Source organism: Candidatus Saccharimonadales bacterium (assembly GCA_035457485.1).
Classification (GTDB): domain Bacteria; phylum Patescibacteriota; class Saccharimonadia; order Saccharimonadales; family EFPC-124; genus DATIBO01.
In genome coordinates this window covers 511,551-625,488 of record DATIBO010000006.1, presented here as the reverse complement: position 1 = coordinate 625,488, position 113,938 = coordinate 511,551, and the positions used below count along the sequence as shown (strand labels likewise).

At 46.0% G+C, this 113,938-nt stretch carries 123 protein-coding genes, 5 tRNA genes and 3 pseudogenes (2 of these 131 only partly in view); 23 read left to right on the top strand and 108 right to left on the bottom strand.

Going from position 1 to position 113,938, the window contains the following annotated elements; all coding sequences use genetic code 11:
- The 5 genes and pseudogenes from VLA77_03625 to VLA77_03605 all read right to left on the bottom strand — a co-directional run.
- Positions 1-17: the 5' end (the start) of a hypothetical protein gene (locus VLA77_03625; GenBank protein HSE29644.1), read on the bottom strand. 295 nt of this gene lie to the left of the window's left edge; only the first 17 of its 312 coding nucleotides appear in the window; the start codon lies at positions 15-17; its stop codon lies beyond the left edge, outside the window.
- Between the two features lie 16 nt (positions 18-33).
- Positions 34-723, bottom strand: a pseudogene (gene rplA / locus VLA77_03620) (50S ribosomal protein L1).
- A 294-nt stretch (positions 724-1,017) separates the two neighbouring features.
- Positions 1,018-1,443, bottom strand: coding sequence for a 50S ribosomal protein L11 (gene rplK / locus VLA77_03615; protein ID HSE29643.1), 426 nt, complete (start codon positions 1,441-1,443; stop codon positions 1,018-1,020).
- A 163-nt stretch (positions 1,444-1,606) separates the two neighbouring features.
- Positions 1,607-2,107 carry a hypothetical protein gene (locus VLA77_03610; protein ID HSE29642.1) on the bottom strand — a complete coding sequence of 167 codons (501 nt, stop codon included), beginning with the start codon at positions 2,105-2,107 and terminating at the stop codon, positions 1,607-1,609.
- A 160-nt stretch (positions 2,108-2,267) separates the two neighbouring features.
- Positions 2,268-2,777, bottom strand: coding sequence for a hypothetical protein (locus tag VLA77_03605; GenBank protein HSE29641.1), 510 nt, complete (start codon positions 2,775-2,777; stop codon positions 2,268-2,270).
- Positions 2,778-3,085: 308 nt separating this feature from the next.
- Between VLA77_03605 and VLA77_03600 the strand changes: the two genes are divergently transcribed.
- Together VLA77_03600 and VLA77_03595 are read left to right on the top strand one after the other, a co-directional pair.
- A complete protein-coding gene (locus VLA77_03600; GenBank protein ID HSE29640.1) occupies positions 3,086-3,514 on the top strand; it encodes a hypothetical protein in 429 nt (142 codons plus the stop codon).
- Between the two features lie 186 nt (positions 3,515-3,700).
- Positions 3,701-4,486 (top strand): hypothetical protein, encoded by a 786-nt coding sequence (locus VLA77_03595; GenBank protein HSE29639.1) that lies wholly within the window; start codon positions 3,701-3,703, stop codon positions 4,484-4,486.
- Between the two features lie 88 nt (positions 4,487-4,574).
- Here the strand turns inward: VLA77_03595 and nusG are convergent, their stop codons facing one another.
- Entirely contained in the window at positions 4,575-5,126 is a 552-nt protein-coding gene (nusG, locus tag VLA77_03590; protein ID HSE29638.1) for a transcription termination/antitermination protein NusG, read from the bottom strand.
- Entirely contained in the window at positions 5,126-5,410 is a 285-nt protein-coding gene (gene secE / locus VLA77_03585; protein HSE29637.1) for a preprotein translocase subunit SecE, read from the bottom strand. The genes nusG and secE overlap by 1 nt, the downstream gene beginning before the upstream one ends.
- A 98-nt stretch (positions 5,411-5,508) precedes the next feature.
- On the opposite strand from secE, the gene VLA77_03580 reads away from it, so the two are divergent.
- Positions 5,509-6,996, top strand: coding sequence for a glycosyltransferase family 2 protein (locus VLA77_03580; GenBank protein ID HSE29636.1), 1,488 nt, complete (start codon positions 5,509-5,511; stop codon positions 6,994-6,996).
- On the opposite strand, the gene VLA77_03575 is transcribed toward VLA77_03580, so the two are convergent.
- The 7 genes from VLA77_03575 to VLA77_03545 all read right to left on the bottom strand — a co-directional run bounded on the left by VLA77_03575 (position 6,944) and on the right by VLA77_03545 (position 14,297).
- Entirely contained in the window at positions 6,944-8,584 is a 1,641-nt protein-coding gene (locus VLA77_03575; GenBank protein HSE29635.1) for an ATP-binding protein, read from the bottom strand. The genes VLA77_03580 and VLA77_03575 overlap by 53 nt on opposite strands.
- Before the next feature lie 27 nt (positions 8,585-8,611).
- The gene (locus tag VLA77_03570) at positions 8,612-9,310 is read right to left on the bottom strand and encodes a SprT family zinc-dependent metalloprotease (GenBank protein HSE29634.1); all 699 of its coding nucleotides are present in this window, start codon (positions 9,308-9,310) and stop codon (positions 8,612-8,614) included.
- On the bottom strand, positions 9,310-9,927 hold the full coding sequence (locus VLA77_03565; protein ID HSE29633.1) for an ATP-binding protein: 618 nt from the start codon (positions 9,925-9,927) through the stop codon (positions 9,310-9,312). The genes VLA77_03570 and VLA77_03565 overlap by 1 nt, the downstream gene beginning before the upstream one ends.
- Positions 9,928-9,976: 49 nt before the next feature.
- A complete protein-coding gene (locus VLA77_03560) occupies positions 9,977-11,977 on the bottom strand; it encodes a M3 family metallopeptidase (GenBank protein HSE29632.1) in 2,001 nt (666 codons plus the stop codon).
- A gap of 93 nt (positions 11,978-12,070) precedes the next feature.
- Positions 12,071-12,619 (bottom strand): hypothetical protein, encoded by a 549-nt coding sequence (locus tag VLA77_03555; protein ID HSE29631.1) that lies wholly within the window; start codon positions 12,617-12,619, stop codon positions 12,071-12,073.
- A 93-nt stretch (positions 12,620-12,712) separates the two neighbouring features.
- On the bottom strand, positions 12,713-13,804 hold the full coding sequence (locus VLA77_03550; GenBank protein HSE29630.1) for a hypothetical protein: 1,092 nt from the start codon (positions 13,802-13,804) through the stop codon (positions 12,713-12,715).
- 7 nt (positions 13,805-13,811) lie between these two features.
- Positions 13,812-14,297 carry an HIT family protein gene (locus tag VLA77_03545; protein HSE29629.1) on the bottom strand — a complete coding sequence of 162 codons (486 nt, stop codon included), beginning with the start codon at positions 14,295-14,297 and terminating at the stop codon, positions 13,812-13,814.
- A gap of 62 nt (positions 14,298-14,359) precedes the next feature.
- Here VLA77_03545 and VLA77_03540 point away from each other — a divergent pair, with 62 nt between their 5' ends.
- The 3 genes from VLA77_03540 (at position 14,360) to VLA77_03530 (ending at position 18,213) form a co-directional block, all read left to right on the top strand.
- A complete protein-coding gene (locus tag VLA77_03540; GenBank protein HSE29628.1) occupies positions 14,360-14,998 on the top strand; it encodes a DUF4232 domain-containing protein in 639 nt (212 codons plus the stop codon).
- Between the two features lie 58 nt (positions 14,999-15,056).
- Positions 15,057-16,439, top strand: coding sequence for a UDP-N-acetylmuramate--L-alanine ligase (murC, locus tag VLA77_03535; protein ID HSE29627.1), 1,383 nt, complete (start codon positions 15,057-15,059; stop codon positions 16,437-16,439).
- Between the two features lie 568 nt (positions 16,440-17,007).
- Positions 17,008-18,213: a radical SAM protein gene (locus VLA77_03530; protein HSE29626.1), complete on the top strand. Its 1,206-nt coding sequence runs from the start codon at positions 17,008-17,010 to the stop codon at positions 18,211-18,213.
- 33 nt (positions 18,214-18,246) lie between these two features.
- On the opposite strand, the gene VLA77_03525 is transcribed toward VLA77_03530, so the two are convergent.
- The gene (locus tag VLA77_03525) at positions 18,247-19,080 is read right to left on the bottom strand and encodes a hypothetical protein (GenBank protein ID HSE29625.1); all 834 of its coding nucleotides are present in this window, start codon (positions 19,078-19,080) and stop codon (positions 18,247-18,249) included.
- A 75-nt stretch (positions 19,081-19,155) separates the two neighbouring features.
- Here VLA77_03525 and VLA77_03520 point away from each other — a divergent pair, with 75 nt between their 5' ends.
- Positions 19,156-19,704 (top strand): dihydrofolate reductase family protein, encoded by a 549-nt coding sequence (locus tag VLA77_03520; protein HSE29624.1) that lies wholly within the window; start codon positions 19,156-19,158, stop codon positions 19,702-19,704.
- 397 nt (positions 19,705-20,101) lie between these two features.
- Here the strand turns inward: VLA77_03520 and VLA77_03515 are convergent, their stop codons facing one another.
- Positions 20,102-21,088, bottom strand: coding sequence for a PhzF family phenazine biosynthesis protein (locus tag VLA77_03515; protein HSE29623.1), 987 nt, complete (start codon positions 21,086-21,088; stop codon positions 20,102-20,104).
- Between the two features lie 74 nt (positions 21,089-21,162).
- Here VLA77_03515 and VLA77_03510 point away from each other — a divergent pair, with 74 nt between their 5' ends.
- Positions 21,163-21,333, top strand: a complete 171-nt coding sequence (locus VLA77_03510) for a hypothetical protein (GenBank protein HSE29622.1) — start codon at positions 21,163-21,165, stop codon at positions 21,331-21,333.
- Here VLA77_03510 and VLA77_03505 read toward each other — a convergent pair.
- Entirely contained in the window at positions 21,330-22,229 is a 900-nt protein-coding gene (locus VLA77_03505; protein HSE29621.1) for a DMT family transporter, read from the bottom strand. The two genes, VLA77_03510 and VLA77_03505, sit on opposite strands and share 4 nt — an antisense overlap.
- 82 nt (positions 22,230-22,311) lie before the next feature.
- Here VLA77_03505 and VLA77_03500 point away from each other — a divergent pair, with 82 nt between their 5' ends.
- The gene (locus VLA77_03500) at positions 22,312-22,443 is read left to right on the top strand and encodes a hypothetical protein (GenBank protein HSE29620.1); all 132 of its coding nucleotides are present in this window, start codon (positions 22,312-22,314) and stop codon (positions 22,441-22,443) included.
- Here VLA77_03500 and VLA77_03495 read toward each other — a convergent pair.
- The 3 genes from VLA77_03495 to VLA77_03485 form a co-directional block, all read right to left on the bottom strand.
- Complete coding sequence (locus VLA77_03495) at positions 22,436-23,338, bottom strand: AEC family transporter (protein ID HSE29619.1); 903 nt, start codon at positions 23,336-23,338, stop codon at positions 22,436-22,438. The genes VLA77_03500 and VLA77_03495 overlap by 8 nt on opposite strands.
- Before the next feature lie 103 nt (positions 23,339-23,441).
- Positions 23,442-23,516, bottom strand: a tRNA-Trp gene (locus VLA77_03490).
- Positions 23,517-23,553: 37 nt separating this feature from the next.
- Positions 23,554-24,525 carry a hypothetical protein gene (locus tag VLA77_03485; GenBank protein ID HSE29618.1) on the bottom strand — a complete coding sequence of 324 codons (972 nt, stop codon included), beginning with the start codon at positions 24,523-24,525 and terminating at the stop codon, positions 23,554-23,556.
- 72 nt (positions 24,526-24,597) lie between these two features.
- On the opposite strand from VLA77_03485, the gene VLA77_03480 reads away from it, so the two are divergent.
- On the top strand, positions 24,598-25,224 hold the full coding sequence (locus tag VLA77_03480) for a hypothetical protein (GenBank protein HSE29617.1): 627 nt from the start codon (positions 24,598-24,600) through the stop codon (positions 25,222-25,224).
- Here VLA77_03480 and rpmG read toward each other — a convergent pair whose 3' ends face one another.
- The 46 genes and pseudogenes from rpmG to rpsJ form a co-directional block, all read right to left on the bottom strand.
- Positions 25,225-25,425, bottom strand: a complete 201-nt coding sequence (gene rpmG / locus VLA77_03475) for a 50S ribosomal protein L33 (protein ID HSE29616.1) — start codon at positions 25,423-25,425, stop codon at positions 25,225-25,227. It abuts the gene before it with no gap.
- 62 nt (positions 25,426-25,487) lie between these two features.
- A tRNA-Thr gene (locus VLA77_03470) sits at positions 25,488-25,562 on the bottom strand.
- 92 nt (positions 25,563-25,654) lie between these two features.
- Positions 25,655-25,909: a hypothetical protein gene (locus VLA77_03465; GenBank protein HSE29615.1), complete on the bottom strand. Its 255-nt coding sequence runs from the start codon at positions 25,907-25,909 to the stop codon at positions 25,655-25,657.
- Between the two features lie 243 nt (positions 25,910-26,152).
- Positions 26,153-26,314, bottom strand: a complete 162-nt coding sequence (locus tag VLA77_03460) for a hypothetical protein (GenBank protein ID HSE29614.1) — start codon at positions 26,312-26,314, stop codon at positions 26,153-26,155.
- 13 nt (positions 26,315-26,327) lie between these two features.
- A tRNA-Tyr gene (locus VLA77_03455) sits at positions 26,328-26,413 on the bottom strand.
- A gap of 5 nt (positions 26,414-26,418) precedes the next feature.
- Positions 26,419-26,494, bottom strand: a tRNA-Thr gene (locus tag VLA77_03450).
- Positions 26,495-26,536: 42 nt separating this feature from the next.
- Positions 26,537-27,265: a PIG-L deacetylase family protein gene (locus VLA77_03445; GenBank protein HSE29613.1), complete on the bottom strand. Its 729-nt coding sequence runs from the start codon at positions 27,263-27,265 to the stop codon at positions 26,537-26,539.
- A complete protein-coding gene (locus tag VLA77_03440; protein HSE29612.1) occupies positions 27,265-27,933 on the bottom strand; it encodes a tetratricopeptide repeat protein in 669 nt (222 codons plus the stop codon). The genes VLA77_03445 and VLA77_03440 overlap by 1 nt, the downstream gene beginning before the upstream one ends.
- 20 nt (positions 27,934-27,953) lie before the next feature.
- Positions 27,954-28,772 carry an AAA family ATPase gene (locus VLA77_03435; GenBank protein ID HSE29611.1) on the bottom strand — a complete coding sequence of 273 codons (819 nt, stop codon included), beginning with the start codon at positions 28,770-28,772 and terminating at the stop codon, positions 27,954-27,956.
- The gene (locus VLA77_03430; protein ID HSE29610.1) at positions 28,772-29,614 is read right to left on the bottom strand and encodes an RluA family pseudouridine synthase; all 843 of its coding nucleotides are present in this window, start codon (positions 29,612-29,614) and stop codon (positions 28,772-28,774) included. The genes VLA77_03435 and VLA77_03430 overlap by 1 nt, the downstream gene beginning before the upstream one ends.
- Positions 29,614-30,645 (bottom strand): tryptophan--tRNA ligase, encoded by a 1,032-nt coding sequence (trpS, locus tag VLA77_03425; GenBank protein ID HSE29609.1) that lies wholly within the window; start codon positions 30,643-30,645, stop codon positions 29,614-29,616. Before trpS ends, VLA77_03430 begins: the two co-directional genes overlap by 1 nt.
- A 118-nt stretch (positions 30,646-30,763) precedes the next feature.
- Positions 30,764-31,828: a cation:proton antiporter gene (locus tag VLA77_03420; GenBank protein HSE29608.1), complete on the bottom strand. Its 1,065-nt coding sequence runs from the start codon at positions 31,826-31,828 to the stop codon at positions 30,764-30,766.
- Positions 31,829-31,926: 98 nt separating this feature from the next.
- Complete coding sequence (gene rpsI / locus VLA77_03415) at positions 31,927-32,322, bottom strand: 30S ribosomal protein S9 (GenBank protein HSE29607.1); 396 nt, start codon at positions 32,320-32,322, stop codon at positions 31,927-31,929.
- Positions 32,322-32,759: a 50S ribosomal protein L13 gene (gene rplM / locus VLA77_03410; GenBank protein ID HSE29606.1), complete on the bottom strand. Its 438-nt coding sequence runs from the start codon at positions 32,757-32,759 to the stop codon at positions 32,322-32,324. Before rplM ends, rpsI begins: the two co-directional genes overlap by 1 nt.
- A gap of 2 nt (positions 32,760-32,761) precedes the next feature.
- Positions 32,762-33,205: a 50S ribosomal protein L17 gene (gene rplQ, locus VLA77_03405; GenBank protein ID HSE29605.1), complete on the bottom strand. Its 444-nt coding sequence runs from the start codon at positions 33,203-33,205 to the stop codon at positions 32,762-32,764.
- A 1-nt stretch (position 33,206) separates the two neighbouring features.
- Positions 33,207-34,127, bottom strand: a complete 921-nt coding sequence (locus tag VLA77_03400) for a DNA-directed RNA polymerase subunit alpha (protein ID HSE29604.1) — start codon at positions 34,125-34,127, stop codon at positions 33,207-33,209.
- Positions 34,128-34,160: 33 nt separating this feature from the next.
- A complete protein-coding gene (gene rpsD / locus VLA77_03395) occupies positions 34,161-34,781 on the bottom strand; it encodes a 30S ribosomal protein S4 (protein ID HSE29603.1) in 621 nt (206 codons plus the stop codon).
- 1 nt (position 34,782) lies between these two features.
- Positions 34,783-35,172 (bottom strand): 30S ribosomal protein S11, encoded by a 390-nt coding sequence (rpsK, locus tag VLA77_03390; GenBank protein ID HSE29602.1) that lies wholly within the window; start codon positions 35,170-35,172, stop codon positions 34,783-34,785.
- Between the two features lie 8 nt (positions 35,173-35,180).
- Positions 35,181-35,567: a 30S ribosomal protein S13 gene (rpsM, locus tag VLA77_03385; GenBank protein HSE29601.1), complete on the bottom strand. Its 387-nt coding sequence runs from the start codon at positions 35,565-35,567 to the stop codon at positions 35,181-35,183.
- Between the two features lie 2 nt (positions 35,568-35,569).
- Positions 35,570-35,686, bottom strand: a complete 117-nt coding sequence (gene rpmJ, locus VLA77_03380) for a 50S ribosomal protein L36 (GenBank protein ID HSE29600.1) — start codon at positions 35,684-35,686, stop codon at positions 35,570-35,572.
- A gap of 29 nt (positions 35,687-35,715) precedes the next feature.
- Complete coding sequence (gene infA, locus VLA77_03375; GenBank protein HSE29599.1) at positions 35,716-35,940, bottom strand: translation initiation factor IF-1; 225 nt, start codon at positions 35,938-35,940, stop codon at positions 35,716-35,718.
- A 171-nt stretch (positions 35,941-36,111) separates the two neighbouring features.
- The gene (locus VLA77_03370; GenBank protein HSE29598.1) at positions 36,112-36,246 is read right to left on the bottom strand and encodes a hypothetical protein; all 135 of its coding nucleotides are present in this window, start codon (positions 36,244-36,246) and stop codon (positions 36,112-36,114) included.
- Positions 36,247-36,313: 67 nt separating this feature from the next.
- Positions 36,314-37,735, bottom strand: coding sequence for a preprotein translocase subunit SecY (gene secY, locus VLA77_03365; protein ID HSE29597.1), 1,422 nt, complete (start codon positions 37,733-37,735; stop codon positions 36,314-36,316).
- Positions 37,736-37,857: 122 nt separating this feature from the next.
- Positions 37,858-38,334: a 50S ribosomal protein L15 gene (gene rplO / locus VLA77_03360; GenBank protein HSE29596.1), complete on the bottom strand. Its 477-nt coding sequence runs from the start codon at positions 38,332-38,334 to the stop codon at positions 37,858-37,860.
- Positions 38,334-38,963 carry a 30S ribosomal protein S5 gene (gene rpsE / locus VLA77_03355; GenBank protein ID HSE29595.1) on the bottom strand — a complete coding sequence of 210 codons (630 nt, stop codon included), beginning with the start codon at positions 38,961-38,963 and terminating at the stop codon, positions 38,334-38,336. The genes rplO and rpsE overlap by 1 nt, the downstream gene beginning before the upstream one ends.
- 1 nt (position 38,964) lies before the next feature.
- Positions 38,965-39,318 (bottom strand): 50S ribosomal protein L18, encoded by a 354-nt coding sequence (gene rplR, locus VLA77_03350; GenBank protein ID HSE29594.1) that lies wholly within the window; start codon positions 39,316-39,318, stop codon positions 38,965-38,967.
- Complete coding sequence (gene rplF / locus VLA77_03345) at positions 39,318-39,854, bottom strand: 50S ribosomal protein L6 (GenBank protein ID HSE29593.1); 537 nt, start codon at positions 39,852-39,854, stop codon at positions 39,318-39,320. The genes rplR and rplF overlap by 1 nt, the downstream gene beginning before the upstream one ends.
- A gap of 12 nt (positions 39,855-39,866) precedes the next feature.
- A complete protein-coding gene (gene rpsH, locus VLA77_03340; GenBank protein ID HSE29592.1) occupies positions 39,867-40,268 on the bottom strand; it encodes a 30S ribosomal protein S8 in 402 nt (133 codons plus the stop codon).
- A 10-nt stretch (positions 40,269-40,278) separates the two neighbouring features.
- Positions 40,279-40,548 carry a 30S ribosomal protein S14 gene (gene rpsN / locus VLA77_03335; GenBank protein ID HSE29591.1) on the bottom strand — a complete coding sequence of 90 codons (270 nt, stop codon included), beginning with the start codon at positions 40,546-40,548 and terminating at the stop codon, positions 40,279-40,281.
- A complete protein-coding gene (rplE, locus tag VLA77_03330) occupies positions 40,548-41,123 on the bottom strand; it encodes a 50S ribosomal protein L5 (GenBank protein ID HSE29590.1) in 576 nt (191 codons plus the stop codon). Before rplE ends, rpsN begins: the two co-directional genes overlap by 1 nt.
- Positions 41,123-41,440 carry a 50S ribosomal protein L24 gene (rplX, locus tag VLA77_03325; GenBank protein HSE29589.1) on the bottom strand — a complete coding sequence of 106 codons (318 nt, stop codon included), beginning with the start codon at positions 41,438-41,440 and terminating at the stop codon, positions 41,123-41,125. Before rplX ends, rplE begins: the two co-directional genes overlap by 1 nt.
- Positions 41,440-41,808 (bottom strand): 50S ribosomal protein L14, encoded by a 369-nt coding sequence (gene rplN, locus VLA77_03320; GenBank protein HSE29588.1) that lies wholly within the window; start codon positions 41,806-41,808, stop codon positions 41,440-41,442. The genes rplX and rplN overlap by 1 nt, the downstream gene beginning before the upstream one ends.
- A 99-nt stretch (positions 41,809-41,907) precedes the next feature.
- Positions 41,908-42,138 (bottom strand): annotated as a pseudogene (gene rpsQ, locus VLA77_03315) (30S ribosomal protein S17).
- Between the two features lie 2 nt (positions 42,139-42,140).
- Complete coding sequence (gene rpmC / locus VLA77_03310; GenBank protein ID HSE29587.1) at positions 42,141-42,377, bottom strand: 50S ribosomal protein L29; 237 nt, start codon at positions 42,375-42,377, stop codon at positions 42,141-42,143.
- A gap of 1 nt (position 42,378) precedes the next feature.
- Positions 42,379-42,792 carry a 50S ribosomal protein L16 gene (rplP, locus tag VLA77_03305; protein HSE29586.1) on the bottom strand — a complete coding sequence of 138 codons (414 nt, stop codon included), beginning with the start codon at positions 42,790-42,792 and terminating at the stop codon, positions 42,379-42,381.
- A 1-nt stretch (position 42,793) separates the two neighbouring features.
- Positions 42,794-43,426, bottom strand: coding sequence for a 30S ribosomal protein S3 (rpsC, locus tag VLA77_03300; protein ID HSE29585.1), 633 nt, complete (start codon positions 43,424-43,426; stop codon positions 42,794-42,796).
- Complete coding sequence (gene rplV, locus VLA77_03295; protein HSE29584.1) at positions 43,426-43,818, bottom strand: 50S ribosomal protein L22; 393 nt, start codon at positions 43,816-43,818, stop codon at positions 43,426-43,428. Before rplV ends, rpsC begins: the two co-directional genes overlap by 1 nt.
- A 2-nt stretch (positions 43,819-43,820) precedes the next feature.
- The gene (rpsS, locus tag VLA77_03290) at positions 43,821-44,084 is read right to left on the bottom strand and encodes a 30S ribosomal protein S19 (GenBank protein HSE29583.1); all 264 of its coding nucleotides are present in this window, start codon (positions 44,082-44,084) and stop codon (positions 43,821-43,823) included.
- A gap of 2 nt (positions 44,085-44,086) precedes the next feature.
- A complete protein-coding gene (gene rplB, locus VLA77_03285; protein ID HSE29582.1) occupies positions 44,087-44,923 on the bottom strand; it encodes a 50S ribosomal protein L2 in 837 nt (278 codons plus the stop codon).
- Positions 44,923-45,219 carry a 50S ribosomal protein L23 gene (gene rplW, locus VLA77_03280; protein ID HSE29581.1) on the bottom strand — a complete coding sequence of 99 codons (297 nt, stop codon included), beginning with the start codon at positions 45,217-45,219 and terminating at the stop codon, positions 44,923-44,925. The genes rplB and rplW overlap by 1 nt, the downstream gene beginning before the upstream one ends.
- 4 nt (positions 45,220-45,223) lie before the next feature.
- A complete protein-coding gene (rplD, locus tag VLA77_03275) occupies positions 45,224-45,820 on the bottom strand; it encodes a 50S ribosomal protein L4 (protein ID HSE29580.1) in 597 nt (198 codons plus the stop codon).
- On the bottom strand, positions 45,820-46,434 hold the full coding sequence (rplC, locus tag VLA77_03270; protein HSE29579.1) for a 50S ribosomal protein L3: 615 nt from the start codon (positions 46,432-46,434) through the stop codon (positions 45,820-45,822). The genes rplD and rplC overlap by 1 nt, the downstream gene beginning before the upstream one ends.
- A 155-nt stretch (positions 46,435-46,589) precedes the next feature.
- Positions 46,590-46,961 (bottom strand): response regulator, encoded by a 372-nt coding sequence (locus VLA77_03265; protein ID HSE29578.1) that lies wholly within the window; start codon positions 46,959-46,961, stop codon positions 46,590-46,592.
- A 9-nt stretch (positions 46,962-46,970) separates the two neighbouring features.
- Positions 46,971-48,290, bottom strand: a complete 1,320-nt coding sequence (locus VLA77_03260; protein ID HSE29577.1) for an ATP-binding protein — start codon at positions 48,288-48,290, stop codon at positions 46,971-46,973.
- A 55-nt stretch (positions 48,291-48,345) separates the two neighbouring features.
- Entirely contained in the window at positions 48,346-48,615 is a 270-nt protein-coding gene (locus VLA77_03255) for a hypothetical protein (GenBank protein ID HSE29576.1), read from the bottom strand.
- Positions 48,616-48,729: 114 nt separating this feature from the next.
- Complete coding sequence (rpsJ, locus tag VLA77_03250; GenBank protein HSE29575.1) at positions 48,730-49,053, bottom strand: 30S ribosomal protein S10; 324 nt, start codon at positions 49,051-49,053, stop codon at positions 48,730-48,732.
- Between the two features lie 297 nt (positions 49,054-49,350).
- Here rpsJ and VLA77_03245 point away from each other — a divergent pair, with 297 nt between their 5' ends.
- The 3 genes from VLA77_03245 to VLA77_03235 are packed head-to-tail and all read left to right on the top strand — an operon-like array spanning position 49,351 to position 51,625.
- Positions 49,351-49,512 (top strand): LPXTG cell wall anchor domain-containing protein, encoded by a 162-nt coding sequence (locus VLA77_03245; protein HSE29574.1) that lies wholly within the window; start codon positions 49,351-49,353, stop codon positions 49,510-49,512.
- A 17-nt stretch (positions 49,513-49,529) separates the two neighbouring features.
- Positions 49,530-50,426: a polysaccharide deacetylase family protein gene (locus VLA77_03240; protein ID HSE29573.1), complete on the top strand. Its 897-nt coding sequence runs from the start codon at positions 49,530-49,532 to the stop codon at positions 50,424-50,426.
- Positions 50,426-51,625, top strand: coding sequence for a glycosyltransferase family 2 protein (locus tag VLA77_03235; GenBank protein ID HSE29572.1), 1,200 nt, complete (start codon positions 50,426-50,428; stop codon positions 51,623-51,625). Before VLA77_03240 ends, VLA77_03235 begins: the two co-directional genes overlap by 1 nt.
- Before the next feature lie 40 nt (positions 51,626-51,665).
- Here the strand turns inward: VLA77_03235 and VLA77_03230 are convergent, their stop codons facing one another.
- Positions 51,666-52,355 carry a class D sortase gene (locus tag VLA77_03230; protein HSE29571.1) on the bottom strand — a complete coding sequence of 230 codons (690 nt, stop codon included), beginning with the start codon at positions 52,353-52,355 and terminating at the stop codon, positions 51,666-51,668.
- A gap of 205 nt (positions 52,356-52,560) precedes the next feature.
- On the opposite strand from VLA77_03230, the gene VLA77_03225 reads away from it, so the two are divergent.
- Positions 52,561-53,448, top strand: coding sequence for a hypothetical protein (locus tag VLA77_03225; protein HSE29570.1), 888 nt, complete (start codon positions 52,561-52,563; stop codon positions 53,446-53,448).
- Positions 53,449-53,577: 129 nt separating this feature from the next.
- Here VLA77_03225 and tuf read toward each other — a convergent pair whose 3' ends face one another.
- From tuf to fusA, 4 genes are all read right to left on the bottom strand, one after another.
- The gene (gene tuf, locus VLA77_03220) at positions 53,578-54,762 is read right to left on the bottom strand and encodes an elongation factor Tu (GenBank protein HSE29569.1); all 1,185 of its coding nucleotides are present in this window, start codon (positions 54,760-54,762) and stop codon (positions 53,578-53,580) included.
- A gap of 105 nt (positions 54,763-54,867) precedes the next feature.
- Positions 54,868-55,479 (bottom strand): hypothetical protein, encoded by a 612-nt coding sequence (locus tag VLA77_03215; GenBank protein HSE29568.1) that lies wholly within the window; start codon positions 55,477-55,479, stop codon positions 54,868-54,870.
- Between the two features lie 35 nt (positions 55,480-55,514).
- The gene (locus tag VLA77_03210) at positions 55,515-56,588 is read right to left on the bottom strand and encodes a hypothetical protein (protein ID HSE29567.1); all 1,074 of its coding nucleotides are present in this window, start codon (positions 56,586-56,588) and stop codon (positions 55,515-55,517) included.
- 51 nt (positions 56,589-56,639) lie between these two features.
- Positions 56,640-58,715, bottom strand: a complete 2,076-nt coding sequence (gene fusA, locus VLA77_03205; protein ID HSE29566.1) for an elongation factor G — start codon at positions 58,713-58,715, stop codon at positions 56,640-56,642.
- A 176-nt stretch (positions 58,716-58,891) separates the two neighbouring features.
- On the opposite strand from fusA, the gene VLA77_03200 reads away from it, so the two are divergent.
- Entirely contained in the window at positions 58,892-59,326 is a 435-nt protein-coding gene (locus tag VLA77_03200) for a hypothetical protein (protein ID HSE29565.1), read from the top strand.
- Positions 59,327-59,437: 111 nt separating this feature from the next.
- Here the strand turns inward: VLA77_03200 and rpsG are convergent, their stop codons facing one another.
- The 5 genes from rpsG to VLA77_03175 all read right to left on the bottom strand — a co-directional run bounded on the left by rpsG (position 59,438) and on the right by VLA77_03175 (position 69,444).
- Positions 59,438-59,917, bottom strand: coding sequence for a 30S ribosomal protein S7 (gene rpsG / locus VLA77_03195; GenBank protein HSE29564.1), 480 nt, complete (start codon positions 59,915-59,917; stop codon positions 59,438-59,440).
- The gene (rpsL, locus tag VLA77_03190) at positions 59,917-60,330 is read right to left on the bottom strand and encodes a 30S ribosomal protein S12 (GenBank protein HSE29563.1); all 414 of its coding nucleotides are present in this window, start codon (positions 60,328-60,330) and stop codon (positions 59,917-59,919) included. Before rpsL ends, rpsG begins: the two co-directional genes overlap by 1 nt.
- Before the next feature lie 160 nt (positions 60,331-60,490).
- Entirely contained in the window at positions 60,491-62,176 is a 1,686-nt protein-coding gene (locus tag VLA77_03185; GenBank protein HSE29562.1) for a glycosyl hydrolase, read from the bottom strand.
- Between the two features lie 75 nt (positions 62,177-62,251).
- Positions 62,252-66,028 (bottom strand): DNA-directed RNA polymerase subunit beta', encoded by a 3,777-nt coding sequence (gene rpoC / locus VLA77_03180; protein HSE29561.1) that lies wholly within the window; start codon positions 66,026-66,028, stop codon positions 62,252-62,254.
- A complete protein-coding gene (locus VLA77_03175) occupies positions 66,028-69,444 on the bottom strand; it encodes a DNA-directed RNA polymerase subunit beta (GenBank protein ID HSE29560.1) in 3,417 nt (1,138 codons plus the stop codon). Before VLA77_03175 ends, rpoC begins: the two co-directional genes overlap by 1 nt.
- Positions 69,445-69,669: 225 nt before the next feature.
- Here VLA77_03175 and VLA77_03170 point away from each other — a divergent pair, with 225 nt between their 5' ends.
- Complete coding sequence (locus VLA77_03170; GenBank protein HSE29559.1) at positions 69,670-70,182, top strand: hypothetical protein; 513 nt, start codon at positions 69,670-69,672, stop codon at positions 70,180-70,182.
- A 38-nt stretch (positions 70,183-70,220) separates the two neighbouring features.
- Here VLA77_03170 and VLA77_03165 read toward each other — a convergent pair whose 3' ends face one another.
- The 20 genes from VLA77_03165 to tyrS form a co-directional block, all read right to left on the bottom strand.
- Positions 70,221-70,814, bottom strand: a complete 594-nt coding sequence (locus VLA77_03165) for an ATP-dependent Clp protease proteolytic subunit (protein HSE29558.1) — start codon at positions 70,812-70,814, stop codon at positions 70,221-70,223.
- Between the two features lie 40 nt (positions 70,815-70,854).
- Complete coding sequence (locus VLA77_03160; GenBank protein ID HSE29557.1) at positions 70,855-71,115, bottom strand: hypothetical protein; 261 nt, start codon at positions 71,113-71,115, stop codon at positions 70,855-70,857.
- Positions 71,112-72,005: a ribose-phosphate diphosphokinase gene (gene prs, locus VLA77_03155; protein HSE29556.1), complete on the bottom strand. Its 894-nt coding sequence runs from the start codon at positions 72,003-72,005 to the stop codon at positions 71,112-71,114. The genes VLA77_03160 and prs overlap by 4 nt, the downstream gene beginning before the upstream one ends.
- On the bottom strand, positions 72,002-72,685 hold the full coding sequence (locus VLA77_03150; protein HSE29555.1) for a phosphoribosyltransferase family protein: 684 nt from the start codon (positions 72,683-72,685) through the stop codon (positions 72,002-72,004). Before VLA77_03150 ends, prs begins: the two co-directional genes overlap by 4 nt.
- 16 nt (positions 72,686-72,701) lie before the next feature.
- Positions 72,702-73,100, bottom strand: coding sequence for an Hsp20/alpha crystallin family protein (locus VLA77_03145; GenBank protein HSE29554.1), 399 nt, complete (start codon positions 73,098-73,100; stop codon positions 72,702-72,704).
- A gap of 139 nt (positions 73,101-73,239) precedes the next feature.
- The gene (locus tag VLA77_03140) at positions 73,240-73,527 is read right to left on the bottom strand and encodes a hypothetical protein (protein ID HSE29553.1); all 288 of its coding nucleotides are present in this window, start codon (positions 73,525-73,527) and stop codon (positions 73,240-73,242) included.
- A 342-nt stretch (positions 73,528-73,869) separates the two neighbouring features.
- Positions 73,870-74,136 carry a hypothetical protein gene (locus VLA77_03135; GenBank protein ID HSE29552.1) on the bottom strand — a complete coding sequence of 89 codons (267 nt, stop codon included), beginning with the start codon at positions 74,134-74,136 and terminating at the stop codon, positions 73,870-73,872.
- Positions 74,137-74,241: 105 nt separating this feature from the next.
- Positions 74,242-74,532 carry a hypothetical protein gene (locus VLA77_03130; GenBank protein ID HSE29551.1) on the bottom strand — a complete coding sequence of 97 codons (291 nt, stop codon included), beginning with the start codon at positions 74,530-74,532 and terminating at the stop codon, positions 74,242-74,244.
- Positions 74,533-74,631: 99 nt separating this feature from the next.
- The gene (locus VLA77_03125; protein HSE29550.1) at positions 74,632-82,383 is read right to left on the bottom strand and encodes a PA14 domain-containing protein; all 7,752 of its coding nucleotides are present in this window, start codon (positions 82,381-82,383) and stop codon (positions 74,632-74,634) included.
- 101 nt (positions 82,384-82,484) lie between these two features.
- Positions 82,485-82,760: a hypothetical protein gene (locus VLA77_03120; GenBank protein ID HSE29549.1), complete on the bottom strand. Its 276-nt coding sequence runs from the start codon at positions 82,758-82,760 to the stop codon at positions 82,485-82,487.
- A complete protein-coding gene (gene tig / locus VLA77_03115; protein HSE29548.1) occupies positions 82,760-84,046 on the bottom strand; it encodes a trigger factor in 1,287 nt (428 codons plus the stop codon). Before tig ends, VLA77_03120 begins: the two co-directional genes overlap by 1 nt.
- A gap of 39 nt (positions 84,047-84,085) precedes the next feature.
- The gene (gene hisS, locus VLA77_03110) at positions 84,086-85,405 is read right to left on the bottom strand and encodes a histidine--tRNA ligase (GenBank protein ID HSE29547.1); all 1,320 of its coding nucleotides are present in this window, start codon (positions 85,403-85,405) and stop codon (positions 84,086-84,088) included.
- Between the two features lie 145 nt (positions 85,406-85,550).
- The gene (locus VLA77_03105; GenBank protein HSE29546.1) at positions 85,551-86,501 is read right to left on the bottom strand and encodes an arginase; all 951 of its coding nucleotides are present in this window, start codon (positions 86,499-86,501) and stop codon (positions 85,551-85,553) included.
- A gap of 33 nt (positions 86,502-86,534) precedes the next feature.
- Positions 86,535-87,077, bottom strand: coding sequence for an NUDIX hydrolase (locus VLA77_03100; protein ID HSE29545.1), 543 nt, complete (start codon positions 87,075-87,077; stop codon positions 86,535-86,537).
- A gap of 249 nt (positions 87,078-87,326) precedes the next feature.
- Positions 87,327-88,160 carry a polyphenol oxidase family protein gene (locus tag VLA77_03095; GenBank protein HSE29544.1) on the bottom strand — a complete coding sequence of 278 codons (834 nt, stop codon included), beginning with the start codon at positions 88,158-88,160 and terminating at the stop codon, positions 87,327-87,329.
- Between the two features lie 161 nt (positions 88,161-88,321).
- A tRNA-Leu gene (locus VLA77_03090) sits at positions 88,322-88,405 on the bottom strand.
- Between the two features lie 76 nt (positions 88,406-88,481).
- Complete coding sequence (locus VLA77_03085) at positions 88,482-89,024, bottom strand: RsmD family RNA methyltransferase (protein HSE29543.1); 543 nt, start codon at positions 89,022-89,024, stop codon at positions 88,482-88,484.
- Positions 89,021-89,833, bottom strand: coding sequence for a hypothetical protein (locus tag VLA77_03080; protein ID HSE29542.1), 813 nt, complete (start codon positions 89,831-89,833; stop codon positions 89,021-89,023). Before VLA77_03080 ends, VLA77_03085 begins: the two co-directional genes overlap by 4 nt.
- Positions 89,833-91,860, bottom strand: a complete 2,028-nt coding sequence (gene recG / locus VLA77_03075) for an ATP-dependent DNA helicase RecG (protein HSE29541.1) — start codon at positions 91,858-91,860, stop codon at positions 89,833-89,835. The genes VLA77_03080 and recG overlap by 1 nt, the downstream gene beginning before the upstream one ends.
- A 30-nt stretch (positions 91,861-91,890) precedes the next feature.
- On the bottom strand, positions 91,891-93,075 hold the full coding sequence (gene tyrS / locus VLA77_03070) for a tyrosine--tRNA ligase (GenBank protein HSE29540.1): 1,185 nt from the start codon (positions 93,073-93,075) through the stop codon (positions 91,891-91,893).
- Between the two features lie 184 nt (positions 93,076-93,259).
- Here tyrS and VLA77_03065 point away from each other — a divergent pair, with 184 nt between their 5' ends.
- Positions 93,260-95,977: a transglycosylase domain-containing protein gene (locus VLA77_03065; GenBank protein HSE29539.1), complete on the top strand. Its 2,718-nt coding sequence runs from the start codon at positions 93,260-93,262 to the stop codon at positions 95,975-95,977.
- Between the two features lie 55 nt (positions 95,978-96,032).
- Here VLA77_03065 and VLA77_03060 read toward each other — a convergent pair whose 3' ends face one another.
- Both VLA77_03060 and radA read right to left on the bottom strand, forming a co-directional pair.
- The gene (locus tag VLA77_03060) at positions 96,033-96,863 is read right to left on the bottom strand and encodes a TRAM domain-containing protein (GenBank protein ID HSE29538.1); all 831 of its coding nucleotides are present in this window, start codon (positions 96,861-96,863) and stop codon (positions 96,033-96,035) included.
- 12 nt (positions 96,864-96,875) lie between these two features.
- Positions 96,876-98,225: a DNA repair protein RadA gene (gene radA / locus VLA77_03055; GenBank protein HSE29537.1), complete on the bottom strand. Its 1,350-nt coding sequence runs from the start codon at positions 98,223-98,225 to the stop codon at positions 96,876-96,878.
- 83 nt (positions 98,226-98,308) lie between these two features.
- Here radA and VLA77_03050 point away from each other — a divergent pair, with 83 nt between their 5' ends.
- On the top strand, positions 98,309-99,232 hold the full coding sequence (locus VLA77_03050; GenBank protein HSE29536.1) for a hypothetical protein: 924 nt from the start codon (positions 98,309-98,311) through the stop codon (positions 99,230-99,232).
- A gap of 69 nt (positions 99,233-99,301) precedes the next feature.
- Here VLA77_03050 and VLA77_03045 read toward each other — a convergent pair whose 3' ends face one another.
- The 4 genes from VLA77_03045 to nusA form a co-directional block, all read right to left on the bottom strand.
- A complete protein-coding gene (locus VLA77_03045; protein HSE29535.1) occupies positions 99,302-100,330 on the bottom strand; it encodes a hypothetical protein in 1,029 nt (342 codons plus the stop codon).
- On the bottom strand, positions 100,272-102,737 hold the full coding sequence (locus VLA77_03040; protein ID HSE29534.1) for an ATP-dependent Clp protease ATP-binding subunit: 2,466 nt from the start codon (positions 102,735-102,737) through the stop codon (positions 100,272-100,274). Before VLA77_03040 ends, VLA77_03045 begins: the two co-directional genes overlap by 59 nt.
- 66 nt (positions 102,738-102,803) lie before the next feature.
- The gene (locus VLA77_03035) at positions 102,804-103,655 is read right to left on the bottom strand and encodes a hypothetical protein (GenBank protein HSE29533.1); all 852 of its coding nucleotides are present in this window, start codon (positions 103,653-103,655) and stop codon (positions 102,804-102,806) included.
- A 67-nt stretch (positions 103,656-103,722) separates the two neighbouring features.
- Positions 103,723-104,844, bottom strand: a complete 1,122-nt coding sequence (gene nusA, locus VLA77_03030; protein HSE29532.1) for a transcription termination factor NusA — start codon at positions 104,842-104,844, stop codon at positions 103,723-103,725.
- A gap of 78 nt (positions 104,845-104,922) precedes the next feature.
- Here nusA and VLA77_03025 point away from each other — a divergent pair, with 78 nt between their 5' ends.
- Positions 104,923-107,439 carry a M1 family metallopeptidase gene (locus VLA77_03025; protein ID HSE29531.1) on the top strand — a complete coding sequence of 839 codons (2,517 nt, stop codon included), beginning with the start codon at positions 104,923-104,925 and terminating at the stop codon, positions 107,437-107,439.
- A gap of 45 nt (positions 107,440-107,484) precedes the next feature.
- On the opposite strand, the gene VLA77_03020 is transcribed toward VLA77_03025, so the two are convergent.
- The 3 genes and pseudogenes from VLA77_03020 to rplS form a co-directional block, all read right to left on the bottom strand.
- Positions 107,485-107,826 carry a YraN family protein gene (locus tag VLA77_03020; protein ID HSE29530.1) on the bottom strand — a complete coding sequence of 114 codons (342 nt, stop codon included), beginning with the start codon at positions 107,824-107,826 and terminating at the stop codon, positions 107,485-107,487.
- Entirely contained in the window at positions 107,823-108,383 is a 561-nt protein-coding gene (locus tag VLA77_03015; protein ID HSE29529.1) for a ribonuclease HII, read from the bottom strand. Before VLA77_03015 ends, VLA77_03020 begins: the two co-directional genes overlap by 4 nt.
- Before the next feature lie 248 nt (positions 108,384-108,631).
- Positions 108,632-108,964 (bottom strand): annotated as a pseudogene (gene rplS, locus VLA77_03010) (50S ribosomal protein L19).
- A gap of 175 nt (positions 108,965-109,139) precedes the next feature.
- Between rplS and VLA77_03005 the strand changes: the two are divergent.
- Both VLA77_03005 and VLA77_03000 read left to right on the top strand, forming a co-directional pair.
- Positions 109,140-109,574, top strand: a complete 435-nt coding sequence (locus tag VLA77_03005; protein ID HSE29528.1) for a hypothetical protein — start codon at positions 109,140-109,142, stop codon at positions 109,572-109,574.
- A 64-nt stretch (positions 109,575-109,638) separates the two neighbouring features.
- Positions 109,639-109,860: a hypothetical protein gene (locus VLA77_03000; GenBank protein ID HSE29527.1), complete on the top strand. Its 222-nt coding sequence runs from the start codon at positions 109,639-109,641 to the stop codon at positions 109,858-109,860.
- Positions 109,861-109,918: 58 nt separating this feature from the next.
- On the opposite strand, the gene VLA77_02995 is transcribed toward VLA77_03000, so the two are convergent.
- Complete coding sequence (locus tag VLA77_02995; GenBank protein HSE29526.1) at positions 109,919-111,535, bottom strand: GspE/PulE family protein; 1,617 nt, start codon at positions 111,533-111,535, stop codon at positions 109,919-109,921.
- Positions 111,536-111,598: 63 nt separating this feature from the next.
- Here VLA77_02995 and VLA77_02990 point away from each other — a divergent pair, with 63 nt between their 5' ends.
- On the top strand, positions 111,599-112,093 hold the full coding sequence (locus tag VLA77_02990; protein HSE29525.1) for a TrmH family RNA methyltransferase: 495 nt from the start codon (positions 111,599-111,601) through the stop codon (positions 112,091-112,093).
- Between the two features lie 11 nt (positions 112,094-112,104).
- The gene (locus VLA77_02985) at positions 112,105-113,073 is read left to right on the top strand and encodes a CAP domain-containing protein (GenBank protein ID HSE29524.1); all 969 of its coding nucleotides are present in this window, start codon (positions 112,105-112,107) and stop codon (positions 113,071-113,073) included.
- 57 nt (positions 113,074-113,130) lie between these two features.
- On the opposite strand, the gene VLA77_02980 is transcribed toward VLA77_02985, so the two are convergent.
- Complete coding sequence (locus VLA77_02980) at positions 113,131-113,784, bottom strand: hypothetical protein (protein HSE29523.1); 654 nt, start codon at positions 113,782-113,784, stop codon at positions 113,131-113,133.
- A 73-nt stretch (positions 113,785-113,857) separates the two neighbouring features.
- A protein-coding gene (gene dnaE / locus VLA77_02975) for a DNA polymerase III subunit alpha (GenBank protein ID HSE29522.1) crosses the window boundary here: on the bottom strand, positions 113,858-113,938 show its 3' end. Its footprint extends 3,561 nt past the window's final position; the window shows 81 of its 3,642 coding nt (coding positions 3,562-3,642); its start codon lies off the right edge, out of view; the stop codon is at positions 113,858-113,860.

Here is a 113,938-nt window from a genome sequence, read left to right as displayed (position 1 = left end):
AGACGATTTCGATTCATTCAGGCTAATTATAGCCTATAGATTACTAGTGTCAACTTTGATGCCAGGACCCATAGTAGTAGTTACAGCTATACTCTTGATCAAAGCACCTTTAACGCTAGCCGGCTTGTTGTTTTGTAGGTTTTCAACAAACATTTTTGCGTTCTCGTAAAGCTTGTCGCCACCAAAACTCACTTTGCCCACGCCTTGGTGAACAATAGATTGCTTGTCAACGCGGTATTCAACTTTACCAGTCTTAGCTTCTTTAACAGCTTTAGCGACTGCAGTCGTAACTGTACCGCTCTTGGGGTTTGGCATTAAGCCCTTAGGGCCTAAAGTACGTGCGTACTTACCAAGTTTGCCCATAAGCTGTGGTGTGCTAATCAAAATGTCAAAGTTTAACTCGCCTTTGTCTAGCAACTGCAAAAAGTCGTCTTCGCCGGCAATGTCAGCGCCAGCTTTTTTAGCTGCTTCAACTTGGTCGGCCGATACAAAAGCTGCAACACGAACAGTTTTGCCTGTACCGTTTGGTAGACTTACGGTGCCGCGCAAGTTTTGGTCAGCTTGACGTGGATCTACATTAAGGTTTAAGTGCAACTCAACGGTTGCGTCAAATTTACCAACACTTGTTTTTGTAGCAAGTTCTAGAGCCTCTTTAAGACTGTAGGCTTTGCCTTTTTCAACAAGTTCAGCTACTTTGCGGTAGTTTTTGCCACGGCGTTCTAGCTTGCTGCGAGTTGGGTTTTGCTTTTGAGCAACTTTAACTTCGGCACCTTCTTGTGGTGTTGTATCGCCTTTGCTTTTGCGCTCTTCTTTAGCGATTTTAGCTTCAGTTTCTTTTTGAGCCTTCTCGCTGCGCTTACCGGCTTTTGCGCTGGTTTTTTCAGCTTTTGGCCCCTCGGTAGCGGTTTCTTCTGCGGCTACAGCAGTAGTCTCTAGTTCTTCGCTTTTTGCGATTTCTTCTTTAGCCATATTGTCTCCTGTGGTGCGAGCGGCTTTTCGAGCCTCCCACAATGCTTATTATTTTTCTACTTCAACACCCATGCTACGCGCAGTTCCGGCTACAACTTTCATAGCCGCGTCGATATCATTTGCGTTTAGTACGGTCATCTTCTTTTCGGCGATTTCGCGAACTTTTTCTTGGCTAATTTTACCAACTTTGTCGGTGTGTGGTTTGCCAGAACCTTTTTGGATTCCAATTGCTTCGCGGATCATGTCGTCGACTGGTTGACCGATAATCTCGTAGTCGTAAGTACGGTCTTCGTAAACTTTTACATGCACAATAACGTCTTTGCCCATGTAGTCTTTGCTGCGCTCGTTAAAGCCGCTAACAAAATCCATAAGGTTTAGACCGTGCTGACCTAAGATAGAACCAACTGGAGGACCAGCAGTCGCGCGGCCGCCAGGGATGCGCATTTTAAGATTAGCTTTGACAACTTTTGCCATAAAAAACTCCTTTGTGGTTCAAGCGGCTTTCATGCCTCCCACTTATTTTATTGTTTACGGAGTGCGTAACTGAGGTAGATTATACGTTATATTTGTATTTTTTGCAACCATATGAATATTACAAGAGCCTGGGCACGGGGCACAGGCTCTTGGAAACTCAGTTTTAGCTATGACGCAGCCGGCAGCTCCAGCTGAGCTGGGCCGGGCCTTCCTTCCAGGTCCAGTAGTCGGCGTGTTCGGGCTTGACCATGGAGATCCACACCATCTTGACCTGCTCGATGTTCGAGGGTGTGAGCTCGGTGAGGCCGACGCGACTACACCAGAAGTTCTGGTAGGGATTGTCGGAGGGCCAGATCACCTGGATCGGCGCGTTCGCCTTGATGTGGCCGGCGCCGTCGAGCATGATGCCGAACCACGGCTCCACGCTTCGCGGGTCCTGGCTGGTCATCATGACCACGTAGGTGTGACCCTCGTAGTCTACGAACTTCAGGGTGGAGTTGGTCGCCGCCACGGTCTTGTAGGTTGTGGTCGCCTGGACCATCTTCTCGACACGTGGGCCGGGGATTTTAGTGTCCTGGTCGCTCTCGACGTCACCACCGCAGCCGGCAGTGTACAGGAGCGCTGCGAACAGACTCACGGCCACGCCAAGTTTACGGACGTTCATTGTGCCTCCAGGGCAACAGTTGTAGGTGCTGAGTATTCCGGTTTTATATATTAACATAAAATTGTATTTTAGTCAATTTATTTAAACCCCCAGGGACTCTTTAAAATGACAAGGTCCCAGGCGCGCCGTAGCTCACCCAGGACCATGCTGTCACCTCACGTTAGACTGCGGAACCGTCGACCTCGCGGCAGCTCCAATGGTTACCATCGATGACCCACTTGCTCGGATCGTCGGTCGGCTTGAGCGCGACGAGCTTGCCGAGCATCCCCTTGGTGAGGCTGCCCGGTACGACGCCCGCACTGCAGGCGTACGTTTTGCCGTCCAACTCGACGCGGAGCTCCATTCGGGGCTCGTTGCGCACCACCAGAGCGGCACCGTCGGCCGGGTCATCCTGGATGAATGTGCGGATTTTCCAGTTGGTGACCGGGTTTTCCCATGTGATCCAGGAGCGGAGCGTATTGTCCGTTGTGCGGTAGATTGTGCCGGACCGTCGGACCTGGAATCCTGCACCGACGATGCCGGGGAACTGAGCCTGAACGTCGGCCGCCTGCTTGTCGCTGATCGGGTATTCCATGACGCGCGGTGTCAGATCCTCCGGCCCGCAGGCCGTCAGGAGCATTGTCGTCGTGATAGCGACGCTGATCACGAAGTCTCGCAGGGTGCGTTTCATTCCGCCTCCTCAGGCAGATGCGTGTGTGCTTAGCGGTATTTTTTATATCATTTTCAATCGGCAATGTCAAAATAATGGTTTGCAAAAAACCACATAAAGTGTATAATTTACGAATTCTGTAAAAAACAGAATACTTTGACAAAACAGGAATCTGACGAGGTGAGTTCTTGGCGTTTTTATTCGCGTCAGGATCTCACCTTGTCACGCCGTGACTTGCGTTTATCGAGGCAACACTGCCTGTGAGACGTACGGAAGAAGGCATCATGAGCAACGGTAGAGATTCGCTACCGCCCCGAGTGGCGGCAGCGATGAGCCAGATCGAACGCGAAGCGGCGACGCTGCAGTCGTTCGTGGCTCTGCTGCGAGACCGAGGCTTCAGTGGCCTGCTCGCTGCGCGTTCTATCCGGAAGTTCCCTTCCGAGGAGATCGCGCGCACGACGATCAACCGCATGATGGACGACTTGGGTGTTTCGAGTAAAAGCGCCCTGGGCCTCGTGCTCGCCGCGTTCTCGTCGCTCGAAGACAGCCCGGAACCCACCGAGCTCGAACTGATCGTCGACGGCGCTGTCTCGTGTGACACTCTGGTGCGACTCGCTCGCCGGCTGCCGCGCCGCTACCACCCTGAATGCGGCCTGCCCAGCCGGTCGCTGATGCGCGCGTGCCTGCGGGTGTTCCACTACAACAACGCACGGCGACTGAACGTCGCGCTGACCGCGGCCGCGGGCGACGAGGACTGATCCTAGTCTTCGTCAGGAGGGGCGCTGCCATGCGTGGCGCTCCTCCGCAGGGTTATGGTTTCTGTTTTGTCGAAACCTCTGAACTTATATTGACAATATTACTAATTAATTATAAAGTTTCATTTGGCATTTTTTGCTATGGGCTACGATCGTGGCCCATCACGCACGATTCAAGTGAGGTGTAGCGTGACGAATGCTCGCTCCGAGGTCGTGGTCGCAACGACGACCATGTACCGCAGTGCGATGGAGACCCGGGCGCAGCTCGCCCTGGTCACTCTCGAGAAGCTCAGTGCCCTCGGCTACCGCGTGGTGGTCGTGGACGGCGGCTCCCCCGAGGAGTGGCTCGAGCAGGTTTGGCGGATCGACGGTGTCACGATTCTCGAGGAGAGTCCTGACCCGCGTACCGGCAAGCCCAGCATGGGAGCTGGTCGCCGGCAAGCGATGCTCTACGCTTCCCAGCGCATCGGCTGCAAGGCAGTCGCCTGGATGGAGCCCGAGAAGCTGAGCTTCGCGGATCTCCTGGCCCAGGCGGCGACCCCGGTCCTGCAGGGCCAGGCCGATCTGGTGGTCCCGCGGCGCACGAGTCTGGCCTCGTACCCGATCGAGCAGCAGCATGCCGAGATCATGGGCAACAGCGCCGTGGCCGGCCTGCTCGGTGCCGAGTTCGACTTCTGGTTCGGGCCGCGGGTCTGGTCGCTCAAGGCCCTCCCCCACATGCTGAACTACAACGGCGAGTTCGGCGACAAGTGGGACAGCCTGATGGTTCCGGTCATCTTCACGATGGCCGACGGCCTGCGAGTCATGTCGGTCGACGTGGACTACATCCACCCGGCCGCGCAGACCGCGGAGGAGCAGGGCTCGCCCGAGATGACCCTCAAGCGGGCCGAGCAGCTCTACACCATCATCCAGGCGCTCATCGCCATCGTCGACCGCCTCCACGCCCGGGGGCTGTACGAGGGCCTCGGCGGCTGAACTTCGGCCGCGCAACATCGTGTGTGAAAAAAGGTCCCCGCTGGCAATCGCTGGCGGGGACCTCTTCACATATAGACTTATTTAGGTTCTAACTAACTTTTTTAACCTGTAGGGCATCGAGCTCAACAGGTGTATCGCGACCAAACATACTAACCAGCACTTTGATCTTACCTTTTTGAGTGTCAATTTCGTTGATCGCACCGTCAAAGCCTTTAAATGGCCCGTCAACAATACTTACAACTTCGCCGACCGCAAAATCAATGCGGTGTTTTGGTTCTTCAACGCCCATGCGTTTTTTGATTTTTGTCATTTCGTCGTCGCTAACTGGGGTTGGAGCGGTACCGCTACCAACAAAACCAGTTACACCCGGAGTGTTGCGAATAATGTACCAAGCGTCTTCACTAAGTTTCATCTCAACCAAAACGTAGCCCTGAAAAATCTTCTTTTCAGCAACGCGTCGCTTACCGTTTTTAATCTCGATTTGCTTCTCTTTTGGAACCATTACATCAAAGATTTTGTCAGCCATGTCAACGCTGTCAACGCGCTGACGAATACTCTCGGCCACCTTTTCTTCGTAGCCACTGTAAGTGTGAATAGCATACCAATGTTTGGCGCTGTCGTAACGTTTGCTTGTGCTCATTATAAAATTACCTGCTTAAATAGTTGTTCGAACCCGTAGTCGAGGGCTAAAATAAAGCCGCTCATTACTGCTGTAAATAAGATTACTGCCACTGTTAAGCTGATGCTGGCTTTGCGGTTTGGCCATTTAACTTGTTTAAGTTCAACGACCGCGCCACTAAAATAACCGCCAATAGCTTTAAGCCATTTTTTTGGCATTTTCATCCCCAGTTTAGCTTTCGGCAGTTTAACGCTTTTTAGGGCGCTTTTTACTTTGCCTGGCTTTTTTGCCTCATCTTTAACCACGGTGCTCCTTTATATTAAAAAGCCTACCATAAATGGTAGGTGATCAATGTCAATACTACCAACATGCATTAGCTTCGTCAAGCTGGTAGAATTAAACTATGCAAGATTTACCATTTTTATGTTGGCTTTTGCCACTCCTGATCGCGATTATTGGACTATTTTATAGCACGCACAATGATCGGTTATGGCAAAAGCGCAAAATGGTTGGCCAGGTTTTTGGCGCGCTTACGGTGGTCAGTATGGCGTTTGTTGGCTGGATGCCGACTTCGATTGGAATTATTTTAATGACCATTGCTCAGGCTTGGCTCGTTTTGGTTGCTAGTAGGTTGGTCTTTGGTAGGTTGAACGCTGAATTTTTAAAAAATAGTACCAGGCTTAACCTCGTGTTGGCATTAACTACTTTTTTAACAATTATTGTTTTTGCCTGGATCGGCGCAAACTGGATACTATTAGTTAGCGCTATTTCGTTTGGCGTTGCAGTTGCTTTGATAGTGCAGGTGATTTGGACGTTACGACATTTTAAAGTTAAAAGTGGCGAATTGACACAAAAACCAACTGTCAGTATATGTATCCCTGCCCGAAACGAGGATGACGCTTTGATAGAATGCATCGATACCGCGCTGCAAACTGACTACCCCAAGCTCGAGATCCTTGTTTTGGATGATTGTTCTCAGGACAAAACCGCCCAAATTATAAAGTCATATGCTCACGCAGGCGTTAGATTTGTCCAGGGCGCATTGCCTGCCGATGGCTGGCTTGGTAAAAATCAAGCCATGCAAACTTTGGCAGAGCACGCTAACGGTGAGTGGATTTTATTTATGGGGGTGGATACCCATTTGGGAGAAAAATCAGTAAGTAAACTCATGACTCAAGCTATAAGTACTAATGTTGAAATGATCAGCGTACTGCCGCAGAATATGTTCAGTACAGGTTTTAACACGGTTTTTGGGACTTTGCAATATTTTTGGCAGGTAGTGCTACCAATTGGTAAGCGTCACGTGCCTGTAAGTAGCAAAAGCTGGCTTATTAAAACAGAAGCCCTTAAAAAACTTGGTGGTTTCAAGTCTGTTAGACATAAAATTTTGCCCGAAGCGTTTTTTGCTTCGCGGCTTTTTGCTCGTAATTCGTATCGTTTTTTAATAAGCGATAAAGAACTCGACATAACTGCTGCAAAAAAGTGGCGAAGCCAAGTTCGCACATCCGTTAGGATCCTATATCCGACATTTAAACGTCAGCCATACTATATGCTTTTTGCGCTGGCAGCCGTAGGTGTGTTTACATTAGGCCCTTTTTTATGGCCGCTTTATCTTTTGATGGATTTAGACTTTTTGCTACTAATAAATCTAATAACGAGTGCTCTTTTGTTGATTTGCTATGGATTAGTTTTATTCCGTAGTCAGCCTTCTAGCTGGCCTGTTGCGGTTTTGTGTCTACCTATAGTTTTAGTGCAGGAACTGATCGTAGGTTTAATAAGCATGCTAAGCTACGAGTTTGGTGAAGTTGAATGGAAAGATCGCAATGTTTGCTACCCTGTTATTTCTCAGGGGCAGCGCTCCGTGCCTTTGAAAGAGGAATTACAACGCTAAATCGTGAGCCTTTGTTGAGCTCGCTTTCGAAAGTTATTTCGTATCCCAATTTTTCGGCAAGGCTCTTGCATACATAAAGACCTAAGCCCGTTCCACTTGATTCGCGAGTTCGATAATCTTCGGATCTGTAGAATTTTTCAAACACACGACGTTTGTCGGTGTTACTTATGCCAATCCCTGTGTCGATCACGGAGATGTACAAGTTTTTGTCGTCGGTACGTGCATTTAAAGTAACACTACCCTTAGGCGTGTACTTGAGCGCGTTGGTGATTAAGTTTTGCAAGATTTCTCGTAGATAAAGCTTATTGGTTACGAGCTGAGGTAATTGAACTTGGCTGTCTAAAATAAACTTTAGTTTTTTGGCATCGGCCTGCGGAGAGTATTCATCGTAAAAACCTTTTAGCATTAAGTTGATGTCTGTTTGTTCAAGTTCTCCGCCGGTTCCGCGCTCGGCTTTGGCTAGTGTCGCCAAGTCATTCACTAGTTTAGCAAGGTAAACAATCTGCTCATGTGCGTCTTTAGCGGCATCTGAAATTACTTTTGGATCAGTACCACGTTCAATCAACAGCTGGATATTAGACATGTTCCCTTCGGCAATCGTGACAGGAGTTCTAAGCTCGTGGCTGACGACCGAAATGAATTCGTCTCGTTGCTCTTCGAGTGTTTTTTCTTTTGTTATATCGCGCAAGATAAAAATAAAGCCCTTTTCATCGGCGCTTTGGTAGCTTGGTAAGATGGGTGCGACGTTAATGTAAAGTTTAATTTGGTCATTGTCATTAAACTTGTATGTTAAATCTGATCGGCTAAAAACAGTTTGTTTTTGCATTGCCTCGGCAAAAATATTAACTTCATGATTATCTGCATCATAAAGCTTTAAGACCTCGTCGATTTTGTGACCATTTAAGTCGACGTTTGTATCCAATAAATTAAGTAAAGTCGAGTTGTATACCCCAATATTCCCGTTTTGATCCACTGCCATGACTGCGTCACCCATGCTATTTACAAGGGCCAAAAGCCGTTCCCTCTGGTAAATTTCTTCCTTGCGTGATTTTACTAATGCGGTCTTTTCGCTGATGGTTGCAGATCGAATTCGGGCGATAACGTAACCGATCGCGCCGACAATTAACACGCCCTGTACAATTTCGAGTTGCTCGCTAACAGGTGTGCTGGGATTAAGGTAAATTAACAGCCCACCTGATGCTACTAAGGCTAAAAAGCTTAATATAGAACCTTTTTGGCTAAAACGAATGTCGGCGCTGACTAAAAGTAGGATCCAAACTGCTAAAAATGCGCTCAAAAAACCACTTACAAAAAGCACAAACAACAGAGATAGAACATTAAATAAGATCAGAAAGGCTGCGTCAACAAACTTAGACTCCTGGCCTTTTACGGATCGCCAAATGTAAATAAACGACGCAATCGAAAACACGGTTACGATCGTCATAAAGACTGTGTCGTTATAATAGTAGCGATCGTCGAGTAAACCCTGCCGCGCCAAAAGCCCAAATGGAATCATCACCAAAGGCAAAATAGCCGGAGAGTGCTCCAAAATAAAATTAAGTCTTTCAAAAGCTTTGCTCTTTGGCATTGCGTTAATTATGACACAAACTAAGCATTAAAGGTATGGTTGCTGTTGCTTCAAGCTACTTCTTAGTTGCTTGAAGTTTGGTAAGATTATTTCAACTTGAGACCAAAAATTGGCTGAGTGATTGAGCTCGCGGGTATGGCAGAGTTCGTGAACTATCACATAATCAATAAGCTCAAGTGGCAACTGCATAAGCCAGATATTTAAACTGATGGTTCCACTCGAAGAACAACTACCCCACCTGGTGCCTGCGTTGGCAAATCTAAGTTTAGTATAGCTAAATCCATATTGCTCGGCGACAGCCTTAAGCCGTCTACTTAAGTACGCCTTAGATTGTAATCTCAGCGCCTTAAGAGCCTCCTGCTTTATAAAGTCCTGAACTTGAGCCGATTCGACTAGTGCATCTTTTGGAACCTCAATTAAAAAAGTTGTGCCGACAATTTTACTGCTAAACTTTGTACCATAGCCAATGTGTAGTTTATGAGTTTTACCAATCAAGTCGCCGTGTCTCAATGTCGCTTTTGTCTGCTGAACTTTACTTAAGCTTTTACGGACGAAATCGCGCGATTCATCAATAAATCTTTTTGCAAAAAATAAAGGAACGCCAAGTGGCATACTAACCTGCAGCTTACCAGATTGATCAACTTTGAGTTTTAGACGATTTGCGAGATGACTCCGCCTAACCTTTACAACGCCGAATTCCGGATCTTCGATCTGATTCTTTGACATCACCTAATTATAATGCCTCGCGTCGGCGGTTTTGTGGCTCGGGATTTAGCTAAGTCAGAGGTTTTGCTTTGCTCAACCTTACCAGTATGAGTTGCGGCGAGTTTACGTAAGACAGTTCGTGCCTGAGTCGTATAAGTGTGCATTCCGCTGATTACTATGTAATCCTCGGTCGGTGGAGCAAATTTTTTTTGAATCGTATTAAAATGTGCCTCTGGAATAACATTGTAATCTGGAGTTTTGTTAGGATTTTTTGTTGCACGCATTTTTGCCATATCTGGATTGGTTTGTACCCAGACAGTCAAAACATCAAAACCAGATTTTTTAGCTATTTGCACTAACTTTTGTCGGTCTTGCCGCGTTACCATGCCGTCATCAACTAGCACGCTGCCCTTAGTTTTAAGGAGTTGTTGCAACATTAGATCCTGAATCCTCTCCACAATTTTGTTCTCGTCGGCACTAAATTGCGGTTTTTCAAAAAGCTCGCCTCGAATTTGGTTGTTGCTAATAAGAGGCACGCTAAAAGTATCGGAGAATTGCTTGGCAAAGTAGCTTTTACCCGCACCTGGCAAACCGACAACTAAAATTACTAATGGTTTGGCAATTGAGAGTGTTTTCATTTGCAAAGTACACTTTTAAGTTATTGTATCATGCCCTGGCAAACAGATCTTATTTTATGCCATCACGCTTTAAGATAGCATCCGTTGTGGTTGCTCGACCCAAAAAGTCTTTAATTAAAACTTCCGGGCTTACCTCGTCGCCGCGTGCCAAGATTTTGTCTCGATATTCGTGACCAACTTTTGGATTTAGAATTCCCTCGGCTAAAAATTTGCTAAATAGATCAGCTTCAATAACTTCGGCCCATTTGTATCCGTAGTATCCAGCCGCGTAGCCGCCCGCAAAGATATGTGTGAACGTACATATATTATTATCGTAATCAGGCACTGTTACCGGGCAGTACTTTTGTTTGGTCTGGCGGTAAAACTTACTAAGAGACTGGGATTGATTGTAGCTTCCATGCAGTTCAAGGTCGATAGCACTCCATCCGATCGTCCAAGCTGCGATTGATGCTACGCGAAACGCACGACTTTGTAAAAGTTTTTGCCCAACGGTTTTAGGCAGGCTTTTGCCAGTTTTGTAATGTTTGGCTATTTTGTCTAAGACTTCTTTTTGCCAAACCCAGTTTTCCATAATTTGAGATGGGGCCTCGACAAAATCCCATTTTGTGCCATAGGCATTTTGAGCTTTTAGCTTAGTATTACTAAACGAGCAGTGCATTGCGTGACCAAATTCATGCCATAAAGTTTCGACATCGCGTAGCGAAAGCAGAGAGGGCTTGCCTTTGCTAGGCGGAGTAAAGTTGGTGCAAACTGCGCTTAAGTGCGGCTTTTTTATTCCCATGTCACGATCTGCAAAATACATTGTGTGTTGCCACGCTCCGGCCTGTTTGCCCTGACGCGCATACCAGTCACCCCAAATTCTGCCAATGTGCTCGTTACCTTCGTTATAAATGTCATAAACCTCGACATCTTTTTGGGCTTTCGCTACATTTATGTTCTTTTTAAAACGCACACCGTAAAGTTGCTGTAGGCAGTCAAACATTCCGTGTAAAACGTTATCCATAACAAAGTATTCTTGTAATTCTGCTATGTCTAGGCCAATGTTTTTGGCGTACATTTTGCTTGCGTAGTAAAAGTTTGAGCCACCATCTACGTCGGTGATGTCTAACTCCTCGCCGCCGTTTTGCTTGATAAAATTACCTAATTGCTCGGCCTCTTTTTGCATGGTTGGCAAATATTTGTCGCCAAGCATTTTTATAAAGTCCGTTGCAGTTTTTTGGTTTTTTGCCATGCGCTCCGAAAGAACGTATTCTATGTAGTTTTTGTAACCCAAGACTTCGGCTAGCTCTTGACGTAAGGCTAGAATTTTTTTAGCAATTGCTTCGTTTTGGGGCGCTCGCATGCGCGAAATTTTATGCATTGCTTGTCGCGTTTTTTGCACACTACAATGTGTCATGATTTTGTCAAAATTTGGAGCGCTGAACTGAATGTAGAATCCAGTCCTGCCGACATTCTTGGCGGCCTCTGCCCAAATTTGCCGATCCGATTCATCTGTTCCGGCAAGCTCGTTTTCGCTTTTGACTAACAAAAATGCTTCATCATTCGCCTTAACTGCGTTTTGCCCAAAGTCGGTTGTAAGCTTAGAAATTTGAGTCCGAATTTGCTTTAAGCGGTCTTTTTTGTCTTTCGGCAAATCTATTCCGCCGCGTTTATAGCCACGAATAATCTCATCGATTAGTCGTTTTTCTGGGTCAGTTTTTGCTAGCTTCTGTGCGATTGAGAGCTGATTGTAAAGTTTTTTGTTTAGTCCTCGATCCGAGTACAACTTAGTTATCTGTTCGGATACGATTTGATCCTGTTGCTGCCAGTCGCCACCCAAGGTGCTCGCTAAATGGCCAACCACGCCGCTTAAAAAATCGATTTCGTCGGTGGCATCGCAAAATGCAATTACGGTATTCTTGTAAGTTACTTCAGTTGGTTTTAGGTCTATTATTTTTTGGTCGTTGTTTTTTGCGAGTTCAATGTAGTTGTCTAAAACTTCTTTGACGTCGGATATTTTGTATTTGTCGAAATTTATTTCGCCTAAAGGATGTGAAAAAGAATTTGCCATACCGCTAGTATATCCTAGGGAGCCTTGAGTATAAAATAATCTCAGTTTTGCGGCGCCTCCTTCGCCAGCAAAACTGTGAGGAGGGCCGCTGCCCTACGAGAAGATTCCCATGACGATGTTGGTTGCCATCAATGCGGTGCCGAACAGTAGCGCCAGGGCTGCAAGCGTCAGACTGACGCCCACCACGACTGTGGTTGTGTGCAGACTGGGCATGTTCGGTTGCTCACGCTGCCAGTCCCAGCCAACGAACGCGCTGAGGCCGGCAAAGGCGAACGTGGCCGTCCACCAGAGCTGCACCCCAGGCGTCACGGCCCACCAGTCGTAGCTTGCTACCAGGAGCCACAGCATGCCTACACAGATGTCCACTGACAACCAGCGCGCCCAGCGAAGGCCCGGAGTTGAATTTCGGGCACGGCTACGCAGACTGTCAAGCATCTCGCTCAGGTCGAGCGTAGGCACAATGCCAGGTACGACGTAGAGAGTGCTGTCGAACTTGCGCTCGAGCCAAGGCAGGATTGGGTCGCCGTCGCGCTCGCGCACCAGACGGCCTGTGCGCGTGGTGCCCGGCGCTGTCGAGTAATACATTGGCAGCCGGGTTGTTTCCTGGGTTAGCGCCGAAATAGCGTTGGCGGCGGTGGTCATGGTGATCACTCCAAAAAAATCGTAGGTTCAGGCCAGCCCATCTGTTAAAAAGTAGCTGGATTAACAATATGTAAACATAAAAGCTTTAAAAAATCAAGTCTTGGTGTTAGTCTCGATGGTTTTGATTGCATCTACGCTTAGCCTTGCGCGTAGAGAATCTTTAGTGAAGCTCTTTAACTTTTCGTAATTAATTAAGTACTGCTCAATCTGGAGATAAATTACCACCAATGCCTTTTCGTCCATTTGGCTCAATTTTTCGCCCGGACTTAGTTGGGCAGTAATGTTTCTCATTCGTTCTAGCAATTCGTCGATGTCTTTTTGATAAGAAACTAAGCTGGCAATCGTAACGATCGCATCGACGATTCCATGACTTGTGTTTTGCTTTTCATCCAATCCAAAAAAGCGAATCTTGCAAAAATAATAGCCGGAGACAAAGTAAAATAGAGCGACGATAATAAAGGGTGCAGCAGTCGCTCCTTGATCTGTGTAGGCATTATTCTGGCCAAATAGAGCAGCCACAACTACATGCAAAAAGCCGATTGTACTTAGGATAACACCGGCAGTAAACCAGCGCAGGCTCGCCTTGTAAGTTGGGCCTATGATTTTAATAATAGATAGCAAAATTAGCGCCGTGAATAAGTTGAGAACCAAGTTAACTGTCGCACTTATTTGATGGATTCCAAACCAAAATTCAGGTATCTCTTTAACGTGAGGTAATAAAAATACTACGCCACAAGCAGCAATCATGCTAAATGCGAGAAGCTGAAAAGACGTGACGCCGGTTTTGACTCCCAAAGTTCTTGCTAGATGACGCACGCCCCAATAGTGCATAATTACCCCGGGGATGATTATCAATAATGACCCGCCGTAAGTTGTCCAGACCCCAGGAATTAATCCCGCATAAATTAAGACTGGATACTGCAAGTTTACTATCCCAAAAAAGGCCATGCTTGCAGTGATGATTTGGTAGGATTTTCGCATCTCAGGGCGCAGGTCGTAAATTCCGTACAAAAATAACAGTGCTGAGCCAAAGTAAAAAGCCGAAAATAGTGAAACTATCAAGAACGACGTTTTGTAAGACTGAATGTCGCTAATAAAACTCGGTGCGGGCAGTAAAAATAGTACAATCTCAATCACAATGATCGCTGCAACTAACCCCAAAACATATAAGCGTAAGTTTTTCATTATGACACTACGTTAACACAAGCTGGTCGGTTTGTTTAGCAAAATAAGCCTTGAGTTTGTCCGCGTAGGGCTTGCGCTCGGCCTCATTTACGAATCGATGTTCGTTAGTGTTTAAGTACAGGTCGTCGCTTTCGTGGCGTGGAAATACGTGAACGTGTAAATGCCACACATCTTGGTTGCCCGCGGGCTCGTTGTGCTGGCGAGTCGAGGTTCCGGCACAGTTGTATGTTTCGCGAATTGCTATGGCGACTTTTTTAGTAACTTTGGCAACTTCGGCCAGATGCTCGTCGGGAATGTTATAAATATTTTCGTAATGGCCATTAGGAACGACCAAAACATGCCCTGGATTGTTGATCCACCATTTCGGGGAAACAAACGCCGTCGCTAACTTAGTTTGATAGACGATGTCCTCGGTGTTGTTATATTTATCTTCGTTTCCGGCTAAAAAGTGGCAAAATGGACATAAGTATTCTTTTGGTTCGTGCTTATACATGACTTAATTATATAATAACTTGTTTTTGTTGACGCTAATGCTTAACAATATATAATTTAGTTATGGAATACGAAACACCCCCACCCCAAACAAATAAATCATCTAATACGTTAATTATCGTGGTTGTCGTGGCACTGGTCTTGCTGATTGCTGCGGCGATTGGCGGATATTTTTATGGCAAGTCTGTAAAAGAACAGGAGCAAAAAGCTGCGCAAGAAACCAGTCTTGCCGAGCTTGAGCAAGTTAAGGCCACGGCTGCGGCTACTTTGCTAGCGCCACCAAAGACAACTACAGAAACTACATGTAATACAGATGAGCTGTCACTTACTGTTCAAGAAGGAAGTGGTACCGGCGCTGGAACGCTTTCGTATGATTTGATCTTTACCAACACAGGCAGTAGAACATGTGCTTTGTTTGGTTACCCTGGAGTTTCGTTTGTCAATAGCAACGGTAATATAGTCGGCGAGCCGGCAAACCGTGTTGCTAACGCACCAGAAGCTAAACTGTCGCTTGCGCCAAATACAAAGGTTAAAGCACCAATTAGCGTAAGTAACCAAGCAAACTTTACAAATGGAGAATGTAAAACTGGGGCGACTAAACTTAGGGTTTATCCTCCGAACGATGTTGGATACCTAAGTGTGACTTCGCCAGTTACTGCCTGGTGTCCAAACTTCCAGGTCTGGCCGGTTCAAGCTTTGTAATGAGTAAAACGAGGGCGGCAGTTTTTGCTCCCTCGTTTTTGTTTGCTAAAATCATTTTATGAAACATCTATTCTTTTTGGGGATCGCCGGTCATGCCATGGGGGGGCTCGCCCTGGCTTCACAACAACAAGGCTTTATAGTTAGCGGCCTAGATGAAACCGCCGGTCCTCCGATGAGTGATTGGCTCGATGAAAATTCGCTGAACTGGACCACCAAATATAGCCCAGAGCTTTTAAAAGATGTAGATACCATAGTAATTAGCGGTCATCATGGCAAAGAAGACCATCCAATTATTAAAGAAGCACGCGAACGCAATTTGAAAATTTTATCTTTTGCCGAGCTTTTTGGCCAGCTCACAATGGGCAAAAAAGTAATTGCCGTTGCGGGAACTCACGGCAAAACAACCACTACATCGCTAATTGCCTGGATTATTGAATCTGCTGGGCTTAAGCCCGACTATTTAATTGGCGTTAGACCATTTAACTTTAAATCGAGTTCGCGTCTCGAGAACGCCAAAATCGTAGTGGTTGAGGCAGATGAATACAAGGCATCCACACTCGATGATCAGCCTAAATTCAATTATTACCATCCCGACACTTTGATTTTGACTTCGATTGAACACGATCACCCAGATGCCTATCCTACTATGGACTCATATTTAAATGCTTTTAAAAAACTTGTTGGCGATCTGCCAAAAATAGGTAAAATGATTGTTTGCGCCGACGACGAACTTGCGCTTGAAGTTAGTAAAAGCTCTGCAGCACAAGTTATAACTTATAGTTTACGGTCTGGCAACTTTACGGCTAAAAACATAGACTTTAATGAAAAAGGCATAAGCTATCAGGTTATTAAGAACGGTGAGTCGCTTGGGGAACTCACGGCTTCAGTTTACGGCAAACACAACGTTGCTAACAGTCTGGCGGCTGTCGCGGCCACTTTAAATGAGGGACTAAGTTTTGACCAAATTAAGCGAGGCGCGGCCACTTTTAAAGGCGCTTTTAGGCGGTTTAATATTTTGGTGAACGACAAAATCACGGTAATTGACGATTACGCCCACCACCCTACCGAAGTTAAAACCACTATCGAAGCAGCAAAGTTGCATTTTTCCGGCCGACGGCTGATTGTAATTTATCGGCCACATACATACTCGCGCACGCAGACTTTGCTTAAAGAGTATTATCAGGCCTTTGATGGCGCCGACAAACTATATATGTGCGATGTCGAACCTGCGCGTGAACTTGCTAATCAACGTACAGTTAGCGGGCAAGAGATAATTGATGGTTTACCAGATGACCTTAAGAATAACTCTGTTTTCGTACCAGATCGATCCGACTTAGTTACGCAAGTGGTCGAGAACTCTGAACCTGGTGACGTAATTTTAAGCATGACCGTTTCGGGTTACGATGACGTTGCCAACGAGCTAGCAAGCAAAGTTAGATAAGTTTGATGCGGCCCGGTTCCGCAATGAGGGAACCGGGCTTTTTTGCGTGTACTGCTCAGCTGATCAGCCGAGCACACGCGCGTGTACGGTGACGTACACGCCAACACGGCGCCGGAACACGCGCAGACGTCTGGCTCCGCTCGACTGGAATGCGGCGGCCATCAGTGTCCACGGAACGTCACTGCCGCGACGTCGACTCGAGGATCCGATCGTGAACGGCATGTAAGGCTCGCGGTTCGGCGGGCGGCGCGACCCACCGCGCTTGCGCGGGCGGACACGTGCTCCCATCTCACCACGCAACCGATTCATGCGGATCTCCCGCAGATCGGTCGGACCGGGCTTTACCAGCTCTGTGACCAGGCTCATATTTTTCACCTCCTCTGGCCATTCTTCAACACCTCGTGTTGTACTTTTAGGTTTGCATTAAAACGATTTTTATTCAAGTGATAAAATACACTTACGGCAACGATGCCGCGCACCTAAGGAGCTGAAATTGCATATTCCTCTAGAGGAGCTGAGGAGACCTCGCCGGATCCGGATAGAAAAGAGGCATGTCTCCAGGCAGTTTGTGATTAAGATTCACCGCCGGTGCAATCTTAAGTGCGAACCGTACTGCTACATGTTCTTCCTAAAGGATCAGTCATGGCGAGATCTGCCTAAAGCGATGACCGTCAAGACGGCACGCACGACGATTAAGCGGATCGTTGAGTATGTGCGCGAGCACCAACTCTCGGCGACCAGCATCGTGCTGCATGGTGGCGAGCCTCTGCTGGCGAGTATGGCGATTTTCCGCCTATTCGCTTCGATTCGGAGCATGCTGCCTGGCGTCTTGGTCGACATCAGTGTTCAAACGAACGCGACAATGCTGACAGAGGCGATCGCCGAAGAGTTCTTCCGCCTGGGCATCACCGTCGGTGTCAGCCTGGATGGCGACGAAGCATTCAACGGTATGCGCCTTTACCACAACGGGCGTAGCAGCCACGCGGATGTTTTGCGTGGCCTGAACATTCTACGTAAGCCACGGTACAAGGGGCTTTTGGACGCGATTCTGTCGTACACGCAGTTTAACCGTGACCCCGCAACGTGGCTCGATTACATGTCGCAGTTCGGCGTGCCGATCGACCCGCTTCGCCCGCTAGGCAACTGGGACGAACCGCCACCGGGCATCGTGACTGTCGAGGACGGCTACAATCCGTACGGCGACTGGTACAGCCGCCTGTTCGATCACTGGGTCGAGCAAAAGATGCAACCCCGAATTTTGATCTTCGAAAAGATCATCCAGCACATTGCTGGCTACGCTCTCGATTTTGAGCTGGCGTGGTTCGAAAACATCGAAATGATCGGCCCGTGGATCATGGGTGCTATCGCTGTCGACGTAGATGGCAGTTACGCCCTCCCCGATTGGTACAAGAGCGTCGAGCAAGGCGAGGATTCTCTCTTCGGCCTGAACGTGTTCGACGACAAGGCGACACGCGCTCTGTACTGGATCCTGAGGATGACCGACGAACGCGGAATCCCGGAAGGCGCGTCTGAATGTCAGTCGTGCGACATCTTCTCGATCTGTGGCGGCGGTCTGCCTTCAGAGAGGGCGAAACTTCTGCCCGACGGAAGCATAGGTTATCGTAACCGGTCGGTGTACTGCGGTGACCTCTACGATCTGGTCCTTCACATCATGAAGAGACTCAACGAGGCACCAGAGGACAGCTTCCTTCGAGTCGAATTCCGTGACTTGCTTCGGCGCAGTCAGCAAAAACTGCAAGCAGCTCGGGTGTAAAGGCCCTGTCCCGCTGAGTTATGCGGGACGGGGCTACCTCCTTGAATGAGTAGCCTTAATTACGTAAGGATTCAAGTCCGACGGGAAATAGCCACTCAAAGGATAAATATCAATCCCTACCTTGTCTGCAAGATCAATAAAATTATCATGCTTTAATAAAAGATCCAGGAACGCAAACGCATCCTGCTCGGGAGCGTTTATTACGAACAAATCCTGATTTGGACTAGGAATTCCCGATTCGTAGTCCAGCTTAAGATCTTCGTATCCAACGGTTGTCCATTGATCGTTATTGACCTTTACATCTTCATAAATCCATCGTTCGTTGTCGTAGGTCTCACCGGTAGCTTCATCATAAAACGGTGGTATTTGCTGATGCATTTGCCAGAACATAACCGTGCCCATTGCGCCATCTTGCAGGCGATCTAACGCGGCTTGGGTTGTAAAATTCCAAGGTCGTCCTAGCGAATCTTTCCAACGATAAAGCGAGATTCTGACTCCACTCATCTCTGGTCGCCTATGATGAAGCAAGGCCTTTCGAATTGGCTGCTCAATGTCGTTTAGAGTAGCGCAAACTGCAGCCCGACCCATTGGGTAGAGCCTTCCCTGGCGATCAGTTCTACAGGGCGCGTTCGGCTTTAAAACGCCACCAGTTTCCTCATACCTTAAGTAGGTTCCGTGCATTAATCTTTGTGGATTTTGGTAATATCGTAGCGCCAGTCGCCCTGCAATAAGGCGTGTTCGCAACGCCCACTCAATTTTTCTAAAAAGCTTTTCATTTGTGTCGGTTGTATCATTTGCAACACCTAGCCGTTCAAGCTCACGCACAAATTGACTATTCAAATAGGTATTAACAGCTGTTTCTGACATAAAAATTAATACTAAAACAAATCACCAACGACAACAAGACGTTTGGTAGCTATAATAGTAAAAAACAGGAGTTTTATGGCTAAAGTTATTTTTGGAATGAGCGTCTCAGTAGATGGTTTTATTAACGACAAAAACGGCAGCGTAGCCGAACTCTACCCAGATTTTAAAGAGTTTACAGAAAGCGATTTTATGAAAGAATCAATCGCAAATACCGGCGCAGTTGTAATGGGAAGACGGACTTTTGAAATGGCCGACGACCCGGATGCTTACGCGGACTCTTACGAATATCAGACTCCAATTTTCGTAATCACCGAACAAGCTCCGGCAAAAACTCCAAAAAGCAACGATAGATTAAGTTTTACATTTGTAAATAATGCCGCAAAGGCGGTTGAACAGGCCAAGCAAGCTGCGGGCAGTAAAAACGTAATGGTGGTAGGCGGGCCGAATGTCGCCACACGGCTGTTGAATGCCGGATTAATTGACGAACTCCAAGTCAGCATTGTACCTGTGATCTTAGGCGATGGTCAAAAGTTGTTCGAAGGCTTGAATCATGTAAATCTTAAAAAAACTCGTATTACAGAGTTAGGTCAGCGAACTACGCTAGAGTTTTTGGTTTTAAAATAGTTATGAATTTTAATTCGCAAAGGGTACGGGTATTTGTCGCTAGTTGTTTGGCGGTAGCAATTAAGCGGTAACCCGCGCTGTGTTAGCCAAGGAATATAGTCAACGCAGATATAAGTACCAGACCAGCGAGTAGCCCCGTACTTACGATACTTGCCGCAAACGTATCATCAAGCTTCTCTAGTGATGAGAACGTCACAACGTTAAATCCAACTTCTCGTGGTTATCCATGATTCTATTTTACCAAATAAAAATATCTACAGTTCAATCTGTAGTTATTGGATAATTTCATGGCAGGGGTGGCAGTTGGCCGATCGAATGTTTTGGATAGACAATTACAATGAAGAATCACTGGGTCGATTACGAAAATTACTCCTTGAAAGTAATGACCGCTAAATGTCTACTCTACATTAAACAGTGCAGTTGCACCACCAACCATGATTTTCCCATTTTCGAGTTTTGTTAACGCAAGGATGGCTGAGGGCCCGCTAAAACTGTACTGTGTAACCTTAAGCGATTGGCCTACCTTAATATTTTCATCGGCGCTGATCTGGGCCGCATTTGACACACCGGTTGCGCGATCGGCCAGGTTGTCTGGGCCAGAATAGGCGTTGTTTTGAATACACTTTTCTGGGAGCATAGTTTGAAGATTTCGGCAAAATATATGAATGCCGTTAACCTTACCGCTGTCCTGGAACTTCAGGAGTGCTTCGTAGTCTATTTTTCCCAGATTACGCTGAAGGCTGTCGAAGACCTCTGGTGCTATTTCAATAGTAAGTTTTGGTGAACCCACAGAAAGCACGCCGCAGTTTTTGTAATCACCCAGCGAAATACTGTAAATATTGGTAAGTGTTTCGCCGTCGACTACTAGTGACTGCGGTGCAGCAGCTTGAAATTCAAGAGCAATATTGCCGAGCTCGTCAATAGTAGCATTCGCTGAGGTGTTGAGTGTGGTCACGATCGACAAAGTAGAATTGGCTGAAATTTTTCCAGTTTGAAGCAACGTTTGAATTGCTCCTAAAAATCCGTGTGCACAGGCTCCCATTTCAGAACCGGAGGGCGTATAAACGGTAAGGTTAATGGCATAGTTGTTTGTCTCATTGTGCTCACAGCTATTTATAAAGACGGTCTCTGGCGTGTTTGTTCGTTTGGCGATCTCTAGACGCTCGTTTGCATCTAGCCCGGCAACATTAGTACCAACTGCAACTGCGAATGGATTGCCCATTAGCCCAAATGGGTCAGCAGGGTCAACAAACGAACTGCCTACGACAATACTTAGGTTTGGGTCTAGCTCTTCCCAGTTGATCTCATTGGCAACTTGCCACAATTTAGGATTTGCTTTAACAAGGTGCTCTGGAACGGATTGTGGTGTTTGTGTGTTTTGCATAGATCTACTATAACAAAAGATATTAACGAGAGAATGGAATCGAACTTTTTAACAGAGGTTGATGTATGCGTAAAATGTCAAATCTTAGAAAAACAAAAAACTCAACAGAGGTGAGGTTCGGTCACAATACTTCAAACTTGATCTGGCAGGGGTGGCAGTTCGGGAATCAAACTCCTACAGATGAGGAACTTGAAAAAGTGGATGTTGATGAGATTCGCGAGCTTTTCGACCCAGGCTCAGGTTAATCTAATGTGCCCCTCCGGGCATTGTAGTGCTGCAAGTACGGTATGGCCGCAGCAGCAACGATACTTGCAATTCCAATCAGAACCACGAGACTAGGGCGTTCATGGAAGAAGATGACACCGAATAGTACTCCAAATACGACTTCTAGTAAGCCCAAAATACCTGCTGCGCCTGCCTCCACCAACTTTAGTCCTTTAATAAACGTCCACGAAGCTACTAAGGATGCGACTGCGAACAATAGCAGGTATATCCATTGGACATGCCATCCAATTGATGGCAGCGGCTCTCCAAGTAGGAAAACTAGGGGCACATTTGCGATTACGCCAGATCCCCATACTAAAATGGCAGATTGTGACCCGTTATATGGAACTTTTTTAGCCGTCGCCATGTTGGCGGCAGTTGCTAATCCGGCCACTAATGCGCCGACAAGCGCCAGCCAACCACCTAATTTAATGCTCGGTGAAAATACTAACACGATGCCGAATACACCTAGCATAGTTGCCACTAATTTTTCTCTAGTAAATCGTTCGCCTTCAAACAACCAGCCAAACATAAACATACCGATGACGATGCCAATATAAGCAATGGCAAGGCTTATGCCAATGCCGGCATTTAAGACCGCATAATATAGCGGCGCAGAAACAAAAATTGACGAGATAACCATAGTCACTAACCATTTACGGTCACGACGCCAGTTAATTTTTTGTAGTTCTCGACGCGCAATGGCGACGATGATTAAACCGCCGAGTACTAATAGGCAGCGTAGGGCGCTAGCCGTAAAACTACCAAAAAAATTGCCCATGAGTACGGTCCATACACCATATGTAGCGTAAAAAACTGACGACAGTACTATCAGGCTTGCGCCGATTGGCGCACGAGAGGCTTTTTTGGCTTTCATATTCGCTAATAATACCAAAGTTCAGCCCGTTCTCCCAGTGTCAGGACTCGAACTTTTTAACAGATGAGGAAATTTAATAGCTATGAAGAAAATCGTAATTAACAGATACGAAAATTCCTGGCAGGGGTTTCAGTTCGCTAAGATAACTCCCGGTGAGCTAGATAAAGTTGATATTGAAGAGATTAGAGCTGTTATGGATGAAGATTCTAGCTAAGGAGTACCGTTAATATAGATATAAGTACTAGGCCGGCGAGCAGCCCCATACTAACAATGCTAGCCGCAAATGTATCGTCTAGTTTCTCTAAGGACGAAAATGTTACGGCATTAAAACCAACGGGCGAAGCCGCTAGGATCAACACGGCTATCCTGTCCACGCCCGTCAAGCCGAATACTATTACGAACGCAACACCAATTGCTAGCCCACCTACCATTCGGATAAATAGCGACTGAAACGTCTGCGTCGGGAACATGAGCCGAGGTTCTAAGATAAGTCCAAGGGCAAGCAAAATTAGTGGCGCAGTTAGATCTGCCAGCATATTCACTGTCGGGCTTATCCAGCTAGGAATCTCAGTACTAGTGAAGTTCATGGCGAGCGCAACAATTAGCGTAATGAAAGCCGGCGTAACAGTAACTGCTTTCAGTATATCTATTTTACGTAGGTTTTCTCGATGGCCGTAGGAAATAGCAATCGAATACACCCAGCCAAAAACCATGAAGCCGTTCAAAACGTTAAAAAGTGCCACTCTTGCTGCGCCATCATCCCCAGCAATAGACATTACGAATGGAAGTGTGAATCCAGAATTGACGGCCATTGTAGCCATGAGAAATACTGCAAATTGTTTGGGCTTGAGGTTAACTCTCTTCTCGAGTGGTTTAACTAAGACGTATGACGCAGCGGTTAGCACTAGAGGCAATATGAAAATAGCGAGCAGCGAAGAATCGAGATGTAGCTGGCTTATTGACCGCAATGTCAGTACAGGCGCGGCCACCAAAAATACAAATTTGAGCAAGGTTCGACCTAAGTCGGCATTAAATATGCCCTGTCGTTTAAGGAAGTAACCGAGACCTATCAAGCCAAACGTGGGTAAAAGTTTTACGAGTATGTCCATGTCTTAAGAGATTATAGCAACGAACCGGAGGAGAGAATGAAAATCAAACTTTTTTCGTAGCAAAAAAGTCTACACTTACATCTGTAGACTTTGTGAAAATTCATGGCAGGGGCACGTGGAATCGAACCACGATCTAAGGTTTTGGAGACCTTTATACTAACCGTTGTACTATGCCCCTACGACTGCTGTATTATACACTTTTTTACGGCGATTTTCTATAACAGTTCGCCTGGTCGTCGTAGGCCGGCGATTTTTTCGATGTTTTCAAAGATTTTACGAATTTGATCTGGTTTGTATTTGTGCAGGTTGCCGCGCAAGTTTACGTGTAGCTTTCTGTTAAAAAATGAGTTTTCTACGATTGTACGTAGCTGCTCTGGTAGGTCGCCTAACCTAGTTAAGTCTGGCTCGTCCTTGACTAGCTCGTGGCCTAGGGTGTGGGTATTTTTTGCAGCTTGTTCGCCGGTTTGACTTGGTAGATCGGTTCGGTTAAGGCTAATTGCGATCTGTTTTATGTAGCCCATTTGGGCGTATTCGGGTAGCCATTCGCGCCAGTCAGGCATTTGTGTTTTACCGGTCAGCGAGTTGCGCTCGGCGTTGTAGCCGCTAAACGAAAGATTGTAAATTCCATGCTCGTCTAGTTGGTCTGGTAGATGCTGCATTTCTGCTACGCCCAGCTCTTCAAGTACGTCTGGGGTCAGTTGAACCGACGAATCAAACGGAGCTGTCATGGTGTCGGTAAGGTCGTAGCGACCAACATATAAGTTTGTAAGAATGTAACTTTGGCCATCGGCTTCAGCGACCATTTTTATGTCGTTCATAGATTCTTGTGACGGTGGCATTATGCAGCGCTCTACGGCTTCGCGTCCGAGCTTTAAAGCGCGCCGCACATAACTTTCACCGCTTGCTTTGCGTTCCAGATAGTTCGCCCGGCTTTGCTCGGCGGTTTGCGCAAAAGTTTGATCCATTGAGGCTATTAGTGCTACTCGTCCAACAGTATTTTCAAACCGGCCCGCGGCAATTTCTCGCCTTAGTTCGCTAGTTAAGCGCGAATTTAGTGGTGTCCAAGCTAAACCGTCGGCGCCTGCGCGCTCAATAAACTTCCGAGTACTCTTGATTCCACTAAAAAACCTACGGCGGTTACTCAAGCCTAAATTAGAGATTGTTCTTGTAGATATTACCTCTGGCATGAGCTAATTATACAATTTTAGTTAAATTGTGCAACTTTGCCCTGCGTGCACAGCTTGCTATACTAAGATCAAATGGTGGTGCAAAAAGTAAAACATTTTACTACTAAGCTTGTTGTTAAAAAATTTGCTGACAAGCTTCACTTTGTTTACTTTGGGCACGTGGGGTTGCAAGACGACCATACCATGGTTTTAGGGGCGACAGCCAGCACGAGTCACGAAGACAACTTCTACACCGTTGGTTACTTTGAAGGCCACGACGTTATTCTGCTGCAACGTACTAACACCCTGCACTTTCCAGGAAAAGCGACTGTTAACTATAAATGGCTTATTTTTCAGTTTGATCTAAAGCAATCCAACTTACCGCATATTTTTATTGACAACCAGCACCATGATGAAACATTTTTTGCCAATTTAGCCGTTGGATTCACAAAGCTAAAAGATATGAGTGGTGCTTTTACTGATGTAGGTGCAACTGTTCTAATTGATCCGGTTCGATATCCTGCCGCCAGAATGCTTCTTTCGCCAGCTATAGTGAATACCTTAACACAAAACTTTAGGCATTTAGATGTTGAAATAAACGACGATCAACTATTTATTTATGCAAAAGATACTCATATTAATATGCGCCTACTCGAAAACATACTAAAATTGGGCTCCTGGATGGCGGCCCAATTAGATAGTACAAAATTGCCAGAATAGCTATTTGCGTTTTTTAACTTCGTTACGACCCAAGTTTTTAGCAGATTCTTTGTAAAGCTCGCGTTTGCGAGTAGTTGGGTTGTATTTCATCATTTCAAGTTTACCAGGGGTGTTCTGGGTGTTTTTTGTAGTGTAGTAATGACGTTCGCCAGCTGCGTTAACAAGTCCGACAATCTTACGTTTTTCGCTTTTTTTAGCCATTTTAAACCTTAAATATTAACAGTTGACTTAAATTATAACAGATAAAACCATTGATTACAACGTGGAGCCCAAGACGAGGATTGAACTCGTGACCCCTTCCTTACCATGGAAGTGCTCTACCACTGAGCTACTTGGGCGTATGCAACAGGGGTTATTTTACCTTTTTTTGGCAAAATTCTCAAGTCTTAGGTGTCAAAGGGCGCCGTACCGAAGTCGTGCGCCCTTGCTGTTACTGATTCCAGCGTGCGTTGTGTGGTCTGCGTTTAGGCAGTAGTCGCGTTAAATAGTCTGTGGGGGCGAAGTAGTTGAAGCGTTCGTCGAGCACCCCGACCATGCCTGTATCGACTAGTCGATACATCTTACTTGCAATCCAATTAACTCCGTGCGAATACACCAGGCTTTCGACATGTGCGTCACGCTCCCGAATTTCCTCCTCGGCAATTCGCACTATGTCTTCTAGCCTAACGCCGCACCATTGCCCCATTCTCAGGGACTGGCGGATCAACCGCGCAGCGACTTCTCGTGTGAAGGAATCACCAATCGCGGGTTGTTCTAGCGAATACGGTCTTATTGGGGCGATCTTCCCTACAGCGATACTCATTTGCCAGGGCACGGTCACCACAATTCTTGGCGGCTGAGCCAAGCTGCCTCCTTACAGCGGAATTAAGCCAATTAGCTTAATTTGATTAATAATATCATTAAAACAGTAAAAAGCAATAGCTACTTACTAATTGATACAGTCTTTGTACAGTTCTTCGCCACTTGAGTTGTAGTACGTAGTGCAGCCCTGATCAACTTGTTTTTGTTTGTAGAAAATGAAGCCGACAGCAGCAATAATTAAAGCTATGCTTACCCCTAAAATTATTACGATTGTTGAGTTCTTTTTCATAATTTATAACTCTTGGTGCCGAGAGAGGGAGTCGAACCCCCGAAGACATAAGTCGTCTGATTTACAGTCAGATGCGTTTGACCACTTCGCTATCTCGGCTAATATGGAGCCGGCAGAGGGATTTGAACCCACGACCCGCTGTTTACAAAACAGCCGCTCTGGCCACTGAGCTATGCCGGCATGACTCTAAGATTTTATCGCATTTGACCCGTTTTTTCAAGATCAAAAGCTCACGTGTCTGAAAGATTCAAAAGTTGAGTCGCTCTGCTTGACGCTATAGATATTCATCACGTCTTTAACTGCTTCTTCGTTAAACTGTGAGGCATGGGATTCTAGTGCCTTTTGCTTTTGCCCAGTAAAATCATCGATTTTGATTTTTACTTGCTTTTCACCGGGACAGTAGTCTGCGAAGAGTATTTCGTTACACTTTGAAGGTTTGATTTTTGGGTCATCAAATTGCTTTGCAAAAAATGACAGATCACGACTAAACGGGTAGGTCGCATCAACTGTCGCTGCAGCAGTGTTGCGATGATCGCGGTGATTAACCCAAGTTTTACCTTGCTTGCTAATCAAAATTTTTTCTGGGTTGAGGGTGATTATAATTTGCGGCTGAAATTTGCGAATATAGTAACTAATTCGTTCAACCACCTCTTTAGAGTTCTCGATAGACCCATCATCAAAGCCAAGATTTACAGAATCACGCGGATCCAAGCCTAGCGTTTTCATTGCTCTCGCGTCCTCTGTTTGTCGCTTTTTAGCTAAAAATGCAGGGCTAATTTTACTATCGCGCGAACCATTATTTCCGGTTGTCGTCTTGATACTTATTACGCGTTTACCGTCTGCAGTGAGTCTGGCGACAGTTCCGCCGCACATGGCGTCCAGGTCGTCAGGGTGGGCGGTAACCACTAAAACGGTTTTCTTATCGCCAAAAATTTGATCGTAATCGTCCACTACATTACCATGCGTCGAGGCTGCTGAATTTGCTTTGGCAGTTGCTGTGGCTGAGGCGAGGCGATTATTTTTTCTATTTTCTTTTTGATGGTCTCTGCAAGTTCCATTTCGCCTATTCGTTCGTATGCGTCGGCCAGAATCTTAAGTGATTGTGGGTGCGGCTCAAGTTCGACTGCCTTTTCTAGTGCTTCGATCATTTTTTTGTTGTTCCCAAGCTTTTCTTGAACTTTAGCATATGCCACTTGTCGGGCCGAGAGCTCACTTTCCATCTCGATTGCTTGCTCGAAAGCCAGAGCAGCCTTTTCGTACTGACCAGTCTCGTAGTAGATTAAACCAACGTTGTGCAAGCTCGACGCACTAGGCTCCAAGCTCTGCGCAATTTCAAAACATTCGATTGCGTCATTAAAAGCGCGTTGCTTTGCGTATAAGATCCCAAGTCGGTTGTAAGCGGCAGCGTTACGCTCATCTACACGCAAAATCGTAAGCAAAGCCTTTTCGGCGCGTAGATATTTTTGCTCCTGCAGGCCTTCCTGCGCAATTTGCCAAAGTTTGTCGAGCTTTTCGGTAATTCGCTCGGGTAGTTGCTGGCCTTTAACTTCAGTAGTTGACCTTGTAAAAAGCCAAATGCTGATGCCGCCGAATATTGCAATTAATGGAATACTAAACATACTCGAACTTTATTATATCACTAATAACTCAAGAAAAAATTAACAAGTTGTGCGCGAGGGTTGCCATTTTGCAGCAAACTTTGCAGGCATTCCTCGAGAGAATCTGCCAATTTAAACCAGCGCTCGTTTGGAGATTTTGTAATTTGCATAGCTGTCATTGTGATCATTGCCTCGAGTGTCGCTATTAAAGTGCCCTTGTCTTTAACTAGGTCGTTAACTGTAGCCAAACGATCATACTGTGTTTCGCTAATCAACTTTTTAGCGGATTGCATAATGTTTTTGTATTGCTCTAAAACGGTGTTGTCGGCTAAAATCCTGTTTAAAATTGCCGGCCTGCCTTGTGCTATAAACAAAATTTGAGCCGTTTCTTGCGGGGACAGCTTAGGCGACTTTTTTGCTATTAGCTTTTTGAGATCGTTAGGACTAACCGGGTTAACGCTCACCGTTTGAAGTCGTGAGTTAATCGTTGCAAGTAGCTGCTGAGCGCTTATGGCAGTCAAAATAAAAGTCACGTTCTGTCGCGGCTCTTCAAGTAATTTTAAGAATGCATTCTGTGCCTCGACCCCCATTGTTTCGGCATGATCAATTATTATCACTTGCCGCTCAGCTTGTTTGCCGCTGGTTTTTCTGTACAAACTCCGAACTGTTTCTATAGTAATACTTCCCTTTTCTTCAGGTTCCACAACTTCGGCAAATGCATTTAAACTTTTGGCCCAGGCTTTAGCCAATGTTAACTTACCAACCCCCAGGGGTCCAGCAAATAACAAAGCGTGAGGAGGGTCCTTTGCAATATTCTGCAGCGTTTGCTTTGTAAAATTATTAATTAGTAGATCATGCATTATTTTAAGTTTTTTAAAAAGTTTTGTAGTTCGGGTGGCAATTCGGCCTTAAAAACCTTGCGCTCGCGATTAGGTAAAGTTAGTTCTAGCTCGGCGGCATGCAAGAATAGTCTACCTAACGCTTTAGGTGGTTCGTGACCGTAGAGTTTATCGCCAACAATCGGGCAACCGATGTAATTTAAGTGTACTCGAAGCTGGTGGGTTCGTCCGGTGAACGGTTTTAGACGCAATAAAGTGTAACTTTTAAAGTTTTCTACAGTGTCGTAAAATGTTTGCGCTGGCTTACCGTTAGGATCTACCTTAAAAGTTTGTGGTTTTTTGGGATTCCGCAAAATTGGTAAATCAATGTTTGCCGAATGTTCTTTTGGCCTACCCTCAACAAGCGCCATGTACGTTTTTTTAACTTTCCGCGTGGCGAACTGCTTTTGCAGCCAACGTTTTGACTCGTTATTTTTTGCGGCAATTATTACACCCGATGTCTCGCGATCTAACCTATGCACGATTCCGGGCCGGTTTGTTCCGGCGCCGTCAGTAGTACGGGGTTTCATAAACTCGCCAACAGTAAACTCGTCGTTAAGTTCGCCTTTCGCGTGTGTTAGAACGCCTGACGGTTTGTTTATTACTATTACATCATCGTCTTCGTAGATGACTGGCAATGTTTGACCAGTAAAATCGACTTTCTCTGTTTCGACAATTTTAACTTCATCGTCTTCACCAATCTCAGCTTTTGGTGATGTTTCAACTTTGCCGTTTACTAAAACGTGGCCAGTTTTACAAAGTTTTTGCCAGGTCGCACGGGAATTCTCGGGCCAGTAAGTTGCCAAATAAACGTCAAGTCGCATTATTTTTTGGGTCGCAGTCCTACGGATTGCTGCACTTTAAGCAAAGTTTCGTTGGCAACTTTATTCATTTTGGCTTCGCTTTGTTTAAGTTTAGTCAAGATTTGTTCGTCGCTAACTGCTTTTAAGTTACTTTGAAAGCTACTCAAAAACTCACTAACTACTTTGGCCACATCTTTCTTAAGCTCGCCGTACTGAGTTTGGCCTTTGTATTTTGCGATCACGGTTTGCAAATCTTGGTCGCCAAACAGGGCTAGAATCTGCAGGAGGTTACTAATACCTGGGCGTTTTTGCATATCAAAGTCAATTTCGGCAAGACTGTCGGTTGTCGCGCTCATTATTTTTTTAGCGGCAACTTCTGGTGCGTCGGTCATAAAAATGACGCCCTTGCCGGTTTCGTCGCTCTTGCTCATTTTTTTAGTTGGATCCATTAAATCACGAATACGCAGTCCTTGATCTTTACCAAAAAACTCGTGCTGTTTTTTTACAGGCAGTGGCACAGTAAATAGGCTATCAAACTTAGCGTTCATGCGCTCGGCAATATCGCGAGCGAATTCAATGTGCTGAGCTTGATCGTCGCCAACTGGAACAAGTTCGGCATTGTAAAGCAAAATATCGGCAGCCATAAGAACTGGATAGTTAAATAAGCCCACGCTAACTCGATCTTCGGCAAGTTTTTCGGACTTATCCTTAAACTGTGTCATTCGACTCATTTCGCCAAAACCGGTAAAGCAGTCCAAAATCCATGTTAGCTCACTGTGCGCTGGCACGTAGCTTTGTCGATAAACATGAATATTTTCGTTACCTAGTGGTAATCCTGCAGCGACAAAGACTCGTACATTGTTTAAACTCTGCTCGTACAACTTAGTGTGGTCGATCGGGGTAGTAAAACTATGTAGGTCGGGCACGAACATGTTTATTTGGTACTCGCCTGCTTTGGTTTTGGCCATGTCAATAATCGGTAAAATTGCGCCCAAATAGTTGCCGATTGTAAGTTCGTTATTGGATCTGATTCCGGTTAGGATTGTTTTCATAATAGCCTTATTATACGTTAATTAATAAAAAACCGCCTACTCGGCGGCAAAAGTTTACAATAAAAACTACTGTCGCCAGGATTTTTGTTTTTGCCAAGAATTATTGCTCATAATTGTATTATATTTTACTTAATACGTGTTTGTCGAGGACCATATTTATGATGTAGTGGAGGCAGTTAACAACCAGGATTGCTGGCGCTACGATAGCAACAGTTCCTGAATGTAATGGTTCAAACACCAAGGCTAAAATTATTGCAGTGATACCATTTTGCTGAGCAAAAGCTATATGCCAGCTGTCTTTTTTTGGTAATTTGCGAGTCAAAATGAATCCTACAATGATTTGCGCTAGGTAGGCCATGAATCCTAATGCAATTCCTGCTACGATATTCACCCCGCCAACTAGTAGGATACCCAGCAGTAACGTAGCAATCACCAAAGCGTATTTGGTTGCCAAATTTATGTATTTTTCAATTGGCGGGCGTAGGAACAAGCCTATTAAGGCTACGCCTAGCATCATAAAATATATTACCGATATCGAAAATGCTATTGCTAACAAAACATAAACCAAAAGCGACACGCCGAATGCAAGCCAGGCGGAAACTTGCTTGGAATAAAATCGAATTACTGTATACAGACAAAAGGCCTGTGCAGCGAGGCCAAGATTGAGTCCTAGCTCGGTTATGTACGACCACAAGCCAACGCTCGCATCTGTGGTTGATAAATTTATAGCGCCACTACCGAATACCTGCACGATTATAATTGGGGCGTAAATAGCCAATATCACCGTCATTGGATCGTCGAATGATGCCCAAGAGCTTAGGATCGCTTTTGCCTTTTTAGACATTCGGTTGTCTTGCAATAATGCCGATACCGACAGTGGGTCGATCTGAGCGACAACTATTCCTAGTATCAAAAAGAAAGGATCCTGAAACGCTAACCACAAAGTAACCCCAATTATTGCCGCTTTTAAAAACACACCAATCGTGACTGCGCTTAAAATTAGCTTAAGGTGTTGCTTGGCTTCTTTTAGGTCTATTCCGTAGGTGCTTGCATATAGACCGGTTGCTAACAATAGTGCAATCAGCAGCTGATACCAATTAGAGTTTTGAATCCCATTAATATTAAAAATTAAGGCTAAAATTAAGCCAAACAAAACAATTCCTACAAGTTGAACAAGATTCATCGTCATACAGTATGCTCTTGGTTGCCTGGTTTTTCAAGGTTGATTTTAGCTAAAACAAAAAACCGGCATGCAAGCCGGTAATTTGTAGTAATCTGTAATTAACGCTTTGAAAACTGTTCGCGTTTGCGAGCGCTGCGTAAACCGTATTTCTTCGGTTCTTTTTCGCGGCTATCGCGCATAAGCAAGCCAGCTTTCTTTAGTGTTCCACGTAAGTCGTCGTTCATGCCAGCTAAAGCTTTGCTAATAGCAAGCTTAATTGCATCAACTTGACCTGCATGACCACCACCGGTCACTCGCACACTAACATCAAAGTCTTTTTCTTTACCGATAAGCTTAAGAGGCTGGATCAATTCTGCTGTCCAAGCTTCGTTGCTGCTTAGGTAATCTTCGGCTTTTTTGTCATTAATTGTCACCAGACCCTTGCCAGTTGTTAAACGAGCACGAGCTGTTGAAGATTTACGACGGCCTAGCCCGTAAAAATAGCTTTTAGTCATTATCTTTCTACCTCAACTTTAACAGGTGATTGTGCTGCGTGATTGTGGTCAGCGCCAGCAAAAATCTTTAGTCGTTTTAGTCGGCCATCAACTAGCTTGTTTTTTGGAAGCATACCAGTTACGGCGAGCTCAATAACTTTGGCTGGGTTGATTTCTAACTGCTCTTTAAGAGTACGTTCTTTAATTCCGCCTGGGAATCCAGAGTGGCGATAGTACATCTTGTCGTCCATTTTGGTGCCGCTAACTTTAACTTTTGCAGCGTTTACAACTACCACAAAGTCGCCACCGTCAATATGGGCAGTGTAGCTTGGTTTGTATTTACCAATTAGGTACTTAGCAACAGTAGTAGCTACGCGGCCTAAGTTGTCTTCGCTAGCGTCAACAACAACCCATTTGCGCGTCACTTCAGCAGGTTTCTGCGAGTATGTTTTATTCATGATTACTCCTTACCTTTCGGCTCAGCCTTAGGCTTGGCGGTTGCTTTTGGAGCAGCCTTCTTAACAACTGGCGCCTCTACAACGTTAACATCGTCAACAAAGCTAATTGTTGCCATCTGGGCGTTGTCGCCTACGCGTAAACGAGTAGTTTTGATACGCAGGTAACCGCCTTGACGATCTTTTAGCTTTGGAGCAATCTGATCAACTAGTTTATGGGCAGCGCTAATTGTACTTAGGCTGGCAATAATTTGGCGACGGCTGTGTAAGTCGCCTTTTTTTGCCTTGGTCACTAAAGCTTCTACGTATGGGCGAATTTCTTTAGCTTTTTCCAGTGTGGTCTCGATACTTGTCTTTTCGATAAGCGACGTAGCTAAGCCCTTGATTAGAGCTTTGCGTTGATCGCGTTCTAAGCCAAATTTTCGACCTTTATATCCGTGACGATGCATATTAGAGCTCCAACTCCGCCATCTTTTCTTTAACTTCGTCTAAAGCTTTGCTTCCAAAGCCTTTAAGTTCACGAAGGTCAGACTCACTCAAAGTAACTAAGTCGTGAATAGTACGAATGTCGTTATTGATCAATGAGTTAGTTGTTCGGGCTGTTAGGTTTAGGTCTTCAATTGGGGTCATAAGCTGATTGCTATCTAGGTCTTCTTTGCTACCAACAGTTGGGCCAGCAACAACACGAGTAGAACCTGCCAAAGCAGTATACTGGTTGATCAAGATAGCCGCAGCCTCTTCGAATGCGTCGCGTGGGCTGATTGTACCGTCTGTGTCGATTGTAATGCTTAGTTTATCTAAGTCAGTTGCTTGGCCAACACGAGTGTTTTCAACTTTGTAGCGAACGCGCATAACTGGGCTGAACATTGCATCCAAAGCGATTAGATCGCCCTGAGTGCGTTTTGCAGCCGATTCTTCGATCGTGCGATAACCGCGACCAGAATCAACAACAATGTCCATAACCAACGAACCTTTTGGATCGTCGATTGTTGCAATAACAGCATCTTTATTTACTACTTCGATGTCAGCGGTAAGCTTGATGTCGGCAGCAGTAACAACGCCAGCACCTTTTTTCTCTAATCGTAGAGTTATAGGAGCATCAGCGTGGCTCTTAAAGTAAATATTTTTGACGTTGAGCATGATGTCAACGACATCCTCTTTTACACCTTTAACAGTTGTAAATTCGTGGGTTGTGCCCTCGATTTTAAAAGCTGTTGCAGCTGCACCGGCAATACTGCTTAGTAACACGCGTCGTAGGCTGTTACCAAGAGTCATACCGTAGCCAGTATGAAGTGGCTCGATAACAAATGTTGCACTTGTAGAGTTATGCTCTTCAACGTGCGCTAGTGTTGGGTTGTGAATGACTTTCATTCGCGGCTTTCTCCTTTGCCTTCTTTTAAAAGTCTAACGTGAGTAATACTCAACGATGAGCTGTTCTTTAATATCTTGGTCGGCTTCTTCGCGGGTAGGTAGGCCAGTTATAGTAATTGTCATCTTCTTGTGGTCACTCTTCAACCAGCTAAGGCTAGGTTGATTTGTGTCTTTAACAATTGCATCAAGACCAGCGAAGTAGTGAGTTTTTGCACTGCTTGGACGAACGGTAATTACATCGCCTTCGCGAACACGCAAGCTTGGAATATTAACACGAGTTCCATTAACCATTAGATGGCCGTGGCTAACTAATTGGCGTGAACCACGACGGCTTACAGCCCAACCAGCTCGGTAAATTACGTTGTCTAAGCGGCGTTCCAAAAGTTGCAATAGCACCTGACCAGACTGGCCTTTGCTGCGACTTGCTTCTTTCATTGTGTTAGCAAACTGTTTTTCAAGTAGGCCGTATAGTCGGCGAACTTTTTGCTTTTCGCGAAGCTGCATAGAATACAAGCTTGCTTTACCGCGACCAGATCGCTGAGCGTGAACGCCAGGGATGCCAGTCTTTTTGGCCATAATTTTATGTGCCTTAACGTGCAAGGCAAAGCCTTCACGGCGAGACTGTTTTACAATTGGGCTTCGATCTCTAGCCATTTTATACTCTCCTTGCCTTTCGTGAGCGAACGCCACCATGTGGGACACCGGTTTTATCCTGGATACTTTCGATAGCTATGTCTAGGTTTTGCAAAGCGCGGATCGCGGCGTCGCGACCAAGGCCAATGCCTTTAACAAAAACATCAACAGATTTTACGCCATAGGTTTGCTTGGCAGCAGTTCCAGCCTTTTCGCTAGCAACCTGTGCAGCGTAGGCAGTTCCTTTTTTAGAACCACGAAAACCCATAGCACCCGCGCTAGCAACTGTAAGAACGTCGCCTTTTTTGTCTGTAAAAGTAACAATTGTGTTGTTGAAAGTAGCTTTAACATGCATAGCACCGGATGGTACTGTTCGTTTTTGCTTCTTCTTGGTTGATTGTGTATCTGCCATATTAATTCCTACGTCTTAGACGCTACCTTCTTTTTAGTACCGCCCACAGTAACTTTTTTGCCGCGACGAGTTCGCGCATTTGTTTTTGTGCGTTGACCACGGCTTGGTAGGTTAGCAGCATGACGGACACCTCTGTAAGACTTAATGTCTTTAAGACGTTTGATATTGCCAACAACTACACGCTGAAGTTCACCTTCTACGTTGTAGTTGGCGCTGATTTCGTCACGAATCTTCTGTAGTTCGTTTTCTGATAGGTCTTTAACACGCGCAGTTGGTTCAATTTTTGTTGCAGCTAAAATATCCGCAGCAAATTTGGGACCAATGCCGTAAATGTAAGTAAGAGCAATTTGCACTTGCTTGTCAGTTGGAATTGTAACGCCTGCGATACGTGCCATAACTAGCCTTGCCTCTGTTTATGCTTAGGTTTACGTTTGTTAATGACATACAGCCTGCCTTTACGGCGTACTAGCTGGTCGTCTGGGCTGATTTTTTTGACGCTTGGTTGCACCTTCACCGGGCCTACTCCTTGGCGTTTATATAATATTAATCCCGTAAGCGGAAGATGATTCTGCCCTTTGTGAGATCGTAAGGGGTTAACTCAACTTCTACTTTGTCTCCAGGCACTAAGCGGATATAATGCTTTCGCATTTTACCAGCGATATGCCCTTCGATTTTATGACCATTTTCTAATTCCACAATAAACTTAGCACCCGGCAGGGCTTCAACAACACGTCCGGTAAGTTTTATTACTTCTTTAGTACTGGCCATAAGCTACAGTGACTGATTATACAGATATTTTCCTCTGTTGTAAAGTGTTATTTAAATATCCATCGCTAACGTTGCGATTTGTCTTGCCCTAATATTACAAATCAAAACATGTTTGGTCAACATGCAAAAAAATAAGCCCAATATTTCGGGCTTATTTTGTAGATTCAGAGACTATTCGTCTTCTTCATCTTCGTCTTTGTCGGCGTCCTTCCAAGTACATTTACCTGTTGGACATTCGTGGTGACGACCTTGCTTGCACATTTCACAGTCGCAACCGCAGTTGTCCATATTTTTTTCTTCTTGCATACCTTAATCCCCCTTTCTACGCTAATTGTAGCAAAAAAGGGGCAAAATGCGACACTTAATTAAGTTTTTAATAGTCTTGATCGTAGGTCACCATCAATGCACGAGAATTGATTTGTCTCAAGGTTTCTAGAGTAATAGACACAACCAGTAGCAAGCTTGTGCCCCCTACTGCTAGGTTTTGTAACTGAAGGCCAAACTTAGCTCCAACGAATTCGAACACAAATGGCGTGATTGCAATCAACCCCAGCGCCAGAGATCCAAACAAGGTCAAACGGTTGACAATAGTACTAAGGTATTTTTCAGTCTGAACCCCAGGTCGAACATTGGCCACAAAGCCACCTTGTTTTTGCAGGTTCTCGGCAATTTCATGAGCATTAAACACAATGCTCGTGTAAAAATATGTAAACATCACAACTAACAAAAGGTACAGTGACGGGTAGATCAGAGTTGTCATATCACCTGTGGCAAACAGTTGAGCATTAGGGGTCTGAAACCACTGGACAAGGTTAGAACCAATTTCTTGCCACTGAGTATTGTTAGTCGAAACCAACAATTGCCCGATGAAAGCTGGTAATGCCAAGAATGCCACGGCGAAAATCACGGGAATAACACCTGCCGTAATTAGTTTGATCGGTAAAATACTCGCTACACCTCCGTAGGCACGATTACCCTGAATACGCTTAGCATAGTTAATTGTAATAATGCGCTGCGCCTCATTGATCTTCACGACCAAATATATTCCCAGTAAGCTTAGAAGCACAATGGCCAGTGTGACCCAAAAAGCGATTGCATTGATCGGTAGTGTAAACCATCCAAAAACATTAAGTTTATCCGCATCTGTCGCAACATTAGTTAATGAAGTTCCTAGGGTGCCGAGGGTTTGCGGTAATTGACTTGCGATTCCTGCAAAAATCAAAAGCGACATACCGTTGCCAACGCCCTGCTCGGTCATAAGTTCACCCATCCACATTAGCAGCATGGCTCCACCCGTCATTGCAGTTATCATAACAACCCATTGCAAAATAGATGTGTTGGCGGTTATGTCTGTACCAACGTTACCGGCCAAAATGGTTTGCCTCAAAATAAATATAAATGCAACGGATTGCAAAATTGCCAGCGGCAAAGTAATAATACGAGTCCACTGCTGGATTTTACGACGACCAGTTTCACCTTCTTTGTGCAGCTCCTCAAGTTGAGGGATAGCCTTGGTGAGAAGTTGAGTCACGACAGATGCGGTGATATATGGCGAAAGACCGACTAAGACAATAGAAAGATTAGCCAGAGCGCCACCAGTTAAAATATTTAAGAAACCACCAAGATCTGTGCTGGCCAGGACGTTAGTTAAAACGTCTTTAAGTTGAGTTGGCTCAGCTAGCGGTACCGGTATATGCGCCAAAAAACGATAAATTACTATAAGTCCGACAACGATTAGCAGCCTTTTAAGCATCTCGCGGCTTTTAAGCGATTTTAAGATATTCTTCCAATTCATATACATTTAATAGTAACAGATGCTACCCCCATTTGCTAAAGATTTGTGAATTTTACCACTTTTTATTGCCTTACAAACAAAAAACGCCGCTTACTTGGCGACGTTTTTTGCTAGTTTTATAACTATTTTTCTTCTTTTTTGCGAGTACTAGCTGGCAAAGTTGGAACATCTACAGCTTCGAAGCTACCACCAGCTTTCTCGATCATCTGACGAGCACCTTCAGAAGCTGCCTGCGCCTTAACAGTAACTTTGCCGTTTAGCTCGCCGCTAACGATAATTTTTACTGAATGATAAGGAGTGCTGATTAAACCGGCTTCAAACATTGTCATGTTATCGGCAGTTTTACCGGCAAGTTCTTCTAGCGCTGAAGTATAGACAACCTGAGCTGGAACACGTAGGCTCTTAAAGCCTTTGTTCTTAGGAATTCGCTGTACCAATGAACCCTGGCCACCCATAAACGTTGCGCGGATTTTTTTACCAGTTCGAGCTTTTTGACCCTTAGTACCACGGCCGGCAGTTTTACCTTGACCGGCGCTGATACCACGGCCTACGCGCTTTTTGTTCTTTTTAGCATCAGTCTGTAGTTCGTGAAACTTCATTATTTTGCCTCTTTCTTAGCAGCAACTTTAGCAGGTTTTTCTTCTGCCTTGGTTTCTGCTTTTTTAGCTTTGCGGCTAGGCTTGTTAACCCACTGGTCGGCTGGAACCAATTTGCTTAAAGCATCGATGACAGCGTACGCGTTGTTAACCTTGTTGGTTGAACCAAGCGATTTACCAAGTAAGTTGGTGATCCCTGTCAAACCAATGATCGCGCGCATTGTACCGCCGGTAATAATACCTGTACCGGGAGCAGCAGGCATGATCATAATCTTAGCGCCGCCGATTTTAGACTCAACTTCATGGGGAATTGTTGAGTTAACGATTGGGATAGTCACCAAAGATTTTTTAGCGCGGTCAACAGCTTTAGCGATTGCACTTTGTACATCTTGGCCTTTAGCAACACCAACGCCAACACGCTGTTTGCTGTCGCCGACGGCAACTAGTGCTTTAAAGCGGAATCTGCGACCACCTTTTACCACGCGTGCTACGCGATCAACATTGATAACGTATTCGGTAAAGATTTTTTCTTGAGCAGGCGCGTCGTTTCGCGGAGAACGACGATCATTTCGTCGGTCGTTGTTGCGGTGCTGACCTTGAGGTTGTCTTTCAATATTTACTGCGTTTGGCATATTAGAACTCCAATCCACCTTTTCTTGCTGCTTCGGCAAGTGCCTTCAAGCGAGCTTCATATTTACGACCACCACGATCAAGCATAACTTTTGTTACGCCAGCTTTTTTTGCTTTTTTAGCAATGTCTTCGCCGACCCAAGCAGCTTTTTCGCTCAAGCTACCCTTAGCGGCGGCTTTAACAGATGTACTACTTACAATTGTCACAGCTTTGCTGTCGTCAATAATTTGTGCATGAACATGTTGGTTACTAATGAAAACAGCCAAACGTGGACGTTCGCTTGTTCCAATAATCTTCGCGCGTACGCGGTTTTTTCGCAAACCAAGGTTAGCTAGTTTTTTAAGTAGCTTATTCATTATTTAGCTCCTGTCTTGCCGGCTTTACGCAAAATCTGCTCATCAACATACTTAATACCTTTACCTTTGTAAGGCTCTGGTTTTTTAAGTGCGCGAATTTCGGCTGCGACTTGGCCAACTTGTTGCTTGTTAACTCCGCTAACAGTAATAAGGTTTTTATCGACTGCCAACTGAACACCTTGAGGTGCGCTAAACTTAACTGGGTGAGAGAAGCCAAGGCTCATTTCAAGCGATTGACCACCACCGCTAACACGGTAACCTACACCGTTAAGTTCTAGTTTCTTCTCGAAGCCTTTTGTTACACCAACAACCATGTTGTTGATAAGCGCTCGCATTAAACCATGCTTTGCGCGTGCTTCTTGCTCGTCGTTTTGACGAGTTACTACTGCTGCATCACCTTCGACTTTTACATCGATAAGCGGCATTGTAAATTGCTCAAGCGTGCCTTTTGGGCCAGTGACTTTAACAAATTGGTCGTCAACCGTGATTGTCACACCGCTTGGAATCTGGATAGGTAGTTTTCCGATTCGACTCATGTTATCTCCTTACTAATATACTTTGCAGATTAACTCACCACCAAGGCGAGCTTTTTTAGCTTGATCACCAGTCATTACACCCTGGCTAGTCGATACTAAAACGATACCACGACCACTCTTAACGCGAGGGATCTCAGTAGTCTTAGTGTAGACACGTCGTCCAGGTTTGCTTAAACGAGTGATTTCTGTAATTTTAACCGGTTCGTCAACTTCGTTAATTGTAATAACGATGCTGCCTCGTGGTTTTGCATCAACAAACTTAACTGCACTTAGGTAGCCAGCTTTTTTAAGCTGTTCAGCTACTGTTAGCTTAAGTTTGCTCGCTGGGACTACAATTTCATTCTTGTTAACGGCAATAGCGTTACGAATACGAGTTAGTAGATCAGCGATAGGGTCAGATGTTTGCATACTCATTGTTTTACTCCTACCAGCTACTCTTTGTTACACCAGGAATCTGGCCTTTGCTGGCTTGTTCGCGGAAAGTGATTCGATCAAGACCGAATTTTCGCATATATCCGCGTGGTCGACCTGTTGCTACACTGCGGTTTTTGCGGCGAGTTGGACTGCTGTTGCGTGGTAGCAAAGCTAGGCCTTCTAAATCGCCGGCTGCTTTTAGCTCAGCGCGTTTTGCAGCGTACTTTTCGTACATTGCGTGGCGCTTAGCGTCGCGAGCAAGAATTGATTTTTTAGCCATTACTTAGCCTCCTTTACAAACGGCATTCCAAAAGCTTCGAGTAGCGCGCGTGAATGCGCTGGACCTTGTGACTTAATACTAAAGTTAACCTGTAAGCCGTGGGCAGTTGTTGTGTCTTCAAAACCTAACTCCGAAAAGATAGATTGATCCGTGAAGCCTAGGCTGTAGTTACCTTGTTTGTCGAAGGCTTTGGCACTAACACCGTGAAAGTCGCGCAAACGAGGAATCGAAACGTTGATCAAGCGATCTAGGAATTCATACATTCGTTTGTCGCGTAAAGTCACACTTACGCCAACGCGGTTCATGCCGCGGCGGATTTTGTAAGTTGCAATCGACTTTTTGGCGATTTTATCAACTGGTTGTTGACCAGTAATTTTACGCAAAGTGTTAACAACTGCTTCGTGATAGCTTTTGTCGTCTTTATGCTTGCCAATACCAACGTTCAAAACGATTTTTTCAAGTTTTGGAACTTCATTGATGTTGCCAAGGTTTAGTTCTTTTTGAAGTTTAGGAGCAAGCTTCTCTTTGTAAAGAGCTTTCAGGCGTGCTGTGTCAGCAACTGTTTTAGTAGCCATTACTTAATCTCCTTGTTGTCAGCTTGTTTCGCGATGCGAACTTTACTGCCGTCTTTTTTAACTTCAAAACCAACGCGAGTTGTTTTTTTGCTGTCCGCTGGGTTAACCAAAGCAACTTTACTTACCGGCATTGCAACGTGAATGTCGCGTGAACCGCCTTGTGGGTTTACTGTGCTTGGCTTAACAAAACGTTTTCGAAGGCCAATGCCCTCTAGTTTAACAGTGCCGTCTTTAGGTTGAACGCTTACAACTTTAGCAACTTTGCCTTTGTGAGCGCCGCTTATAACTTTTACTGTATCGTTAATGCGAATCTTCATTACAGAACCTCCGGTGCTAAGCTGATGATCTTCATGTAGCCAGCTTCGCGAAGTTCGCGTGGAATTGGACCGAATACACGAGTAGCCTTTGGCATCTTGTCGTCGCCAATGATGACTGCTGCGTTTTCGTCAAAACGCACTACACTTCCGTCTTTACGGCGGATTGGAGCAATTGTGCGAACAACTACCGCTTTAACAATGCTTTTCTTTTTAATGCCACCGCTTGGGTTTGCATCTTTGACGCTGGCAACAATAATGTCACCCACACGTGCGTAGCGACGGGCAGTACCACCTAAAACACGAATACATAATAGGCTTCGGGCACCGCTGTTGTCAGCTACTTTTAATCGAGACTCTTGCTGAATCATAATCTATTCCTCAGCCTCCGAGTCTTTGTTCTTGCGACGCACTGTTTCAGCATCAGCAACTAACTCTTCGCCTTTAATCTCAACTTGCGCGTGGCCAGTCTCGATAATTTTACTCAATGTCCAGCTTTTGCGTTTGCTAATAGGGCGAGTTTCGCCAATTTCTACTTTGTCGCCAACGTGAGCTTCGTTTTTCTCATCGTGAACGGCAAATTTTTTAGTTACTGTATAGCGTTTGCCATACATTGGGTGGGTTACACTACGGCTAACAGCCACAGTAATAGTCTTGTCCTGTACGTCCGAGGTAACCATACCAACTAGTTTACGGGCCATAGTTATTTCTCCTGTTCTTTCTCGGCTGTTGCCACTTGCTTCTCACTAAGCACGCTTAGTGCTTTAGCAATTTCTTTGCGGGTTTTACCAATTACAGCGCTGCTTGCAAGCTCGTTGGCAGCGTTTGAACGATGAAATTCAACCAACTGCTTTTTAAGCTCAGCAACTTTTTGCTGTAAGTCTTTTTCACTCATAGCGCGGAAGTCATTAACCGCCTTAACTTTTTTAGTTTCAGCCATTTTAGACCTCCTCTCTCATGATGAACTTAGTTTTAACTGGTAGTTTGTGGGCTGCAAGACGCATAGCTTCGCGTGCAATGTCTTCGGTGACACCCTTCATTTCGAATAAAACGGTGCCGGCCTTAACCTTTGCCGCGAAGTATTCTGGGTTACCTTTACCACCACCCATTTTTACATCGGCTGGTTTTTTGGTAACTGGGGTATGCGGAAAAATACGGATCCAGATTTTACCACCACGCTTGATGTAACGAGTCATCGCCTGACGAGCTGCCTCGATTTGGCGAGAGGTAATGCGGTCGTTTTCTTGTGACTGCAAAGCGTAATCGCCGAATGCAATGTAGTGACCGCGAGTTGCAATACCGGTATTTTTGCCAATACGAACTTTGCGGAATTTAGTTTTCTTTGGAAGTAACATGTTACGCTTCCCCCTTATAGATCCAAACCTTTACGCCAACAATGCCGGCGTTAGGGATTTGGGCTGTCGCAAGATGGTAGTCGATGTCGGCGCGCAAAGTGTGCAAAGGTACGCTACCTTGGATTTCTTTTTCGCGTCGGCTCATCTCGGCGCCGCCCAAACGGCCAGCAACCTCGATACGAACACCCTTAGCGCCTGCATTCATGGTGTTTTGAGCAGCCATTTTTACAGCACGACGCCAGCTAATGCGACGTTCCATCTGACGAGCAATGTTCTCTGCAACAAGTTTTGCAGCAAGTTCTGGGCGCTTAACTTCTTCAATGTTAAGACGAGCAGGTTTTTGCAAAATTTTCTCGATTGCAGCTTTTAATTCTTGAGCACCAGCGCCACCGCGACCAATGACCACACCAGCCTTAGCTGTGTGAACGGTTACAGTCACTAGGTTTGGAGCACGCTCAATGTCGATTTTTTGAATAGTTGCGCGAGTTGAGAACTTACTTTCAATAACTCGGCGAACCTCTAGATCTTGTCTAAGCCATTCGGCGTATTCGCGCTTGTTAGCACTAAACCACTTACTGCTCCAGTTTTTGTGAACCTGAAGGCGCATGCTAATTGGATTTACTTTTTGACCCATTACTTAGCCTCCTTTTTAGTTTCAGCTTTTGCAGCAACTTTTTTAGGCTTCATTTCGCCGCCTAAAACAACCAAAATGTGGCTTGAGCGCTTCATGAACGGAAGTGCGCGGCCTTGAGCTGCTGGCATGTATCGCTTTAGACGTGGACCAGAAGTAACTTGAAGCTGGTCAATGCGCAAGCTTTTTTCGGCCAAGCCTTTGCTGATTGCGTTGGCTTTTGCAGATGCAATCACCTTAGCAACGGGACTTGCGGCACGCTTTGGAGTGTGTCCTAAAATTGTTAGAGCATCAGCTACAGTTCGACCACGAACAAGTGCGCTAACCAAGCCGATTTTACGCGGACTTTGGCGAACACCTTTAGCTGTTGCTTGTACTTTAATCATCTCTGCCATGGTTATTTGTCCTTCTTCGCGTGACCACGGAATTTACGAGTTGGGCTGAATTCGCCTAACTTGTGTCCAACCATGTTTTCACTTACAAAAACTGGTACATGTACTTTACCATTGTGAACTGCAAAGTTGCGTCCAACCATATCTGGAGTAATTGTACTTGAGCGAGCCCAAGTTTTAATTACTGTACGGTCGTCAGCGCCAAGTGCAGCAACTTTTTTTGCAAGTTTTGGGTCTACAAAAGGTCCTTTTTTAAGTGAACGACTCATAGTTACTTCCTCTTAGCCTCGTGGCGATTGCGCACGATATATTTATTAGTTGCTTTGCGGCGACGAGTCTTGTAACCAAGAGTCAACTGACCCCATGGGCTACGAGGTGCTTTACCGCTACCGTGACGACCACCGTCACCACCACCGTGTGGGTGATCAACAGCGTTTTGCACGACACCACGAACTGTTGGGCGAATACCCATTCGACGCTTACGACCAGCTGAACCAATCTTCACGTTTTGATGTTGTTCGTTACCAACGGCGCCTAGGCTAGCCATACACTCTACGCGCACTTTGCGGATTTCGCCACTCGGCAAGCGCAACTGGGCGTAGTCGCCTTCGCGAGCGATAAGCTGAGCTTTTGCGCCAGCAGATCGCACCATTTGACCACCTTTACCCGGCTGCAATTCGATGTTGTAAACAAACGAACCAACAGGAACGTTGCTTAGTGGCAAGCGGTTGCCATTTTCGATCGCAGCATCTGCGCCAGCTTGAATCTTCACACCTTTTGTCATGTTCGCATCAGCAATAACATAGTGGTAAAGGTTGTTTTGATCTTTGATACGAGCAATTCGCGCACTGCGGTTTGGGTCGTATTCAATCTGTTCAACGGTAGCAATTGTACCGGCAGGCAAGTTGTGATTAACAAGACGGTAGAACTGCTTTACACCACCACCGCGGTGTCGAGTAGTAATACGGCCAGTGTTGTTTCGTCCAGCAGTAGACTTTTTGATCTTAAGCAAGCTTCGCAAAGGTTTTTTGGTAGTAACCATGCTAAAGTCTTGACTTGTCATGCCTCGCTGAGCTGGAGTAGTTGGTTTCATTGCTTTAATAGCCATTACTTAGTCTCCTCTTGCTCAAACATTGCAATTTTACTACCTTCTGCAAGGCGAACATAAGCTTTTTTAATATCGCGACGTTGGCCTTTAACTGGTTTTCCGCCACGATAGCTAGTCTTAACTTTGCCTTTTGCAATGATAATTTTTACGTCTTCAACCTTCACGTCGTATTGCTTAGCAACAGCGTCTGCAACAATTTGCTTGTTAGCAGTTGCTGGGACTTTAAACACATATACGTTGTTTAGGCTTTGTGCGTAAGTTTTCTCACTGATGTGTGGGATGATTTTTAATTCCATGACTCTACGCTCCTAGCCATTCTTCGATCATAGCAACCGCAGGCTTAGTCAAAATAAGCATGTCAGCGTTTAAAATCGTGAATACGTTTAGGTATTTAGCTTGAACTAATTTAACGTCTTGGATGTTGTTTGTTGCGCGAACAACCATATCGTTTTTAGTGTCAACAGCAATAACTACATTGCCTTCTGCTTTGTGACTAGCCAAGAACTTGACCATTTCAGCAGTTTTGCCTGTAGCTTTGATATCATCTACAACCAAAATACGGCCAGCTTGGTTAGCAACAGTAAGAGCCTGTCGCAAAGCTACTCGTTTAGCGCCTGTAGCGATTGTTTTGCTGTAGTTTTCAGTACCAGTTGGACCAAATACGATACCACCTTTTCGCCAGATTGGGTTACGACTAGAACCAAAACGTGCACGACCTGTGCCTTTTTGCTTCCATGGTTTTTTACCACCACCGCTCACCAAACCTCGAGTCAAGGTTTTAGCGTAATTGCCACGACCATTTGCCAAGTAAGCTTCGTAAGCCAACTTAAGCAGTTCGTGGTTAGGTACTTCTACCGCAAAAACATTTTTTGGTAGAGTTGTTTTAGTTTCGGCCATTATTTGGTACCTCCAATCATCACGAGACCGCGACGAGGGCCTGGGATTGCACCTTTAACGCCAATAAGATTACGCTCTACATCGATCAATGCAATTTCGAGGTTCTTAACAGTAACCTGATCACCGCCCATTCGGCCGGCCATCTTTTTACCTTTGAACACACGTTGTGGGTACATTGAACCGATTGAACCAGGGCGGCGAGCATAAGCTTTTGAACCGTGGCTGCGTGGTTGTGCGTTAAAGTTGTGACGCTTAATGTTTCCCGCAAAACCTTTACCTTTGCTCGTACCAGTTACGTCAACTTGTTCGCCAACTTCAAAGGTTGTTACATCTAGGTTAGAACCTACAGTAACGCCTTCTGGCAATTCGTCAACGCGAACTTCGCGCAAATGATTAGGGTTTGCGTTGGCCGCTTTTACGTGGCCTTTTGTGGCATTGCTCAGGTTCTTACCCTGTCCGTACCCAATCTGTACTGCGCTGTATCCGTCTTTTTCTACGGACTTCACCTGAGTGACAGTACATGGGCCAGCTTGAATGATAGTTACTGGAACAGCAACACCATCCTCCTGAAGGATCTGGGTCATACCGATTTTGGTACCGAGTAGCGCTTTCATGCGTTCTCCCATTAGAAAATCTTGGTATCTAGCGGTTTCCGTTCCCGGACCTGCAAGCGTACCAAGACTTCTTAAATTTAATCTTGATAGAAAGTTACATCGGGTAGTATAACAGATACCACCTCTGAGAGTCAATAGTTAAAAACTTTGTCGTACTATTCCTCTATTTTACTCTTAATTTCCTCGATAATCTCATCAAGATCCCAGTTGGTTTTGACTAAATAGTCTTTAACTCCCAACGTTACCGCTTCATAAACTTTGGATGTATCACTAAGGTTAGTAAGTAGAATGACATGTAGGTTTTTGCCTTTATCGTCGTCGCGCAAACGGCGCAACATTGTCATGCCATCCATTTTGGGCATTACGAGGTCTAATAAGACCAGGTTAGGATCCCACTCCAAAGCTCTTTTTAACCCCTGCTCGCCATCAAAAGCCACATCTGTTTCATAGCCTTCGTCATGCAGTTTTGTCGCCAGCATGTTTGCCAACGGTTTTTCGTCCTCAATGATCAGTATTTTTTTAGCCATAATTACTCCTTACTTTTTTAACGGTATCGTTATAAACATCGTTGTCCCCACGCCTTCTTTAGAGGTAAACCAGATCTTACCTTTCATCTGCTCAATCAGCGCTTTTGAGATATACAGACCCAACCCCGAGCCGGTCGTGGACATATTGTTGGCATTGGTTGCTCTAAAAAGCTTAGTAAAAATGTGGTATTGCTGATCGGCGGGAATTCCGCAACCTTTGTCAGCTACCTTTACAAGCGCGTGCTTATCTTGTTTGGTCACAGTTATTTCTATTGATGAATTTTCATTAGAATATTCCTCGGCGTTAGAAATTAAATTTTGCAGTATAATACGCAGACTATCTTTGTCGGCGTAAACTTTGGCGGGTGCGTTTTCAAAATTTTTAATGATTTTTAGATTCTTTTCTTTGATCCGCACAGTCAAATCTTCTATGACGCCGTCGACTTGCTCAGTTAGGTTAACAGGTTCAATATCAAGCGAGAGCGTGCCGAGTTCGATCCGAGACACGTTTAACAAGTGCTCTACAAGGTCAATCATGCGCTGGTTGGAAGCCTGGATCTGCGCCAAGTACTGCGTACGCTTCTTTGGTGTCAAACTATGTTTTACTAATTCGTTTATATACCATCTAACAGTTGTGAGCGGCGTTCTGAGCTGATGTGACGCTAGTGAAACAATTTCGCTTTTAGCGCGGTCAGCATTCGCTTCATCTGTTATATCTCTAAAAATAACTACTGCACCCGAAAACGAGTGATCTAGTCTGATCGGCGTTATGGTTAATGCAATCCTAATTGTCACATTGTCGGCGTTAACAAAATAGTACGGCGTTCCTATATTTAGCCTCGAGGTGACCTGTTTCTTTTTAGCCAGTGCAATCTTAAACGGGTTCTCCGACTCGCTAATATCCAGTCCGGTTCGATGTTTTAAAGCTAGAAGCTTATTTATGTCTTGCCCGGGCTTACTGGCATTAGGGCCAATCATTTTCGTCGCCATGTCATTAACAAACGTTGTGCGGCCAGATTTACTAAAGGTGATTAGACCATCACCTAAACTGTTTAAGATCGCTTCGACGCGCGTTTTTTCGTTTTCGATAAGTTTGTTAGCGGCTTTAAGGTCCTTAACAGAAGTTTCAAGTTGACTTATTTTGTCTCGAATCGCACTGAGAATAAGCTGCACACCAATAAAAAATTCCGTCAGCTCGCTTTTATGGCGCGGGATCTTTACATTCTGCGAAAAATCCCCAATCGCTGCCTTAGCAAACACGGGCGCAATACTATTTAGCTGTCTTTCAATCTCTTGCTGATACTTTTGTAGGTCGGTTTTTTGCTTCACTAAATACCCCAAAGTAGTTTACGTACTTAGTTTAAGCTTATACGATCGAACAAAACTATACAATAATTCCGGTTGGCAAAAAGAAACTAATTATAGTTGCAATCAAAAGAACGGCGTATTCAACTTTGCGGTCAAGCTGAAAATGATCGTGATGCGCGAAAATCAAGCCAATTACTAGTCCGACCGGCACCGCGCCAATTATCCAGTCACCGATCTGCAAGGGTTCACTAAAACGCAACCAGAACGAGCCGGCTAAAATATATAGAACGAGTTTTAAAAAGTAAATGCTATCGGTTTCGTTTTTTTGAGGTTTTTGTTTAGCCATAAGTATTTTAAGTTTAACCTACATTGATCGTGTGGGCAACTTTGCTAGCCGCATCAATGAGCCTCACTAAAATACCCCCAACTATGTCGAGGGCATTTTTTATTTCGAGCTAGACTACATTCGAATTTCGGCGTCGCAACCAGCTGGCAAGCTAAGGTTTTGCAATGAATCGATTGTTTTAGGTGTCGGGCTTGTGATGTCGATCAAGCGTTTATGAACGCGCATTTCAAAGTGTTCACCACCTTTTTTGTACACGTGCGGGCTTTTTACTACTGTGTAAGTGCTTTTGCGAGTTGGCAAAGGCACAGGACCTGAGATGCTAGCGCCAGTGCGAAGTGCTGTATCTATAATCTGTTTGGCAGATTGGTCGATCACTTTGTGGTCGTAAGCTTTTAGGCGAATACGAATTCGCTGCTTTACTTCTGGGGTTGGGGTCATTTAATACTCCGTGCAACGTAACCTCTCTGGTGAATACTTTGTAACCCAGCGAGTTGTCGTTGCGATTAATTTATGTCGTGATTATAAACTATTCAGGGTAAAAAAGTAAAGCGTTAATACTTTAAATACTATTTATAACATAATTCGTCACCGTTCGCTTGGATCTAACTCCACTACTGTAATTCTAACCATAAGCATTGACATTACTACTTTATGATTATATTAGACTTGACTTTTTAATAACAAAAGTGTATAAACAATCTAGATTATTAACTTACCTACAGAGGAATGGCAGGCATGTATAACGACCAACATATTTTGGCTGCAACGGCTCCAGCAGTTGTTGCGATTCTACCAAACACAGGATCTGAAGTAACAGTTCAGATTGCTGTTGCGATGGCGTTAGGAATGCTTGTGTGGGGCGTCATTTATTCTCGCACCGCCAAGTTTACAGCCTAACAGCCAGCAACGGGCATATGGTAAGCCCTAAAAAATCAGCACAAGGCAACGGCCGAAAACTAAAGCGAGCTAACAAGTTCGTTCTTTCGGCCATTGCTATTTGTGTTACACTTTTGCCGATATTATCAGTAGGCGTTTGGGTTAAAAATACATTTTTTGCCGACCAACGCCACACAATTACTTTGCAGACTTTACAGCCAGAACCAGGGGAAGTAAGGCTTTTTGACGAACCGATGATCAGTGTTACGTTTGACGATGGCTGGGAGAGCGTTTACAGCAAAGGTGCGCCAATTTTAGACAAACACGGCATTCGCACAACCCAATACGTTTTAAGCGGATCACTCGACTTCTTAAATTATTTGTCGCGCGACCAGATTATTTCACTACACCGAGCTGGTCACGATATTCAATCTCACACCGTTAGCCATAATGACCTAACTTCGCTTAATCACGAGGAGCTAGAGTTTGAACTTAAAGAGTCACGCGATGCGATCTCGAAGTTAGTTGGCAAAGAAGTCAAAGATTTTGCTTCACCACTTAACCGCCAGAACCAAGAGGTTATCAACGAGATTCAAAAATACTACCGCTCCCATCGCAATACTGATGCTGATATTGACACTCTTTATGACGGATCATTTAACATGCGTAGTAATTTTAACCCCTACCAAATTAGTGCGTTCAGTATACGGCGCACCACAACCGTCGACCAAATTATCCGTTTTATAGAGGCTGCAAAAGAAAAAAATGCGTGGATCATATTGATCTACCACCAGATCGAAGATGAATCTGAAGATTATTACGCCGTCACACCCAAACAGTTAGACGAGCAAATGGCCACTATTAAGGATAGCCAAATTCGCATAGTCACGATGGAAGAAGCTTTAAACGCTTACGATAAGCAGAAGGCACAATAATGAAAAATCAGTCACGTCAGATAGCAGTTCCGAGGCGCAAAGTAAAAACTACTCGTCGTCCTAAGATAAGCACCGAGAACCTTAGCGTTTTCAAGGTCGAGCAAGCCGTCCGCCAAGTCACTGGTGGTCGCAAAAATACACTTTGTTTGCTAATTTCAGCCCACAACGAAGAGCAAGTGCTTGAGTATACTTTGCGTTCGGCGATCGCAGCGGGCATGAAACCAAGCGACATTTACGTTGTCGATGATTTTTCGAATGACAAAACAAGTGCGGTCGCTAAAAGTGTGCTTGGTCGCGAAAACGTAATGCGAGTAAAGCGTAGCGGTAAGGGATTGGCCCTCACCAAAGCTGCTCGCAAATTTGATCTTGTAGAGCGCTACAAATGGATTCACTTAGCTGATGGTGATGGATCTTTTTCTAGTAACTACTTTAAGGTTTTCCGTAAAAACTTGCGAGTCAGTAACGCTGCCGCTACTGGTTACATCCGTAGTCTAAAAGGTTCGATTGTTGGTCAGTTCCGCGTCGTTGAATATGCGATTGGTATGGATATTGTGCGACGTTTCCAAGATTTAGCTGGAATTATATCGATTATCCCCGGCCCTACATCTTGTTTTAGATCGGACGTTTTTAGACAGGTGGCGTTTAATACGGGTGCTCTTGCCGAAGATTTCGACGTAACCTTACAGATTCACCGCAAGAACCTTGGGACAATCCAGTTTATAGAAGAAGCTGTTGCGTACACTCAAGACCCATTAACCTTTCGCGACTTTGTGAAACAAATTCATCGCTGGAATAAAGGTGTATTGCAAGGCCTATTTACTCATAAAATTGGTACAAAAATCAGCAAACTCGACGCCTACCTTAGTTACCAAGTAGGTTTAAACTTGGCAATGTTCACAAGCTATGTTGTTGTCATGCCGATTATTGCCGCCGAACGCGGCTTTGCAGAGATTATCGCCGCAACCTTTATGATCGACGTGATAGTTGCCGCCGTGGTAGCCGCCTTTGCGGCAATGCGCAGTAATCGCTGGGATATTTTTAATGCATTCCCACACCTATACATTTACCGCTGGGTAAGCCTACTTGTGTTTATCTGGTGTTTTGTAGAGGTTGTGATTTTGGGTCGTGATCGCAGCAAACACGGTAAAAAAGTACTAGCATGGGAAGGCGTAAAACGTCGGGCCCAGATTGGTCAGTAAAAATAAAATGCGCCACTTGTGAAACGGCGCATTTTTTATATTATTGTTGTGTCAATGACTCGACAGTAGAGTAGCCTTGGCCGGGCAAAGCTGCGTTGAGCTCAGGAGCGCTTCTCTTTAAGCCCTCCATGTCTTCATTAGCAAAGACTGGATCGCTAAGTTTGGCTTTTATTACTAAACGATTTGTGTTTGTGCCAAGCGGTGTACAGGTGATAAAAGTAGCTGTAGGCGTTTTACTGCCTTCTAGCACTGATACATCGTTAGGTTTTACGACCTTTTTCTCGGTTACGTCATAGGTGTAGCGGGTGCCTTTGTATGTTAAAAAGATCTTGTCACCAACTTCAAGTTTATCTAGCATCATAAATACAAACTTATAATCACCCGGCGCCCAGGGCTGGTTACTAGAGTGGCCGACAAAAACTGAGTTTCCCGGCTGTCCAGGCGTTGGCGAGCCACCAAAGTGGAGTACGCCATCTTCGAGCGCCTTTTGGACGTAGTAATCTTCAACTTTACCCATTCCGTAAACAACTGGAGCGTCGACCGAGATTTTTGGGATACTCAGACGAGTCTCGGCTGGGTCGACCATGTTCGACGTGTGAAGCTCTTGGCTAGCGTTTGAAAGATCGGCAGGCGCCACGTAGGCCATAACTCTGGCCGAGATTAACTGGGCATTAAAAAATGCTAGAGCAGCAAACGCTACCAAAATACCGGCAACGGGGGCAGGATTCATTTTCGGCATTTTAAAAGCGGTTTTTCTCGATTTAACAGGGGTCTTCTTGCGCATATAATCCTACGTTATTGTGCAAATTATAACATATTATTTTGCATTACACAAGTACTATCGTATTGACTTATCTTATACTTTGTTATATGATAGTGTTCGCTATTACGCCACAACATAGGCGTATAGACGGACATTCCCATCTGGAGGAGACATGCGCAACAAGCGCACGGCGCTGCTCACCGCTCTCACTCTGCTCGCCCTCGTGGCGGCCGGATGCAGCGAGTCGAGCCAGCCCGCCCAGCAGTGGACCAAGCCCAGTGCCTCGCCGTCGGCCGCCATGGCCACGTCGCCCAGTGCCGCCCCGAGCGTCACGTCCTCGCCCACGAGCAGCAGCTCGCCGGCGGTGGACGCCTACTACGGGTGCAACGACCCGGCGCCGGCCCAGCCGACCGACACCTACACCCTGGTGATGGCCACCATCTGCAACCCGAAGACCTCGGTGATCCAGCGCCAGAACCTGGTCGCCTACCTGGACTACATCCACGGTAAGGCGGCGTTCGAGAACTGCGACCCGGGCAACCCCCGGAGCGGCATCAAGTTCGACGTCAACAAGCTGGACCTGACCAAGCTCAACCCGTGCCAGAACGGCGCCATGCACTTCCGACTCGTCAAGGGCCAGTTGGCCGTGGACAACGCGCTCAGCACCGGCAAGATCATGTTCATCACCAACCGGGACAGCCTGAACCCCATCTCGAACAACGAGATGCCGAGCGAGGGCTGGCTGGTCGTGATCGACGCGCCGCGGTCCACCCCGGCGATCGTCGTCAACGGCGCCATCACCAAGATGAACACCGTCGTGGGGATCCGCTACTATGCCGGCGACAACGTCATCCCGTTCATGAACTACATGAGCGAGGACGGCGGCAAGACCTACGTGTGGGCCCCGAACGTCAACGACTACTCGTTCGACACCAGCAAGACCTACGACTTCGTGTTCACCTGGACGGACCGCGTCCTCGACCCCAAGTCGCTGGCCCCGGTTCCGTTCAACCGCAACTGCGTCACGAACTACCCGTACGCCGAGGCCCGGACCTGCTGACCTCCTGTCCGTTCGCGGGCCCGATCACTGCCACTGCGCAGAGATCGGGCCCGCCTAACCGAACTTATTATTTCACCCAAAACAAAAAGAGCCGCATACTTGCGACTCTTTTTGCGTAGTTTACTAAGATTATTTAATGATCTTAGTTACAACACCAGCACCTACGGTACGGCCACCTTCGCGGATAGCGAAGCGTAGACCTTGCTCCATAGCGATTGGAGAAAGTAGTTTTACCTTAAATGTGATTGTGTCACCAGGCATAACCATTTCTTTGTCAGCTGGAAGTTCAACTTCACCAGTTACGTCAGTTGTACGGAAGTAGAACTGAGGTTTGTAACCCTTGAAGAATGGAGTGTGACGACCACCTTCTTCTTTGGTTAGAACGTAAACTTCTGATTCAAACTCGGTGTGTGGAGTGATTGAACCTGGTTTAGCAATAACCTGACCGCGTTCGATGTCATCGCGCTCGATACCACGAAGTAGCAATCCAGCGTTGTCGCCAGCTTGACCTTGGTCAAGGTTCTTTTTGAAAGCTTCGATACCAGTTACAACAGTTTTGCGGCTGTCGCGGATACCAACGATTTCAACTTCTTCGTTGATCTTAACAACACCAGTTTCGATACGACCAGTAGCAACAGTGCCACGACCCTTAATGCTGAATACGTCTTCAACAGGCATCAAGAATGGTTTGTCTAGATCTCGTTTTGGCTCTTCGATGTAGTCATCCATAGCCTTAACAAGTTCCATGATAGCGTCTTCGTAAGCTGCATCGCCTTCAAGAGCTTTAAGAGCAGAACCCTTAATGATTGGAGCGTTGCGGTCGAAGTCGTATTTAGCAAGTAGGTCACGAACATCTTCTTCAACTAGTTCAACTAGTTCAGCGTCAGCCATGTCCATTTTGTTTAGGAATACAACAATTTTTGGTACGCCAACCTGCTTAGCAAGTAGAACGTGTTCGCGAGTCTGAGGCATTGGGCCGTCAGCTGCAGAAACAACCAAGATAGCACCGTCAACCTGAGCGGCACCAGTGATCATGTTTTTAACGTAGTCAGCGTGACCAGGCATGTCAACGTGAGCGTAGTGACGTTTTTCAGACTCGTACTCTTGGTGAGAAGTAGCGATGGTAATACCACGTGCTTTTTCTTCTGGTGCGTTGTCGATTTTGTCGTAAGCAACAGGCTTGTTAGTTGCTGTTGGAAGCTTTTTGGCAAGAACCGTTGTAATAGCTGCAGTTAAAGTAGTTTTACCGTGGTCAACGTGACCCATAGTACCTACGTTAACGTGAGGCTTGGTTCGGTCAAATGAATCTGCCATATGTAGATTTCTCCTTAAATTATTTTATTCGCACGTGCACAAAAGCGTCGTGCGACGTATGCATCAAATTATACAGATACGAGCTCCTTGTGTAAAGAGGTGGAGCTATTTTTTACCCCGCATTTGGCGGCGCGAGCTTTTGGCCGTGTTCTTAAGAATGTTGTGCAGCGAAGCAGGCCCGAGTTCATATTCTCGCATTCGGCTCAAAAACCACTCGCCTTCTTCTAGTAAGCCCTCGGCCAAAGCCATCTGATCGATATCATTACCCTGTGCATACACTCCCGCATACTCACACCTAAACATTATAAAAGGCGCCAAGGCCTTACCTAGAAAATCACGATACTCCCGACTGTTAGGGAAAATTTTGACCACACGAAACATTAGATCGGCCAGCTGGTCTCTGTTGAACTTAGACTGGTTACCGGCTAAAACAACCGAAGCGGCATCTGCAACCAGCCCCAGCTTCACCAAAAACTTGTCCGCAGCCGACTCCGTATCGTCTACCGAATAATCTAGAACTAAACGCTCGATTGTTTTACTAGCTGAGGCGACTTTATCTTGTGAGCTCAAATCAAACGAGGACTCAATCACCGACGCTAGTCGAACAGCGATTTCCATCCCTTCATGCGATTCTAACTCTGCCAACGAATTCAGCGCTTCGTGAGCTTTACTAACTTCCATCTTGTGTCGCTCGTTAGAGCTCGGTACTTCACTCATAAAAAACCTTATTTTTGACAATTATACAGGGTGCATTAAGAGTCACTATTAGTTTTGTGATAGCTCATTGTATCAGCATGCAGTTGTTTATACGTACTCAAGTTTGTTAAAAAATCGTAAACTTTATCCCAGGTTTGCGGATTAATATCCATGTTCTCAAAAAGCATAATGCGCTCGGGCCGATTAAACAGTGCTGCAAGATAATTTATAGATCTCACAAAACCCAACCCGTTAAGTAAAAAGTTTAGTTCTTTCGCGATTGGACCAAAGTTGTTTTGAATTCTCAGTACAATTTCCGGAATAAAATCTAGAATTGGCTCAGGAATCGGAAATAGAATATCGGGCGCCCACAAATCACCCTCTTTGCTTATAAAAATATTACCCTTGCCGCTAATGTCGATGGGTTCACCAGTTAAAAGTGCGTGTCCAATGGTCTTGTCGATCACTTCGATAGCTTTGTTCCTGCGAAGTTCGTTAGATTCACAGTCGATCAAAAGCTCCACAAGCTCATCGCTAGGCTGAACTGAATGAAACTGTCTAATTTCTTCTTCGGTCGGCGTGGCAAACGGGTTAATCAACCAACGATGGTTCACCTCGCTATAGAACTCCTTATCCGAACCGTTTCGTTCGGCATAAGGTATCCGAAACGCCAAGTCATCAGGGCGCAAATCGCGCAACTGATCCTGAAAAGTTACTAGTGCCCACCCCACATGGTCCATTGCGGTTTGATACATCCCTTCCGGGATTCCGTTGTAGTGGCTCCAGATTTGATCAAGATGTTCTTTTCGGAAATAAACTTGCTTAACAACCGTGGATTGATCCGGAATATCATTACCAAATGTTTCGCGCAAGCGAGAAAACCTATAATTTTGAATCGTAGCTAGATCTGACACAGCCTCAAAATGTCGCTCACTTGGCAGTGTACGCTGTCGTTGAATGTATTCTTGAAAATTAAATCTAAGAACCTGACGGATATCAGGCATACCGCATTCTTCAGCTAACTGCTTAAAGTACGGGTCTTCAAAAATTAAGTGTTGGCCGCCCTTATTAATTTGCTCAAAATCGGCATGGCTGGACGATCTGAAATTCCAAACTAAACTTTTTTCCATATTTAAAGCATAGCAAGAGCCCGGTCTTAACCTACTCTTGCTTGTCTTTAATTACTTAGCGCGCTTAGCAATAATTGCTTCAGCGACGTTGTTTGGAACTTCTTCGTACTGAGCTAGCTCCATGCTTGAGCTTGCGCGACCTTGAGTCGAGCTGCGAAGTTCGGTTGTGTAACCAAACATTTCGCCCAAAGGAACAATTGCGGTAATCTCTTTAGCGCCACCAGCAAGGTCCACCATAGACTCAATACGGCCGCGTTTAGAGTTTAGACCACCAATTACGTCACCCATGAAGTCTTCTGGGGTAACAACTACAACCTTCATCACAGGTTCGAGTAATACTGGAGCGGCTTTGCGTACACCTTCACGAGCCGCAAGTGCACCGGCCATTTTAAAGGCCATTTCACTTGAGTCAACTTCGTGATAACTACCGTCATATAGAGTCGCTTTAACGTCAACTACTGGATATCCAGCAATCACACCACCGTTAAGAGTTTCTTCGATACCGTTTTTAACAGGGTTGCGGTATTCCTGAGGAACCACACCACCTTTAATCTCATCGATGAACTCAAAGCCCTTACCAACTTCATTTGGTTCAAGTTTAAGCCATACGTGACCATACTGACCACGACCACCAGATTGCTTGATGTACTTGCCTTCGATTTCGGTAAGTTTTTTGATTGTTTCACGGTAAGCAACCTGAGGCTGGCCGATATTTGCTTCAACCTTAAACTCACGCTTCATTCGATCGACAATGATCTCAAGGTGAAGCTCGCCCATACCGCTAATAATGGTCTGACCAGTTTCTTGATCCGTGTGAACACGGAAAGTTGGGTCTTCTTCGGCTAATCGCTGAAGGGCTAGGGCCATTTTCTCTTGGTCGGCTTTAGTCTTTGGCTCAATCGCAATACTTACTGGAGGTTCTGGGAAATCAATACTTTCAAGAATGATTGGGTTGGCTGGATCACACAAAGTCGTACCGGTTGTGGTATCTTTTAGACCCACAACAGCTGCGATATCACCAGCTTCGATTTCGGTAATGTCTTCTCGTTTGTCGGCATGCATGCGAACCAAGCGACCTACGCGCTCTTTTTCACCTGTCGTCGCGTTAAAAATGTAGCTACCGGCGCTAATTTTACCACTGTAAACACGTACGAAAATCAATTTACCAACGAATGGGTCTGTTGCAACTTTAAAAGCAAGTGCCGACATAGGTTCGGTTGCGCTTGGCTTGCGTTCAATTTTGTCACCAGTTTTAGGGTGAGTACCCCAAATAGCGCTAATGTCTAGCGGGCTTGGCAAATAGTCGTTAACAAGGTCAAGAACTTTTTCTACGATCACACCACGACCGTCTCCACCAGTTACTATGTAGAATTCACCTGTCAAAACAGATGCACGAATAGCAGCTTTTAGTTCGGCTTCACTAATTGATTCTTCGCCGCCCTCAAGATACTTTTCAAACAGTGTGTCATCTGCTTCAACGGCAGCTTCTACGAGCAATGTGCGAGCATTTTTAGCTTTTTCAAGCATGTCAGCAGGAATCTCGCCCTCAATCAACTCTTTGTCGGCAAATTCTTTGTAGGTGTATGCCTTCATGCTTACAAGATCAACAACGCCGTTAATACTCTGTTCAAAACCGATTGGCAAGTGAATTGGCAATGCGCGTTTGCTTAGGCGAGCATGAATACTCTCAAGAGATTTGTAAAAATCACCGCCAGTTTGGTTTATTTTGTTAATAAAGCAAATACGAGGCACACCGTATTTGTTGGCCTGGCGCCATACAGTTTCGGTTTGAGCTTCTACGCCCATTTTACCGTCGAATACAACTACAGCACCGTCGAGCACGCGCAAGGAACGCTCAACTTCTGCAGTAAAGTCGATGTGTCCAGGAGTGTCGATGATGTTGATTTTGTGGTCTTTCCAGAAACAAGTCACGGCAGCAGAAGTAATTGTGATACCACGTTCACGTTCTTGTTCCATCCAGTCGGTTGTAGTTTCACCTTCGTGAACTGCACCAATTTTGTGACTCAAACCGGTTCGGTACAAAATACCTTCGGTAGTTGTAGTTTTACCCGCATCGATGTGCGCGATAATACCAATGTTTCGGAATTTCTTTAAATCTGTGGCCATATGTCCTCGTTATTTATTAAAAACTCTAAAGGCATGCCAAAAGAGCAATTTGGCCCATTATATCATATAAACAGATAGAAATTCAATTAGGTTAGCGCTGATACTAAGCGTGGATTTGCTCAAAGACTTAGTATATTTTATAATACCTCGGTCGTCTGATAGAAAGGTGCGAGACGATGACCGGAAAGACCGCAACACCCAAGCTGTATGGCATGGACCCAGAGAAGCTCCCAAAGGAGGCACTCGAGAGTTACTTGCGAACGGGTGACATCGGCACCATCCCGCTGGGGGCGCTGTTGGAAGCCTCGGTTTACACCGACTTCAGAGAGATGGTGCGCAAGCGAACAATCGTCATCTACGACCCCAAGGCGCCTGAAACGTCTGCCCGATTGGCGTGCGTTTTTCGAGTCGACTGGACGCACGGCCCCGACGCTGTGTATCAGGTCGACGGGATCGACTACTACATCGGCGGTCGAACTGGCATTCTGGTAAAGCTCTTGCGTACGCCTGACCGCAAGCGAGCGCCAAGCTTCAAGCACGTTGTCGCGGTCGCTGCCACAGATCCATACCTGGCCTACATGAACAGCAGAGCTAAGAAGCCGGCCATCTGAAACTTCTATCGGCGATGGCCCTCGTGCAATACGGACGAGGGCCATCACCCCAAACTTATAAATAAAAATAGCTCCTTTTTACGGGAGCTATTTTTATTAACCGTTGGTTTATTAACCGCGAGCAAAGTGAGCAAAAGCGCGGTTTGCTTCTGCCATTTTATGGGTGTCTTCACGCTTTTTGTAAGCGCCACCCATTTGGTTATGCGCATCAACAATCTCGGCACTCAATCGCTGAGCGATCGGCATACCTTTACGAGAACGTGCAGCTTGCACGAACCACATAAACGCCAAGTGTTGCTGACGATTACCTTGAACAGGGAATGGAATCTGGAAGTTAGCACCACCAACACGACGGCTTTTAACTTCTACATTTGGGTAAACGTTCTTAATAGCGCGCTCAAAAACTACAAGCGGATCATCACTCTTGAGTTTTTTTGCAGCTAAAGCCATAGCTTCGTAAACAGAGCGTTCAGCAAGCTGTTTTTTACCGCTTAGCATGGTCTTGTTGATTAAACGTTGAACCAAAACGCTGTTGTATTTACGATCTGGTGAAAGTTTACGTTGTAGGGATTTAGTCTTTTTGCGAGGCATTATTTGCTCTCCTTCTTGGTGCCGTATTTGCTACGGGCTTTTTTGCGGTCTTTCACACCTTGTAAGTCAAGGGTACCGCGAACAATGTGATAGCGTACACCCGGAAGATCAGGCACACGACCACCACGGATCAACACAACTGCGTGTTCCTGTAGGTTATGACCTTCGCCACCGATGTAAGCCCAAACTTCGTAGCCGTTGTTCAAGCGAACACGTGCAACTTTACGAAGCGCAGAGTTCGGCTTACGTGGAGTACGAGTAGTAACTTTAATACAAACACCGCGCTTTAGCGGAGCGTTTGCTTCGTAATATTTGCCCTGAAGAGCGTTGTGAATGCGACCAAGGGCCACAGACTTGCTTTTTTTAGCAGCCGTTTTGCGCGGCTTGCGAACTAATTGGTTAATTGTTGGCACTAGAGTGCTCCTCTTAAAATTGGTTTAAGATTAGCCTGCATGGTAAGTGCAAGGTCATCTTCTACTTTAACGGCAGTTAAATGTTACACACCTGTCCCATAAAACTTATCCGAAGTGAAACTCATTAGCTACTATAACAGTTGTGGCTTTAAAAATCAACCTAAAGTGGCCAGTGCAGGATACCTCTTCTAAATAGTACGAACAAAACCGTAATTGCCCCTACCACCCCCAGTGTAGGTAAAGTGTATGCTAACGCAATCTGCCATTGTGTTTTTGGTTGGGCCGATGCACTTGAGTTTGGTTTTGCGTGTTCAATCGTAACACTTTCGCTACGCACCATCCCGCTGCCGTCACTAAAATAGGTATGTTGTGTGATTGTGTGATCACCCGGCAACAATAACCCTGTGTCGAAGGCGAATGGCGGCTCAGTTAGCACCTGAGTTAATCGACCATTCACGTAGTATTCCGTGCGTACCACAATCTCTTGGGCGGCAAGGGCTGCCGCATCAACAACGACTTGTTCACCCTGTTGAACCTGCTCGATAACTGCTACGTTAATCGCACCCGAACTCGTAACCGGCTCTTGAGCAGCAGGTGACGGTGAGTTTGGTGATGGACTTGGTACGGTTGGTGTAGGATTTGTTGGGGTAGGATTAGTTGGAGTTGGCTCGGTAGGAGGAGGCGGAGTTGGAACTGATGGTGGTGGAGGCGGCGGTGCCGTTGGTGCTGAGACACCCAGAACCGCGGTCGCAAAACCGTTAAATTCAGTTTGTTCTGCAACATCTACACCACCCGAAAAATTATAGCCCACACGCGAAGATCCGTTAGTGCTTGTGTCGAAAACCACCCACATTTTAATTTTAGGAAACTTGTTTGCTAAAACCGCGTTTTTACCCTCAGTCCAATAATCACGAGCGCGCGCGTCATTTGACTGGCTACTGACATTATTGTATCCGTGCTCGGCTAATCCCCAAATTTTAGAGTTGTAGTTTGTAGTGTTGTTACTATTGTTGCTTAAAAAGTTGTAAAAACGTTCCACACTGGCATTAAATCCAGTCGTGCCAGACCCGTATTGATCATAGACGATCCAATCCACGTAGGCATTTCCTGGATAAAGCTTCGCAACTAAACAATCCCAGTTTGAAAAGCCCATATAATTCATTACCCAGACCACATTGCCAACGCCTTGCGCATCAAAAATACTGCGCACATTGCGCCACATATCGACATATTCACTCGGACTTCCCATGCTCGCACCACCCGCATTAGAGGTGCAGTTTCCGCTCGAAACATCATTCTCTGGTTCGTGCCAAATGGTTAAAAAGATCTTGCGACTACCCAGGCCCTTTACAGCTTGGGCGCCTTGAGCAATGTAATTGTTTACTGTTGAATTACTGCCGTTAGCGTCTTTCCATTTATAGCCAGCTGGTAGGGGTTTCCAGTTTACAAAAACGTATGGGAAGCTATTGTTATTTAAGACTGCGCTCGCCGACCCGCTAAATAAGTTCGTCCCTTGTGGATGATAAACATGTGCAATGTCCATTTTTTTGTCGATGGCTACGCTTTTAGATGCGTCAGTTAAAACAGATGCGTCATTCAGTCGCTTGTTAAAAAAGTTAAGCTGAGTGTTGAGGTCGGATCCTACTTGCGCATAACCGCCTGCCGTTGCGCCAAGCCAAGCCCGGCAAGAATTAACGAGCTGCGTCGAAACAGTACACCCAGTCTGCGAGTAAAAGATTTCACTAGAACGTGAAATATTCGCGACCCAAGCAAAAAATATCGCAACTACTACTGTAAAAATGCCGGCAAGCAAAACAATTTTCTCGCCTTTTAGTAAACCCTTCATTAACCCCCTTGCCCTGCCTTTTAGTATAAGTTCGCTTGGCGGCGAGTGTAAATACCCCACCGCCAAGTTTTAAGGCTACGCGCCTTCTTTTGCACCAGTTCCCACAGGAATCTTGCGACCAATGATCACGTTTTCCTTTAGACCGTATAGGTTGTCTACACGTCCGCTGGTTGCCGCGCTAATTAGTACGCGAGTCGTATCTTGGAATGAAGCTGCCGATAAGAAGCTGTCACTCCAGATCGAAACCTTTGTGATTCCAAGCAGTAACTGAGTGAACTGCGTTGGCTCCTTGCCTTCGGCCACAAGCTGTTTGTTGGTTTCAACCACAGCAGCCTTAGAAGCAATGTCGCCAGTTACGAACAGGCTGTCGCCTGGATCTTCAATCTGCACGCGGCTAAACATTTGGCGAACAATCACCTCAAGGTGTTTGTCGGCAATGTTTTGTCCCTGAGCAGCATAGATGCGCAAAACTTCGTTAATAATATAACGTTGAGTTGCTTCGACACCTTTAAGCTTCATCAAGTCATGTAGGTTAATCGAACCACTTGTTAAGCGGTCACCTGCATCAACATGATCGTTAGACTTAACTGTTAGCTGCTTGAAGCCTGGGATCTCGTAGCGAACAGGAGTCTGAGAAGTAGAACTCAAGATGATATGACCCTTAGTTACCTCGACAACGCCGTCAAACGGAGCAGTCAAAGGACGAGCATCACCCTTATCGGCAGCAAGCACATCGCCGGCCAACACTTCAGTGCCAGTCTTGACTTGTGCCTTGCGACCATCAAGTTCAAGTTTTTCGATGCGACCTTTGTCCGGAGTAATCTGGACAATGTAGTTTTCGCCATCTTCCCAAACTTCGGCCGTACCAGGAATTTCACTCAAGAAAGCCTGACCCTTAGGTGAACGAGCTTCAAACAACTCGTCTACGCGCGGTAGACCCTGAGTGATGTCTCCACCAGCCACACCACCAGCGTGGAAGGTTTTTAGAGTCAACTGCGTACCAGGCTCACCTACAGATTGCGCAGCGATTACACCAACAGGTTGGTGAGTATCTACCAGCAAGTTCGTTGCCATGTCGATACCATAGCTCTTGCGCGCCACACCACGAAGCGTAGGACAGCTCAAGATACTCATGATACGAACAGATGTAACTTTTTCGTCAGCGTCAATCGCGTTTGCAATGTCACGGCTAATCAAGTCACCTTTAGCCACGTGACCTTTTACATCTTCGGCTGCATAGCGTCCGTATAGGCGATCCGTAAACGCAATCATGGTTTCTTCAGATTCCGCTCGGAAGATCTCGAATCCTGGATCTTCAAGCTCATCTTCTACTGTGAAGATATCCTGGCTAACATCCACCAAACGACGAGTCAAGTAACCTGAGTCGGCAGTACGAAGCGCCGTGTCGATCAAACCTTTACGCGCACCACGAGTAGCCACGAAAGCCTCAAGTGGGCTCAAGCCTTTTTTGTAGCTGCTTCGAATCGGAAGTTCGATTTCTTTACCGCTCGCGTCCACCATGATACCGATCATTGCGGTCGCAAGTTTAACGTTAGAAAGGTCGCCACGCGCACCAGAGTTCACCATCACGCTCACGCTAGTGTCTTGGCCAACCAAAATGGTCTGCAACAAGTCGGTGATTTTTTTGTCGATTGCGCGCCATGCGGCAACCGTTAAGCTATATCGCTCTTCATCGGTAATTAAACCTTGTTCGTATTGTTGTGAGATCTGCGCTGTCTTTTCGTCGCCTTCGCCGATGATTCCATCAAGCTCTTCAACATCAAAGTAGTCAGTCATACCGGTAGAAACGGCAGAGATTGTCGCGAACTCAAGAGCCAAGTCTTTGATTGCGTCGGCAACTTCGGCTGTAGTTTCTTGTCCGTAAAGGTCAAAGATTTTAGCTAAAACTTTGCTTAGCGGTTTTTTGCCGATTACTTCTTCTACGTATGGTAGGTCGGCTGGCAGCACTTCGTTGAAGTACACGCGGCCCAAAGTAGTTTCGCGTTCAGCGCCCTTAGCAAATACCACGATTGGAGTTTGAAGTTTAATCAAACCTTGGTCGTAAGCTGCAATTGCTTCGTTTACACTAGCAAAACGCTTAGCCTGCTTAATTTGCGCATCTGGTTTAGGGTACGTCAAATAGTAACAACCCAAAACAATGTCCTGGCTAATGTTCAAAATTGGAGTACCATCAGCTGGTTTTAACAAGTTGTTGGTTGCACTCATCAAGCGTCCAGCTTCGGCTTGAGCCTCGTCGCTAAGCGGCAAGTGAACTGCCATCTGGTCACCATCGAAGTCGGCGTTGAAACCTTTAGTTACTAACGGGTGAAGCTGAATTGCTTTACCTTCGATCAACTTAGGTTGGAAAGCCTGGATCGACAAACGGTGCAATGACGGTGCACGGTTAAGAAGTACGTACTTACCCTTAATCACTTCGTCCAAAGCGTCCCAAACAAGACTGTCTCCAGATTCAATCAAACGAGTTGCGCTCTTGATGTTGTGAGCATGTTCGTTTGCGAGTAGGTCGGCAATTACGAATGGTTTGAACAATTCCAAAGCCATTAGTTTTGGCAAACCACACTGGTGAATCTTTAGCTCCGGACCAGCAACGATTACTGAACGACCAGAGTAGTCCACACGTTTACCTAAAAGGTTCTGACGGAAACGACCTTGTTTACCCTTAAGCATATCGCTCAAAGATTTAAGGCGACGTCGGCCACCAGTTGCGCTTACAGCACGACCGCTACGAGCAGCACTGTTGTCGATCAAAGCGTCAACCGCTTCTTGCAACATGCGCATCTCGTTTCGGCGAATTACTTCTGGAGCGTTTAGGTCGATTAACTTTTTAAGACGATTGTTACGGTTAATAACACGTCGATACAAGTCGTTTAAGTCGCTAGTCGCAAAACGACCACCAGTAAGCTGAACCATTGGGCGAAGATCCGGCGGAATAACAGGCAAGGCAGTAATACACATGCTGGCAGGCTTAATTCCCGCGCGCAACATACCCTCTAGCACTTTAAGCCGTTTTAGAACTTTCTTTTTGCGCTGACCCTTAGCTTCGGCGGCTTCGGTAGTTAGCTCATTAACAAGTTGCTCGAGATCAATTTGCTCTAGCAGGTCACGAAGAGCCGTTCCACCCATGCCAACCTTAATGATCTCGCGATATTCTTCTGGCAAGTTTCGGTAGTCGGTCTCACTCATTAGCTGAGTTTTCTGCATGCTTTCAAGCTGAGATTTTTTGAGCAGATATCCTTCAGTTACTTCGTCAAGCTCTTTGCTTTGAGCGGTTGCAAGTTCTTTAACGTTTGCACCTTCCTCTTCGGCAGCTTTTTCAAAGCGGATTTTGATCGCAGACTTTGCTGCTTCATATTCAGCTTCTGCATCGGCCAAGAACTGATCGCGCTTTTCGGTCTCTACATTTTTAACAATGTAGCTAGCAAAGTAAGCAACGCGCTCGATATTACGAACAGTAATTCCAAGCAACAAACTCATCGCACTTGGAGTCCCACGCATAAACCAGATGTGACCAACAGGAGCAGCAAGACTAATGTGGCCCATTCGTTCGCGCCGAACAATGCTTTTCGTAACCAACTCACCGCGCTTGTCAACAGCAGCTTCGCGACTGCGAACACCTTTGTATTTTGCGTCGTGCGGATTGATGTCTTTTACTGGCCCGAAAATACGCTCACAGAACAAACCGTCGCGTTCTGGTTTTTGTGTTCGGTAGTTAATTGTTTCGGGTTTTAATACTTCACCGTAGGACCAATCAAGAATGTCTTCATGAGATGCCACGGCTAATCGCACTGCGTCAAAGTCAGCAATACTTGTACCACTAGAGATACCGCTCATTATTTGACCTCCTTTTCGTCATCTTCATTGGCTGCGGCTGCAGCAATGTCATCTTCGTTTATGTCATCAGTGTCTCGTACGGACATTCCGTCGCCAAGGTCGATTTCACCAAATTCATCTACTTCGTCAGCAACAGTCACATCGAGTGGCTCGCCTGCAACTTCTACAGTTGGCATTGCAGCTGCTTCGCCTTCAATACTAGTCTCCAGAACCTCCTCGGCATCAACCACATGATTTTCACCTTTTACTAGGTCAACCCTTAGGTTCAAGCCTTGAAGTTCTTTTACTAACACATTAAAGCTTTCTGGAACTTTTGGACCAAGAATCGGTTCTTTTTTAATGATTGCTTCATAAGCCTTCGCGCGTCCGTAAACGTCGTCAGACTTAATAGTTAGCATTTCTTGTAGAGTTGCTGCGGCACCGTAAGCTTCAAGTGCCCACACCTCCATCTCACCAAACCGCTGACCACCGTTTTGCGCCTTACCACCAAGCGGCTGCTGGGTGACCATTGTGTATGGCCCAATTGAGCGCGCGTGGATCTTGTCAGCAACCATGTGGTGCAGTTTCATCATGTACATGTTACCAACGGCAACTTTTTCTTTGAACATTTCACCAGTTCGGCCATCAAACAACTCAACTTTACCATCTTCTGGGAAGCCAGCTTTTTTAAGCTCACCAACAATAGTTTCTTGGCTAACACCGTTAAATGGCGGAGTTGCAACTTTATAGCCAAGTGCACGAGCAGCCATACCAAGGTGAGTCTCAAACAACTGACCAATGTTCATACGGCTAGGCACACCCAGTGGGTTCAAAATTACGTCAACAGGAGTACCGTCGGCCATGAAAGGCATGTCCTCAACTGGCAATACTCGAGCAACTACACCTTTGTTACCGTGACGTCCAGCCAATTTGTCACCAACTGCAATCTTGCGCATTTGAGCAACAAAGATCTGGATTTGCATCAAAACGCCAGCTTTTAGTTCGTGGCCGTTTTCGCGGCTAAACACCTTAACACCAACAACTTTACCGTGTTTACCATTGTTCATACGCTGCGAAGTGTCGCGAACATCTTTAGCTTTTTCACCAAAGATAGCGCGTAGCAAGCGTTCTTCGCTAGATAGTTCTTGCTCACCTTTTGGAGTAATTTTACCAACCAAAATGTCGCCAGCACGAACTTCGGCGCCAATGCGTACGATACCGTTTTCGTCCAGGTGGCGAAGAGTTTCCTCTGATACGTTTGGAATGTCGCGAGTTACGATTTCTGGGCCAAGCTTAGTTTCACGCACTTCTACCATGTAGTCAGTAATGTGAATACTTGTTAATTCGTCGTCTTTTACAATACGTTGACTCAATACGATTGAGTCGTCCATGTTGTAACCACCCCAAGGCATGAACGCAACCATAAGGTCACGGCCAACAGCAAGTTCGCCGTCTGCCATACTCATACCTTCGATCAAAGAATCGCCAGCCTTAACTTTTTGACCACGGTTCACTACAACACGCTGGTCAATACACTCGCCATCGTTACTTCGTTTAAAGTGCTGAGGAACATAAGACTTTACGCCATCTTTGTATTTAACCTGAACTTCATCACCATCGGCTTTTACCACTTCACCATCGGCTTCAGCAATAACTAGCTGACCACTGTTTAGCGCGATTGCACGCTCAACACCGGTTCCGACAATTGGAGATTTAGGGTTAATAAGAGGCACAGCCTGCTTCTGCATGTTCGAACCAGTCAAAGATCGGTCGACGCGGTTTTTCTCGATAAAAGGGATCAACGAAGCAGTACTTCCTAGAATTTCCTTACGAGCGGCGTCAATAAATGTAACTTCGCTTGCGTCGATTTCACCAGCCTGCAAGTTTACACGTGCAGACACACGAGCGTTTTTAAATTTACCACTTGCGTCGATTTCGTTACCGGCCTCGGCGATAATCTCGCGAGCTTCGGCGTCTGCACCAAGGTATACAACTTCGTCGGTAACTTTACCGTTTTTAACGCGAACATATGGTGCTTCCAAAAAGCCATATTCGTTCACGCGAGCATAGCTAGCGAGGTTAAGCACCAAACCAATGTTCGTACCTTCTGGAGTCTCAACTACACAAAGGCGTCCGTAGTGAGTTGCGTGGGCGTCACGAACATCAAAGCCTGCGCGTTCTCGGCTTAAACCACCTGGGCCCATCGAACTTAGGCGGCGCTTGTGAGCAAGTTCGCTAAGCGGGTTGGTTTGATCCATGAACTGGCTAAGCTGAGAGCTAGCAAAGAACTCACGCACCGCAGCAACGATCGGGCGAGCGTTGATAAGCTGGTTAGGAGTTACAGTCTCGATATCGCTCATGCTCATACGGTCGCGGGCGTTGCGCTCCATGCGTAGTAGACCGATACGGAACTGGCGCTGAACAAGTTCACCGACCATTTTTACACGGCGGTTGCTTAATGCGTCAATGTCATCGGCTGGTTCTTGCGTGTTGTTTAAGCGAATGATCTCGCGGATGATCGCAACTAGATCTTCGATTCGCATAACACGGTTTTCGGCTGTGTTAGGCACATCAACACCAAGGCGCTGGTTAAGCTTGTAGCGGCCAACGCGGCTAAAGTCAAAACGCTTAAAGTCAAAGAACATGCGCTGGATTAGCTCACGAGCATTGTCTACGGTTGCCAAATCGCCTGGGCGCAAGCGACGGTAAACTTCGATCATAGCTTCGTTAGTTGATTTTGCCGGGTCTTTGTCTAGAGTGATGTCAATGTGTTTTACATCGCCAGTGTCAACATCTGCGAACAATTCTTTGATTGCAGCATTCGTTGGGTAAGCAAGGGCGCGCAACAAAGTTGTTACCGGAATTTTACGACGACGGTCGATTTTTACATATAAAGTGCCATTTGATGCGGTTTCAAACTCAAGCCAAGCACCACGACCAGGAATAACTTTAGCACCGTAAAGTCCCCGTCCACCACTCTTGTCGGCAGTAAAGAACACGCCGGCCGAGCGAATAAGCTGGCTAACAACAACACGCTCTGCGCCGTTAATAACAAAAGTGCCGCGTTCGGTCATCCAAGGGTAGTCGCCTAAGTAGATTTCTTGCTCTTTAACTTCACCCGTTACCTTGTTGGTAAGTTCAACTTTTGCACGCAAAGGAGCTTCAAAAGTCACGTTGTTTTCGCGCGCTTCGATTTCACTCATCTTTGGGTCAGCAAAGTGATAATCTTTAAATCTTAGTTCAAGTTTTTGACCTGTGTAATCTTCGATCGGGTTGATTTCGGCAAAGATTTCACTCAAGCCCTCCTCAACAAACCATTTAAAGCTACTGATCTGGTGGCCGATTAAATTCGGCATCGGCAAAGCGGTGTCATCTTGTGTAAAGAAAACACGCGCATTCTTTAAATCTGCCGGCTTCGTGGTCGCAGTTTTACTCATGCGTAAGTTATGCCCCTATAATTAGTTTTATGATCTTGGCGCCCGAAGATCTTCTAAGCGTAAGTAAAAACTGTAAACCAGCTGCCAACTAGCAAACAGTTATAATACACCTACCTTACTCTACTTCTTATCATGTATTGTGAATAAATCCACAGGTAATGTCAAGGGTTTTTGGGTATTTTGTGGTAATATGTCGTCACATCACGCATTTAGGAGGTGATTAGCGTGAGAAGCAAGCAATTACTAGCGGCCTGGAATGGAATGCCGGCTTTGGCTGATTTTCCATACTATCGAGCCGCGATGCGCAACTCGATCCTGGAGCTGGCCCGAATCCTAGCCGACCTTGACGTAGCCGACGCAAGACTGAGCTGGCCGAAAGTTCACAGGGTTAGGTCGGCCTACTTCCGCGTTCTGACCGTAGCGCAAAGTAAAACATATAAAGATGCGCTGCTAGAAGTAAGGGATCTGGAAGACCAGCCAGTGTTCGACGGACCCAGAGTCCACAGAATTCAACAACTGTGGCGTGAACAAATGAATACGTCGTGGAGAATATTCAACTCCGGCCACCGACAAGCTTCATCCACTCACGGCACAGAGGCTGAACGCTTAACCAAGCTATTCCAGCTGGACGACCAACTCAAGGGTGAGCTCAGCCGCAACACCCTGACTGTCGGCAGAATCATTCTGCTAAACCCACAACCGTTCGTCGTACCTGACGACACCACCCTCCTGCGCTGATGACGGGGCATGGCGAGAGATCGCTGTGCCCCAAGCGCCTAGGCCTTATCTAAAATCCCGTCAACTAATCCGTACTTAACAGCCTCTGTTGCGGTCATCCACAGATCACGTTCCATGTCATCTTTAACTTTTGCAAGTTTTTGACCCGTGTTTTTAGCAATAATAGTCGCGAGCAACTCTTTAGTTCGTAAACCTTCACGTAAACTGATTTCCATGTCTGTCATAACACCTTGTGTTCCACCTCGAGGCTGGTGAATCATGGCACGCGCATGCGGTAGCATAAATCGCTTACCTTTTGTGCCGCTGCTCAATAAAAACGCACCCATACTTGCTTGCATTCCAATGCCAATGGTCTGAACATCGGGTTTAATAAACTGCATAGTGTCGTAAATCCCTAGGCCGTCACTAACCGATCCACCTGGGCTGTTGATGTATAGGTAAATGTCCTTTTTAGGGTCCTCGTAAGCTAGATGTAGTAGCTGGGCAATAACCAGATTGGCTGTATGCTCGTTAACTTCGTCACCTAAAAAGATGATGCGCTCTTTAAGAAGGCGGCTATAAATGTCGTAAGCGCGCTCACCCATGTGAGTTTGCTCTATTACTGTTGGAACGAGGTAGCTTTGAGAGTTCATGCTTTAACTATACAAAGTTGGCAGTCGAGGGTCAAGAGTGCTAGCTACAGACTGTTCGTCGTTCAGCTAAAAGCGCAATATTAAATCGATTTTGATAGTCACTATCTTCATCCACCGAGAGTAAGTCCACCAAAAGAGTCCCCAGATTGTTTTGACGCAACTCTTGAGCTACAAGCATATTACGCGGGCTGTGCCTGCTACTGCCGCTGCCGTGCGCAAAAATTACCAGGCCGTTTGCGTTTTTTGGGATAATCAACTCACCCTCCACCTCTAAACCATTGGCGGGAATTCGTACGATCATAGTCTACCTACCTCTTTAATTACGCCGCTTACCACAGGAGCTAAAGACGTAATTTTGACCTGTTCATGCCTTTGAGCAACAGCTTGAGGCGTACTGTCGCTCGTAACAATTTTGACCACGCCAGTGACAAAAGCCTGCTCCCATATTTTGCTGCTAAATAATCCGTGCGTGGCAACTACTAGTATTTCGCTAACACCCTTTGCTCTCAGCGCATCGCAAGCAGACACCAAGGTGCTACCCGTGTCGATTATGTCGTCAACTATAACTGCTCTTGGCAAAGCATTTCCAACGAGTTCCAGCTGCGAGACTCCGTCAAAACGCTTTTTTACAAAATGAACTACTGGCGCGCTCATCAAGCCAGCAAACGATTTAGCCCGTTCGATCGCACCCTCGTCTGGCGCCACTACCACAAATTCATCCCAACCGAACTCTTTAATCTCGTCAACAAAAATCTGGGCAGATGAAAGCGAGACTAAAGGTAGGCCAATTAGAGATTCGTCGAGTTTGCTGTGAACATCGAAAGTGACGATTTTATCTATACCAGCCAATTTGAGCATCGCGCCTATTAGCTCTACCCCATGAGCTTCGTTGGGCTTAGGTTTGTCTTGCCGACCGTAGCCAAGGTAGGGCAAAAACGCGCACACTGTTTTAGCGCCGCTATTTTTTAGGGCGTTAGCAAACATGCATAGCCTAATTAGCTGTTCGTCGGGCGGGGCAGCCGATCCAACGATAATACAGTTTTCATCGGACACGTTTGAAGCTATCAAAACATGCAGCTCACCATTTTTGTAGCGCTCTGCCTTTGCTTCGCCGATTTCTATTTTGGGATCCACCCGAGAGAGTGGCTTTAAGAATCTTTCATGAAACTCTGTGGTTGCAAAAATTTTCATAGCTTTGCCTCTGGGTGAATGTAGCCGTAGGCCTCCATCAATAAAGATTGCACCTCACTGTCATCAACCTGCGGAAAATCAAGATAATGACTGCCGACCGCACCCAAAAAATTGTTAGGATTATCTAAAATTATCACCTCGTTGGCTAGTTGTTTGAGCATAGACACACTTTCGGCCGCAGCTACTGGAACCGCAATGACTACGTTGTTAGGCCCGGCCCTAACAACCGATTTGATAGCGGCTTCCATTGTTAAACCTGTCGCAACTCCGTCGTCTACAATAACCACGATCTTACCCCGGATATCTGGCTCAGGTACCTTACCGCCAAAATAAAGACTGCGGCGCTTTGCTATCAAGCTTTTGGCTGCGGTTTCAGCTTGTTTTAGCCACGCTTTATCTAGTGATCCTATCTCGCTTTGATTGTAAATCGGCTCTTGCCCTTCGGCCACGGCCCCAATTGCGTACTCAGAAAAGGTCGGATGCCCTATCTTTCGCACGAGCACTAGCCCCAAAGGCGCCTGCAGTTCTTTAGCTACCTCAACACCAATTACAACTCCGCCGCGAGGCAATGCAAGCACCACCGTGTCAGGGCCTTTAAAACGAGCGAGCGCTTTACCTAGCTTCTTACCAGCATCGCGCCGATCTGCAAACTGACCATTATCCAGGCCGAGTTGATCCACAAGCCCCCCTTAAACCTTATTTGACCTTAATCGCTTTTGCTTTGGTCTTGCCGTCACCGGTCATCGGGACAATTACCTTTAGCGTCCCGTTCTTAAATTCAGCCTCTGCCTTTTCGACTTTTGCGCCGCCAGGTAGCGCAACGCGCCTAAAATACTGATTACTGCTTTCGCGAAGATAATAGCGTCGCTTATCTTTTTGTTCCTCGTGCTCTTTGTGCTCAGCCGAAACCTCTAAAACACCTTCGTCGGTCGTAACGTTAATCTCGTTTTTGCTAAAATTAGGCAAGCTAACTTCTGCAATTAAATTGCCGTTCTCTTCATAAACATCCATAGCGTTGCTTTCGCTAATCTGAAAGCCCCAATCATTAGCCCAAGTCTTATCTAAATCTCGCAAATTATGCCTAAAGAGTTGCATGCTTTCTCCTTATTACTTAATTAACTAGTAACTTTGGTTACAGCATAATGCTTTGTAAGCCAACAAAGTTTACTAATTTAATTAAAGCACTGGTGGCGTTTGGCATGCAACTTTTTCGCCGCTCAAAAACACTCTACACTTATTTTTCTTTTGAATCGTTTTTCGATTTAAGCGAGTTAAGTCTCTTGGTCTCAAGGACAGCATCCACAGCAAATGCGCTTGCCATCAAAATACCACCTAAGACATAAAGCGGGGTAAAACTGAGAGCTGTAAGGCATTCACCTATAACGGGGTCGAGGCCCGACAAGAAGACTACTGCCCCGCCTGCCAATAAAAGTATTGCAAATGGCTTTCTTATTCCAAGATACAGATAGCCCACTCCAGGGAGAATAAAGTTTAAAATTCCAGCAATCCACGGGCTCTTCATAGAGGTCCTTTACTTAACTATTTTGCGAAATATAACACAAGTTGGTGTGATTGTATAGGTGTCACCACCCTCCTCCGTTCCTACCGCAACTTGGCCGAAGGGTTCGTAGAGGAAGACGGAAGATGTTGGAAGTCCGGTGGGGCTAGCGGTTTTGGGTGGTGCATAGGACGATTGCCACTATATTCTTGATGTATTTGAAACACATCAGTCAGCAATTGAGCTAATTAGCACCGACTTGCTTGCTAAAGGCCTTACTGTACTCCTGTGTTACGTAAGTAGTTATAGGACTTATATTTTTCGTAGACTTTGCTTACGATAATACTAGCGTCGTAGCCTCCTATTCTATTCAATGCCATAAACTATCCAACATGTCTGTCCCATGCATTCAGTTTCGCTCCGACTTATTTCTAGGTTTTGGCATGCTTCGTTAGATTTGCCTTCTTTCAAGCATTCATCAACAAGTACTTTAGCTCCATATTCCATAGCTTCCTGAGCATAGGTATTCTTTTGGTTCTCGTATTCTAAGATTTTTACAGCAATGTAAGCGGTTAGACTAAGTGCTGCAATTGTTATTAAAGTTATTGTTAGAGCTTTCTTATTTTTTACCATGACCAATTTACCTCTGTGCTTCCTTCGAAGTTAATTGTATAATCTGCGTGCTCTATTACCAGGTTTGAAGATTGAGTAACCCTTACGATTACGAGTACGATAATTTTACCTCAAATGTTTAGGTATGAGCCATTTCGGACGACCGATGAAAGCAACAATAAGGCCAATTATAAGCCCGAAAAACATCAAAAATCCGCACAATAAAAATAGCACTCGAACTATTGGGTTGGAGAGGTCCCCATACTCGGCAATTGTTCCTCCGATTATACCTGGAACCGCATACGCCACAAAAGTAGGTGCCGCCCTAGCCCAGTTTCGCCATCCCTTTTTACTGTATGGCCACCATGCCGGAGGTGTTATTGGAAGTCGCTTTGGATCAGTATAGAGAGATTTCATACTTAACAAGGCCCATATCGAAAAAAATGATAAGACGAGTAAAGCCAATGGGTATAGGGTGCTTTCTATATTCATACCAATATATTGTAACATTTAAGGTTACCATCCAAACACATCAGCAAGACCCTCTCCAAACTTATTTCCAGCCACTGAACCAGCAGCCCCTAATCCACCCACCAGAACAGGGCATGTAACCGCAGCAATTCCGCCAGTACCTAAGGATACAGTCCCGCAAGCCACACCTCCAACGAATACACCCGCTCCCCCTAAGGCCACTCCCCCGCCAGTCTTTAATACATTGCGCCCTAGACTGTCACCAGCGAAGTAGTTTCCGGCAAACTCTACACTAGCCCCTATCGGTCCTGCGTATTTTCCAACCGCACGAATAGCGGGGTTTTTAGCCAGCTGACTAACGGACCGTAAATTCCGACCTGCTATACTCGAGCCCCGTTGTAATTGTTGGCCATATACGGAAGATTGGCGTTTAAATCCGCTAGAAACATCGCCAGACAAGGATATTGCGCCAGCGACTAGTCCACCGGCATCTTGCGGCATGGCAGGTTTTGGTCTGACGTTAATTAACGGATAGATAATAGGTTGCTGGTAGACAAGAGGATAGTGGGGATAATTATTTAACCACTTAGCATTACCCTTCTGCGGTATCGCCATCCCACTATAGTCATCCGCATTCACCGGATCCCCCGCATACACATACGAATTGGCTGTTCCTCCTTCGATTGGGTCTACTTGGAGGAAGCGTCCTAGTGTAGGTAGGTATACTCTAGCTCCCATTTGTACTATTGGTATAGAGAACAAGGATTCTTGTTTTCTGGTTGGGCTTGCAGCCCAACCTAGTGTTTGGTTAGAGCTGTTTTGAGGATTGGAGTTAGTACTGAATGTTGTAGAAGAAGTAGCTTGGCCGAAGGGTTCGTAGAGGAAGACGGAAGATGTTGGAAGTCCAGTTGAACTAGCAGTGATTGCACTGTCTCCGTGGAAGTTCTTTATGCTATATACGATTTGTTTGTTTGTGTCTGGGTTGGTTGGTGAGAGGGTTAGGGTTAGGCCGCCGGGGAGACTTAGGTATGTGTCGGTGGTTTGGCAGTCGGAGTCGTTGGTTAGGGAACAGCTCTGCATTACGGAACCACCGGAGAGGTTGCGGTAGGAACGTACAAGAACATTATTTTCGTATTCTTTTTTGCGGAGAACTGAGCCGACAGCAGTTTTTAGGTATTCTACCTTGTTCTGGCCTTGCCCGATGGCAGTGTTTTGGTCGCTAGCGTCGTACGTGAAGGTAATTGGATTGCTGTTGCCGGCGAGGGAGACAGTGTTGCCGTGGTCGTCGTAGGTTGGGGTGCCAATTTGTGAGTCGGAGGTGGAGATTAGGCGGTCGGATTGGTCGTAGCAGTAGGATTGGGATTGAACTACTTGGCTGGTCTGAGTGTTGGTTACGGTGTAGGTGGTGCGGTTGCTATTTTTGTTGGCGTTTAGGTTAGCACTAGCTTGGTTGCAAACGCTAGAACTTGGGGCCGCGTAACCGTAGGTGTATTTTGTTGTATCTACTGTGGCTTCGAGTAGGCGGCCGGCTTTGTCGTAGGTGTAGGCTGCACCAGCGGTTTTGGCGTCGAAGGTGTCAGAATACGACGTTACTAGGCCAGATTGTGAACGAGTTACAGATTCGTCGAAGGCAAGGCCGTTGCTGAATCTGAAGACCGCACCGGTGTTGCGGTCGAGGGAGTCGCGTTTGAGCTGTTCTAGTTTTAGTTTGTTATTGGAGGCGTCTTTGGCTTGGTCGTAGGTTATGTCTTGAACTCGGGAGTACTGGTCGTAGGTTGTCGTCGCATATTTAACACTATTGAGAAGATATTCAGTAGGGCGACCGTAAGTATCGTAGCTAAAGCCTTCGGTTCCTATTGGTGAGGTTTTAGTGGTTACTCGGCCAAGGTTGTCGTAAGCCAAGGTAGAAACGTTACCAAATACGTCGATGCTAGAAACAGCTCGGCCAAGAAGGTCAATTTCGGATTCAGTGGTGCCGGCGACAGAATCAACGGTTTGTGTTTTAAATGGATTGCCCGTGTAGCTATAGGTTGTTGTGGTGGTTCTACCAGCACGTCCGTTTATCGTTGGAATAGTGGCTTGGGTTACTCTGCCGCGGGTATCGAAAGTAGTACATGTCCACGGATCGTTGTTAAACCGGACTGCCACCGCTCGCCCAGCCGCATCATAAACTGTGCTTTGCGTTCGTGCGGTTTGGGTGCCGGCGCCATCTGGATCGGCTTCGATTTTTTGTTTTATAAACCCAGCTTGATGTATGGCTTCGGTTGGGCCGGTGCAAGGGTTGTCGGCGGTTTCGGTTGCGCTGTTGTAGGTGTAGGTGGTTGTGCCTCCGCCTGGCAGGGTTTTGCTGGTTTGACGCAAAAAGCCGGTGCCTGGGGCTTCGAATGTGCTACCGCTAGAGTAGTTTAATCCGGTTGGGTCTAGCGTTGCGCTTTGTACTAAACCATATTGTGGTTCGCTGCCGTAGTTGGTTTTAGTCTCGATATCGCCTAATGTTGCGTCGTAAACTTTGTTGGTTGTGGCTAGGTTGTAGCCTGGTGCTAAGTAGTTGGTCCAGTGGTTTAATGGGGCACTGCGGCCTGGGCCGTTTAGCTGCAAGTCCATGTAACCAGCTGCGCCAATGTTAGCGTAGTCGTAGCGTAAACGGTAAACTTTGCCAGCTTGCAGGGACACTTGGCCCGAAACTTGATCTTGAGTTTCGGTTCGCCTACTCCAACGGTCGAAAACTAATTTGTCATCTACCCAAACGCGAGCGGCGTCGTCGTGATTGCTGGTAATTGTGTACGTGCCGGTTTGTGTAACGCGTAGCTTACCTGTGGCCGAAAAGCCAATTCCATCCATACCTGCGTCTGCGGTGATCGGTGCAGTTGCCATGTTTTTTGCCCAAACGTGGCTACCGGCTGCGTCACCAAAACCTGTTGTATGCAGTTTTGGTGCGCCGACAAAACTACCGGTTGTGCTTGGATTACCTTGCTTAAAGTTGTACCAGGTGACTTGCGGGCCCCAAATACCTTCGTCGAATTTTGTTTCTACATGTGGCACCTGGTTTACGTTTGCCGCTAGTGGTTTGCGATCGCTACCAAACCATTCTTTGGGAGCTGCGCCGTAGCTATCGGTTGCGCGGTCATCGACGTCGTAAATTGTGGTAGATTTTTGGCCAGTTGCGCCAGTAGTGCTTAGTAGTAAATCTTTAACTGAGTCCCATTCACTAACGGTTACATTGCCAGTTTTGTCGTAGTTTTTGATTGTTCTAAACAGGTTGTCGTATTGAACCTTAGTGTTGTAGCCGTTTGGTTCAGAATCACCGGTTACGTGTACTTTGGTTGTTCCCTGTTGGGCGCGGCGCGTTTGGTACATTTTGCCGTCACAGCCTTTATAAACTATAGCTACCGTTGTGCCGTCCATTGTTATTGCAGGCGATCCTTGCATACATGGCTGCAGCGTTTGCCACGACCACTTGAGATCGTTTGCGTTGTATTCATAACCGTTTAAGTACCGTAGCTCGTTGGCCGGGCCTTTAGCTGCCATATGAATTTTTTTATCTAAAGCGCTAACAGATTGTGGTGCCGAAGTTATTTTTTGGTCGGTTGTCTGCTGAAAGTTTTGCCAGCCAGCAGAGTAATTGCGGGTATAGACCGTAGACGGATTGTCGCAGCCATTAGCAAAAACATTCAGGCGATCGTAGCCCCAGGTAGAAACGCTTGGCGCATCCGACAAACAGCCATCGAGGTAGCTAAAGTTTGACCAGCCGGTAGCTGAAAGGTTTCGGTGCATTAGTCGGTTGTCGGTCGCGCGTGCCACAACATCAATACGTGCATTGCCCCAAGTTGTAGCAGATGGCGACGAGGATATTTGGTTACTACCCAAGGCTACAAAGCCGTTCCAGGTGCCATCGATGTAAACGCGAGTGTAGAGCTGGTCGTCACAACCCCTAATAAACACATCTATTCTGTTTGCTGTCCAACTTGCTGCCGCAGGATCGCTACGCATACACGTTCCGAGCGAAAGCCAATCACCCCAGGCACCGTTTTCGTAAAAACGATACTTAAGTTCGTCGGCGCCAAAGCGCGCAAACATTGCCAGCTTACCTGGCCCAAAATTGACTAATGCCGGATTGCCAGCTGGAGTCTCGCCAGTAACAATTGTTGGGTCATACCAAATTGCGTTTGCCGAAGAGCCGTAATCGTAAGTTTTTTGCAATCGGTTCGCTCCGGCTGTGGCCGCTGGCTGAGTAAGCGCACTAACGCGACCAATTGAATCGTAAGCTACCTGAGTTAAAAGCTCGTCGTTGTCACTTCGGACGCCGGCCGCCAAAGCATCACTTGCTAGCGGGTCACGGACAGATACAATTCGGCCAAATGTGTCGTAACCGTAGTCAGTCGTCTCGCCGCCCGGGCGTACGATTCTGGCCAACCTATTTTGTTTATACCAGATTTTTGTAACCGCATTGTCGCTGGTTTTTACAGCACAAAGCATGCCCGCAGGAGCTTGCGCGTCGAATCCGCTCGGTGCGCCACTACACTCACTATCGCCGCTGTAATGTAGGCTGGTAAACCTATCGTTCGTCACTCCATCGATGATTTTTGTTAAACGCGAAGGCGTTCCGGTGTATTCGTACTTAAGGGCCGCAGGTTTGCGGTCATCTGTTGGCGTGACTGTTTCTTTTAAAGTTCCGTCTGCGTTAAACACGTAAGTTCGGCCATCTACATCTTGCATTGTGTAAGTGCCGTCTTGATTGCGAACTAAGTACCCGTCTTCGTTAAGTGGCGGTTTGTAGCCACTGCCCGTCCACGTGTATTCATGAGTGCTACCTGTTGAGTCGTACAAAACCACGTTGTTGCCAACCAATTTCATTCGGTCGTAGCTTAAACCGCCATCAGGATCTACGCTTAAGCTCCAGCCGGCTGGCAAAGCCATAGTACTAGGAATTAACCATGTTGATGGCAAAGTTTGTTCACCTACACCTGCAGCGCGACGAACTTTTAGCTCCATAACAGCATCGCCGCCGTATTCGTAATACTCGACTGTTATCGGAATTACCTGTCCGGCAGTCAAGCTAACATCGCCACCCCAACTATCAACTGCACTCGAGTCAATCCACTTATCATGAACTGTCTGATCGGATCCTCCCGACCCAATTCCAAGTTTTATCCTAACACCATCGTCAGCCCTTGAACCAAATTGGTATACACCTGTTTCCGGAACTGTCACATAACCCGTCCATCTAACTAAGAAATCGTTGGCTGGACCGCTAGGAACTGGAGAACCAGAACCCCAGTTAAAAGATATTAAACTGTCGTTTCGAACCAAAAACGCTTCGTTTGGATTAGTTGGAAAGTTATGGTTACCAGAATCATAGTAGTAACGCCCAATCAAGCCATGCGGCGCACCCACTTGTCTAACGCCGGTCTGCAACATTGAGCTAGGAATAATTTGCGGTTCACCGCCGGCCTTTTTCATTCGCAAACTCATAACCGCTAAGCCGTAATTTTCGACCATTTCTACCTTAATCGGTATGATCTGGCCTTCTGTTAAGCTAACTGGCGTTGCGCCAAATTCGCTACCGGCGCCACTGCGGCTATGATGAAGTTGGTTATTTAAATAAATGTTATAAGAATCATCGACATCTGCCCCAATGTAAAAGTCACCCGTGCTTGGCGCTACAAAATAGCCAGTCCAACGAACAGCAAAGTTATCTGCATTAACCGCGCCTGTAGCCGGCGAACCGTTACCCCATTTAAAATCAACCTCAGGGTCAACACGCCCCAAAACAGGGTTGCCACTAAAGTTTGTGTTGTTCCAATATTCGCCGTACAAACCTTGGCGAGATTGCATTGGCGAGTTGTATGACATTCCTACGCCAAGCGATCCCCCTAAAGCACTTACAGAATGACTAGCGTTAGAAGTAGTTAAATTACCGGTAGCGATATCTACACTAAGTGGACCAACCGTATCGTAAGCCTGTGTGCTGTCTTTGCCGGTTCTCATATCCACTTTAAACGAGCTAACCCAATCCGGATTTGTCTGTACGTTCCCATCTTTAGTGTAAGTATGCCAATAATACGTCACGCCATCTTGTAAAACACCGTCGGGAACCGTCCATAAATTAGACGGCGACCAACCCGAAGCAGCAACCGTGCCAGATTCAGCGTCAGCCCCAGTTGCAAGCTTAAAGTTATACTCAACTTGCTCACCCTCGGCATCGGCTACTGTGCCAACTTTTAAGTTTGGCTGGGTTGTTACAACTACCTGTTGATTTGAAGGTTCAACCGGCCGAGCTATAGGTGCTGGGGTTGTATAGGTGAGCCGAATCTCCATTGTGCTATATTCTAGCTGTTTGTAAGAAGTCGAGTTGCCTTCTTCGCCCCACAATATCAACCAACCACCCCATTGATTAGCATCGATCATCCCTTGAATAGTGTTTGTAATGTTCATCCAAACACCTGTAGCCATGCTCGCGCTACTGTGCCAAATGTTACTTGCGCATTGGTAGCCGATACACTGAGCGTAAGTTGTATAAATGGTCTTGGCGTCGGTTGTGCCTGTCCAATATGGTCTCTGGGCCATGTCCATTCCAAGCTCGGCAAACAACAATTGCTTTCCGCGTAGCTGCTCAAATGGCAACCTAACTAGGCTGCGCCAATTCTTCCAACTACTGTCATACAGCGCTCCAACATTCGGACCACCGCATTGTACATCCGTGCAAGAATAGCCATCGGATTTATAGGAATAAAAGCCATACTCGGCAGAGTTAACAGAAACAGTGGGGTCTATAACTATTGGAAAACTTTGTTGTGGCTGACTTGAAAACCACTTTTGGTCAAGGGTAACCTTAATTTTTGAACCATCTGTTGTTTGCGCCGCAACTTGCTCGGTAGTTAAACCTTGCTTGTTTACATTCACACTAAGCGGAGAGATCATGTAAAATTCTGGATCTAGCCCCTCAATCGCCAAAGCGCCTTTTATAGTTGGATGCTCGAAAAGCGTCGCGCCTGATACCTTAAACTCATAATCTGTACGCGCATTTGCGTTTTTAATAATTATTGACTCTTTCACCGATTCACCGTGCAACTCATATAGAACATCCACGCCCGGCCAGGCATCCACATAGGTTATAAGCGTGACACGCCCGTCGGCAACAGTAGAAATTCTAGGTTTAACATTGCGCGCATCAACCGGCTCAAGTGTAAAAGTTTTACCGCCCATTTCGTAACTAATACCTTCGGCAAACGGCCTTAGCTTAGCTTTTGTTCGACCCGCCTGTGCGTCTACGGCTTTAGACTTATTTGTCCAGGGCAAAAAATCCCAAAAAGAGGAATCATCAAGGTTTTTACTTGGGACGTACGCCTCATCATCGTTTACAACATGCTCGATTTTGCGCCAAGTATCACCCTCTTTGTAGTTAATTGCATCAACCGGCGAGCTTTTTATCGTGCGAGTTCCGTCGCTATTTACATATTCGTTCGAAAAAGCTGTACGTTTTGTTTCGTCCTCAAACAGCTCTTTGCGATCTTTCTTATTTTGCTCGGGCGCGTTTTGCGCACCCATTCCGTCGGCAAATGGAACTTTACCGTAATCAGCCGCAGGGACCTCAGTTTTATCGGTCTCTTTTATTGGGGCTATGTTTGAGGCGTCAATAGGTTCAGCGCTACCTTCGATGTTTGTATGTGGAGGAGCGATTGCTTTTATCGCATCTGTCGGCACAAGCGATAAAACCGACATTAGCGCCATACAAAAAAACGACGCTTTATAAAAATAAGATTTTAACTTACTTAGTTTAATTTTTTCTTCACGCATAAATACCCCAGACCCCTCCATTGTGAAAAGTAATTAGCGCAATTTTAGTTTGTTTTGCCCTACATGACAATACTTAATTAATAAAAAACAACATTTATTCGCTACTGTTCGTTCTGTCGCAGAAGAATCATGCCCAATTCAAACGCAGGCCCACGCCAGACATCGCCGTAACTATTAGCAATTGCTTGTGCAATCGCCTCCGCAACGTCCTTCTCATCAAGCTGAACACCAGATTCGCGTGCCGCCTGCGTATAGCCGGCGATTTCCACCATCATTGGATGAGGCATCGTATCAATAGAGTTAGCTGTACGCTGCTCCTTAGAATACCAAGGAACGGTGCCGGCCACGTTCGGGTCGTACCCACCACGCTCACTCATTACTTTGCGTTAACCTCAACTAAGTAGTCGGTTGTTTTACGAGTCATAACGTTATTTGCAATATCTCGGCGAACTTCAGGGCTTTCAAACTGTTTAGCAATTTCAGGATTGTTTCCGTAACCTTGCATTAATTCGGCAACGCGCGCTTCAAGCTCTTGTTGATTAACTTCGATCTTAGCGATTTTGCTAAGCTCGGCCAAAGCCAATCCAACTTGCACACGTCGAATGGATTGCTCGCGAAGCTCGTTCTTCTCCCAATCTTCCTTGGTTAAACCTTGCTGCTCAAGATACTGATCAAGAGTTAGACCACGGTACATCAAGTTTTGAGTAAAGTCCCGCTCCAACATTTGCATTTGGTCTTTGATTAAGATCTCGGGAGTTGGAATTGTACTGACTTTAATAAGCTGTTCAAGCAAAGAGTCTTTTAGCTTATCGGTTGCTTCACGTTCTTTTTGAGATTCTAATTCTTTTTTGATATCGGCTTTAAGCTCGTCGACAGTTTTAAAAGCACCAGTTTTTGCAGCAAATTCATCTGTCAATTCCGGCAGAACTACTTCTTTAACAGCTTTGATTGTTACGGCAAATTTAACCTTTGCGCCTGCAAGAGGTTTATGATGGTAGTCCTTAGGGAAGGTTAAGTCGAGATCAAACTTATCGCCCAGCTTTTTGCCAATCAAGCCTTCCTCGAAACCAGGAATAAAAGTCTTAGAACCCAAAGTCAAAGGGTAATCAGTGCCCTTAGCTCCTTCGACTTCTTTGCCGTCTTTGTCTGTGCCGGCAAAATCCATAACAATTTCGTCGCCGTCTTTAGCCGCACGGTCAACATCTTTCTTTTCAGATGCTGCGCCACGCAGGCGATCAATCACTTCAGTTACGTCTTTTTCAGTAACTTTAACGTCATCTTTTTTGGCCTTTAGGTTTTTGTAGTCACCAAGCTTAATTTCTGGAATCACCTCTAGCTCAGCCACGAACTCAAGTTGTTCACCAGGAACCATTTTTTTAACCTCAACTTTTGGACGATCAAGCGGCATAATGCTCTCGGCGTCCAAGATAGCAATCATATGTTGGTTGACAGCGTCTTCAACAATTTCACTCTCTAAAACTTGGGGATTAATGTTTTTTTCAGCAACTCCAACAGGTGTCTTGCCCTGCCTAAAACCTGCAACTTTTACGTCCTTGGCAAGACGCTTTACAGTTTTAGCCTTAACTTCAGCCAAATCGTCGGCAGTTAAGCTTACTGTGATTTGTTTTGTTGTGTCAGATGTATTGTTAATTGTGTGCTTCATATCCGTGCCAGTATACCTCGAGTAGTTAAGAATGTCGAATTAAATTAAATCATCATCTTTATGACGATAATCCTTGATTGCGGCCACTAGTCGCTCAAAGCCGAGTCTTTGCTCAGATTCTTGAGCTACGTCCTTAAGCGTAAACTCACCCTGATCGAGTTCATTTTGACCCACAAACAAAATATACGGTATGCCTTTTTTTATGGCCGTTTTGATCTGTTTATCTAATTTACGGCCAGTAATATCCAGCTCGACGTTCACACCTTCTTCGCGTAGAGCGGTCGCAAGATTGCGGGCTTGTTTTAAAACGTCGCCCAGGACTGCAATGTAAACTTCGGTTGCAGGCTGAAGTTTTGGCAACAAGTTGTGAGTTTGTAAAAAGTCTTGCATAGTTGTTGCGCCGGGTGCAAAGCCAACTGCTTGTATAGGTTCAACACCGAATAGACCGACCAGCCCATCAAATCTTCCTCCGCCAAATAGGGAGCGTGCGTTTTCTGGATTCGTGTCGAATACTTCAAAAACAATGTCGCTGTAGTAATCTAGGCCGCGCATTAAACCAATATCAAAAATTGCACTGTTTACTCCGTGCTCACGCAACAACGTGAATAAGGTCTGAACCTCTTGAATTGCGCTAGAATCTAGCACCTCGCGCGGCAATTCAGCCATACTCTTTGCGCCCAAAAGCTTCGCAATTTTACGCAAGCCGTCGCGGCGTTTTTCGTCATCAAAAATCGACTCGGCTTGTTGTCGAAACTCTTCGGGTGTCATTTTATCTTTACGATCAAACAGTTTTACCATTAACTGTGATTGCACGATATCTAGCTCTAAGTACTCGCTCATCATAAAATTAACAAGCTTGCGGCTATTGATTTTGATCCGGTACATATTATCCGTGGCACCAAAAGCTTTCATCAAGTCATCTGCCATTCCAATAATCTCTACTTCGGCGTCGAGCGTAGAAACACCAAATATGTCAACGTTCATTTGCCAAAATTCGCGTTCGCGACCACGTTGCGGTCGCTCGTAGCGCATAAAGTTAGCAATAGAAAACCAACGAGCAGGATAAGCAAGTTCTTGCCGACGACCCGCAATTAAGCGGCAAACACTCGGGGTCATCTCGGGTCTAATACTAACGTTGCGTCCACCACGATCTACAAACTGATAGGTTTGATCATTTACGATTTCCTGGCCAGTTTTTGCGGCGTAAATGTCTATTGGCTCCAAAATTGGCGTGCCGTATTCTTCGTAACCGTAGCGCTGTGCAACCTTGCGCCAGATGTTAAAAATGTAATTCTGGACGCGTTTTTCCTCTGGGTAGTAATCGCGCGCACCTTTATATGGTTGGGTTGAAAGATTCATAAAAAAGTCCTTAAGTAATTATTGTAGCAATAAAAAACGCCGGAAGCGATCCGGCGTTCGTAATATACAAAACTAACGGATGCGTTCCGGCAAGATATGTAAATGATGAATTTGATTGATAATCACGTGTTAAAGTTATCACATTTTAGTCACGATTACTACCGTTTTTGTTTAAGTAATTCGTGTACCAGCTGTAATCCCGGCCCAAAAACTTAGCAATAAGTTCGGTGGCTAGCTCAGCGGTCTTATGCTTCTCATCGTTAAGTGGATTGTATTCAACCACATCTATCCCTACCACTTTACAGGTTTTACCCACATACTCTGCGACCGCAACAACTTCGCGATACGTTAATCCCTTGGGGTTAGGCATTCCAGCACCTGGCGCATAGATGCTGTCAATCGCATCTAGATCTAGACTGATCCACACATTTGGAACTCGCTCAGCAAGCTCATTGACCATTGCAAAAAGCGGATCTAGACCGTGCCGCAAAAGATCTTGCATAGTAAACGCAGCGATGTTTTGAGTTTTTATAAGTTCAACTTCGGCGTCGTCGAGATCGCAGCCACCTATGTGTAGCAAGTTTTTTATACTCAGTTTAGTTTGATCTCCAAAGACCTGTTTTAAGTCATCTGAACCAAACCCCATCAACGAAGCTAGATGCATACCATGAATATTTCCGCTCATTGTAGTATCGCGAGTATTCATATCGCCATGAGCATCAAGATAAATTTGGCCGATCTCGCCTTTACATGCCACCGAAGCACCACTAAAAGTACCGAGGTTTATAGAATGATCGCCACCGAGAACGACAACTTTATTACCTAGCTGTATTTGATCATGAACCAGTTTTGCAAGACGCTCGTTAACTTCAATAATCTGCTTAGAGTAGCGCTGCTTCTTGTCGTCAACTTTTAGATTCTTACGGTCAGGACACTCTAAATTGCCAAGGTCGGCAACTTTAAAGCCCGCAGAACTTAACTTTGTGCCAATATAGTTTGCGCGGTACGCATCTGGGCCAAAACTAACGCCCAAGTTTTCGGCACCCAGATCTAAAGGTACGCCGATAAGTGTAAGATCCTGTAAATCTTTTAACATTTATATAAGTGTAGCAAAAGTTGCATATGTTACCTATCGAGGAGCGGATGACTCAGCAACATATATCGCCCAGGCTGCGAGTGTATTCTTTTGAACAATCTCACCACTGGCAATCTTTTTCCAAATCTCAGCTTCAGTTAAGTAGACAGTTTCAATACCGTGCTCTGTGCTCTCCAGGTTAGCAGTTCCAGTGTCTTCAATGTTTTCGGCCAGCATAACATGACTCGAAGCGGTACTCCTCCGATGATCATGAAGATTCGTGCCAATCTCACGAACCTTTGCTGCGCGTAGTCCCGTCTCCTCTTTTAATTCGCGGGATGCAGCCTGCTCCGAAGATTCGCCCTCGTCTATCCAACCCTCACTAAATTGCAACAATCTCGCATCGTTAGGGTACGAATAGTCACGAATCATAGCAAACTTACCTTTATGTCGAGCTATAGTTGTTACGTAGTCTTTTCTGTTAACTTCAAGCAGATAGTCGATCTCCGTACCATCTGGCAGTTTGACAGTATGCTCTACCAAGTGCATCCGCGGATGATTCAACACAACGTGTTCATCAATCTTAATCCAACTCATAGCAATCCTTAACTACTTAGTTCAGATATTCACGCCGGCTACTATATACCTACTAACTTAGTCATACAATATTATAACAGTACTACTCGTTCTAAAATCAAACTCTAATTCATAGCGCACCACAGGCGGCGTTGAGATAACTTTTGCAGGCGGCGAGAAAGATTAATACTTATCCCGAAATGATTTCATGGATTGTGGCCGGGGCACCTTTTACTGCGCCCCGGCCTCTTGACGACGATGTGAAGTTGTTCAGTTCAGAAAGATCACGCCGATGCCCAGTCCGTGCAGCGACGTGGCCATGTCTGGACCGCCGTCACGGCGATAGCTGTGGAGCGTCGGATCTTCGATGCAGCTCCGCCAGTCGCACAGGATGTTCGACAACGGAACTCCAGCTCTTGTCAGGTCGTGGACGACCAGAGCATTGAGCCGCAAGACCTTCGTGCCGGGCTTGGTTCCATGCGGCGCCATGAGTGCCTCGAAGTCGGCGACGCGGCCCTGCGCTTCAAGCAGCAGGCGCGAGGCGTCGTCGATGGCGAACTCGTAGACGTTATCGCCGGCGCCGGCCGATACGAACGCTCGGATGTTCATCGGGTTGGAACCCAGCCACTCGAACTGTCGTACGGCCGTGGTCACAATGTGCTGTGCCACCGGCTTCCACCCACAGTGAATGGCGCCGATAATCCCGAGAACCGAGTCATACAGGTAGAGCATTGGGCAGTCAGCACCCTGGGCGCCCAGGTAGAGACCGTGAGCCATCGTGATCAGTCCATCGCACGAATGCTCGAAACCCGGCTTGTCGGCCTTCGGCAAATTGGGGTTGAGGCCGCTCACCGGGTCCGGAACCAGGTCGTCATTACTCACGACCATGACTCGACCAAGATGCGGCCACCTGCGGGGCATGACCAGCCGGTTCACGTCGAAACCAACGCGACCAGCGAAGTCGGCGATGTTGCGGGCCGCGTGGTGCGCGTCGGGTCCGGTACGTCGCATGCTGTAGGCAGCGGGCTCGGACTCGTCACGACGCGACACCGCAACGACAACATCGTCGCCCAGCGCAATGCGCTGAATTTTACGGTCGAACACGTAACCAGCTCCTAAAAACTAAAAGGGTCAACTTTCGTCTGGATCCAAATTATACCATATAAAACAGGTTTGGTCGATGTAAGGCAATTCAAGCGAGAAAGCCACAGTTACTAACTAAAAAGACGCCGATGAACCGGTCGTCTTTAACTGTAATAATTCCATGGTGCGCGAGAAAGGACTTGAACCTTCACGCCTTACGGCACTGGTTCCTAAGACCAGCGTGTCTACCATTCCACCACTCGCGCATTAACGGTTATTGTAACATATTATTTTACGAATTTGTAGAGCAAAAATCAGCTATTATCAAACCAAAAAGAGCGCCTAATCAGACGCTCTTTTACGGTAAAAAGCTAGTGCCGCGTCTCCGTATAATCTCGTGTCCACCACAACAACTCCATTAACGGTCGGCTCATCACCCTTACCTGGGTATGATAGTACCATAAGCCCGTTAGGTTTTAAATGCTTAACTAACATACTAACTGTGGATAACTGCATGTCATGGTAGGGTGGATCAATCAACAACAGATCAAACTGGTCGTTATTTCGCTCGCTCCACATCCGCGAATTCGCCTTGACTAAGCGTGCTTTTTGCTCTAAACCCAAAGATTTGATATTGCCCTCAATTATTCGCTGAGCACGTTTATCGTTGTCTAAAAGTACAGCACTGGCCGCACCTCGGCTTACAGACTCGAAACTAAGCGCTCCGCTACCGGCAAATGGGTCCAACACTGTTTTGCCTCTTAAATCGCCCAAAATATTAAAAAGCGCGCCGCGCATACGCTCGCTCATCGGATGAGTCGTTTGGCTGTCAGGTGATTCAAAAAATCGACCACCAAGCTCACCGGCAACTATGCGCATCCTCATTGCTTTGAATTCTCGAGCGCTTCGTACCAAGCAAGCGCCACGACTTTTATGATCGAAGGCACTAAAACATCGCGCACCTCGTTCGCCAAGCGATTAGTCCAGCCCTTTGCGACAAAGCGATGATACATATCTAACTTGTGAATATCTGCGGCGCTTTCTTTAAAAACGTTCACAATCCCCATTCGCTTAAGTTTACGAATGTCGGCTTTATTAGGGTAACCAGCCTTTAATCGCATTGGAGCAATAGCAGTTGCAATCCCAAGCTCAAACAACAAGTGCGAGGTCATTACCCCTTTCGCACCCCAAAACTCCCAGTTTTTGGCCAGCATCTTTAAATGGCTGTCCCCGGGACCCCTTATAATAAGCTTATCTTTCACGGAGGTTCTGGTCTCAATTCCCTCGCCGCCGCGAAGTTCTACTAGCTTATCTTCAAACGGATAGTGATGAGCTGGGGTCAAACCGTCAACAATAGCGTGCGCCAACCACGCCGCCTCAAACGAAGCACGCTCAACACTATTCTTGCGCAAAGCAGCTGTAAGATTTTTACAATGCCGCTCAATCATCTGGGGCAATAAATCGTCGCCCGAATCCTCTGGGTTATAAAAATGCCAAGGCTCATCTTGAGCCGGCGATTTACGCTTAATACCATCTGGGCCGTTTTTGCCTTCAAAATGTAAAATCTGCTTGATCTTAGGAAAATTGTTTCCTGGATCAATCGCATCAACGGCTCGTCGCGCAACGCGATCAATTTTTTGATGCGCGCCAATCAGTCGCCCGGATTTGTTTCGTAAAGTTGTGCCTGCGTACATTAGTTTAAACTCGTCAGCCTACGGTAATGATTAACCTTGTCGGCTAGTTCTTTATATTTTACCAGACTCAGCTTACTTTGAATAAGCCAAGCCGCAGCTAGACGAACTTGTTTTATTAATCTTGTGTCGGCAAGGTTCACAAAACTCATATCTAGTTTGCCACTTTGCGCTCGACCGTAAACTTCACCTGGCCCACGTAGCTTTAAGTCGACTTCGGCTAAGTAAAACCCGTCATTAGATTTTTCAAGTTCACGTAACCGCTGACTCACATTGTCACCAGATGGAATTAAATAACAATAGCTCTGCTCGCTTCCGCGGCCAACACGTCCACGCAACTGATGCAACTGCGCCAGTCCAAATCTATCTGCGCCCTCAATCAGCATAACGGTCGCATTCGGCACGTCCACGCCGACTTCGATAACAGTGGTACTTATTAAGATATCAAGTTTGCCAGATTTAAACTGCCTCATAACGTGCTCTTTTTCGTCGGCCTTCATTTGCCCGTGCAAAAGTCCGACTTGGCGATGTTTGAATATGCTCTTATTAAGCCGTTCATATTCGGTCTGGACACTCTTTAGTTCGGCGTTTATTCCGTCCGTAATTAAAGGACAGACTACATAGGCTTGCCTGCCTTGCCTAATTTGCGCCTCGATTTTCTCGTAAACTGTATGGCGCGCTGCGGGTTTTACCACTTCGGTCTCGATCGGTTGACGCCCTTTTGGCATTTCATCTATAATCGACACCTCCAGATCGCCATAAACCGTTAACTGCAGGCTACGCGGAATCGGAGTGGCTGTCATACTCAAAAGATGTGGCATATGTTTGGATTTAGTTAAAAGCTCGGATCGCTGCCTCACCCCAAACCGATGCTGTTCGTCGATAATAACCAGGCCAAGTTTGTTAAACTCGGTATCGCCTTGAATCAGAGCATGAGTTCCCACGATAATATCGAGGTCACCCTTGCTGGCCTTTTTTTTGAGCTGCGACTTTTGCGCAGTTTTTGTTGAACCAACTAGCAACCCTACACGAACACCAAGCGGTTCAAGCAGATTAGCAATAGAGGTGGCGTGCTGAGTTGCTAAAATCTCAGTCGGTGCCATAAAAGCCGTTTGATAACCTTGCTCTGCCGCTAAATATGCAGCCATGGCGCCAACCACAGTTTTGCCAGATCCGACATCTCCCTGCACAAGACGATTCATCGGCGATCCACTCTCCATATCCTGAAAAATCTCCCAGGCAGCTTTTTTTTGAGCACCTGTCATCTTAAAAGGCAATGTCTTCACGAACGCATCGGCAATTGGTTTTTTAAAATCAATCCTCCAGCCCGTTAAGCCAGCTTGATCATTTTTATTAATTAAACTAGCCGTAATCAGCCAAATCAATTCTTCGAAAGCTGTTCGTCGTTTCGCGCGCTCAAGCTCCTCAGTATTTTGCGGAAAATGTAGATTTTTTAAGGTTTCGTTTACGCTGGCAAGCCTGAATTTTTTTACAAGAACCGGAGGTAGAGTCTCTGGTAAAGCGTCCATCAGAGGCAAAAGTTCTTTCATGACCTTACGCAGTTGCTGCGATTTTAAACCTTTTGACTCACGATAAATCGGTACAATTCGCGCTGTACTCACACCAAAACTATCGGCTTTTTCGGTAGCTGGATTACTTAAAACATATCTGTTGCGCTGAAAATCGTAGGCACCCGAAAAATAATATTCATCGCCTTTCGCAAGCTGAGTTGCACGATATGGTTGGTTAAACCAAACTGCGCGAACCTTACTTGTTTCATCGGCAATAATTGCTTCGGTTATGTGTAAACGACGTTTTATATAACGACCAACAACGGATTCAACCGTACCCTTTATAGTAACCTTGCCCGGCACTAGGTCATCTATTTTTGTGACCTGCGAAAAATCATCGTACTTGCGCGGGAAAAAGTAAATCAAATCTTTAACAGTTCTAATATGCAGAGCTTCAAAACGCTCAGCAAGTGCCGGACCAACGCCTTTGACCTCGGCTACCCTCGAACTCAACAACATACAAAAACTATAGCACTGTTTGACCGGATTTTACTTAATGCGAACAAAGCGTCGTTTACCCACCTGCAACAAATCACCCTCGGCAATTGTGATTTCATCTTGATCAACTTTTTGCTGGTTTAACTTAACGCCGCCTTGCGCCAACAACCGTTGAGCCTCCGACCTACTTTTGGCCAAATTCGCCTTTATTAAAAGTTCGGCTACGTTTATTCTGCCGGTCTCGACGCTAACAGTGGGCACATTCTCACCACCTTTAAATAGATCTTCGGTGGCTTTTTTAGCCTCGATCGCTGCAGCCTCTCCGTGGACTAATTTCGTGACTTCGTACGCCAAAGTCTTTTGAGCTAAACGGCCAGGTTTATCCGCCTTAAATTGCTCAATTACGTGCAAAATCTCATCTTTTGGTAAAAGGGTAAACACTTTTAAATAATCAAATACACCCTCGTCATCGGCGTTCAGCCAAAATTGGTAAAAGTCGAAGATGCTAGTTTTTTTAGGATCAAGCCACACTGCGCCACCCTCGGTCTTACCAAATTTTTTGCCAGTAGACTTGTTGATCACCAACGGGGTTGACCAAACGTGAGCTTCGGCGCCTTCGAGCTTACGAATTAGATCTACACCAGTGATACTATTGCCCCACTGGTCAGCGCCGCAAAGCTGCAAAGTTGCACCCTTTTTGCGAAACAGATGTAAAAAGTCATAACCCTGAATCAACGAATAACTAAACTCAGCATAACTTATACCCTTACCACCTTTACCAATTCGACTTTTAATAAACTCGCGATCGAGCAACTGAGTCATCGAAAAATGCTTGCCAATATCACGCAAAAAGTTTAAGTAGCCCAGATCCTTAAACCAGTCGTAATTATCTACTAGATCAAACTCTTTATCATTAAAAATAGTTCTATACTGAGCGGAAATTCCGGCTTTATTTTTTGCTACTTCTTCGAGCGATTTCAGCTGACGCTCTTCATCTTTGCCATCAGGATCCCCGATCATCCCAGTTGCGCCACCAACAAGCAAAATCGCCTTATGTCCGTAATCAATAAAATGCCGTACCATCATAGCGGCTGCCAAATTACCAACCTGCATACTATCCGCGCTTGGATCAACGCCAAAGTAAAATGTAAATTTTTGTTTGTTTAAAACAGATGGATCTTTAAAGGTAGTCTGGTTTATAAAACCGCGCCACTTGAGTTCTTCTAACAGGGTCATTTTTAAGTCTCTCCAAATAAATTTAAGTTGCAAAAAACATCTACCTTCTATAGAGGTAGTCAGTATGTTTGTGCGCAATATTCTTATCTGTTGGCATCTGTTAACCATTATATTGTATGGGCTCTGATTATGCTATAATGGATATGATTTCCCAGGTATTTTTAGGGAGTTTAAGAGAGAAAAAATGAGCAAGAAACCTAATCGTAAAGCCAGTGCTTTAAATGTTTACAGTAATTTAGTTGCGCGACACAAGAACAAGCGTGACGCGCGTTCTAGGCGAAAAGCCGAATATTTGGCGTCGCTTCCAAAAAACCCAGTTAAAAGGTTCCTATACAGACTACGACCTAAAGAGCTTGCTCGATTTTGGTTTAGTCGCGAAGGCTTAAAAACCTTTTTAAAGCTTTTAGCTGTTGGTGCTGTTATTTTGGCTATTTTTGTGGCTGCACTTTTTGCTTACTACCGTAAAGAGCTAGACACAATTCGCCCAGATGAAATTGCGAGTCGCGTGCAAAGTACGGTAACTAAATATTACGACCGCAACGACGTTTTGCTTTGGGAAGACAAGGGGGAAGGTAACTACAAAGTAGTAGTCGAAGGCAGTGAGATCGCTCAGGTAATGAAAGATGCCACTGTTTCTATTGAAGATAAAGATTTTTACAACCATCCGGGCGTAAGTTTTACGGGTATTGTTAGAGCCGGTATTAACAACTTGTTTGGCAGCGGCAATACGCAAGGCGCGTCTACGTTGACCCAACAGCTTATTAAGCAGATCTTTTTTCAGGAAGAATCAGAGCAGAACCGTTTGAGTATCTCGCGAAAGATTAAAGAAGCAATCTTAGCCCTTGAAGTTGAGCGAATGTACAACAAAGACCAGATCTTGACTCTCTATCTAAACGAGGTTCCCTACGGTGGACGTCGTAACGGCGTAGAGTCCGCTGCCCAAACTTATTTTGGTAAAAGCGCCAAAGACTTAAACATTGCCGAGGCTGCTTTGCTTGCATCTATTCCGCAAAACCCAAGTTATTACGACCCGTACACCTTAACACCCGACGGTGCTAGCGATTTGATAGAACGCCAGCAGTACGTAATCGATCAAATGGTTGAGCAAGGATACATTACTCAGGATCAAGCAACCGAAGCCAAAGCTTTTGCAATCCTCGATACCGTTAAGCCAGAAATTGCTGCAACCGAAAATATTAAGGCTCCGCACTTTGTACTTGCAGCTCGCGAATCACTGGAAGCCGAGTTTGGCAAAAAATTAGTACGCGAAGGCGGGTTAACCGTAAAAACTACTTTGGATTACCGAATCCAACAGATCGCCGAACAAGCCGTAATAGATAACGAACAGTACATCCGCGGAAATGGTTCAGACAACACGGCCGTGACATCTGTTGATGTTCCTACTGGTCAGGTACTTTCTATGGTTGGAAGCTTGGGCTTTAACATTCCTGGCTATGGGCAAAAGAACGCCGCAACTTCTACACTAGAGCCAGGTTCGAGTATTAAACCATTTATTTACTCTAACTTGTTTAAGCAGCGAGAAGGCGTAAATTATGGCGCCGGATCACAATTACTTGATGAAAATATTGATCGCTACTACTGCTTAGGCACGCCCGCACCTTGTCACTTGGCCAACTTTGATAATGGCTACCAAGGTACGATGTCGGTGCGTAAAGCACTTGGCAACTCACGCAACCCCCCTGCGGTCGAAGCCATGATGATAACTGGACCAGATTCCGCAATCGAAACAGCACGTAGCGCAGGTGATAAGTCTTATTGTGAGGGAGCTGCAAGCTTTACTCTATCCTCGGCCATTGGTGGTGGATGTAGCGTATCCCCTGTTGAGCACGCCAACTCTTATGCGACGCTAGCTCGTCAGGGTGTGTACAAGCCAGTAGCTTACATCTTGGAGGTTAAAAACTCGCAAGGCCAAGTTATAAAACAGTGGAAAGACGAGTCAGAAAATGTCCTTGATCCACAAATAACCTACATAATCAGCGATATCTTGAGCGATCCAGGTGCCCGCAATCCAGCGCTTGGCAGCTTAAACACGCCGGGCCGCGGAGCCGTGATTAGTGGAGTAAAAACTGCTACTAAAACTGGCACAACCGACAATGCAAAAGACAGTTGGATGATGAGCTACTCTCCAAGAATGGCAGCTGGAGTTTGGGTTGGTCGACACGACGGGTCCTGGAACGGACTAGTCGCGTCCAACCAAGGAACCGGTCGTGTGATTAACGATTTAATGAGCCGTGCTCATAAGGAAGTTTTTGCAGCCGATGGAACATGGAAAGAGGGTGACTGGTTTACTCGACCAAGTGGCGTGCAAAATGTGAATGTCAATGGAACTAACGACCTATTCCCTTCTTGGTACAGTAAGCCAAAGAACGCCGACGGTGAAAAAGTAATGTTTGATACAGTAAGCAAAAAGAAGGCCACAAACTGTACTCCTGAACGAGCTAAGTACGAGATTACCGTAACAACCTTTGACAACCCACTTACTGGAAAATCGGAAAAGCGTGCACCCGACGGATACGATCCAAATGCTGATGATGACGTTCATAAATGTGATGACGTAAAACCTTCGGTAACAATAACCACTGATCCTGTGGGAAATCCTGCAGATAAAAAATTCAAGATCACGGCCACAATAACTCAAGGTACTCACCCGCTAAGCTTTTACGAGGTTAAAGTAGACGATCAGCTAATCAACAGCCAGTCTATCAGCGCTCCGGGCAGCTACTCGACTGAACACACTTTCACATCATCAGGTAGCAAGTCTATTACGGTAACAGTGTATGACACCGCCAAGTACGACGGTTCGTCAACCAAGTCTCTGAATGTTGCGACGACGACCAGCGGTAGCACGCCAACCCTGCCGCTAGGTCGCAGACGCGGGTAGGTAGTCCACCCGTTAAAAATAAAACACTCGGCTTTTACCGAGTGTTTTTGTGTGGTTAGTCCTGGCGATCGATAGCCGCAAGTAGACTATCTTCCGGCGACGGACGTCGTTTATTGCCTTGCTTATTGCTCTGCTGACTATGCGAATGCCAGCTTTGATTCGACTGCGGATGCTTATTAACTGGCTTTTGACGGTTACTTTGTGGCTGATTACGTTTAAAATCACGCTGTTCGTGCTTTACGTGACCATCGACACGTTCCCCATCTTGCTTAATAGCAAACATCATTTTACCAGCTTGTGTTTGCAAAATTCGGCTAAACTGCACACGCACTTTTTGACCGACCATTTTACCTGCGTTCTCTACTACAACCATCGTACCGTCATCTAAATATCCAACGCCTTGGGTTTTATCTTGTCCGAGCTGAGTAATTTTGAGTTCAACCTGCTCACCCGGTAGGCGAGGCGGTCTAAGAGCTTGAGCTAACTCATTAACATTTAGTACAGTAATCCCCTCTATCTGGGCAACTTTATTTAAGTTGTAATCGGTAGTATAAAGCAGCGCGCCATGTTCTTTAGCGAGCGCAATAAGCTTATCGTCGACTTCTTTAATGTTTTTAAATTTTTCGCGCGCAACTACAACTTCTACTCGTCGCAGATCCTGTAGTTCGCGAATTACATCAAGGCCAAAACGCGCTCGCTCACGTTTTTGGCTGTCGCCAGTATCTGCTAAATGTTGAAGCTCGGCTACCACGAACTGTGGCACTACAATTGTTTGTGGTGCAAAACCAGCCTTAGCAATAGCGATAATTCGGCCATCTATAATTCCCGATGTGTCTAAAATAAGCGACACGTTCTTTTGCTTGTCACGTTTTTTAAATGAAATCATAAGTTTAGTTTACTACTTTCTTTTTAGATGTGCATTCAAAGCATCGCGCATTGAACCCACAGGACTAATAAATTTATTCTGTTTACCCCTTGGAGCAATTGCAGTTTTAAAACCAAGTTTTTTAGCTTCGGCGATTCGCTTTTCGGCCTGCGGAGCACTACGTACTTCACCGCTTAAGCCTACTTCACCAAAAACAACAGTATCGTCGCTTAGTGCCATTTCTTTGGCGGCGGATGCAATCGCCATACAAACAGCAAGGTCAGCGGCAGGATCCTGGAGTTTTATTCCACCAACAACATTTATATAAATGTCGCAATCCGATAATTGCAATTTTGTGCGTCTCTCCAGCACAGCAACCAACAAGCTAAGTCTATTAACATCAAAGCCCGAGGCCGCACGCTTAGGATACCCGAAATTTGTCTTATTTACAAGAGCTTGAATCTCGACCAACAGGGGTCGGTTGCCTTCAAGCGTCGCCAAAACGACCGAGCCATCACTATTTACACGCTCTGCCAAGAGCGCGGCGGACGGGTTGGCGACTGGGACTAGACCACTGTCATCCATTTCAAATATCGCCGCCTCGTTTGTGGAGCCGTAACGATTTTTGATCGCGCGTAGTACCTTAAAACCTCCATATCTATCACCTTCTAGATTCAAGACCACGTCTACCATGTGCTCTAGAACTTTTGGCCCTGCAATACTCCCCTCTTTTGTAACATGCCCGACCAAAATAAGCGCGGTATTGCTGGCCTTGGCGGCCTGAGTCAACAAGTTAGACGAATTGGTTATTTGACCAACGCTTCCGGGGGCCGAACTTAAACTTTGCATGGCCAAAGTCTGGATGGAGTCAACAATAACAACCCGGTAACTGCCTTGTTTGATTGTCGCAGCTATGTCATCGGCCGAAGTAGACGACGCCAAATGCAAATTCTCGTGCTCGGCGCCTAGCCTTGTGGCGCGAACCTTAACTTGGCCAGTAGATTCCTCGCCGCTTATATACAAAATTTTGCGGTCAAGCGAAACCTTATGTGCCAACTGCATTAATAGCGTAGACTTACCTATACCCGGCTGCCCGGCAATCAGCATAACACTTGCAGGCACAATTCCACCGCCCAGAACTGAGTCCACATCTGGAATCCCAGACGTAATTCGACCAGCCTGATCGCTAGCCTCAACCTTTGTAATGCTACTTGGTTGCAGGGCCTTTCCATGACTACTGGCAACCGCACTTGCACCCGTTGGTTCGACTGGCTGCTCAACTAAACTATTCCACGCTCCACAGCTATCGCAACGCCCCGCCCATTTTGTCCTTATGGCGGAGCATTGCTGGCAGACGTACTGACTTGTGGGTTTTTTCGGCATTAAATTTATTGTATCAAAATTTGGCAATGTGTTTAACTTATTATATAATTTGCAAGCACCCAAGCGAAAGTGAGGTGGACCCAATGGTTTGGGTCTTAGTAGCACTGCTACTTGTTGCCGTGTTCGTTGCGGCAATGTTCGCGCTCAGCAAGAGGAACAAGACGATCGCTCAGACCAGGGCAGCTTCACAGGCTGAGACGGCTGAGCGACTGGCCGAGTTCCTGCGGCTGATCGGGCGAGCTGAGTCGGACGACCGGGGCGCGATGAGCGACCTGTTCGACAACCCGTCGGCGTGGTACGGCATTGCGCATGTGGCCAAGCCGACCGATCTCTCGAAGTACTACACGCTCCAGGATCACTACAAGGCCATGCAGAAGGCCGATGAGGTGATGCAGCAGTTCGGCGATCTCCTGGCGCAATGGCAGGCCAACCCGGGAACGGCGAAGGAATCCCTCGCCAGCGTTCTGAAGCTGATCGAACTGGCGAGGCGGACGGGCTGGACCTACACTGGCCTCAGCGAGGCTACCGTGATCCTGCTCGAGTGCTACCAGCTGCCGCACGACTGGCTCGATACCACCCTCAACCTGGCCCTCAAGTTCCGGTACGACGAGTTGCTCGAAGGCATCAACGAGGCTGACAGCGAGACCTTCCTCGAGCTGTTCAACCTGGTGCGAAACATCGAGCGCTACCTCGCCTACCGGCGGATGGGGATCGGTGGCAGAAATGTCGGGGAGTTCTTCCCGGCGCGCGTCACCGAACTGCCACGGCCCGAGGGATGGAACGACCTGGTCGCCCGGCACGTCAAGCACACCCAGCAGAGCGACTTCAACTGGGAGAGTCCGATCGAGTCCTACGCCGAAGCTCGACTGGCGGCCGTCCGCGCACTGAGCAGCAACTCGCTGACCGAAGTGGCGATGACACTCGCGCTGCTCAACAGTAACAACTGGCACCCGAGCCTGGCGGACAAGCTCGTCGCCAAGTTCCTGGAGATGCGAAACGCGCTGTGAGCTGACCGCCCACAAGGTGCACGGGGGCTGTAGCAGAGATGACGCTACAGCCCCCGAACAACAATAAACTTATTGAATCGGCTCGTAATGACTATTCAAACTGTTATACAAGCTATTTTGCGTCGCTGCTTCGCTATTACGCGCTTCGACCAAAGCATTATATCTATCAATCAAACCGCGCGTTTCAACAACCAGGGCGTTATATCCCTGGACCAAAGCATTATAGCTAGGAACTGCTAAATTGTAAGCTTCAGGATCAGTAGCTCGTAAATTATTCAGCCTGCTTGATTCTGCGTTGATAGTATTGATGCGGCTATCAATTTCAGCATAATCGGCATCAATCGCAACTTTAATGTCATTCAACTGCCGATCATAATCACTCAAACGCGCCTTAGATGCCTTAAATACAGATTGATAAGATTCTGACAAGGTAACTACTTTGCTGCGATCCTTAAAGTATTTAGCATAGTGTTGTTCGAGTTCGGGCGAAAGTGATCTAAACTCACTGCCTAAAACCGAATGCATTTCGTTCCACAAAACGTCCAGACCGTCTTTCCCGTAAAGTTCAGCGAGTTCTTTAACGTGCTCATCCTGAATTTTTGGCAATTCCTCCTGGATTAACTTATTTACTTGCAGCTTTTCGTCTAGCGGCAAGCGTTCATAAACCGCATGCAGCATTTCATGTGCTGCTGTTACCTCTTTAATTCCGTAAAGTCGCGGATCAGTAACATCATATAGGAATATTTTTTGCAACCTATAGCAGCCCAAAACAGCCGTCTGCTCGCCTTCTAGACCGGAACAATGTGAGTTAAAATCGTCAGCAGTCTCAACTGCCGGATCAGAGACATAAAATATATAACGCGCCTCGTCTGTCATTTCGACCTTATCAGCAATCGCGACCACCTCGGCAGGCGGAGAGTAAAACCGATAACGCCAAAAATCCACCCACTGTTGGCCGTGAGTAAAAATCCACCATGCACTATAGAAGCTCAAACAAATTAAGATCGTATATAGAACGTTCTTAATAACGTTATTAGTTTTACTCTCCGATTCGGGTAAAACTGAACTTTCCTCGTTTTGCTGCAACGGCAATGACATCCCCTTTAGTATAACGCTCTTCCAATAATCCTGCAGCTATTTCGTCTTCAATGTGATCTTGTATTGCGCGCCGGAGAGGCCTTACTCCATTCTGTGGATCGTAACCAAATTCAATCATCAAAGCTTTGGCTGCCGCATTTAATTTAACCGCAACGTGCTGGCGTGACAATCGTTTTTCAAGTTTTGCGAGCTCAACGTCAAGGATTTTTTTAACCTCAGGTTTAGTGTGCGCACCAAAAACCACAATCTTATCAAAGCGGTTAATAAGCTCTGGGCGCATAGACTTTTTAAGTTCCGCCATTGCTGCGTCACGATTTTTATTATGCAGATCATTTAAATTGTCACGATCTTTCGCCGATGTTGCAGTAAAGCCAAGTGAAGCCTCTTTTTGCATGCGCTCAGCACCAAGGTTGCTCGTTAAAATTACAACTGTATTTGTAAAATCAACCTTACGTCCTTTAGCATCACTCAACTGACCATCTTCTAAAATCTGCAACAAAATGTTAAACACATCTGGGTGGGCTTTTTCAATCTCATCAAAAAGCACCACACTGTACGGCTGACGACGAATTTTATCAGTCAACTGACCAGCATCGTCGTAACCCACATAACCAGCTGGTGCGCCAACTAGACGCGCTGAAGTATGACGCTCTGAAAATTCGCTCATGTCGATCTTGATTAACGAATCGCTACTGCCAAAAAGCTCACGAGCCAAAACTCGCGCTAGCTCTGTTTTACCTACACCTGTTGGACCCATAAACAAAAAGGATCCAATAGGTCGTTTTTGCTCACCAATTCCAACCCTGTTACGACGAATCGCACGCGCTACAGCCTCTACGGCCTCTTGTTGACCGATTATACTTTTCGCTAAATGCTTCTCGAGATGCAACAGGTACTTAGCTTCACTTTTAATTACACGTTCAACTGGAACTCCAGTCATGGTTGAAATCGTTTTAGCGACATCATCACTAGTTACTGTCAATTTTTCACCATCTTGTTTATTATTGCGCAACTTGTTAATTTGGCCATTTATTTGGCTAATACGCGTTTTGTACAAAGCAGCTCGTTCGTAGTCTTCGGCTTCAACGGATTCTTCCATTTTTGCCGAAAGCTGCTTGAGCTCTTGTGTTAATTTACGTAGCTCAACAGGAGTTTTACCTTTTTCCACGCGCACGGTTGCAGCAGCTTCGTCCAGTAAATCAATCGCTTTATCAGGCATAAAGCGATCGCCGATGTAGCGTTTTGCCAAATAGGCTACGTCGTCAATTACCTCATCCGCCACCTCAACGCCGTGATGTCGTTCGTAATATTTTTTAAGACCTCTTAAAATCGCGACTGACTCTTTAACACTTGGCTCTGGCACCGTTACGGTTTGGAATCTGCGCTCTAGGGCAGTGTCTTTTTCTATATGCTTGCGGTATTCATCCGTTGTCGTTGCGCCAATCACGCGAGCCTTACCGCGAGCAAGCGCAGGTTTAAGCATATTACCAGCATCAATCGCACCTTCGGCTGCACCCGCTCCCGAAAGCAAATGAATTTCATCTATAAACACGATCAGATTTGGATTCGTCTTCATCTCATTGATCAGCTTCTTAAGGCGCTCTTCAAACTCACCACGATATTTCGTACCGGCGATCATCCCCGCTAGATCCAACATAAAAATTTGCTTATCTAGCAAAAAGTCAGGAACTTCCTCGGCAACGATTCGCTGAGCTAACCCCTCAACGATAGCAGTTTTACCTACACCTGGATCACCCAATAACACAGGATTATTTTTACTGCGTCGGCCCAAAATTGTGATCATTCGCTTAATTTGCTTATCACGACCAATCACCGGATCTAGCTCCCCTCGTGCCGCTTTGTCCGTTAGATCTACACCAAACTTACCTAAACTTGCACTGAGCTTGCTCTGCTGAGCTTTGGTTGGAGACGTACCGCGATATTCCTGCTGTCGATTTAAATACTGCTCGAGCTGAGCCGTTAGCTGATCGACATCAACATTCATGTCGCGCAATAACACAGTGGCTCGAGCGTTTTTTTGACTTAGAATACTAAATAAAATATGTTCAGTGCCACAAAAATCCTGATTGAATTCCTGCGCAATATCCCAACTAAGCTTTAAGGTCAACTTTGCAGTCTCGCTAAGTCCTTTGGCACCACTGTTAACAACTAACGCACGAGGCGTTAAATTAAGTGCAACACGCGCCCGTTCCAAAGTTACACCAGATTCCACCAAAAGTTGCGATGCGACCGAACTCTCTTGGCTCAAAACACCCAAAAGCAAATGCTCAGTTCCTATATAAGCAGACCCCAGACTCCTCGCGATAGTGTCTGCGCGCTGCAAACTCGACTTTGCATTATCAGTTAAGTAGTTTATAAACTCAAAAAAGTCATTAGCGCTGTTCATATCTACTCCAACTGTTTTCCATACCTTAATTATAGAAAACTAGCACTCAGTATGCAAGAGTGCTAGTTAGAGTTCGCCGACATGTGCGCCAATCGCTTGCTGGTCTTCCTTGATTTTGTCACTAAGCTTTTTTAAAACAGATTCTTTAATGTAGTTTGTTGCGCTTTCTTCGGCTTTAGCGCCAGCATTCTCTGCCGCCAAATATGCTGTTTGTTCCAAACTCACAAGCTCGTTGTAATCTGCAGAATTTATTGCATTTAGCATGTCGCGAACCGTAACTGCGACACGTTTAGCTTCAACTACATTTTGTTCGTGATACTTTTTAACTGACTCAGGCGCCTGAATCAGTTCGAACTCAGCAGCAGCGTCCTGATAAATTTTTGCCGAATCAGCAAAAGCTATACTTATTTGAGCGACGCTAGTTGCAGTACTCGTGCTTTCATATTTTGCGTCGGCCTCATTCAACTTTTCAATCACCGGCAAAGTCTTAGTCGCATATCCAATTGTTTGCTTGGCTTCGCTTATGACATCCCAGCAGGTTTGAACGTACGAAATCTCGGCATTTTTAAGCTGTATTGCAGTTTTGTACTCGGGATTGAAATCTAGAAAAGGTAAAACCTTCAGGGACAATAGTTTTGATTCATGTTGTTGTAAGCTTTCTTCGGCTGCCTCGATTGCAAGTTTGGCGTTATCAAGATCGGTGTGCAGCTCGTTAGGATCAACCTCGATACTAACGAAAGAGTCTTCGCTTTTGTATGCCACTACAGCGTTCACAGCACTGTCAACCTTGGGCTGCGTCACTCCAATAGTATTTTTATATTCGCCCACTAGAATCGCAGGCAGCACAAAAAAGTAGGCCACAAGCGCCACAAAAATAAACGATGCCACTGCAACTAAAACGAGTTTTAACTTGTTCACTTTCGGCAAATTATACAACATTAATCGCCGTATGTAAACAAAAGCGCCCTCTGCTGGGCGCTGTTTGCTATTGGTTTTCTTCGATCGCGTTCAGTAGCGAATCCTCAATATTCTTTTTAGGTTTTGGTTTGGAGTTTTTAGCCTCACCGTTAGCAGCTTCGATATCAAGCTCGTAGCCAGTCAATCGACTAGCCAAGCGAACGTTTTGACCACCTCGACCGATTGCAACCGAAAGCTGCGAAGGGTCAACTGCAACTTTCGCGTGTTTTTTGTCTTGATCAATTTTTATACTTACGACTTCGGCTGGGCTCAAGGCGTTTGTAATAAATGTTTGCGCATCATCGCTAAAGGTTATAATGTCAACCTTTTCGTTTTCGCCAATTTCATTCATAACGGCTTGAACACGAGTTCCATGACCGCCAACGAAAGTTCCGACGGGGTCAACACCAGGAACCGTGCTTAATACTGCAATCTTTGTGCGTCTGCCGGCTTCGCGAGCAATCGCCTTAATCTCTACAGCACCCGTTTCCATTTCTGGGACTTCTTGACGGAACAAGTACTCAACAAAGGCTTCATTTGCACGACTCAAAATAAGCTGTGGGCCACGATTACCGCGCTCAACATCTTTTAAGTAGACCTTTACACGCGCACCGATACTGTAGTATTCGCCCGGAATTTGCTCTGAAAGTGGGATAATGCCCGACGCTTTGCCAAGCTCAACGCGAACAACACGTGGTTCAACACGCTGAACTGTACCTGTAATAACAGTCCCAATTTTGTCCGCAAACTCTGCCATTACAACTTCACGCTCAGCTTCGCGTAACTTTTGCAAAATAACTTGTTTTGCAGTTTGTGCAGCCACACGGCCAAAAGTTTTTGGATGGTCAGTGACTTCAACGGTCTCTCCTACTGCTGCGTCTTTTTTGATTTTTTTAGCGTCTGCTAGGCTTATTTCCATAGTTTCGTCGCTAACTTCATCAACAACTTCTTTGCTAACGTAAACAGTAGCCTCGCCTGTGCTGGTGTTTAGAGTTGCGCGAACTTCTTGCTCTCGATCACCAAAGTCACGGCGATAAGCGGCGGCAATTGCCTGCTCGATAATGTCATGAACCATGTCTTCTGGTAGGTTTTTTTCGTCGGCGATCTGCTTAGCAGAAAGCCCTAATTGTTTTACATTTAAATCGTCCATATGTCTCCTTATTGAAAAATCCGACCTGCTGGCCGGATGAGTACTACTTAATACTAGCCCATGTTAGAATAAAAAGCAATGCCAGAACTTATTCGCCATCTAAGCCCACTTTTTAAAGTTGATAATTACAAACTACACATCGACCTGCTGAGTGCCCACAAACGCGACTTTTCCGGCCAAGTCATTATAGCCGGCAAACTACCAAAAAACAGCAAAACCATCACACTGCATAGCAAGGGCTTAAGAATCTCTAAACTAAAAGTCAACAACACTGCAGTTAGGTTTAAGCAAGGTTCTCACGACGAACTGCAAATAAATGGAGACTTTGCAAAAGGCGAACAAGTTATCACTATCGAGTTTAGCGGTAAAATAACTGAAACACTGGCTGGGATATACGCTTGCCCCTACCAATATCTTGGCAACGACAAAGAGATTTTCGCAACGCAATTCGAAAGCCACTCAGCACGCGAAGCCTTTCCCTGCATAGATGAACCTGCCGCTAAAGCTACTTTCGACTTAACGCTCACAACCAAAAAAGGATTGGTAGCGCTTGCTAACACTCCTGTTAAAAAACAGGTCACGCATGAGCTTTCGCAGATCACCACGTTTGAGCGAACCCCAAAAATGAGCACTTACTTACTTGCGTTCGCGGCCGGCGAGCTGGGCTTTACCGAAACAACCTCGGCAAGTGGCGTAAAAATTCGAGCATACAGCACGCTCGATCATGTAGGCGAAACTGAATTTGTTCTAAACGTTGCAGCAAAATTTTTGGACTATTTTGACGATTACTTTGGCACTCCCTATCCATTGCCAAAATGCGACCTACTTGCCTTGCCAGATTTTAGTGCCGGAGCAATGGAAAACTGGGGTCTAGTAACTTTCCGTGAAAGCTGCATGTTTGTAGGCCCCGGCACTCCAATCGCGACCAAGCAATTTAATGCCATGGTTGTTGGTCATGAGCTGGCACATCAGTGGTTTGGAAACTTGGTAACTATGCAGTGGTGGGATGATTTATGGCTCAACGAAAGTTTTGCTAACTGGATGGGCTACAAAGTTGTTGATCACTTTTACCCAGAGTGGCGTTACTGGGAACACTTTAATGATTTTGAGGCTTTGCGCGCCTACGCCCGCGACAGCTTGGCCACTATTCAAAGTGTTAGGCAACCGCTCAACGACCCAGAGGAAATCGCCTCGCTTTTCGACAGCGCAATTATGTACTCAAAGGGAGCCTGTTTAGTGCGAATGTTGCACGATTACTTAGGCGAGCAAAACTTCAAAAACGGAATTCGAGCCTATGTTAAAAAATTTTCTTATAAAAACGCGACTATGCAAGATTTATGGGAGTCGTTAGGAAGTGTCGCTCAAATTGAAGTCGCCGATTTTATCGAACCATGGCTAACTCAGCCCGGCCACCCGGTTGTAAGTTTTAGACAGACCAATGGTCACGCCACCTTAAACCAGAGGAGATTTTACGCCGACCCACGTGCCGCGCGCAACTCTGACGATGCGATTTGGCCAATTCCGCTACTCGGCAATTCGGTTGAGCAAAAAATTCTTAAAGATCGTACGACTCAAGTTAAGCTAAAAAGCGAAGACCTAAACCTACTAAACCAGGGCGCAGGTGGCTTTTACCATGTTCAATATGACAGTGGCGAGCTTAAAGACATTGTTAATAACTTAGAACAATTAAAAACACTGGATCGCCAAAAATTATTGCACGATATGCTGGCGTTGACTCGCGCCGGACTTGTTTCTACATCTGACACTCTGCGCCTTTTAAGCGCTTTCGCGAACGAAACTCAATATTCTGTTTGGTCTGCTATTGCTAGCATTTTAGGCGCCACAGAGTTCTTAATTAGCGATGCGCAAAAATTACATTTTAATAAATTTGTAAATAATTTGATTAAAAAGCAGCTAAATCACCTTGGTTTAAAACCCCTCGGAGATGAGAGTTACAACGACAACCTTTTGCGACCTGTAATTTTAAACCTGGCTGTGCTCGGCGAAAATAAACTTGCCAATCAGCAAATGTTGCAGGTTTTTAGGCAGGCAGGTAAAACTAACGACCTACCTGTTGAGGGTCGGGAGGTTTTTTATAGCTCAGTTGGCAAAATCGGCGAGACGCAAGACTTTGCCAAGCTTTTAAACTGGTACAAAACTACGAGTTCAGCTCAAGAAAAGCTTTTACTAACCGCGGGCTTAACTAGTACAAAAAGTGAATCACAAATTACCGAGATCTTGAATCTTTTACCAACTAACAAAATACGCAACCAGGATGTACCGTTTTGGCTTTTGCGACTTATGCGCAACCCGGCTAGCAAAAAACTTACCTGGCACTGGGCTCACGCAAATTGGGGTTGGCTAGAGAACACTTTTAAGGGCGACTTGCATTACAGTGATCTACCTCAGTATTTTGCCAGTGGTTTTAGTACAGAACTTGAACTCGCAAAATTTAAAAAGTTTTTCGAGCAAAAGCTAGACGATCAAGGCTTAAGGCGTAACATTTCGCAAGCGATCGAGGACATTGAAGTAAAAGTTTTGTGGCGTGCACGCGACGAAAACCTAGTGGCTGAGTTTTTAGAATCGATCAAATAACAATCGTGGTGTAACTAATCGCCCTTTGAGCCAAATACCAGATCTCTATATTTCTTTTAAAAACTCATTTACCTGCGGCGGGTTATCAGCAAGTTCAATCGCGCTTAAGCTATAGTCGCCTTCCCACCGATGCTGTGCCACCCAAAATTGTGCAGCGAAATGCATTTGCTGCAACTTTTTGTTGGTTATGTATTCGAATCCGCTGCCCCAATTATTTTTGGCTCTGTACTTACATTCGACGAAGTAGACTACGCTACTTTTACTACACACAATATCAATTTCACACCAGCGCGTTCGCCAGTTTTGTTGCAAGATTTCAAATCCATGTTCATGTAAATATGTTGCGGCGGCATCCTCGGCCATACGACCAATCTCTGTCGCACTCACACCGCAAACTCTTTAACAGGACCGTAACTAAACCTATGTATATCGGTTGGACCAAGTAGCGCTAGGCTCTCGCGATGCTTTTTCGTGCCATAGCCCACATGGCTAGCAAAATTAAAGCCCTCATAAATATGATCAATCTTTGCCATGTAATTATCACGAGCGAGTTTCGCGACGTTACTCGCAGCCATTACTGCAGGATATTTATCATCCGCCTTGACAACATAGCTTGCTGCCATCTCTCCTAGCATTCTGGCATTACCGTCGACAACTATTAAAGTTCCACTCGGAATATCAAGCTGGCTGATCGCCCTTGCTGCCGCCAATTGAACGGCTTTCCATATGTTAAATTCATCAATTTCACTCGGGCTAGCCCAACCTATGGCGATTTGCTGGGCTTTTTTACGAATTCGCAAAACGAGTTCTGCGCGATCTCCACGTAAAACTTTTTTACTATCCGCTAAACCCTTCATTTTAAATTTTTCGGGCATTAAAACTGCAGCTACGCAAACTGGACCAGCTAAACATCCGCGTCCTACTTCATCTATCCCGACAATCATGTGGGGAGTATAAACAAGTTTGGGGGCAAAAGTAAAGCTATCACAACGTACTTGCCAAGTTAAGCCTCAGTTTGTCACCCCACTATCGCGACAAACAAAAAACCACCCGACTTGCAGGTGGTTTTTTGTTATTTCTTTTTAGCTTTTGGCTCGTGCTTTTCGGCTAGTTCTTCTTTAATCTGTTCGATTTCTTCTTCGGCAGCTTTGTTTGCAGCGTTCACTTTGTTTTTGTCAAAATCGCGCGCAACCAAACGAGCAGATTTACCGCTACGCTCTCGCAAGAAGCTTAGGTATTTGCGACGAACTTTACTTCGCTTTGTAACTTCTACCTTAAGCACAAGTGGGCTGTGCATTAAGAAAGATTTTTCTACACCAACACCGCTAGCAATACGGCGAACAGTAAAGCTTGCGTTAATACTGTCTTTACGATCAGTACGGATAACAACGCCTTCAAAAATCTGAATACGCTCTTTGTTACCTTCTTTAATTTTTTGGTGAACTTTAACTGTGTCACCACTACGAACATCAACAAGTTTAGCCTTGCGTTGTGCGTCGTTAATAGCTTTGATTAATCCAAACATACTGGTTTTACTCACTTTTTTAGCAGTTACAGGTAATTTTATCATAAAACTTACAGATTGAAAAGGATTATTCTGCAATCTTTATAATATTCATATTTTGATAAAAGGATCATTTACACAGTCTGCCGCTCACTCATGTTTTTATAATACAACACTTAAGTGGTAGAATTACGATATGATTGGCCTAAACCACGCTCTAACAGGAGCGGCAATTGGAATCGCTGTGCGTGAACCGCTTTTAGTGGTTCCTTTGGCGTTTGCGTCACATTTTGCATTAGACGTGATCCCTCATTTTGGAGGCCACCAAATTTATACCTGGGGCAATAAGCATTTTACGCGAATTATCATCGCTGATGGAATCGCGTGCTTGTCGATTATTAGCTTAATCATAACACTTAATCCCTCACTCGCACTTCCTGTTTTACTAGGAGTATTTTTTGCGATGCTACCAGACGCTCTGCTTGTGCATTACTACACAAAAAAGCCGCTTAACAACTGGTTTCATAATTTTCACCTAAATCTACAGTGGTACGAAAAGCCCCAAGGTATTGTTGTAGAAGCGCTTTACCTGCTACTAATTTCGCCAGCGATTCTCTATTTATTGACTTGATTTACATTTTATGTTATAAATATATGGTTTCAAGGAATTGTCCCGTTCGAACATCGGAGACATCATGGCGAACACGCCCAAGCGTGGCAGCAAGATCCTGACGATCGCCGGCTACGGGCTGGCGAATCTGGCCCTCATCGTCCTCGTGACGTGGGCCGGTGGTCAGGTCAAGACGGAGTTCCCGTCGCTGGATGGTGTCGTGCGGGTGATCAGCGCGATCATCTGCGTCAGCATCGGCATCGTGACGGTCCACATCTACACCACCCGCCACCACCACAAGTCCTGAAACACGAGCCCTCACCCGGGCCCAAAGCCCCGCTCATTTACGAGCGGGGCGTTTCATTTTAAATTACTCTGTTGATCTCTTCGAGCGTAGTGACTCCGGCACAAGCCTTCAACACACCGTCCTGCAACATGGTTACCATACCTTGTGCTTTGGCAGTTTTCTCAATCATTACCGAATCCACATCAGCGACATCGCCGCGCAAATACGCCTGCACTTTATCGGTGATTGCCATTTGCTCCATTATCACCAATCGGCCACGATACCCAAATGGATTTTCAGCCGAAGATCCGGGTTTATATAAGGTCAAATTGTCGACATCTGGCTTTGCGACATTCTTGGGCAAATCACTCAGCACTTCGTTGATATATTTTTTAGTTGCCTCGTCGGGCTTATAGGCTACACGTGTTTTTTCATCTAATTTACGGACTAAACGTTGGCCAATAACTAGACGGATCGCCGTCGAGAAGATTGGGTTCTGCCCAATCATATCTATAATTCTGCTAAAAGCTGTGGCCGCTGTACTCGCATGGAATGTACTCAACACCAAATGTCCGGTGATTGAGGCCTGAATGGCGGTCTTCGCCGTATCTATATCTCGAATTTCGCCTACCATAATTATATCGGGGTCAAGTCGCAACACAGCACGCAGCTTGTCGGCAAAACTATCGCCGCTTTCGGTAGAAACCGGAATCTGAATCACACCCGGCACAGCTAATTCGACCGGGTCTTCGAGTGTCAAAATCTTGCGATCAGTAGTATTTAAACCGTTAATCATGCTGTAAAGCGTGGTTGATTTACCGGAACCAGTAGGCCCGACAACCATCACCATTCCATGCGGATGCTCAACAACATCTTGGATGGTTTTTAGTTGCTGCTGATTTAATCCTAGATAATCTAACTTAAGGAGCCGGGGATCAAAATTGAATAATCGCATGACGACGTCTTGGCCATAGATCGTTGGAACGGTTTCGATACGCATGTTTAAGGTTCGGGTTGATCCATCAGGATTACGGATCTCTTGTTGCATGTGACCAGTTTGCGCATCAGTTGCCGCAGTACTCACATTGCCTCGTGATGCAATTGACGCCAATAAAACTCGATATTTATCGCGTGAAAGAGTAGCTACCGGATGCAGTGCGCCATCAACGCGAAGTCTTACTCTCAAGTTCCCCTGTTGATTTTCAAGATGAATGTCGGATGCGCCAAGTTTATCGGCCTGAGTTATTAGATAATTTAAAATATCGTCAGAACGCACAGAGTCTAAAGTTTTTGAAACCTCGGCGATCGCCGCGTTGTCGCCTTCTTTGGCGATTTTTACATCTTGGTAAACTACTTTTTTTGGCGGATCATACCGTTGCATGAACTCTTTAAAGCCAGAGTCTGAGATCATTAAAAATCTAACGACTCGCCCATTAAAACGATCACGCAGCTCGTTTAATAGTTGCTGCGGAGTAGAAACTGTGATGCCGAAAATTAGAGCAGCTTCGTCGTTACCGTCGCTAAGTGGAACAATCCGTCCTTTGTGCATTTCCTGGACGGTTAGCGTGGACGGAAAAAGTTGTGCTTTTTGAACAACCCCAACGGTATCGTAATACTGCAAGCCAAGTAAGCCCGCCCTGCGTTGAGTATTAAATTCGTCCTCAGCTCTAAATTTAGCCTGATCATCGGCTGCCATAAGCACTATTGTACAAATGTTTTGCGATTTGGGGAATGGGCGCGCGTGAAGTATTTTATAAGTATGCAACTTGTTTTAATCGCGCATAATATTCGTAGCACTTATAACGTAGGGTCGATCCTGCGAACTGCTGACGGCTTTGGTGTGCGGAAAGTCTATTTTAGTGGATACACCCCCTACCCCGAACAACGCGATGATCCCCGTCTGCCGCACATCAGACAAAAAATCACAAGTCAGATTCATAAAACCGCGCTTGGCGCCGAAGTAACTATGCCGAGCGAGTTTGCGGATGATATTTTTACCCTTATAAAAAACTTGCGAGACAATGGTTTCACAATTTTAGCACTTGAGCAAAACAAAGATTCGATCTTATTACCCAATATCAGACCTACTCAAAAAACCGCTCTACTGCTAGGCGAAGAAGTTAATGGTATTTCCGACGACCTTATAAAGATGTGCGATATGATCACCGAAATACCAATGCAAGGAAAGAAAGAATCATTTAACGTTAGCGTCGCCACTGGAATCGCTCTGTACGAACTGACCAGGCCAAGGTAAAATTGTTTAAAATGCCTAAATCAAAATCCGCGCATAAACAAACAGTCAAAAAAATGCATCGCCACAGAATGACCATATTCTTTGGAATGGCAGCTGCGCTGATAGCTATTCAATTTACATGGTTAGCACAAACAACACCGGGCAACGTTTTAGCCTATGCTGTTAGCGTAAGTATTGGTGAGCTAGCCAATTTGACCAATCAAAAAAGAGCCGAAAATGGTCTAGCACCTTTAAGTGTAAATAGCCAGCTCAACAATGGAGCGCAGGCTAAAGCTAACCACATGGTTGCAAATAACTACTGGGCTCACACCGCACCAGATGGCACTGAGCCCTGGTACTTTTTTGACACCGCAGGATACAACTACATTCATGCAGGCGAGAACCTAGCTTATGGTTTTGCTGACAGCGCTGAAATGGTAGACGCCTGGATGAACAGCCCCGGTCACAAAGCCAACATTTTAGGCGATTATAAAGAAATGGGTTTTGGAATAACCAATGGATCAAACTATCAAAGCGGCCAGTACACTGTAGTAGCAGCCTTTTACGGCACTCAAGCAGCGCCACCGGCCCCTACTCCGGAGCCAACACCAGCACCAGTTGTCGCACAAGCCCAAGCCACAGCACCCGAGGCGGAGCCCGCGCCGGTCCCAGTGGAGTCCGCGGCCGAACCAACCACCACACCCGCTCCCGAGGTTGTAAACGAAGACAAGACCGAAGAACCCAAAGTTACCGTAGCCGCCCCCACAAGAGTTACTAATTTGCAAAACTTGCTGAGTGGTAATGCAAGTTGGGCAGTTTACGCGAGTCTTGGGGTGATTACTGCCGCCGTAATTGGCTTTGCTATAACGCACCGAAAATTAATTGTGGCAGGTTGGCGGCACAGCACGCACTTTATTTTGGTACATCCACTTATTGATTTAGCGGTAATTGCGGTAATTGTTGGGCTCGTTTTGGCTGGTTCAGCCGGATTTATTAGATAAGCTCTGAGCGAGGCCCGGTACTGCGTGAGTACCAGGCCTGCCCTATGAAGTTGTCGTTCAGTTCACAGACGGGACCCGCACGATCTCGGCGACCTTAGCCAGAACTTCCTCGAGGTTGCCCTCGTTGAAGTTGAGCGTCACGGCTCCCTCGCCGCTGTTGTCGCTGACCACCAGCGTGCCCGCCGCGTTGACCGTGACCTGCAGCTCCCCGTGGAAGCTGTAGTAGGCCACGTCCCACGGCGTGATGCGCTCGGTGAGCGCGAGCTCGCGCAGGTAGTGCATCATGCGAGCACTGGCCGGCGGGAGCATCAGCTTGCGGACCTCAGTGTCCTTCGGGTCGAAGGTCATCGACGAGACGCAGACCAGTGTGGCCGGCCCGTCGAACACGAACGTGTGGGCCACGAAGGGCTCAATCACGATCACGTCGCCGGCCTGAACCGAGTCCACCTTGAGCGGGCCGACCAGCTGGCCGACCGGGCTCACGTGGCAGCTGGTCAGAACACCACGACCACGCGTCAGCAGGAACCGCTCACGGTCCTCCATGTGGTAGTGGTCTCCCAGCGTCACCGGCTTACCGTCGACCGGAGCGTTGATCTCGAGCAGCGTCATGCGACCGATGCCGAAGCCGGTCTCGGTCGGTACGTCGACCTCCGAGATCGTCCGACGGTCGTCGGAGTGAACGCCCTGCATCCGCAGGATTCTGGCGGCCATTGGCCACCTCCTTCGTGAGTACTTCTTTGGGCAATGATTAAACTAACAGTTTTGAGCGCAATAGTCAAATTTATTACTTAACCGCGACACACTCCGTACCCAGCAGCTCACTCAAACTTTCCATCAGATCTTCTTGCGGGTCAACTTTAAAAGG

Coding starts and splice junctions, on each gene's coding strand:
- rplK (HSE29643.1), bottom strand. CDS start 1,443: ATGGCAAAAGTTGTCAAAGCTAATCTTAAAATGCGCATCCCTGGCGGC.
- VLA77_03610 (HSE29642.1), bottom strand. CDS start 2,107: ATGAACGTCCGTAAACTTGGCGTGGCCGTGAGTCTGTTCGCAGCGCTC.
- VLA77_03605 (HSE29641.1), bottom strand. CDS start 2,777: ATGAAACGCACCCTGCGAGACTTCGTGATCAGCGTCGCTATCACGACG.
- VLA77_03600 (HSE29640.1), top strand. CDS start 3,086: ATGAGCCAGATCGAACGCGAAGCGGCGACGCTGCAGTCGTTCGTGGCT.
- nusG (HSE29638.1), bottom strand. CDS start 5,126: ATGAGCACAAGCAAACGTTACGACAGCGCCAAACATTGGTATGCTATT.
- VLA77_03580 (HSE29636.1), top strand. CDS start 5,509: ATGCAAGATTTACCATTTTTATGTTGGCTTTTGCCACTCCTGATCGCG.
- VLA77_03575 (HSE29635.1), bottom strand. CDS start 8,584: ATGCCAAAGAGCAAAGCTTTTGAAAGACTTAATTTTATTTTGGAGCAC.
- VLA77_03570 (HSE29634.1), bottom strand. CDS start 9,310: ATGTCAAAGAATCAGATCGAAGATCCGGAATTCGGCGTTGTAAAGGTT.
- VLA77_03565 (HSE29633.1), bottom strand. CDS start 9,927: ATGAAAACACTCTCAATTGCCAAACCATTAGTAATTTTAGTTGTCGGT.
- VLA77_03560 (HSE29632.1), bottom strand. CDS start 11,977: ATGGCAAATTCTTTTTCACATCCTTTAGGCGAAATAAATTTCGACAAA.
- VLA77_03555 (HSE29631.1), bottom strand. CDS start 12,619: ATGACCACCGCCGCCAACGCTATTTCGGCGCTAACCCAGGAAACAACC.
- VLA77_03550 (HSE29630.1), bottom strand. CDS start 13,804: ATGAAAAACTTACGCTTATATGTTTTGGGGTTAGTTGCAGCGATCATT.
- VLA77_03545 (HSE29629.1), bottom strand. CDS start 14,297: ATGTATAAGCACGAACCAAAAGAATACTTATGTCCATTTTGCCACTTT.
- VLA77_03540 (HSE29628.1), top strand. CDS start 14,360: ATGGAATACGAAACACCCCCACCCCAAACAAATAAATCATCTAATACG.
- murC (HSE29627.1), top strand. CDS start 15,057: ATGAAACATCTATTCTTTTTGGGGATCGCCGGTCATGCCATGGGGGGG.
- VLA77_03525 (HSE29625.1), bottom strand. CDS start 19,080: ATGTCAGAAACAGCTGTTAATACCTATTTGAATAGTCAATTTGTGCGT.
- VLA77_03520 (HSE29624.1), top strand. CDS start 19,156: ATGGCTAAAGTTATTTTTGGAATGAGCGTCTCAGTAGATGGTTTTATT.
- VLA77_03515 (HSE29623.1), bottom strand. CDS start 21,088: ATGCAAAACACACAAACACCACAATCCGTTCCAGAGCACCTTGTTAAA.
- VLA77_03510 (HSE29622.1), top strand. CDS start 21,163: ATGTCAAATCTTAGAAAAACAAAAAACTCAACAGAGGTGAGGTTCGGT.
- VLA77_03505 (HSE29621.1), bottom strand. CDS start 22,229: ATGAAAGCCAAAAAAGCCTCTCGTGCGCCAATCGGCGCAAGCCTGATA.
- VLA77_03500 (HSE29620.1), top strand. CDS start 22,312: ATGAAGAAAATCGTAATTAACAGATACGAAAATTCCTGGCAGGGGTTT.
- VLA77_03495 (HSE29619.1), bottom strand. CDS start 23,338: ATGGACATACTCGTAAAACTTTTACCCACGTTTGGCTTGATAGGTCTC.
- VLA77_03485 (HSE29618.1), bottom strand. CDS start 24,525: ATGCCAGAGGTAATATCTACAAGAACAATCTCTAATTTAGGCTTGAGT.
- VLA77_03480 (HSE29617.1), top strand. CDS start 24,598: ATGGTGGTGCAAAAAGTAAAACATTTTACTACTAAGCTTGTTGTTAAA.
- rpmG (HSE29616.1), bottom strand. CDS start 25,425: ATGGCTAAAAAAAGCGAAAAACGTAAGATTGTCGGACTTGTTAACGCA.
- VLA77_03465 (HSE29615.1), bottom strand. CDS start 25,909: ATGGGGCAATGGTGCGGCGTTAGGCTAGAAGACATAGTGCGAATTGCC.
- VLA77_03460 (HSE29614.1), bottom strand. CDS start 26,314: ATGAAAAAGAACTCAACAATCGTAATAATTTTAGGGGTAAGCATAGCT.
- VLA77_03440 (HSE29612.1), bottom strand. CDS start 27,933: ATGTTTAGTATTCCATTAATTGCAATATTCGGCGGCATCAGCATTTGG.
- VLA77_03435 (HSE29611.1), bottom strand. CDS start 28,772: ATGCATGATCTACTAATTAATAATTTTACAAAGCAAACGCTGCAGAAT.
- VLA77_03430 (HSE29610.1), bottom strand. CDS start 29,614: ATGCGACTTGACGTTTATTTGGCAACTTACTGGCCCGAGAATTCCCGT.
- trpS (HSE29609.1), bottom strand. CDS start 30,645: ATGAAAACAATCCTAACCGGAATCAGATCCAATAACGAACTTACAATC.
- VLA77_03420 (HSE29608.1), bottom strand. CDS start 31,828: ATGAATCTTGTTCAACTTGTAGGAATTGTTTTGTTTGGCTTAATTTTA.
- rpsI (HSE29607.1), bottom strand. CDS start 32,322: ATGACTAAAAGCTATTTTTACGGGCTAGGCCGTCGTAAATCTTCAACA.
- rplM (HSE29606.1), bottom strand. CDS start 32,759: ATGAATAAAACATACTCGCAGAAACCTGCTGAAGTGACGCGCAAATGG.
- rplQ (HSE29605.1), bottom strand. CDS start 33,205: ATGCATCGTCACGGATATAAAGGTCGAAAATTTGGCTTAGAACGCGAT.
- VLA77_03400 (HSE29604.1), bottom strand. CDS start 34,127: ATGAAAGTCATTCACAACCCAACACTAGCGCACGTTGAAGAGCATAAC.
- rpsD (HSE29603.1), bottom strand. CDS start 34,781: ATGGCTAGAGATCGAAGCCCAATTGTAAAACAGTCTCGCCGTGAAGGC.
- rpsK (HSE29602.1), bottom strand. CDS start 35,172: ATGGCAGATACACAATCAACCAAGAAGAAGCAAAAACGAACAGTACCA.
- rpsM (HSE29601.1), bottom strand. CDS start 35,567: ATGGCACGTATCGCAGGCGTTACAATTCCAACTGACAAGCAAGTGCAA.
- infA (HSE29599.1), bottom strand. CDS start 35,940: ATGGCCAGTACTAAAGAAGTAATAAAACTTACCGGACGTGTTGTTGAA.
- VLA77_03370 (HSE29598.1), bottom strand. CDS start 36,246: ATGCAAGAAGAAAAAAATATGGACAACTGCGGTTGCGACTGTGAAATG.
- secY (HSE29597.1), bottom strand. CDS start 37,735: ATGAATTGGAAGAATATCTTAAAATCGCTTAAAAGCCGCGAGATGCTT.
- rplO (HSE29596.1), bottom strand. CDS start 38,334: ATGAAGTTTCACGAACTACAGACTGATGCTAAAAAGAACAAAAAGCGC.
- rpsE (HSE29595.1), bottom strand. CDS start 38,963: ATGCCAAACGCAGTAAATATTGAAAGACAACCTCAAGGTCAGCACCGC.
- rplR (HSE29594.1), bottom strand. CDS start 39,318: ATGAATAAGCTACTTAAAAAACTAGCTAACCTTGGTTTGCGAAAAAAC.
- rplF (HSE29593.1), bottom strand. CDS start 39,854: ATGAGTCGAATCGGAAAACTACCTATCCAGATTCCAAGCGGTGTGACA.
- rpsH (HSE29592.1), bottom strand. CDS start 40,268: ATGAGTATGCAAACATCTGACCCTATCGCTGATCTACTAACTCGTATT.
- rpsN (HSE29591.1), bottom strand. CDS start 40,548: ATGGCTAAAAAATCAATTCTTGCTCGCGACGCTAAGCGCCACGCAATG.
- rplE (HSE29590.1), bottom strand. CDS start 41,123: ATGGCTACTAAAACAGTTGCTGACACAGCACGCCTGAAAGCTCTTTAC.
- rplX (HSE29589.1), bottom strand. CDS start 41,440: ATGAAGATTCGCATTAACGATACAGTAAAAGTTATAAGCGGCGCTCAC.
- rplN (HSE29588.1), bottom strand. CDS start 41,808: ATGATTCAGCAAGAGTCTCGATTAAAAGTAGCTGACAACAGCGGTGCC.
- rpmC (HSE29587.1), bottom strand. CDS start 42,377: ATGGCTGAAACTAAAAAAGTTAAGGCGGTTAATGACTTCCGCGCTATG.
- rplP (HSE29586.1), bottom strand. CDS start 42,792: ATGTTACTTCCAAAGAAAACTAAATTCCGCAAAGTTCGTATTGGCAAA.
- rpsC (HSE29585.1), bottom strand. CDS start 43,426: ATGGGTCAAAAAGTAAATCCAATTAGCATGCGCCTTCAGGTTCACAAA.
- rplV (HSE29584.1), bottom strand. CDS start 43,818: ATGGCAGAGATGATTAAAGTACAAGCAACAGCTAAAGGTGTTCGCCAA.
- rpsS (HSE29583.1), bottom strand. CDS start 44,084: ATGAGTCGTTCACTTAAAAAAGGACCTTTTGTAGACCCAAAACTTGCA.
- rplB (HSE29582.1), bottom strand. CDS start 44,923: ATGGCTATTAAAGCAATGAAACCAACTACTCCAGCTCAGCGAGGCATG.
- rplW (HSE29581.1), bottom strand. CDS start 45,219: ATGGAATTAAAAATCATCCCACACATCAGTGAGAAAACTTACGCACAA.
- rplD (HSE29580.1), bottom strand. CDS start 45,820: ATGGCCGAAACTAAAACAACTCTACCAAAAAATGTTTTTGCGGTAGAA.
- rplC (HSE29579.1), bottom strand. CDS start 46,434: ATGAAAGCGCTACTCGGTACCAAAATCGGTATGACCCAGATCCTTCAG.
- VLA77_03265 (HSE29578.1), bottom strand. CDS start 46,961: ATGGCTAAAAAAATACTGATCATTGAGGACGAAAAACCGTTGGCAAAC.
- VLA77_03255 (HSE29576.1), bottom strand. CDS start 48,615: ATGGCTAAACAAAAACCTCAAAAAAACGAAACCGATAGCATTTACTTT.
- rpsJ (HSE29575.1), bottom strand. CDS start 49,053: ATGACCCCAACCCCAGAAGTAAAGCAGCGAATTCGTATTCGCCTAAAA.
- VLA77_03245 (HSE29574.1), top strand. CDS start 49,351: ATGTATAACGACCAACATATTTTGGCTGCAACGGCTCCAGCAGTTGTT.
- VLA77_03240 (HSE29573.1), top strand. CDS start 49,530: ATGGTAAGCCCTAAAAAATCAGCACAAGGCAACGGCCGAAAACTAAAG.
- VLA77_03235 (HSE29572.1), top strand. CDS start 50,426: ATGAAAAATCAGTCACGTCAGATAGCAGTTCCGAGGCGCAAAGTAAAA.
- VLA77_03230 (HSE29571.1), bottom strand. CDS start 52,355: ATGAATCCTGCCCCCGTTGCCGGTATTTTGGTAGCGTTTGCTGCTCTA.
- VLA77_03225 (HSE29570.1), top strand. CDS start 52,561: ATGCGCAACAAGCGCACGGCGCTGCTCACCGCTCTCACTCTGCTCGCC.
- tuf (HSE29569.1), bottom strand. CDS start 54,762: ATGGCAGATTCATTTGACCGAACCAAGCCTCACGTTAACGTAGGTACT.
- VLA77_03215 (HSE29568.1), bottom strand. CDS start 55,479: ATGAGTGAAGTACCGAGCTCTAACGAGCGACACAAGATGGAAGTTAGT.
- VLA77_03210 (HSE29567.1), bottom strand. CDS start 56,588: ATGGAAAAAAGTTTAGTTTGGAATTTCAGATCGTCCAGCCATGCCGAT.
- fusA (HSE29566.1), bottom strand. CDS start 58,715: ATGGCCACAGATTTAAAGAAATTCCGAAACATTGGTATTATCGCGCAC.
- VLA77_03200 (HSE29565.1), top strand. CDS start 58,892: ATGACCGGAAAGACCGCAACACCCAAGCTGTATGGCATGGACCCAGAG.
- rpsG (HSE29564.1), bottom strand. CDS start 59,917: ATGCCTCGCAAAAAGACTAAATCCCTACAACGTAAACTTTCACCAGAT.
- VLA77_03185 (HSE29562.1), bottom strand. CDS start 62,176: ATGAAGGGTTTACTAAAAGGCGAGAAAATTGTTTTGCTTGCCGGCATT.
- rpoC (HSE29561.1), bottom strand. CDS start 66,028: ATGAGCGGTATCTCTAGTGGTACAAGTATTGCTGACTTTGACGCAGTG.
- VLA77_03175 (HSE29560.1), bottom strand. CDS start 69,444: ATGAGTAAAACTGCGACCACGAAGCCGGCAGATTTAAAGAATGCGCGT.
- VLA77_03165 (HSE29558.1), bottom strand. CDS start 70,814: ATGAACTCTCAAAGCTACCTCGTTCCAACAGTAATAGAGCAAACTCAC.
- VLA77_03160 (HSE29557.1), bottom strand. CDS start 71,115: ATGATCGTACGAATTCCCGCCAATGGTTTAGAGGTGGAGGGTGAGTTG.
- prs (HSE29556.1), bottom strand. CDS start 72,005: ATGAAAATTTTTGCAACCACAGAGTTTCATGAAAGATTCTTAAAGCCA.
- VLA77_03145 (HSE29554.1), bottom strand. CDS start 73,100: ATGCAACTCTTTAGGCATAATTTGCGAGATTTAGATAAGACTTGGGCT.
- VLA77_03140 (HSE29553.1), bottom strand. CDS start 73,527: ATGAAGAGCCCGTGGATTGCTGGAATTTTAAACTTTATTCTCCCTGGA.
- VLA77_03135 (HSE29552.1), bottom strand. CDS start 74,136: ATGGTAAAAAATAAGAAAGCTCTAACAATAACTTTAATAACAATTGCA.
- VLA77_03130 (HSE29551.1), bottom strand. CDS start 74,532: ATGAAATCTCTCTATACTGATCCAAAGCGACTTCCAATAACACCTCCG.
- VLA77_03125 (HSE29550.1), bottom strand. CDS start 82,383: ATGCGTGAAGAAAAAATTAAACTAAGTAAGTTAAAATCTTATTTTTAT.
- VLA77_03120 (HSE29549.1), bottom strand. CDS start 82,760: ATGAGTGAGCGTGGTGGGTACGACCCGAACGTGGCCGGCACCGTTCCT.
- tig (HSE29548.1), bottom strand. CDS start 84,046: ATGAAGCACACAATTAACAATACATCTGACACAACAAAACAAATCACA.
- hisS (HSE29547.1), bottom strand. CDS start 85,405: ATGAATCTTTCAACCCAACCATATAAAGGTGCGCGCGATTACTACCCA.
- VLA77_03105 (HSE29546.1), bottom strand. CDS start 86,501: ATGTTAAAAGATTTACAGGATCTTACACTTATCGGCGTACCTTTAGAT.
- VLA77_03100 (HSE29545.1), bottom strand. CDS start 87,077: ATGAGTTGGATTAAGATTGATGAACACGTTGTGTTGAATCATCCGCGG.
- VLA77_03085 (HSE29543.1), bottom strand. CDS start 89,024: ATGAGGATGCGCATAGTTGCCGGTGAGCTTGGTGGTCGATTTTTTGAA.
- VLA77_03080 (HSE29542.1), bottom strand. CDS start 89,833: ATGTACGCAGGCACAACTTTACGAAACAAATCCGGGCGACTGATTGGC.
- recG (HSE29541.1), bottom strand. CDS start 91,860: ATGTTGTTGAGTTCGAGGGTAGCCGAGGTCAAAGGCGTTGGTCCGGCA.
- tyrS (HSE29540.1), bottom strand. CDS start 93,075: ATGACCCTGTTAGAAGAACTCAAGTGGCGCGGTTTTATAAACCAGACT.
- VLA77_03065 (HSE29539.1), top strand. CDS start 93,260: ATGAGCAAGAAACCTAATCGTAAAGCCAGTGCTTTAAATGTTTACAGT.
- VLA77_03060 (HSE29538.1), bottom strand. CDS start 96,863: ATGATTTCATTTAAAAAACGTGACAAGCAAAAGAACGTGTCGCTTATT.
- radA (HSE29537.1), bottom strand. CDS start 98,225: ATGCCGAAAAAACCCACAAGTCAGTACGTCTGCCAGCAATGCTCCGCC.
- VLA77_03050 (HSE29536.1), top strand. CDS start 98,309: ATGGTTTGGGTCTTAGTAGCACTGCTACTTGTTGCCGTGTTCGTTGCG.
- VLA77_03045 (HSE29535.1), bottom strand. CDS start 100,330: ATGTCATTGCCGTTGCAGCAAAACGAGGAAAGTTCAGTTTTACCCGAA.
- VLA77_03040 (HSE29534.1), bottom strand. CDS start 102,737: ATGAACAGCGCTAATGACTTTTTTGAGTTTATAAACTACTTAACTGAT.
- nusA (HSE29532.1), bottom strand. CDS start 104,844: ATGGACGATTTAAATGTAAAACAATTAGGGCTTTCTGCTAAGCAGATC.
- VLA77_03025 (HSE29531.1), top strand. CDS start 104,923: ATGCCAGAACTTATTCGCCATCTAAGCCCACTTTTTAAAGTTGATAAT.
- VLA77_03015 (HSE29529.1), bottom strand. CDS start 108,383: ATGATTGTCGGGATAGATGAAGTAGGACGCGGATGTTTAGCTGGTCCA.
- VLA77_03005 (HSE29528.1), top strand. CDS start 109,140: ATGATTGGCCTAAACCACGCTCTAACAGGAGCGGCAATTGGAATCGCT.
- VLA77_03000 (HSE29527.1), top strand. CDS start 109,639: ATGGCGAACACGCCCAAGCGTGGCAGCAAGATCCTGACGATCGCCGGC.
- VLA77_02995 (HSE29526.1), bottom strand. CDS start 111,535: ATGGCAGCCGATGATCAGGCTAAATTTAGAGCTGAGGACGAATTTAAT.
- VLA77_02990 (HSE29525.1), top strand. CDS start 111,599: ATGCAACTTGTTTTAATCGCGCATAATATTCGTAGCACTTATAACGTA.
- VLA77_02985 (HSE29524.1), top strand. CDS start 112,105: ATGCCTAAATCAAAATCCGCGCATAAACAAACAGTCAAAAAAATGCAT.
- VLA77_02980 (HSE29523.1), bottom strand. CDS start 113,784: ATGGCCGCCAGAATCCTGCGGATGCAGGGCGTTCACTCCGACGACCGT.